General features: G+C 64.2%; 108 protein-coding genes, 1 pseudogene and 1 riboswitch (2 of these 110 running past the window's edge). Of the genes and pseudogenes, 55 read left to right on the top strand and 54 right to left on the bottom strand.

What is annotated here, in order from left to right:
- Both NLM27_RS01615 and NLM27_RS01610 read right to left on the bottom strand, forming a co-directional pair.
- A protein-coding gene (locus tag NLM27_RS01615) for a class I SAM-dependent methyltransferase (protein ID WP_254141672.1) crosses the window boundary here: on the bottom strand, positions 1–360 show its 5' portion. 330 nt of this gene lie to the left of the window's left edge; the window shows 360 of its 690 coding nt (coding positions 1–360); its start codon is at positions 358–360; its stop codon lies off the left edge, out of view.
- 33 nt (positions 361–393) lie between these two features.
- Entirely contained in the window at positions 394–1,446 is a 1,053-nt protein-coding gene (locus NLM27_RS01610) for a glycosyltransferase family 1 protein (protein WP_254141671.1), read from the bottom strand.
- A gap of 274 nt (positions 1,447–1,720) precedes the next feature.
- Here NLM27_RS01610 and NLM27_RS01605 point away from each other — a divergent pair, with 274 nt between their 5' ends.
- Together NLM27_RS01605 and NLM27_RS01600 are read left to right on the top strand one after the other, a co-directional pair.
- Positions 1,721–2,437: a L,D-transpeptidase gene (locus NLM27_RS01605; RefSeq protein ID WP_254141670.1), complete on the top strand. Its 717-nt coding sequence runs from the start codon at positions 1,721–1,723 to the stop codon at positions 2,435–2,437.
- A gap of 111 nt (positions 2,438–2,548) precedes the next feature.
- Positions 2,549–2,965: a cytochrome c family protein gene (locus NLM27_RS01600; RefSeq protein ID WP_254141669.1), complete on the top strand. Its 417-nt coding sequence runs from the start codon at positions 2,549–2,551 to the stop codon at positions 2,963–2,965.
- A 100-nt stretch (positions 2,966–3,065) separates the two neighbouring features.
- On the opposite strand, the gene NLM27_RS01595 is transcribed toward NLM27_RS01600, so the two are convergent.
- Together NLM27_RS01595 and NLM27_RS01590 are read right to left on the bottom strand one after the other, a co-directional pair.
- Positions 3,066–3,326 (bottom strand): hypothetical protein, encoded by a 261-nt coding sequence (locus NLM27_RS01595; protein ID WP_254141668.1) that lies wholly within the window; start codon positions 3,324–3,326, stop codon positions 3,066–3,068.
- Positions 3,323–4,114: a thioredoxin family protein gene (locus NLM27_RS01590; RefSeq protein ID WP_254141667.1), complete on the bottom strand. Its 792-nt coding sequence runs from the start codon at positions 4,112–4,114 to the stop codon at positions 3,323–3,325. The genes NLM27_RS01595 and NLM27_RS01590 overlap by 4 nt, the downstream gene beginning before the upstream one ends.
- 153 nt (positions 4,115–4,267) lie before the next feature.
- Between NLM27_RS01590 and NLM27_RS01585 the strand changes: the two genes are divergently transcribed.
- The 8 genes from NLM27_RS01585 to NLM27_RS01550 all read left to right on the top strand — a co-directional run bounded on the left by NLM27_RS01585 (position 4,268) and on the right by NLM27_RS01550 (position 14,111).
- The gene (locus NLM27_RS01585; protein WP_254141666.1) at positions 4,268–5,488 is read left to right on the top strand and encodes a helix-turn-helix domain-containing protein; all 1,221 of its coding nucleotides are present in this window, start codon (positions 4,268–4,270) and stop codon (positions 5,486–5,488) included.
- Between the two features lie 35 nt (positions 5,489–5,523).
- A complete protein-coding gene (locus tag NLM27_RS01580) occupies positions 5,524–6,162 on the top strand; it encodes a glutaminyl-peptide cyclotransferase (protein WP_254141665.1) in 639 nt (212 codons plus the stop codon).
- A 143-nt stretch (positions 6,163–6,305) separates the two neighbouring features.
- The gene (locus NLM27_RS01575; protein WP_254141664.1) at positions 6,306–7,874 is read left to right on the top strand and encodes a DUF4403 family protein; all 1,569 of its coding nucleotides are present in this window, start codon (positions 6,306–6,308) and stop codon (positions 7,872–7,874) included.
- Between the two features lie 135 nt (positions 7,875–8,009).
- Positions 8,010–9,119 carry an ABC transporter ATP-binding protein gene (locus NLM27_RS01570; protein WP_254141663.1) on the top strand — a complete coding sequence of 370 codons (1,110 nt, stop codon included), beginning with the start codon at positions 8,010–8,012 and terminating at the stop codon, positions 9,117–9,119.
- 81 nt (positions 9,120–9,200) lie between these two features.
- Positions 9,201–10,268: an ABC transporter substrate-binding protein gene (locus NLM27_RS01565; protein WP_254141662.1), complete on the top strand. Its 1,068-nt coding sequence runs from the start codon at positions 9,201–9,203 to the stop codon at positions 10,266–10,268.
- Positions 10,269–10,550: 282 nt separating this feature from the next.
- Positions 10,551–11,813 carry an ABC transporter permease gene (locus tag NLM27_RS01560; protein WP_254141661.1) on the top strand — a complete coding sequence of 421 codons (1,263 nt, stop codon included), beginning with the start codon at positions 10,551–10,553 and terminating at the stop codon, positions 11,811–11,813.
- Entirely contained in the window at positions 11,810–12,640 is an 831-nt protein-coding gene (locus NLM27_RS01555) for an ABC transporter permease (RefSeq protein WP_254141660.1), read from the top strand. Before NLM27_RS01560 ends, NLM27_RS01555 begins: the two co-directional genes overlap by 4 nt.
- 259 nt (positions 12,641–12,899) lie before the next feature.
- Positions 12,900–14,111 carry an ABC transporter substrate-binding protein gene (locus NLM27_RS01550; RefSeq protein ID WP_254141659.1) on the top strand — a complete coding sequence of 404 codons (1,212 nt, stop codon included), beginning with the start codon at positions 12,900–12,902 and terminating at the stop codon, positions 14,109–14,111.
- A gap of 217 nt (positions 14,112–14,328) precedes the next feature.
- On the opposite strand, the gene NLM27_RS01545 is transcribed toward NLM27_RS01550, so the two are convergent.
- Both NLM27_RS01545 and NLM27_RS01540 read right to left on the bottom strand, forming a co-directional pair.
- Positions 14,329–14,856 (bottom strand): PRC-barrel domain-containing protein, encoded by a 528-nt coding sequence (locus NLM27_RS01545; RefSeq protein WP_254141658.1) that lies wholly within the window; start codon positions 14,854–14,856, stop codon positions 14,329–14,331.
- 228 nt (positions 14,857–15,084) lie between these two features.
- Entirely contained in the window at positions 15,085–15,663 is a 579-nt protein-coding gene (locus NLM27_RS01540; RefSeq protein WP_254141657.1) for a hypothetical protein, read from the bottom strand.
- A gap of 180 nt (positions 15,664–15,843) precedes the next feature.
- On the opposite strand from NLM27_RS01540, the gene NLM27_RS01535 reads away from it, so the two are divergent.
- Together NLM27_RS01535 and NLM27_RS01530 are read left to right on the top strand one after the other, a co-directional pair.
- On the top strand, positions 15,844–16,584 hold the full coding sequence (locus NLM27_RS01535; protein ID WP_254141656.1) for a response regulator: 741 nt from the start codon (positions 15,844–15,846) through the stop codon (positions 16,582–16,584).
- A gap of 13 nt (positions 16,585–16,597) precedes the next feature.
- Positions 16,598–17,926, top strand: coding sequence for an ATP-binding protein (locus tag NLM27_RS01530; RefSeq protein ID WP_254141655.1), 1,329 nt, complete (start codon positions 16,598–16,600; stop codon positions 17,924–17,926).
- Between the two features lie 6 nt (positions 17,927–17,932).
- Here the strand turns inward: NLM27_RS01530 and NLM27_RS01525 are convergent, their stop codons facing one another.
- Complete coding sequence (locus tag NLM27_RS01525; protein ID WP_254141654.1) at positions 17,933–18,133, bottom strand: hypothetical protein; 201 nt, start codon at positions 18,131–18,133, stop codon at positions 17,933–17,935.
- Between the two features lie 243 nt (positions 18,134–18,376).
- Here NLM27_RS01525 and NLM27_RS01520 point away from each other — a divergent pair, with 243 nt between their 5' ends.
- The 8 genes from NLM27_RS01520 to NLM27_RS01485 all read left to right on the top strand — a co-directional run bounded on the left by NLM27_RS01520 (position 18,377) and on the right by NLM27_RS01485 (position 26,724).
- Positions 18,377–18,955, top strand: coding sequence for a lytic transglycosylase domain-containing protein (locus tag NLM27_RS01520; protein WP_254141653.1), 579 nt, complete (start codon positions 18,377–18,379; stop codon positions 18,953–18,955).
- A gap of 198 nt (positions 18,956–19,153) precedes the next feature.
- A riboswitch (TPP riboswitch) is annotated at positions 19,154–19,282 on the top strand.
- Positions 19,270–20,292: an FAD-dependent oxidoreductase gene (locus NLM27_RS01515; protein WP_254141652.1), complete on the top strand. Its 1,023-nt coding sequence runs from the start codon at positions 19,270–19,272 to the stop codon at positions 20,290–20,292. It overlaps the preceding riboswitch by 13 nt.
- Complete coding sequence (gene thiS / locus NLM27_RS01510) at positions 20,283–20,480, top strand: sulfur carrier protein ThiS (protein ID WP_254141651.1); 198 nt, start codon at positions 20,283–20,285, stop codon at positions 20,478–20,480. Before NLM27_RS01515 ends, thiS begins: the two co-directional genes overlap by 10 nt.
- A gap of 194 nt (positions 20,481–20,674) precedes the next feature.
- Positions 20,675–21,457, top strand: a complete 783-nt coding sequence (locus NLM27_RS01505) for a thiazole synthase (protein ID WP_254141650.1) — start codon at positions 20,675–20,677, stop codon at positions 21,455–21,457.
- Positions 21,444–22,049: a thiamine phosphate synthase gene (locus NLM27_RS01500; protein ID WP_254141649.1), complete on the top strand. Its 606-nt coding sequence runs from the start codon at positions 21,444–21,446 to the stop codon at positions 22,047–22,049. The genes NLM27_RS01505 and NLM27_RS01500 overlap by 14 nt, the downstream gene beginning before the upstream one ends.
- Before the next feature lie 299 nt (positions 22,050–22,348).
- Entirely contained in the window at positions 22,349–24,247 is a 1,899-nt protein-coding gene (gene thiC / locus NLM27_RS01495) for a phosphomethylpyrimidine synthase ThiC (RefSeq protein WP_254141648.1), read from the top strand.
- A 210-nt stretch (positions 24,248–24,457) separates the two neighbouring features.
- Entirely contained in the window at positions 24,458–26,152 is a 1,695-nt protein-coding gene (locus tag NLM27_RS01490; protein ID WP_254141647.1) for a cold shock domain-containing protein, read from the top strand.
- Between the two features lie 38 nt (positions 26,153–26,190).
- Complete coding sequence (locus NLM27_RS01485) at positions 26,191–26,724, top strand: mismatch-specific DNA-glycosylase (protein ID WP_254141646.1); 534 nt, start codon at positions 26,191–26,193, stop codon at positions 26,722–26,724.
- A 97-nt stretch (positions 26,725–26,821) separates the two neighbouring features.
- On the opposite strand, the gene NLM27_RS01480 is transcribed toward NLM27_RS01485, so the two are convergent.
- Entirely contained in the window at positions 26,822–27,550 is a 729-nt protein-coding gene (locus tag NLM27_RS01480; RefSeq protein ID WP_254141645.1) for an SDR family oxidoreductase, read from the bottom strand.
- A gap of 207 nt (positions 27,551–27,757) precedes the next feature.
- On the opposite strand from NLM27_RS01480, the gene NLM27_RS01475 reads away from it, so the two are divergent.
- The 3 genes from NLM27_RS01475 to NLM27_RS01465 all read left to right on the top strand — a co-directional run bounded on the left by NLM27_RS01475 (position 27,758) and on the right by NLM27_RS01465 (position 30,477).
- Entirely contained in the window at positions 27,758–28,405 is a 648-nt protein-coding gene (locus NLM27_RS01475) for a glutathione S-transferase family protein (protein ID WP_254141644.1), read from the top strand.
- A 235-nt stretch (positions 28,406–28,640) separates the two neighbouring features.
- A complete protein-coding gene (locus NLM27_RS01470) occupies positions 28,641–29,336 on the top strand; it encodes a glutathione S-transferase family protein (RefSeq protein WP_254141643.1) in 696 nt (231 codons plus the stop codon).
- Positions 29,337–29,601: 265 nt separating this feature from the next.
- A complete protein-coding gene (locus NLM27_RS01465; protein WP_254141642.1) occupies positions 29,602–30,477 on the top strand; it encodes a hypothetical protein in 876 nt (291 codons plus the stop codon).
- Positions 30,478–30,515: 38 nt separating this feature from the next.
- Here NLM27_RS01465 and NLM27_RS01460 read toward each other — a convergent pair whose 3' ends face one another.
- Positions 30,516–30,950 (bottom strand): hypothetical protein, encoded by a 435-nt coding sequence (locus NLM27_RS01460; RefSeq protein WP_254141641.1) that lies wholly within the window; start codon positions 30,948–30,950, stop codon positions 30,516–30,518.
- A gap of 461 nt (positions 30,951–31,411) precedes the next feature.
- On the opposite strand from NLM27_RS01460, the gene NLM27_RS01455 reads away from it, so the two are divergent.
- From NLM27_RS01455 to NLM27_RS01445, 3 genes are all read left to right on the top strand, one after another.
- Positions 31,412–31,795 (top strand): RidA family protein, encoded by a 384-nt coding sequence (locus NLM27_RS01455; protein ID WP_254141640.1) that lies wholly within the window; start codon positions 31,412–31,414, stop codon positions 31,793–31,795.
- Between the two features lie 157 nt (positions 31,796–31,952).
- Positions 31,953–32,213, top strand: coding sequence for a hypothetical protein (locus NLM27_RS01450; RefSeq protein ID WP_254141639.1), 261 nt, complete (start codon positions 31,953–31,955; stop codon positions 32,211–32,213).
- 239 nt (positions 32,214–32,452) lie between these two features.
- Entirely contained in the window at positions 32,453–32,704 is a 252-nt protein-coding gene (locus NLM27_RS01445) for a hypothetical protein (RefSeq protein WP_254141638.1), read from the top strand.
- 85 nt (positions 32,705–32,789) lie between these two features.
- Here NLM27_RS01445 and NLM27_RS01440 read toward each other — a convergent pair whose 3' ends face one another.
- On the bottom strand, positions 32,790–33,275 hold the full coding sequence (locus tag NLM27_RS01440) for a J domain-containing protein (RefSeq protein WP_254141637.1): 486 nt from the start codon (positions 33,273–33,275) through the stop codon (positions 32,790–32,792).
- Between the two features lie 111 nt (positions 33,276–33,386).
- Between NLM27_RS01440 and NLM27_RS01435 the strand changes: the two genes are divergently transcribed.
- From NLM27_RS01435 to NLM27_RS01425, 3 genes are all read left to right on the top strand, one after another.
- Entirely contained in the window at positions 33,387–34,154 is a 768-nt protein-coding gene (locus tag NLM27_RS01435; RefSeq protein ID WP_254141636.1) for an SDR family NAD(P)-dependent oxidoreductase, read from the top strand.
- 277 nt (positions 34,155–34,431) lie between these two features.
- Entirely contained in the window at positions 34,432–34,680 is a 249-nt protein-coding gene (locus tag NLM27_RS01430) for a helix-turn-helix domain-containing protein (protein WP_254141635.1), read from the top strand.
- Between the two features lie 113 nt (positions 34,681–34,793).
- Positions 34,794–35,333, top strand: coding sequence for a collagen-like protein (locus NLM27_RS01425; protein ID WP_254141634.1), 540 nt, complete (start codon positions 34,794–34,796; stop codon positions 35,331–35,333).
- A 30-nt stretch (positions 35,334–35,363) separates the two neighbouring features.
- Here the strand turns inward: NLM27_RS01425 and NLM27_RS01420 are convergent, their stop codons facing one another.
- Together NLM27_RS01420 and NLM27_RS01415 are read right to left on the bottom strand one after the other, a co-directional pair.
- A complete protein-coding gene (locus NLM27_RS01420) occupies positions 35,364–35,585 on the bottom strand; it encodes a hypothetical protein (RefSeq protein WP_254141633.1) in 222 nt (73 codons plus the stop codon).
- A 98-nt stretch (positions 35,586–35,683) separates the two neighbouring features.
- A complete protein-coding gene (locus tag NLM27_RS01415; RefSeq protein WP_254141632.1) occupies positions 35,684–35,950 on the bottom strand; it encodes a DUF2277 domain-containing protein in 267 nt (88 codons plus the stop codon).
- A 125-nt stretch (positions 35,951–36,075) separates the two neighbouring features.
- On the opposite strand from NLM27_RS01415, the gene NLM27_RS01410 reads away from it, so the two are divergent.
- A complete protein-coding gene (locus NLM27_RS01410; protein WP_254141631.1) occupies positions 36,076–37,152 on the top strand; it encodes an alpha/beta fold hydrolase in 1,077 nt (358 codons plus the stop codon).
- 132 nt (positions 37,153–37,284) lie between these two features.
- On the top strand, positions 37,285–37,887 hold the full coding sequence (locus NLM27_RS01405) for a pyridoxamine 5'-phosphate oxidase family protein (protein WP_254141630.1): 603 nt from the start codon (positions 37,285–37,287) through the stop codon (positions 37,885–37,887).
- Positions 37,888–38,015: 128 nt separating this feature from the next.
- On the opposite strand, the gene bfr is transcribed toward NLM27_RS01405, so the two are convergent.
- From bfr to NLM27_RS01390, 3 genes are all read right to left on the bottom strand, one after another.
- Complete coding sequence (gene bfr / locus NLM27_RS01400; protein ID WP_024339472.1) at positions 38,016–38,504, bottom strand: bacterioferritin; 489 nt, start codon at positions 38,502–38,504, stop codon at positions 38,016–38,018.
- Positions 38,505–38,635: 131 nt separating this feature from the next.
- Positions 38,636–38,908, bottom strand: coding sequence for a bacterioferritin-associated ferredoxin (locus NLM27_RS01395; protein WP_237871399.1), 273 nt, complete (start codon positions 38,906–38,908; stop codon positions 38,636–38,638).
- Positions 38,909–39,069: 161 nt separating this feature from the next.
- Positions 39,070–39,378 carry a hypothetical protein gene (locus tag NLM27_RS01390; RefSeq protein WP_254148727.1) on the bottom strand — a complete coding sequence of 103 codons (309 nt, stop codon included), beginning with the start codon at positions 39,376–39,378 and terminating at the stop codon, positions 39,070–39,072.
- A 131-nt stretch (positions 39,379–39,509) separates the two neighbouring features.
- Here NLM27_RS01390 and NLM27_RS01385 point away from each other — a divergent pair, with 131 nt between their 5' ends.
- Together NLM27_RS01385 and NLM27_RS01380 are read left to right on the top strand one after the other, a co-directional pair.
- A complete protein-coding gene (locus tag NLM27_RS01385; RefSeq protein ID WP_254141629.1) occupies positions 39,510–39,833 on the top strand; it encodes a hypothetical protein in 324 nt (107 codons plus the stop codon).
- A 240-nt stretch (positions 39,834–40,073) separates the two neighbouring features.
- Positions 40,074–40,355: a hypothetical protein gene (locus NLM27_RS01380; protein WP_254141628.1), complete on the top strand. Its 282-nt coding sequence runs from the start codon at positions 40,074–40,076 to the stop codon at positions 40,353–40,355.
- An 87-nt stretch (positions 40,356–40,442) separates the two neighbouring features.
- Here the strand turns inward: NLM27_RS01380 and NLM27_RS01375 are convergent, their stop codons facing one another.
- Positions 40,443–41,672 carry a lytic murein transglycosylase gene (locus tag NLM27_RS01375; RefSeq protein WP_254141627.1) on the bottom strand — a complete coding sequence of 410 codons (1,230 nt, stop codon included), beginning with the start codon at positions 41,670–41,672 and terminating at the stop codon, positions 40,443–40,445.
- Between the two features lie 7 nt (positions 41,673–41,679).
- Entirely contained in the window at positions 41,680–43,329 is a 1,650-nt protein-coding gene (ettA, locus tag NLM27_RS01370; RefSeq protein ID WP_254141626.1) for an energy-dependent translational throttle protein EttA, read from the bottom strand.
- A gap of 235 nt (positions 43,330–43,564) precedes the next feature.
- On the opposite strand from ettA, the gene NLM27_RS01365 reads away from it, so the two are divergent.
- A complete protein-coding gene (locus NLM27_RS01365; protein ID WP_254141625.1) occupies positions 43,565–43,780 on the top strand; it encodes a hypothetical protein in 216 nt (71 codons plus the stop codon).
- A gap of 133 nt (positions 43,781–43,913) precedes the next feature.
- Complete coding sequence (locus NLM27_RS01360) at positions 43,914–44,876, top strand: D-2-hydroxyacid dehydrogenase family protein (protein WP_254141624.1); 963 nt, start codon at positions 43,914–43,916, stop codon at positions 44,874–44,876.
- Between the two features lie 55 nt (positions 44,877–44,931).
- On the opposite strand, the gene NLM27_RS01355 is transcribed toward NLM27_RS01360, so the two are convergent.
- The gene (locus NLM27_RS01355; protein WP_254141623.1) at positions 44,932–46,134 is read right to left on the bottom strand and encodes a L,D-transpeptidase; all 1,203 of its coding nucleotides are present in this window, start codon (positions 46,132–46,134) and stop codon (positions 44,932–44,934) included.
- 353 nt (positions 46,135–46,487) lie between these two features.
- Here NLM27_RS01355 and NLM27_RS01350 point away from each other — a divergent pair, with 353 nt between their 5' ends.
- Entirely contained in the window at positions 46,488–47,363 is an 876-nt protein-coding gene (locus NLM27_RS01350) for a hypothetical protein (protein WP_254141622.1), read from the top strand.
- Between the two features lie 54 nt (positions 47,364–47,417).
- On the opposite strand, the gene sseA is transcribed toward NLM27_RS01350, so the two are convergent.
- The 3 genes from sseA to NLM27_RS01335 all read right to left on the bottom strand — a co-directional run bounded on the left by sseA (position 47,418) and on the right by NLM27_RS01335 (position 50,157).
- On the bottom strand, positions 47,418–48,272 hold the full coding sequence (gene sseA, locus NLM27_RS01345) for a 3-mercaptopyruvate sulfurtransferase (RefSeq protein WP_254141621.1): 855 nt from the start codon (positions 48,270–48,272) through the stop codon (positions 47,418–47,420).
- A 169-nt stretch (positions 48,273–48,441) separates the two neighbouring features.
- A complete protein-coding gene (locus NLM27_RS01340) occupies positions 48,442–48,855 on the bottom strand; it encodes a rhodanese-like domain-containing protein (RefSeq protein ID WP_254141620.1) in 414 nt (137 codons plus the stop codon).
- Between the two features lie 126 nt (positions 48,856–48,981).
- Positions 48,982–50,157 carry a VWA domain-containing protein gene (locus NLM27_RS01335; protein WP_254141619.1) on the bottom strand — a complete coding sequence of 392 codons (1,176 nt, stop codon included), beginning with the start codon at positions 50,155–50,157 and terminating at the stop codon, positions 48,982–48,984.
- Positions 50,158–50,280: 123 nt separating this feature from the next.
- Between NLM27_RS01335 and NLM27_RS01330 the strand changes: the two genes are divergently transcribed.
- Positions 50,281–50,526 carry a GlsB/YeaQ/YmgE family stress response membrane protein gene (locus NLM27_RS01330; RefSeq protein WP_036028526.1) on the top strand — a complete coding sequence of 82 codons (246 nt, stop codon included), beginning with the start codon at positions 50,281–50,283 and terminating at the stop codon, positions 50,524–50,526.
- Positions 50,527–50,622: 96 nt separating this feature from the next.
- A complete protein-coding gene (locus NLM27_RS01325; RefSeq protein ID WP_060735146.1) occupies positions 50,623–51,465 on the top strand; it encodes a MoxR family ATPase in 843 nt (280 codons plus the stop codon).
- Positions 51,466–51,762: 297 nt separating this feature from the next.
- Here the strand turns inward: NLM27_RS01325 and NLM27_RS01320 are convergent, their stop codons facing one another.
- The 5 genes from NLM27_RS01320 to NLM27_RS01300 all read right to left on the bottom strand — a co-directional run bounded on the left by NLM27_RS01320 (position 51,763) and on the right by NLM27_RS01300 (position 56,542).
- Entirely contained in the window at positions 51,763–52,047 is a 285-nt protein-coding gene (locus tag NLM27_RS01320) for a hypothetical protein (protein WP_254141618.1), read from the bottom strand.
- Positions 52,048–52,183: 136 nt separating this feature from the next.
- Positions 52,184–53,830, bottom strand: a complete 1,647-nt coding sequence (locus tag NLM27_RS01315) for a GMC family oxidoreductase (RefSeq protein WP_254141617.1) — start codon at positions 53,828–53,830, stop codon at positions 52,184–52,186.
- A gap of 16 nt (positions 53,831–53,846) precedes the next feature.
- Entirely contained in the window at positions 53,847–54,440 is a 594-nt protein-coding gene (locus NLM27_RS01310) for a GNAT family N-acetyltransferase (protein WP_254141616.1), read from the bottom strand.
- Between the two features lie 206 nt (positions 54,441–54,646).
- Positions 54,647–55,573 (bottom strand): SMP-30/gluconolactonase/LRE family protein, encoded by a 927-nt coding sequence (locus tag NLM27_RS01305; protein ID WP_254141615.1) that lies wholly within the window; start codon positions 55,571–55,573, stop codon positions 54,647–54,649.
- Positions 55,574–55,708: 135 nt separating this feature from the next.
- Positions 55,709–56,542 carry an AraC family transcriptional regulator gene (locus tag NLM27_RS01300; RefSeq protein ID WP_254141614.1) on the bottom strand — a complete coding sequence of 278 codons (834 nt, stop codon included), beginning with the start codon at positions 56,540–56,542 and terminating at the stop codon, positions 55,709–55,711.
- Between the two features lie 179 nt (positions 56,543–56,721).
- Here NLM27_RS01300 and NLM27_RS01295 point away from each other — a divergent pair, with 179 nt between their 5' ends.
- Positions 56,722–57,825, top strand: coding sequence for a mandelate racemase/muconate lactonizing enzyme family protein (locus tag NLM27_RS01295; protein WP_254141613.1), 1,104 nt, complete (start codon positions 56,722–56,724; stop codon positions 57,823–57,825).
- 9 nt (positions 57,826–57,834) lie between these two features.
- Here the strand turns inward: NLM27_RS01295 and NLM27_RS01290 are convergent, their stop codons facing one another.
- A complete protein-coding gene (locus NLM27_RS01290; protein ID WP_254141612.1) occupies positions 57,835–58,188 on the bottom strand; it encodes a hypothetical protein in 354 nt (117 codons plus the stop codon).
- 185 nt (positions 58,189–58,373) lie between these two features.
- On the opposite strand from NLM27_RS01290, the gene NLM27_RS01285 reads away from it, so the two are divergent.
- Complete coding sequence (locus NLM27_RS01285; protein WP_254141611.1) at positions 58,374–58,598, top strand: hypothetical protein; 225 nt, start codon at positions 58,374–58,376, stop codon at positions 58,596–58,598.
- Positions 58,599–58,890: 292 nt separating this feature from the next.
- Here the strand turns inward: NLM27_RS01285 and NLM27_RS01280 are convergent, their stop codons facing one another.
- A complete protein-coding gene (locus NLM27_RS01280; RefSeq protein ID WP_254141610.1) occupies positions 58,891–59,547 on the bottom strand; it encodes a glutathione S-transferase family protein in 657 nt (218 codons plus the stop codon).
- A gap of 176 nt (positions 59,548–59,723) precedes the next feature.
- Here NLM27_RS01280 and NLM27_RS01275 point away from each other — a divergent pair, with 176 nt between their 5' ends.
- Positions 59,724–60,947 carry a polyhydroxyalkanoate depolymerase gene (locus NLM27_RS01275; RefSeq protein WP_254141609.1) on the top strand — a complete coding sequence of 408 codons (1,224 nt, stop codon included), beginning with the start codon at positions 59,724–59,726 and terminating at the stop codon, positions 60,945–60,947.
- A 3-nt stretch (positions 60,948–60,950) separates the two neighbouring features.
- On the opposite strand, the gene NLM27_RS01270 is transcribed toward NLM27_RS01275, so the two are convergent.
- The 11 genes from NLM27_RS01270 to NLM27_RS01220 form a co-directional block, all read right to left on the bottom strand.
- Complete coding sequence (locus NLM27_RS01270) at positions 60,951–64,325, bottom strand: adenylate/guanylate cyclase domain-containing protein (RefSeq protein ID WP_254141608.1); 3,375 nt, start codon at positions 64,323–64,325, stop codon at positions 60,951–60,953.
- A 315-nt stretch (positions 64,326–64,640) separates the two neighbouring features.
- The gene (locus NLM27_RS01265; protein WP_254141607.1) at positions 64,641–65,156 is read right to left on the bottom strand and encodes a hypothetical protein; all 516 of its coding nucleotides are present in this window, start codon (positions 65,154–65,156) and stop codon (positions 64,641–64,643) included.
- A gap of 474 nt (positions 65,157–65,630) precedes the next feature.
- Positions 65,631–65,825 (bottom strand): hypothetical protein, encoded by a 195-nt coding sequence (locus tag NLM27_RS01260; protein ID WP_254141606.1) that lies wholly within the window; start codon positions 65,823–65,825, stop codon positions 65,631–65,633.
- Positions 65,822–66,964 (bottom strand): PepSY domain-containing protein, encoded by a 1,143-nt coding sequence (locus NLM27_RS01255; RefSeq protein ID WP_254141605.1) that lies wholly within the window; start codon positions 66,962–66,964, stop codon positions 65,822–65,824. The genes NLM27_RS01260 and NLM27_RS01255 overlap by 4 nt, the downstream gene beginning before the upstream one ends.
- A 19-nt stretch (positions 66,965–66,983) precedes the next feature.
- On the bottom strand, positions 66,984–69,128 hold the full coding sequence (locus NLM27_RS01250) for a TonB-dependent siderophore receptor (protein WP_254141604.1): 2,145 nt from the start codon (positions 69,126–69,128) through the stop codon (positions 66,984–66,986).
- A 344-nt stretch (positions 69,129–69,472) separates the two neighbouring features.
- Entirely contained in the window at positions 69,473–71,332 is a 1,860-nt protein-coding gene (locus NLM27_RS01245; RefSeq protein ID WP_254141603.1) for an ABC transporter ATP-binding protein, read from the bottom strand.
- Between the two features lie 195 nt (positions 71,333–71,527).
- Complete coding sequence (locus NLM27_RS01240) at positions 71,528–72,454, bottom strand: glyoxylate/hydroxypyruvate reductase A (protein ID WP_254141602.1); 927 nt, start codon at positions 72,452–72,454, stop codon at positions 71,528–71,530.
- 13 nt (positions 72,455–72,467) lie between these two features.
- Entirely contained in the window at positions 72,468–73,796 is a 1,329-nt protein-coding gene (locus tag NLM27_RS01235; protein WP_254141601.1) for an FAD-binding oxidoreductase, read from the bottom strand.
- A gap of 40 nt (positions 73,797–73,836) precedes the next feature.
- Positions 73,837–74,712: an ABC transporter permease gene (locus NLM27_RS01230; protein ID WP_254141600.1), complete on the bottom strand. Its 876-nt coding sequence runs from the start codon at positions 74,710–74,712 to the stop codon at positions 73,837–73,839.
- A 3-nt stretch (positions 74,713–74,715) separates the two neighbouring features.
- Complete coding sequence (locus tag NLM27_RS01225) at positions 74,716–75,666, bottom strand: ABC transporter permease (protein WP_254141599.1); 951 nt, start codon at positions 75,664–75,666, stop codon at positions 74,716–74,718.
- A 27-nt stretch (positions 75,667–75,693) separates the two neighbouring features.
- Positions 75,694–77,385 carry a peptide ABC transporter substrate-binding protein gene (locus NLM27_RS01220; RefSeq protein WP_254141598.1) on the bottom strand — a complete coding sequence of 564 codons (1,692 nt, stop codon included), beginning with the start codon at positions 77,383–77,385 and terminating at the stop codon, positions 75,694–75,696.
- A gap of 219 nt (positions 77,386–77,604) precedes the next feature.
- On the opposite strand from NLM27_RS01220, the gene NLM27_RS01215 reads away from it, so the two are divergent.
- From NLM27_RS01215 to NLM27_RS01205, 3 genes are all read left to right on the top strand, one after another.
- Entirely contained in the window at positions 77,605–78,237 is a 633-nt protein-coding gene (locus NLM27_RS01215) for a cupin domain-containing protein (RefSeq protein ID WP_254141597.1), read from the top strand.
- 151 nt (positions 78,238–78,388) lie between these two features.
- The gene (locus tag NLM27_RS01210) at positions 78,389–80,251 is read left to right on the top strand and encodes an ATP-binding protein (RefSeq protein ID WP_254141596.1); all 1,863 of its coding nucleotides are present in this window, start codon (positions 78,389–78,391) and stop codon (positions 80,249–80,251) included.
- Between the two features lie 236 nt (positions 80,252–80,487).
- Positions 80,488–81,087, top strand: coding sequence for a hypothetical protein (locus NLM27_RS01205; RefSeq protein WP_254141595.1), 600 nt, complete (start codon positions 80,488–80,490; stop codon positions 81,085–81,087).
- Positions 81,088–81,149: 62 nt separating this feature from the next.
- Here NLM27_RS01205 and NLM27_RS01200 read toward each other — a convergent pair whose 3' ends face one another.
- Positions 81,150–82,175, bottom strand: coding sequence for an AraC family transcriptional regulator (locus tag NLM27_RS01200; RefSeq protein WP_254141594.1), 1,026 nt, complete (start codon positions 82,173–82,175; stop codon positions 81,150–81,152).
- A 187-nt stretch (positions 82,176–82,362) separates the two neighbouring features.
- Between NLM27_RS01200 and NLM27_RS01195 the strand changes: the two genes are divergently transcribed.
- Positions 82,363–82,812 (top strand): cupin domain-containing protein, encoded by a 450-nt coding sequence (locus tag NLM27_RS01195; RefSeq protein WP_254141593.1) that lies wholly within the window; start codon positions 82,363–82,365, stop codon positions 82,810–82,812.
- Positions 82,813–82,918: 106 nt separating this feature from the next.
- A complete protein-coding gene (locus tag NLM27_RS01190; protein WP_254141592.1) occupies positions 82,919–84,409 on the top strand; it encodes an NAD(P)/FAD-dependent oxidoreductase in 1,491 nt (496 codons plus the stop codon).
- On the opposite strand, the gene NLM27_RS01185 is transcribed toward NLM27_RS01190, so the two are convergent.
- A complete protein-coding gene (locus tag NLM27_RS01185; protein WP_375142221.1) occupies positions 84,394–85,137 on the bottom strand; it encodes a GntR family transcriptional regulator in 744 nt (247 codons plus the stop codon). The genes NLM27_RS01190 and NLM27_RS01185 overlap by 16 nt on opposite strands.
- Positions 85,138–85,292: 155 nt before the next feature.
- Here NLM27_RS01185 and NLM27_RS01180 point away from each other — a divergent pair, with 155 nt between their 5' ends.
- The 5 genes from NLM27_RS01180 (at position 85,293) to NLM27_RS01160 (ending at position 91,268) form a co-directional block, all read left to right on the top strand.
- The gene (locus tag NLM27_RS01180; protein ID WP_254141591.1) at positions 85,293–86,195 is read left to right on the top strand and encodes a VOC family protein; all 903 of its coding nucleotides are present in this window, start codon (positions 85,293–85,295) and stop codon (positions 86,193–86,195) included.
- Positions 86,192–87,799, top strand: coding sequence for a bifunctional 3-(3-hydroxy-phenyl)propionate/3-hydroxycinnamic acid hydroxylase (locus tag NLM27_RS01175; RefSeq protein WP_254141590.1), 1,608 nt, complete (start codon positions 86,192–86,194; stop codon positions 87,797–87,799). The genes NLM27_RS01180 and NLM27_RS01175 overlap by 4 nt, the downstream gene beginning before the upstream one ends.
- Positions 87,796–88,644, top strand: a complete 849-nt coding sequence (locus NLM27_RS01170; protein WP_254141589.1) for a fumarylacetoacetate hydrolase family protein — start codon at positions 87,796–87,798, stop codon at positions 88,642–88,644. The genes NLM27_RS01175 and NLM27_RS01170 overlap by 4 nt, the downstream gene beginning before the upstream one ends.
- A gap of 116 nt (positions 88,645–88,760) precedes the next feature.
- Positions 88,761–90,086, top strand: a complete 1,326-nt coding sequence (locus NLM27_RS01165; protein ID WP_254141588.1) for an MFS transporter — start codon at positions 88,761–88,763, stop codon at positions 90,084–90,086.
- A 108-nt stretch (positions 90,087–90,194) separates the two neighbouring features.
- A complete protein-coding gene (locus tag NLM27_RS01160) occupies positions 90,195–91,268 on the top strand; it encodes a hypothetical protein (RefSeq protein ID WP_254141587.1) in 1,074 nt (357 codons plus the stop codon).
- Positions 91,269–91,280: 12 nt separating this feature from the next.
- On the opposite strand, the gene NLM27_RS01155 is transcribed toward NLM27_RS01160, so the two are convergent.
- The 6 genes from NLM27_RS01155 to NLM27_RS01130 all read right to left on the bottom strand — a co-directional run bounded on the left by NLM27_RS01155 (position 91,281) and on the right by NLM27_RS01130 (position 96,610).
- Entirely contained in the window at positions 91,281–91,643 is a 363-nt protein-coding gene (locus NLM27_RS01155) for a hypothetical protein (RefSeq protein ID WP_254141586.1), read from the bottom strand.
- Positions 91,637–92,158, bottom strand: a complete 522-nt coding sequence (locus tag NLM27_RS01150; protein WP_254141585.1) for a hypothetical protein — start codon at positions 92,156–92,158, stop codon at positions 91,637–91,639. The genes NLM27_RS01155 and NLM27_RS01150 overlap by 7 nt, the downstream gene beginning before the upstream one ends.
- 107 nt (positions 92,159–92,265) lie before the next feature.
- Positions 92,266–93,645, bottom strand: a complete 1,380-nt coding sequence (locus tag NLM27_RS01145; RefSeq protein ID WP_254141584.1) for a cytochrome-c peroxidase — start codon at positions 93,643–93,645, stop codon at positions 92,266–92,268.
- 13 nt (positions 93,646–93,658) lie between these two features.
- On the bottom strand, positions 93,659–95,374 hold the full coding sequence (locus tag NLM27_RS01140) for an alkaline phosphatase family protein (RefSeq protein WP_254141583.1): 1,716 nt from the start codon (positions 95,372–95,374) through the stop codon (positions 93,659–93,661).
- A gap of 140 nt (positions 95,375–95,514) precedes the next feature.
- Positions 95,515–95,655 carry a hypothetical protein gene (locus NLM27_RS01135; RefSeq protein WP_254141582.1) on the bottom strand — a complete coding sequence of 47 codons (141 nt, stop codon included), beginning with the start codon at positions 95,653–95,655 and terminating at the stop codon, positions 95,515–95,517.
- A gap of 163 nt (positions 95,656–95,818) precedes the next feature.
- Positions 95,819–96,610 (bottom strand): ABC transporter substrate-binding protein, encoded by a 792-nt coding sequence (locus NLM27_RS01130; RefSeq protein WP_254141581.1) that lies wholly within the window; start codon positions 96,608–96,610, stop codon positions 95,819–95,821.
- 227 nt (positions 96,611–96,837) lie between these two features.
- On the opposite strand from NLM27_RS01130, the gene NLM27_RS01125 reads away from it, so the two are divergent.
- Together NLM27_RS01125 and NLM27_RS01120 are read left to right on the top strand one after the other, a co-directional pair.
- The gene (locus tag NLM27_RS01125) at positions 96,838–98,031 is read left to right on the top strand and encodes an efflux RND transporter periplasmic adaptor subunit (protein ID WP_254141580.1); all 1,194 of its coding nucleotides are present in this window, start codon (positions 96,838–96,840) and stop codon (positions 98,029–98,031) included.
- Positions 98,032–98,044: 13 nt separating this feature from the next.
- Positions 98,045–101,203: an efflux RND transporter permease subunit gene (locus tag NLM27_RS01120; protein WP_254141579.1), complete on the top strand. Its 3,159-nt coding sequence runs from the start codon at positions 98,045–98,047 to the stop codon at positions 101,201–101,203.
- On the opposite strand, the gene NLM27_RS01115 is transcribed toward NLM27_RS01120, so the two are convergent.
- Positions 101,200–103,467, bottom strand: a complete 2,268-nt coding sequence (locus NLM27_RS01115; RefSeq protein WP_254141578.1) for a cation:proton antiporter — start codon at positions 103,465–103,467, stop codon at positions 101,200–101,202. The two genes, NLM27_RS01120 and NLM27_RS01115, sit on opposite strands and share 4 nt — an antisense overlap.
- A 552-nt stretch (positions 103,468–104,019) precedes the next feature.
- The gene (locus NLM27_RS01110; RefSeq protein ID WP_254141577.1) at positions 104,020–105,192 is read right to left on the bottom strand and encodes an MFS transporter; all 1,173 of its coding nucleotides are present in this window, start codon (positions 105,190–105,192) and stop codon (positions 104,020–104,022) included.
- Between the two features lie 52 nt (positions 105,193–105,244).
- Here NLM27_RS01110 and NLM27_RS01105 point away from each other — a divergent pair, with 52 nt between their 5' ends.
- A complete protein-coding gene (locus NLM27_RS01105) occupies positions 105,245–106,069 on the top strand; it encodes a helix-turn-helix transcriptional regulator (RefSeq protein ID WP_375142220.1) in 825 nt (274 codons plus the stop codon).
- 302 nt (positions 106,070–106,371) lie between these two features.
- A complete protein-coding gene (locus tag NLM27_RS01100) occupies positions 106,372–107,724 on the top strand; it encodes a malonyl-CoA decarboxylase (protein WP_254141575.1) in 1,353 nt (450 codons plus the stop codon).
- Between the two features lie 185 nt (positions 107,725–107,909).
- Here the strand turns inward: NLM27_RS01100 and NLM27_RS01095 are convergent.
- From NLM27_RS01095 to NLM27_RS01075, 5 genes and pseudogenes are all read right to left on the bottom strand, one after another.
- A pseudogene (locus NLM27_RS01095) lies at positions 107,910–108,198 on the bottom strand (GIY-YIG nuclease family protein).
- An 875-nt stretch (positions 108,199–109,073) separates the two neighbouring features.
- Positions 109,074–110,243 carry a D(-)-tartrate dehydratase gene (gene tarD, locus NLM27_RS01090; RefSeq protein WP_254141574.1) on the bottom strand — a complete coding sequence of 390 codons (1,170 nt, stop codon included), beginning with the start codon at positions 110,241–110,243 and terminating at the stop codon, positions 109,074–109,076.
- A gap of 137 nt (positions 110,244–110,380) precedes the next feature.
- On the bottom strand, positions 110,381–110,638 hold the full coding sequence (locus tag NLM27_RS01085) for a DUF3297 family protein (protein WP_212485282.1): 258 nt from the start codon (positions 110,636–110,638) through the stop codon (positions 110,381–110,383).
- Complete coding sequence (locus NLM27_RS01080; protein WP_254141573.1) at positions 110,635–111,111, bottom strand: glutathione peroxidase; 477 nt, start codon at positions 111,109–111,111, stop codon at positions 110,635–110,637. The genes NLM27_RS01085 and NLM27_RS01080 overlap by 4 nt, the downstream gene beginning before the upstream one ends.
- Positions 111,112–111,113: 2 nt before the next feature.
- On the bottom strand, positions 111,114–111,290 hold the end of the coding sequence (locus NLM27_RS01075) for an amidase family protein (protein WP_254141572.1). The gene runs 1,224 nt beyond the window's last position; only the last 177 of its 1,401 coding nucleotides appear in the window; the start codon falls outside the window, past its right edge; it ends in the stop codon at positions 111,114–111,116.

Below are 111,290 nucleotides of genomic sequence, written 5' to 3'. Positions count from 1 at the left end.
GAAAGAATTGTCGGGGAATTCAAGCTTCTCGGCGTCCATCACCGCGAGGCCCTCGACGTTCTTCAGATTGCCCTCGCTGACGCGGCGGCGCGCCTTGTCCAGCATCGCTTCCGAGATGTCGGTGCCGAAGATGCGCAGGTTGGGTGCATAGAGCGGCAGCGAGATGCCGGTACCGACGCCGACTTCGAGCACGCGACCACCGATCTTGTTGGTGGCTGCGATCGCGGCTTGCCGGCCCTTGGCGAAAACGCCGCCGAACACGAGATCGTAGACGGGCGCCCAGCGGTCATAGGCCTGCTCGACCGTGCCACGGGTGAGGTCAAGCTGCTGGGTGCCGTCAAGGTTCATGATCTTAGCCATCGATGAGGTTCTCGCTGTGGGTCAAAAGCAGGATCAACCGCGCACCGGCCGCCGCGCCATGATGGGCGAGGCACGCAGGATGCGGCTGGGCTGAAGTGAGGTGAGATTGCCGACGAACTGACGCGCGCTGTTTTCCCAGGAGCGCTCCAGCGCGAAGTTGCGGCAGGTCTCACGCGACATGGTGAGCGCGCGCAGGCATGCGGCGCGCAGATCATGGTCGATCGCACCGATCGGGTGATCGGCGATGACGTCCTTCGGGCCCGTGACCGGAAACGCCGCAACCGGCGTGCCGCAGGCAAGCGCCTCGAGCTGCACCACGCCGAACGTGTCGGTCAGGCTCGGAAACACGAACACGTCGGCCGCTGCGAGATGCGCGGTGAGATCGGCACCCTTCTTCTCGCCGAGGAAGACTGCGCCGGGATATTTCTTTTCGAGCGCCGCCTTCTGCGGACCGTCGCCGACGACCACCTTGGTGCCGGGCAGGTCGAGCGAGAGGAACGCTTCGAGATTTTTCTCCACCGCCACACGTCCCATCGTCATGAAGATGGGACCCGGCAGACCGAGCTTCGCCGGACTGTCAGGATGGAACAGCTCGGTGTTGACGCCGCGCGTCCAGAAGCCGAGCCGCTTGAAGCCGCGCTCGGACAGCTCCTGCCGCAGCGAAGGCGTCGCCACCATGGTCATGGCGGCGGCATCGTGGAAGTGGCGCAGCACGGCATAGCCGACATTCGCGGGGATGCCGGTCCGCACCGAGACATATTCGGGAAAGCGCGTCGTATAGGACGTGGTGAAGGCGAGCCGGTTGCGGCGGCAATAGGCCCGTGCGGCCCAGCCGATCGGGCCTTCCGTTGCGATATGCAGCGCGTCCGGCGCCGCCTTCTCGATCCGCCGCGCGATCTCCTTCTGCGAAGGCAGCGCGATGCGCAGGCCGGGATAGGTCGGCAGCGGCCAGGATGGAAAGCCGTCCGGGGTGAGGAAGTCGATCTCGACGTCGAGCGCCTTGGCTGCATTCGCCAGCGAGGTCAGCGTCCGCACCACGCCGTTGACCTGCGGATGCCAGGCGTCAGTCGCGATTAATACCCGCATGGGAAAATCCCGAGAGTTTGATGATTCTCGGCTTAGGACCATCAACCACGGATATTTCAGGCGTGTGACGTCATCGAAGTGTCGGCGGACTGTTTTGTTCGTTAACGGGCCGGCACGGCCACGAAACTGTCATGAAACAATCCTTGCCGCGACGAAACCGTTTTCGGTTTTCCGCGCAAATGTCCCGAAACGTTTTGCCGTTAGGAGTTTGGGCAACGGAGCACCGAAACGGTGCCACGGTGTTCAAAAACACCGAGCAAACAGGGGCGATCAAATGTTCAATCTGGACACGTTCAAGACGTATTCGCGCGCCGTTGCGGTCAGTGCAGTCGCGATCTCCGCGATCGCATTCGCAGGTGCAGCCAAGGCCGCACCCGTGCAGCTCTTCCCCTTCTTCCAGCCACTGCCGCCGATGGTCGCGCCGCAGCCGCTGCAGCCTTACCAGCCCTACCAGGCGCCAACCTATCAGACCGAACCGTCCGAGGATCAGGACCAGGTCGAGATGCCGGCCCGCTTCCGCCGCCAGACCGTCTCCTACGCAACGCGCGAAGCGCCGGGCACGATCATCATCGATACGCCCAACACCTACCTCTACTACGTGCTCGGCAATGGCCAGGCGCTGCGCTACGGCATCGGCGTCGGCCGCGACGGCTTCACCTGGTCCGGCATCCAGTCGGTGAGCCGGAAGGCCGAGTGGCCGGCCTGGACTCCGCCGCCGGAGATGATCGCCCGCCAGCCCTATCTGCCGCGCCACATGGCCGGCGGTCCCGGCAACCCGCTCGGCGCCCGCGCCATGTATCTCGGCGGCACCATCTACCGCATCCACGGCACCAACGCCCCTGAGACCATCGGCAAGCGCGTCTCGTCCGGCTGCATTCGCTTGACCAATGATGACGTCACCGACCTCTACTCCCGCGTCAACGTCGGCACCAAGGTGATCGTGCTGCCGATGACGGAGCGAAGAGCGGAGCTCGGAGCCGCGACGCGCTAAGCGGCAGGACATTGTGACGCAAACGGCCCCGGAACCCACCGGGGCCGTTGTCGTTTGCCCTCCACATCCCAACGCGCGCGTGCTGCGGCGCGATCCCCGATGGAGGCGCAGATGCAATCACGCCAGCAATCCTCGCCAAGCCCATGGCCGCACGCGATCGCCGGCGCCGGAGCACTGGCGCTGCTCCTGTCCGCGTCCTTGTCGCTTGCACAGCAGCCGGCGGGCGACGCCGCGGCCCAGCAGGCCTTCAACAATTCCTGCCGCACCTGTCACTCCGTGAAGGAGGGCGACAATCGCCTCGGTCCCAATCTCAACAAGATCGTCGGACGCAAGGCCGGCTCGCTGCCGAACTACAACTACTCGTCGTCAATGAAGGAAGCCGGCTTCGACTGGGACCAGGACAAGCTCACCCGCTTCATGGTCAAGCCGGACGAGGTCGTGTCCGGCAACAAGATGCAGCCTTACGGCGGCGTCTCGGCTGACGAAGCGGGTAAGATCGTTGCTTATCTGCAAGCTGCTTCGCAGTAACAACCCGGGGCGGGGCCGGGTCGCTTTCATTTGGCATCGGTGATCGGGCCACGCTCGTCTCGAAGGACAAGGCGGGCACGACGCGGCGTCTACCGCCCCCTCATCGCCGCTCCGCAAGCAGTCTCAACCACGCCGCCGAGTGAAACGCGCTCATCAAGAGATACATTGGCACCATCCCGCCGAGCACGGACCCGTGCCCGGCGGCGCACAGCAAGTCCGCCGGACCGTCGCCGAGCATGGCCGTCAGCACGGCCATGATCGCGAAGGTCGGCGTGGCCGCCAGCCCCAGCCATCTGGCGAGGTGACGCGCGGCCACCACGCCGTCGCGGCTGGCAGCGGCCGCGCTGACGGGAGAGGTCATTTCCGTTCTCCCGCGGCCTCCTCGCGAAAAGCCTTCTCGCCGGCGTCCGATATCTCCACCCACTTCTTGTCCGGCGCGGCGCCTTCCGCGTAGCTGTCGTGCCAGTTCCACCATTTGTAGGTCGGCGTCTGCGGATAGCCCTTCGGCGAGTCCTCCCACACCTCCTGCCGGCCGAGCGGCGTGATGTCGAGATAGTTCCAGGTGCCGCCCATCTGCTCGTCGCCGCGGCTCTTGACGAAGTAGGTGCGGAAGATGCGCGTCCCGTCGCGAAGGAACACGTTCGTCCCGTGCCATTCATCGACGCCGAAATCGGCGTCGAAACTGTCGGTGATGGTGACCCACGGCATGGTCCAACCCATCCGCTGCTTCAACCTGGCGATGTCGGCCTGCGGCGCGCGCGAGGCGAAGACGAGCGTGGTATCGCGGGCGTTCAAATGCGCGACATGGGCGACCTGGTCGGCAACCATGGAGCAGCCGCGGCAGGCGTGATCGGGCCAGCCGAACACCCCCGGCTCGAAGAACGCCCGGTAGACGATCAGCTGCCGCCGGCCTTGAAATAGGTCGACCAGACTGACCTTGCCGCCAGGGCCCTCGAACGCATAGGTTTTGTCCACCGCCATCCACGGCATGCGCCGGCGCTCGGCGGCCAGGGCATCGCGGGCATGGGTATGGGCCTTTTCCTTCACGAGCAGTTGCAGACGGGCCGCCTCCCAGTCCTGCGGCGACACCACCGGCGGCGTTTGCATGGCGGGCTGTCCGCTAGTCCCTGCGTTTTGAACTGATGTCATGATGTCTCTCCAAATCTGTTGCTTCGGCCGTCATTCCGCGCCGCGTCATGACGGACGCGGAACCTCCCGCCCCTCACCGCACATTGTCGGCCGTCAACGATTACTGGCACCTCGCGGTTGCGCGGTGGGAGTAACAAGTGTGGCGGGATTGACATGGAATCGCTGATCACGGCCGCCGCGCGGGCGCTCGAGGCCGGCGATCCGCTCGGCGCGCTGAACCGCGTTGCGCTGCGCAACGACGCGCCCTCGCTGGCGCTGCGCGGCATCGCGATGGCACAGCTCGGCGATCTCGCGAAGGCGAAGTCGCTGCTGCGCAGCGCCGCGCGTGCGTTCGGTCCGAGAGAGGCGGTGGCGCGCGCAAGATGCGTAGTGGCCGAAGCCGAGATCGCGCTCGTCTCGCGCGATCTGAGCTGGCCGGTGAAGACGCTCGCGGCGGCACGCGCGACGCTCGACAGGCACGGCGACCTCGCCAATGCCGCCCATGCGGGTCATATCGAAGCGCGCCGTCTCCTCCTCCTCGGCCGCGTCGACGAAGCCGAGCATGCATTGGCCGAGCTCATCACCTCCCCGCTCCCGCCGGCATCGCAAGTCGTCCGCGAGCTCGTGATCGCCGGCATCGCCATCAGGCGGCTCAGGACGAAAGATGCGCGCGCCGCGCTCGACCGCGCGGCACGTGCGGCGCGCCTCGCCGGCATTCCCGCGCTCGCGGCGGAGGTCGAAAGCGCGAACCTCGTGCTCGACACGCCCGCGGCCCGCCTGATCGCGCGCGGCGAGGAGCATCCGCTGTTGCTTGGACAGGTCGAAGCGCTGGGGGCCTCGAGCGCGCTCGTCGTGGACATGTTCCATCACACCGTTCGCATGGGAGGCATCGTCGTGTCGCTCGGAACGCGGCCGGTGCTGTTCGCGCTTGCCCGCTCCCTGGCGCAGGCGTGGCCGGCGGACGTGTCACGAGAGGCGTTGATGGCCGCGGCGTTTCGGGCGAGGCACGTCGATGAATCACATCGCGCCCGGCTCCGGGTCGAGATCGGCCGGCTCCGCGCCAAGCTCAAGCCTCTCGCCGGTGTCAGCGCAACGAAGCAAGGCTTTTCGCTGACCCCGCGCAAGACGCGAGACGTTGTCGTGCTGGCGCGGCCGGTCGAGGAGAAGCACGCCACCGTCCTCGCCCTCCTCTCCGATGGCGAGCCGTGGTCGAGCTCGGCGCTCGCACTCGCGCTCGCCACGAGCGCGCGGACGGTGCAGCGAGCGCTTGAAGAGCTGGCGCGCTCGAACAAGGTGCAGTCCTTCGGACACGGTCGCGCGCGGCGCTGGATGACCCCGCCCGTTCCGGGTTTCCCGACAGGCTTGTTACTCCCCGGACCATTCCTGAAGACGTAGGATGAGATCAGGTCACATCCACAGGGATCGAGCACATGAAGCGTTCAGCTGCCGAGATCGTCAGGGAATACGGGCCCTTTGCGGGCGTCGAAGCCGTGCATGGCGTCACCTATGACGGCAAGCATGTCTGGTTCGCATCGGGCGACAAGTTGAACGCGATCGATCCGGCCGACGGCAAGATCGCGCGCTCCATCGATATCGCCGCGCATGCGGGGACGGCATTCGACGGCCGGCACCTGTTCCAGATCGCCGAGGATCGCATTCAGAAGATCGATGCCGCCACCGGCAAGGTGCTCGGCACGATCCCTTCACCCGGCGGCGGTGGCGATTCCGGATTGGCCTGGGCCGAAGGGTCGCTCTGGGTCGGTCAATATCGCGAGCGCAAGATCCATCAGGTCGATCCCGAAACGGGAAAGGTCCTTCGCACCATCGAGAGCAAGCGCTTCGTGACCGGCGTGACCTGGGTCGACGGCGAACTCTGGCATGGCACCTGGGAGAACGAAGAGAGCGACGTGCGACGGATCGACCCCGAGACGGGCAAGGTGCTCGAGCAGCTCGACCTGCCCGCCGGGACGATGGTTTCAGGCTTGGAGTCCGACGGCGGCGACCGCTTCTTCTGCGGTGGCGGCGATCGCGGCAATGTGAGAGCCGTCCGCCGTCCGCGACGCAGCTAGCCCTGGGATGACGGCTTGAATGTGCGGCAACATGGGTTCGCGGCCGTTAACCCATTCGCCCCAATTCCACCCCATCCTTGCGCTCTAGCGCCCTTCTCGCCTGCCCTGTAGACTCCCATCCCGGGGCCGGGCTTGGGGGATTGATGCGACTGACGTTGAATCTGAAGACCATCCTGATCGCCGTCGTGGTGCTCGCGGGGTCGTTTTTCATCAGCCTGAAGGCGATGGACTTCCTGTCGCCGCGCGCGACCAATTCGGCGCCGCCGGTCGCGCAACTACCGCCGCTGCCGCCCGTCTCGAAGAGCTCGATCGTGATCGCGCCGGTCGCGATCGCGCTGTCGGCGATCCGGGACCAGGCCGAGAAAGCCTCGCCGCGCAACTTCGCGGGAAAGGCCGACAACCCGATCTCGCAGATCCTGGAGAACGCCGACATCGGCTGGTCCGCAGTCCGCGGTCCGATGTCGGCCGCAGGCGACAAGGACGTGCTGACGCTGTCGACGCCGCTCACCGGCAAGCTCAACGTCACGGGCTCGCTGTCCTCCAAAGCCACCGGCGCGCTCGGCGACGCGCTCGGCAGCGTGCTCGGCGGCGACGCGGCGAAACGGATCGGCGCGGTCAACATCAAGAACCTGAATGCCAGCGCCGAGATCAGGGGCAACGTGGTCGTCACCTCGCGTCCAAAGCTCGCCGCCGCCTGGCATCTCGAACCCAATCTCGGCGCCCAGGTCAATCTCGGCGATACCAACCTCAACGTCGCCGGCGCCAAGGTCAACGTGCCAGCGCAAGTGAAGCCGCTGATCGACAAGAATGTCGGCGAGCAGATCAACATCGTCTCCGAGCGCATCCGCAACGATCCGAGCCTGCGCGAGAATGCGAAAGTGCAATGGGCCAAGGCGTGCCGCTCGATCCCGCTGCAAGGCTCGGGCTCGTCGGCCGCACTGCCACCGCTCTGGCTCGAGATGAAGCCGGTGCGGGCGATCGCGGCGCAGCCGCGCGTCGACGCGCGGGCCGTGACGCTGCTGCTCGGCCTTGAGGCCGAGACGCGCGTGACCTCGGCGCCGACCAAGCCTGAATGCCCGTTCCCCGACAAGATCTCGATCGTGCCGCCGACGGGCACGGGCGTGAACATCGGCGTGCCGATCGACGTGCCCTTCACCGAGATCAACAAGCTGATCGCGGCGCAGATGGTCGGCCACACCTATCCCGAGGACGGCTCCGGCCCGGTCGACGTCACCGTCAAGAGCGTCAACGTGATCCCCTCGGGTGACCGCCTGCTGATCTCGCTGCTGGTGCGCGCCAAGGAGAAGAAGAGCTGGTTCGGCCTCGGTGCCGAGGCGACCGTGCACATCTGGGGCCGGCCGGTGCTCGACCAGGCGCAACAGACGCTGCGGCTCGCCGACATCCAGCTCGCGGTGGAATCCGAGGCCGCATTCGGCCTGCTTGGCGCCGCCGCACGCGCCGTGGTGCCGCAGATGCAGCAGGCGCTGGTGCAGAACGCGACACTTGATTTGAAGCCGATCGCAGCCAACGCCCGCGAGAAGATCGCCGCCGCGATCGCCGACTACCAGAAGAGCGAGGACGGTCTCAAGGTCGAGGCCAAGATCGATAGCCTGACCCTCGCCGACATCGCCTTCGATTCGAAGACGTTGCGTGTCGTTGCGGAAGCCGGCGGCTCGCTGAACGTATCGGTGACGAAGCTGTCGGGGATGTAGGCACGCCTTCACTCACCGGGCCCGCGCGCATCTTCGTCGTTTGGGCCGCTGGCATTCTCGTTGGAGGGTGCTAAGCTGGTCCTCAATCTCAAACGAAGTGCTGACAGCACGGCAGCGGGGCAACGCGAGGACAATATGGAAGCCGGCATGGTCACGCCTGCGCCGGCACTGGTGCGCTTTTCCGGCATTCAGAAGACCTATGATGGCGAGCACCTCGTGGTGAAGAACCTCGATCTCGAAATCAAAAAGGGCGAGTTCGTCACCCTGCTCGGCCCGTCGGGCTCGGGCAAGACGACCACGCTGATGATGCTGGCCGGCTTCGAGGTCCCGACCCATGGCGAGATCTACCTCGCGGAACGGCCGATCAAGAACATGCCGCCGCATAAGCGCGACATCGGCATGGTATTCCAGAACTATGCCTTGTTTCCGCATCTGACGATCGCGGAGAATATCGCCTTCCCGCTATCCGTTCGCAAGATCGGCAAGGCGGAAGCGCAGGAGCGCGTCAGGGCGGCGCTGCGTATGATCAAGATGGAAACCCTGGCGAACCGGCGGCCCGGGCAGCTGTCCGGCGGTCAGCAGCAACGCGTGGCGCTGGCGCGCGCGCTGGTTTTCAACCCGCAGCTCGTGCTGATGGACGAACCCTTGGGCGCCCTGGACAAGCGCTTGCGGGAACAGATGCAACTGGAGATCAAGCAACTGCACGAGACGATGGGCATCACCGTCGTCTACGTCACCCACGATCAGAGTGAAGCGCTCACCATGTCGGACCGCATTGCCGTGTTCAACGACGGCATTGTGCAGCAGATCGACACGCCCGATGCGCTGTACGAGCATCCGGTAAACAGCTTCGTCGCCCACTTCATCGGCGAGAACAATGTGCTGGCCGGCACCGTCGAGACGGTCGAACAAAACTATTGCCGCGTCGCGCTCGCCGGTGGCGGTGCCGTGACCGCGCGGGCGGTCAACGTATCCGGCGCAGGCGCATCGACGTCCCTGTCGGTGCGACCGGAGCGGATCTCCATCATCCCGGACGGCACCTCCGGCGACGGACCGAACCGCCTGCCGGCCAGGGTGCAAAGCACCATCTATCTCGGGGACCACGCGCTGGCCGTACTCGATGTCGCCGGCAACCGGGAATTCATTGTCAAGCTTCAGCCGGACGCACATGACAACCTGGGACATGGCGACAGCGTGTTCATCACCTTCCGCCCCGAGGACTGCCTGGCCCTCGATCCCGTCTGATCCAACGCTGCAGCCATTCTTCAACACGAGCGAACCGACATCGATCCACCTCAACGCAACTCACACGAAGGGACAAAGACCATGCTGAAGCGCAAGATTGGCAAGATTGGCAAGATCGCGTTGGGTTTCGCCGCGGCGCTCACTGCCGGTGCGGCGCTGACGACGGCCGGGCAGGCGCGTGACCTCACCGTCGTGTCGTGGGGCGGCGCGTATCAGGATGCCCAGAAGAAGGTCTATTTCGAGCCGTTCAAGAAGGCAGCCGGCCTTCCGATGAACGACGAGTCCTGGGACGGCGGCATCGGGGTGCTGCGCGCCAAGGTGCAGGGTGGCGCCGCCACCTGGGATCTCGTCCAGGTCGAGAGCGACGAGCTCGCGGTCGGCTGCGAGGAAGGCCTGTTCGAAAAGATGGACTATTCCAGGATCGGCGGCGAGGCCGCCTATATCCCGCCGGCAGTCAATCCCTGCGGCGTCGGCGCCATCCTCTACGACTTCGTTCTCGGCTACGACAAGGACAAGCTGAAGACAGCCCCCAACGGCTGGGCCGACTTCTTCGACACCAAGAAGATTCCGGGCAAGCGCGGCCTGCGTCAGGGTCCGAAGACCACGCTGGAGATCGCCCTCATGGCTGACGGCGTCGCGCCGAAGGATGTCTACAAGGTGCTGGCCACCGACGAAGGCATCGATCGCGCCTTCAAGAAGCTGGACACCATCAAGAGCGACATCGTCTGGTGGAAGGCCGGCGCCCAACCACCGCAATTGCTCGCTTCCGACGAGGTGGCCATGACCTCGGTCTACAACGGCCGCATCGATACCGCGAACAAGAACGAAAAGAAGAATTTCGGCATGGTGTGGGACGGAGCGCTATTCACGCTCGACAGCTGGGTCATCCTGAAGGGGAGCCCGAACAAGGACGCGGCCTACAAGTTCCTGGATTTCGCAGGCAAGCCGGAGAACCAGTCAAAACTGTCGGAGAACATTGCTTATGGCACCTCGAACAAGGACGCAGCCGCCCGGCTGCAGCCCGCCGTTCTGAAGGATCTGCCGACAGCGCCTGACAACATCAAGAACGCGGTCGAGATCAACGTTGGCTTCTGGCTCGAGAACATCGACCGCCTGACCGAGCGCTTCAACAAATGGGCCGCGAAATAGCGCGCGACGGAACCGGCGTGCGGCGCAAGTAGAGGGAAAAACGTGGCGGATCGCTTGCCCGCGGCACATCCTTCGAGACGCCCGCCTACGGCGGGCCCTCAGGATGAGGTTTGAGTCTGTGGCAGCGACTTTACAAGCGCCGTTGTCGATGAGCCTCATCCTGAGGAGACCGCGAAGCGGTCGTCTCGAAGGACGAGGCGCTTGCTCAGGCCGCTCCGAAAGGGCACATGCGATTGCCCTGCCTGAAATGGCGAGGGATGTCCGGTCAAAGAGGCTCAATCCATGACGGCCGCGTCTGTGACCGGCGCCGACGCCCCGACCGAAGTGCCGCTCAAGCGCCGTCTGAAGCGGGCCGAGCGGGCGCGCCAGCTCAAGGCATTGGCACTGGTTCTGCCGCTTCTGCTGTATCTGCTCTTCACCTTCGCAGGCCCCATCGCCGGCATGCTGTGGCGCTCGGTCGACGACCGGGAGGTACGCCAGATCCTGCCCCAGACCGTCGCTGCTCTCGCCGGCTGGGACGGCAAGGACCTGCCGAACGAAAGCGCCTACGCGGCACTGGCCAGCGATATCCTGGCGGCGCGCGCCTCCGGCACCATGGCCATCGCCGCCAAGCGGCTGAACTACGCCCTCAACGGCTTCCGCACGATCCTGACCAGCACTGCACGCAATCTGAAGGCGGTGCCGGAGCCCGGCACGGCCAAGGAGACGCTGGGCAAGATCAATCCGGCCTGGCGCGAACGCGCGACATGGACGACGATCAAGGATGCCAGCGGCCCATTGACCGGTTTCTACCTGCTGGCGGCGCTCGACCTCGTCAGGAACGTGGACGGCGCGATCGTCGCGGCCGCGCCGGATCAGGCCATTTACCGCAGCGTCTTCGCCCGCACCTTCATCATCAGCCTCAGCGTCACGGCACTCTGCCTGATCCTTGGCTTCCCGGTCGCCTACCTCTTGGCGACGCTGCCGCCCGGCCGGTCGAACCTGCTGATGATCTTCGTCCTGCTACCGTTTTGGACTTCGCTTCTGGTCCGCACCTGCGCCTGGATCGTGCTGTTGCAGAGCAAGGGCGTCGTGAACGACAGCCTGCACTGGCTTGGCATCATCGACGAGCCGTTGCGGCTGATCTACAACCGCTTCGGTGTCTGCGTGGCAATGACCCACGTTCTCCTGCCGTTCATGATCCTGCCGCTGTACAGCAGCATGAAGGCGATCTCGCCTGCCTACATGCGTGCCGCCGCCTCGCTCGGTGCGCCGCCGGTCACCGCCTTCCTGCGGATCTACCTGCCGCAAACACTGCCCGGTATCGGCGCGGGAAGTCTGCTCGTCTTCATCCTGGCGCTCGGCTACTACATCACACCGGCGCTCGTCGGCGGCGCCGCCGACCAGATGATCAGCTACTTCATCGCGCTCTACACGACCGAGACGGCCAATTGGGGCCTTGCCTCGGCATTGGGTGCGGTGTTGCTGCTGGCCACTGTTCTGCTCGCTCTCCTTTACGGCAAGCTGGTGCAGGGACAGCAGGTCACGGGGGGCATGAAGAATTGAGCGATTATTCCTCCCTCCGCACGCCCAGCCAGCGCGTCGCGTGGACTGCGACCATCGTCATCTCCACGCTGGTGTTCATCTTCCTGATCGCGCCAATCCTGGCGATCATGCCGCTGTCCTTCAGCTCAGGCTCCTACTTGACCTATCCGCTGCCCGGGCTCTCCTTGCGCTGGTACGACGATTTCATCAATTCGCCGCGCTGGATGAGTTCGCTGAAGAACAGCATGATCATAGGCGTCGCCTCGACGGTGCTGTCCATGGTGCTCGGCACATTGGCCGCGCTGGGGCTGGCGCAGTGGAAGAGCCGGCTCAAACCGCTCGTGCTGGCCTTCGTGCTGTCGCCGGTCGTCGTGCCCGGCGTCATCACCGCGGTCGGTCTCTATTTCTTCTTCGCCCCGATCGGACTGACGGGCAGCTATCTCGGCTTGATACTAGCCCACACCGCGCTGGCGACGCCCTTTGTGGTGATCACGGTCGGCGCGACCCTGCAAAGCTTCGACACCAATCTGGTGCGCGCCGCCGCCTCACTCGGCGCCTCGCCGCTCTACGCGTTCCGCCGCGTGATCCTGCCGCTGATCATGCCTGGCCTCGCGTCGGGCGCGCTGTTCGCCTTCGCGACCAGCTTCGACGAAGTGGTGATCGTGCTGTTCATGGCAGGTCCCGAGCAGCGCACCCTGCCGCGCGAGATGTTCGCCGGCATCCGCGAGAACATCAGCCCGACGATCACGGCCGCAGCGGTGATTCTGACGACGGTATCGGTCATCCTCCTCGCCACCATGGAAGGCTTGCGCCGGCGCAACGAACGGCTCAAGGGCAGCAGCGGCTGACCTGCCCCACTGTCATTCCGGGGCGCGCGAAGCGCGAGCCCGGAATCCATCGGGCCGAGGCGACGGTGGATGAATGGATTCTCAGATGCGCAATTGCGCATCGTAGCTCGCGCCCAAGAGTGCGCGCCCCGGAATGACGCGAGCCCCCCTACTTATTGCTCAACCCTCCTCACGCATCCCTGGCTTTGCTCCCGCGACCGATTGTCGCTAAAACGTCCCTGCAACAACGCCCGAACAAAAACACACAGGGAGAAACAGCATGCAAAAACTCATCGCGGCCGTCGCAGCCGGCCTCGCTCTGGCCGCAACATCCGGCGCCGCGCAGGCGCAGATTTCCGACGATGTCGTCAAGATCGGCGTGCTCACGGACATGTCGAGCCTCTATGCGGATGCGACTGGCAAGGGCTCGCTCGCCGCCGTCGAGATGGCGGTCGCCGATTACGGCGCCAAGGTTGCGGGCAAGCCCGTGCAGGTCGTCGCGGCCGATCACCAGAACAAGCCCGACGTCGGCGTCAACATCGCCCGCAACTGGTACGACAACGACAAGGTCGACGCGATCTTCGACGTGCCGACATCCTCGGTGGCGCTGCCGATCTCGGCGCTGACGCGCGAGAAGAACAAGATCAACATCAATTCCGGCGGCGGCTCGTCCGACATCACCGGCGTCGCCTGCTCGCCCAACACGGTGCACTGGACCTACGACACCTATGCGCTGTCGAACGTCGCCGGCAAGGCGATGGTCAAGCGCGGCGAGGACTCCTGGTTCTTCGTCACCGCCGACTACGCCTTCGGCATGGCGCTCGAACGCGACGCCGCCAACGTGGTCAAGGAGAGCGGCGGCAAGGTGCTCGGCGACGTCCGCCACCCGCTCAACTCGTCGGACTTCTCCTCTTTCCTTCTCCAGGCCCAGGCCTCCAAGGCCAAGGTGGTCGCGCTGGCGAATGCCGGCGGCGACACCACCAACGCGCTGAAGCAGGCTTCCGAGTTCGGCCTGACCCAGGGCGGCCAGAAGATGATCGCGCTGCTCCAAGAGATCACCGACACGCATTCACTCGGCATCAAGGCGACGCAAGGCCTGATCGTCACCGACGCCTTCTACTGGGACATGAACGATGAAACGCGCGCCTTCTCGAAGCGCTTCAACGAGAAGGTTGGGCACATGCCGACCATGATCCAGGCCGGCCTTTATTCGGCGACCATGCACTATCTGAAGGCGATCGAGGCCATCAAGACCGACGAGGCGCCGAAGGTGATGGCGCAGATGCGTGCGACGCCGGTCAACGACTTCTTTGCGAAGAACGGCAAGATTCGCATCGACGGCCGCATGGTCCACGACATGTATCTGTTCGAGGTCAAGAAGCCCGAGGAATCCAAGGGCGAGTGGGACCTCTACAAGCTGATCGCCACCGTGCCCGGCGACGAGGCGTTCCGTCCGCTCGACAAGGGCGGCTGCCCGCTGGTGACGCACTGAGAGTCTTCTCCCTCTCCCCGCTTGCGGGGAGAGGGTTGGGGTGAGAAGGAGTCTCCACAGGGACGGCGCCAGTTGGATTCGTGGAGAGTCCCCCCTCACCCGGATTGCATCTTCGATGCAATCCGACCTCTCCCCGCAAGCGGGGCGAGGTTGGAAAGGACACGACAGCGCGCCCGGCGAAAACCAGGCGCGCTTCGTTCAATCGTTTAGAAGCCCATTACTCCGAGTACTTGAACTGCGGCATGTTCTTCAGCTCGTCCTTGCTGGCGTTGAACACGGCGTGGTCCGGATACCATTTGGACGTTGACGACGTCGTGGTCGCAGCGGGCTTGTTGTCGGTGCCGGTCGCAGCGCCCGTGGTGGTGGTCGCGGCGGGCTTGGCGCCCGGATTCGTGCCGGTGCCGGTGTAGGCGACGGCCTCGTTGACGAACTTCAACTTCTCATAGGGCACGGCGACGAGATGCTCGCCCATGCCGAGGAAGCCGCCGACGCCGATCACGGCAATCTTGATGTCGCCGCTCTTGTCCATCAGCAGGTCATTGATCGTGCCGATGTTCTCGTTGGCCTCGTTGTACACCTTCAGGCCGTCCATCTTGGACGTACGCCACTGGCCGGACGCGGTTGTCGTCGTGGCGGTGGCCGCGGTCGGCGCCTTGTCGGTGGTGACGGTCGGATTTTGCGCAAACGCGGCGGTTGCAAGCAGGGCGGCGCCGGCGAGGCCGGCGGCGATCGATTTCGTCAGCATGTTGTCCTCTCCTCTTCACGAAACCTCATGCGGAGAAAACAGCGCTGATCACGCGCAGTTCCTTGTGCGCGGCAATTTCGTCGCGCGATACGCGAGTGCGAAAATCTCGCAAGGCTAGTTCCTGCGTCACTCAGGAACATTTTGCGGCGCACGGTTCCTCGCCGACGATCGTGCTCCCTGGGTGAAGCAGACCGCGGCGAGGAAACGCGCCGACCTGGGTCACTCAGGTCAGCTCTTGTAGTCGATCAGCAGCGCGGAGAAGCCTGAGCCGCTCGAGGAGCCCGTCGCGCCCCCATTGGCGCCGTAGGACGACGCCGACGATTGCGACTGCTGGAGCGCCTGGAGGAATTGCTGGAGGATCTCGGCCGTCGTCTGGTCACTGGACGAGCTGCTGGTCGAGTCCGTGGAGGACGAATCCGAGCTGCTGTCGTCCGGCGGCGGACCGGGCGGCGGTCCGCCTGCACCACCGGGTCCACCCGCTCCGCCGGGACCGTTCGCGAAGGTGGACTGAAACACGCTCTTCAGCTCCTCAGCCTGGTCCGACGTCAGCGTCCCGTTCGACACCTCGTTCGAGATGAGGTCGTCGATCTTCGACTGCATCTCGTCCTTGGAGGGACGCGTGCCGCTCGACTGGTCGCTGGACCGGCTCTGCTGGAGCGCCGTGTCGATATCGGTCAGCGCCGTCGAGAGCGCGGACTGGTCCGACGACGAGATCGTGCCGGCGGAGACTTGCGATTGCAATTCCTGCTGCAGCCGCTGCAGCGGCGACTGGTAGCTGCCGGCGGAGGCCGCCGAAATCGAGGTCATGATGGCTCCGTGGATATTGCGGGGTTTCGTGGCGAACGGCGGCACGGTATGGTTAACGGCCTTAACGAGATCTTGCCGCTCCACTGCCCGGTCATGTCCCGGCATTGCGGCATGGCCTCTGGAAACACTCTGCAACAAAAATCTTCGCCATTTGGCCCGAATCTTGGACAAACAAAGCGCATGGCCATTCCCAATCCCAACATCCTGGTCGTCGAGGACGACCGCGAAACCCGGACGTTGATTGCGAAATACCTGCGCAACAACGCCTGCAACGTCACCGCCGTGAGCGACGGCCGCGAGATGTCGCGCGCGATGGCCGACCATCGCGTCGACCTGATCATCCTCGACGTCATGCTGCCGGGCGAGGACGGCCTCAGCCTCTGCCGCAAGGTGCGTTCGGAGGCGCAGACGCCGATCATCATGCTGACCGCGCGCGGCGAGGACGTCGACCGCATCGTCGGCCTCGAGATGGGCGCGGACGACTATCTGCCGAAGCCGTTCAACCCGCGCGAGCTGCTCGCCCGCATCAACGCGGTGCTGCGCCGTCAGGCTGCGGCGCAAGCCGCGAGCTCGATCGAAGGCGCCTCCACGCTCGCCTTCGAGGGCTGGCGCATCGACCTACGCCTGCGCGAATTGCGCAATCCCGAAGGCGCGCGCGTCGCGGTGACCAGCGCCGAGTTCGACCTGCTGAGGACGTTCTGCGAACGGCCCGGCCGCGTGCTGTCGCGCGACAGCCTGCTCGACCTCACGCAGGGGCGCAACACCGGCTCGTTCGAGCGCTCCATCGACGTGCTGGTCAGCCGCATCCGCCGCAAGATCGAGCCCAATCCGGCCGATCCCACCATCATCAAGACGGTGCGCTCCGGCGGCTATCTGTTCACGCCGAGAACCGAGGCGGTGACCGCACCCCTGAGCAGCTGAGGGAACGGCCGTCATGACGCCGTTCCGCTTCTTCCACCTCAAGAGCATCGGCGGGCAGATCGCCGCGCTGGTGGTGGCCTCGATCGTCGCGCTGCATCTGATCCTGACCGCGAGCTTCCTGATCAGCAGGCCGGACCGCGCCGAGCCGCCGCCCGACAGCGCGCACCAATTGGCGGATGCGGTCCTGCTGCTCAACGGCGCGGATGCAGCCGAGCGGCCGCGCATTCTCGCCAATATTACGCGTGCATTTCCGAAGGCCGGGATCGAAGTCCTCGCGCCGGGAGCGGCCACCATCGGCACCGAGGGCGAGGCCCAGCATGTGCGCAATGTGCGCCGGCATCTCGGCCACCAGTACAAGGTGGTCGCGCTTGCGCCGCAGGACGGCGTGCCTCGGGTCGCAGTCGAATTGCCCGACGGCACCATGATCGCGGGCCGCGTCGAGCACGGGCCTCATCCGCCCAGGTTCTGGGGCGGCCCGTGGATGATCACGCTGCTGTTCGCGCTGATCAGCGTCACGATGCTGGGCCTGTGGGCGGCCTATGCGCTGGCCGCACCGCTGTCGTCCTTCGCCAAGGCCGCGGAGAATTTCAGCCTGGACGGCACGGCCGAGCCGCTGCCCGAGCGCGGTCCGGAGGAGATGCGCTCAGTGGCGCGCGCGCTCAACCGCATGCATGAGCGGATCGCGCGGCTGATGTCGGATCGCACGCGGATGCTGGCCGCGATCAGCCACGATCTGCGCACGCCGATCACGCGCTTGCGGCTGCGCGCCGAGTTCATCGAGGACGAAGGCAACCGCAAGCGCATGCTGATCGACCTCGACCAGATGCGCTCGATGCTGGAATCCGTGCTGTCGCTGCTGCGCAACGACCGCAAGATCGAGGCGGTGACGCTGGTCGACATCGCCAGCACGCTCCAGCTCATCGCCGATCAGTTCGGCGACATGGGCCACATCGTGCATTACGACGGGCCGGCTTCGGCGACCGCCGCCGCGCGCCCCGACGATCTGCATCGCGCCGTCACCAATCTCGTCGAGAACGCGGTGCGCTTCGGCGCCGAGGTGACAATCCGCCTCGATGTCTCCGGCACCACGCTCGTCATCGACGTCGAAGACGACGGCCCCGGCATCTCGGATGCGCGCAAGCAGGAGATGCTGGAGCCGTTCGTGCGCGGCGACGATGCGCGCACCATGGACGAGTCCACCGGTTTCGGGCTCGGCCTGTCGATCGCGCGCGCAATCGCCCTCGCCCATGGCGGCGAGCTGTCGCTGCACGACCGCGAGCCGCACGGCTTGATCGTGCGGATGCAATTGCCGATATGGCAGGAGCCTAGGCTGGCGGCTTAGCGCACTTCAGGCCGCGAGCGGCGGATGCTCGATCGCGTGCTCATCGAAGATCGCCACCGCCTCGAAGCGGTAGCCGCAGGCGTGGCAGGCCCAGAGATAGGAAACGCGGCCTTCGCCCGGTTCGATCCAGTCCGGGAACGGGATCGGTGTGCCACATTGTGCACAGGGGTTCTGCTTGGGGATGTCGCCGATGTCTGCTCGGGTCATGGACGTCCTCCCAGTTGCTGTTCTCGAAGAGCGATTTTTGGGCGAAGGCGCGAATGGACAAACCTGCTGTCGCGTCAAAGCGCTCCGCCAGCTCAAAACTTGACTCAGGTTTACGTCGTAAAAGCGACGGCTGCAGCGACGGCGCGGCGAAAATCGCCGGCGGCGACTTTTCGCCACATCATCGCCGTGTTCCCACGGCCTAACGCACAAGGGTGCAGGTCCGTTCTGCCGAGGAATATTTCGATGAAGATTTTAAGCATTGCCGCGCTGCTCGCGGCCGCACTGACGTTGCCGCAGGCCGCATTTGCCGGCGAAGCCGAATATGCCGAGATGGTCGCAGCCCATGCACGCGCCAACGGCGTGCCGGAAGCGCTGGTACACCGCGTCATCATGCGCGAGAGCCGCTATCAGCCGGGCCTCGTCGGCCGCGGCGGCACCATCGGGCTGATGCAGATCAAGCTCGCGACCGCCCGCGGGGTCGGCTACACCGGCGATGCCGCCGGCCTGCGCGATCCCAACACCAACCTCACCTATGCCGTCAAATACCTCGCCGGCGCCTACCGCGCCGCCAATGGCGACCACGCGAGAGCTGTGCGTTATTTCGCGGGCGGCTATTACTACGTTGCAAAGCGGCAGCGGCAGGAAGCCGTGCAGGTCGCCAATATGGGCGAGACCAATATGGGCCAGAGCAATTTTGGCCAGCCAAATCTGGGGCAGCCCTGGCTCGAGCCGAACGGCAACCCCCAGCCGATGTTCGGCACAGCGCCGCATCGGAAGCTCGCCCAGCGCGTCCGCAACGCGCGGGCGCAGGCGCCTAAATAGCAACTCTCGTGTCCCGGGCGCACTGCGGCGCGTAGTGCCGCAGTGCTGAACCGGGACCCAGTATCCCACATATGCATGGGCCCCGGCTCTGCGACGCATCACGCCGCCAAAACGCGGAGCGCTGCATCGCGTCCGGGGCACGAGCGGTGGGGTTCCGGGCCAAACGCGTTGACACCGTCCGTCACTGGCATACATTAGAGCCGTTCCGAGGGGTGCTCCGAGGAGGAGCTGAGATACCGCTAAATGGGCAATGACGCCCAGGACCGCGGTGACCCTTTGAACCTGATCCGGGTCATGCCGGCGAAGGGACAGGGATGTTGCAGACGACCAAGCGACCGGATTCACCGGTATCCATCATCGGCGCAGGCATCGCAGGGGCCTGGCAAGCGCTGTTGTTTGCGCAGGCCGGCCATGCCGTGACGCTACACGAGCGCGGTGACGCTGCGATGACCGATGCCACCAGCCACTGGGCCGGCGGCATGCTCGCGCCCTGGTGCGAGGCGGAGGTCGCCGAACCCATCATCTCCAGGCTCGGCCTGCGCTCCCTCGACATCTGGCGGCGCGAGCTGCCCGACACCCCCTTCAACGGCTCGCTCGTCGTCGCCCATCCGCGCGAGCGCAACGATTTCGAGCGTTTTGCGAGGATGACCGCGGGTCACGAGCGGCTCGACGCCGCCGGCCTCGCCGCGCTGGAGCCGTCGCTGGAGGGCCGCTTCCGCGACGCGCTGTTCTTCCCGACCGAGGGTCATGTCGAGCCGCGCCGCGTGCTGCCGAAACTGCACGAGCGCATCCGCGCCGCCGGCGGCACCATCAAGTTCGAAAGCGACGTCAGCGCCCAGGATCTCGCAAAGGATCTCGACGGCCTCGTGATCGACTGCCGCGGCCTTGGCGCGCGCGACGAGCAGCCTGAGCTGCGCGGCGTCAAGGGCGAGATGATCCTGATCGAGACTACCGAGGTGCAGCTTGCGCGTCCGGTGCGGCTGATCCATCCGCGCTGGCCGCTCTACGTGATCCCGCGCGAGGATGGCCTGTTCATGCTGGGCGCCACCTCGATCGAGGCGGAAGACACCGGCGTCAGCGTGCGCTCGGCGCTGGAGCTGCTGGGCGCCGCCTACGCCGTGCACCCCGCTTTCGGCGAGGCGCGCATCGTCGAATTCGGCTCGGGCCTGCGTCCCGCCTTCCCCGACAATCTGCCGCGCATCGGCATTCGCGGCGGCAAGATCAGCGTCAACGGGCTTTACCGCCACGGCTTCCTGCTCGCGCCCGCGCTCGCCGAGCTGACGCTGGCCTACGTCCAGCGCGGCCAGATCGACAACGAGGTGATGCAATGCGCGTGATCGTGAACGGCGAGCAGCGCGAGGTGAACTCGGCCAGCGTCGATGCGCTGCTGGCCGAGCTCGACTACGAGGGCACGCATTTCGCCATCGCGCTGAACTACGACGTCGTGCCGAAAAGCCGCTGGGCCGAGACCGCGCTGAAAGCCGGCGACGAGATCGAGATCATCACACCGCGGCAGGGAGGATGATGGTGAACGAAGCTATCGCTTTCCTTCGCCTCTCCCCGCCTGCGGGGAGAGGCCGGAATTTGCAAGGCAAATTCCGGGTGAGGGGGACTCTCCGCGAGTCCAACTCTCACCGTGCCCGCGGAGACTCCCCCTCACCCCAACCCTCTCCCCGCAAGCGGGGCGAGGGGGCGCACTGAATTCGAGGAACCACCATCATGGTGACCTTCTACGGCAAGACCTTCGCCTCGCGCCTCCTGATCGGCAGCGCGCTCTATCCTTCGCCTGCAATCATGCAGGAAGCGATCCGCGCCTCCGGCTCGAACATCGTCACGGTGTCGTTGCGGCGCGAGGCCGCCGGCGGCAAGACGGGCGATGCCTTCTGGAAGCTGATCCGCGAGCTCGACGTCACTGTGCTGCCGAACACCGCCGGCTGCCGCAGCGTGCGCGAGGCGGTGACGACGGCAAAACTCGCCCGCGAATTGTTCGGCACGAACTGGATCAAGCTGGAGGTGATCGCCGACAACGACACGCTCCAGCCCGATGTCGTGGGCCTGGTCGAGGCCGCCGCCATCCTGATCAAGGACGGCTTTGAGGTCTTCCCCTATTGCACCGAGGACCTCTCGGTCGCGAACCGTCTCGTCGATGCCGGCTGCAAGGTGGTGATGCCGTGGGCCGCGCCGATCGGCAGCGCCAAGGGCATCATCAACCGCGACGCGCTGAAATTGTTGCGCGACCGGCTGCCCGACATCACGCTGGTGGTCGACGCCGGCATCGGTGCGCCCTCGCACGCCGCGCATGCGCTCGAGCTCGGCTATGACGCCGTGCTGCTCAACACCGCCATTGCGAAAGCCGCCGATCCCGTCGCCATGGCCAACGCCTTCCGCCTCGGCATCGAGGCCGGCCGCACCGCCTACGAGGCCGGGCTGATGAACGCCCGCGACTTCGCCTCCCCCTCCACCCCTGTCGTTGGGACCCCGTTCTGGCATGCCGTATCCTGATCGCTTCTATCCCGTCGTCGACAGCCTCAAATGGGTCGAGCGGCTGACAAAACTCGGCGTCGGCACCATCCAGCTGCGCGCGAAGGAGCTCAACGACGCCGACGCGCTCCAGATCGTCACCGACGCGCTGGCGATCACCAAGGACACGCAGGCCAAGCTGGTCGTGAACGACTATTGGCGCGCGGCGGTCGTCGCCGGCGCGAAATATCTGCATCTCGGCCAGGAGGATCTCGCCGACGCCGACCTCGACGCCATCCGCGAGGCCGGTCTGTCGCTCGGCATCTCCACCCATGACGACGCCGAACTTGAGAACGCGCTCGCGGCCAAGCCGGATTACGTCGCGCTCGGCCCGATCTTCTTCACCACCTTGAAGTCGATGCGGTTCGAGCCGCAGGGCATTCCAAAGATCACGGAATGGAAAAAGCGCATCGGCAACATCCCGCTGGTCGCGATCGGCGGCATCAAGTTCGAGCACGCCGCGGAGATCTTTGCGGCGGGCGCGGATTCGATTGCCGTCGTGTCCGACGTCACCCAGAACGCCGACCCCGATGCCCGCGTGCGGCAATGGCTCGGCCTGAAGGAGACCGCGTGATGCGCACGCTCTTTCCACTCGTCATTGCGAGCGAAGCGAAGCAATCCAGAATCCCTCCGCGGAGACAGTCTGGATTGCTTCGTCGCAAGGGCTCCTCGCAATGACGGAGCAAGAACTCACCAGCGTCGCCCAAACTTCATCCCGTCACCCTGAGGTGGCCGCGCAAGCGGCCCTCGAAGGGCGACGGCCCGGCTCTTTCATCCTTCGAGGCTCGCCCAGCGGCGCTTTCGCGCCGCAGGCCTCGCACCTCAGGATGACGAGAACGAACACTGCGTACACGAATTAAACCGGAGGATCCCATGAACATCCGCTCCAACCCCGACAAGACCGTCCCCGCCGTCACCACCGGCCCCCTTCCCTCCTCGCGCAAGATCTTTGCATCGCCCGATGCCGCGCCCGACCTGCGCGTGCCCTTGCGCGAGATCATCCTCTCCGAGGGCGCGGGCGAGCCGAACCTGCCGGTTTACGACACGTCGGGCCCCTACACCGACCCGGGCGTCACCATCGACGTCAACGCCGGCCTTGCCCGCAACCGCAAGCAATGGGTGCTGGAGCGCGGCGGCGTCGAGGAATATGAGGGCCGGCAGATCAAGCCGGAGGACAATGGCAGCGTCTCCACCGACAAGGCCGCGCGCGCCTTTTCGGCCTATCATAAGCCGCTGCGCGGCCTCGACGGCCACAAGATCACCCAGCTCGAATTCGCTCGCGCCGGCATCATCACCAAGGAGATGATCTACGTCGCCGCGCGCGAGAACCTTGGCCGTAAACAGCAGCTCGAGCGTGCCGAAGCCGCCCTCGCCGACGGCGAGAGCTTCGGCGCCGCGGTGCCCGCCTTCATCACGCCGGAGTTCGTCCGCGACGAGATCGCGCGCGGCCGCGCCATCATCCCCTCCAACATCAACCATTCCGAGCTCGAGCCGATGATCATCGGCCGCAACTTCCTGACCAAGATCAACGCCAATATCGGCAACTCGGCGGTGACCTCGTCGGTCGAGGAAGAGGTCGAGAAGATGGTGTGGGCGATCCGCTGGGGCGCCGACACCGTGATGGACCTCTCGACCGGCCGCAACATCCACACCACCCGCGAATGGATCTTGCGCAACTCGCCGGTGCCGATCGGCACCGTGCCGATCTACCAGGCGCTGGAAAAGTGCAACGGCGATCCCGTAAAGCTGACCTGGGAGCTCTACAAGGACACCTTGATCGAGCAGTGCGAGCAGGGCGTCGACTATTTCACCATCCACGCCGGCGTGCGCCTGTCCTACATCCACCTCACCGCCAGCCGCGTCACCGGCATCGTGTCGCGCGGCGGCTCGATCATGGCGAAGTGGTGCCTGGCGCATCACAAGGAGAGCTTCCTCTATACGCATTTCGACGAGATCTGCGACCTCATGCGCAAGTATGACGTCTCGTTCTCGCTCGGCGACGGCCTGCGCCCGGGCTCGATCGCCGACGCGAACGACCGCGCGCAATTTGCCGAACTCGAAACGCTTGGCGAACTGACAAAAATCGCGTGGGACAAGGGCTGCCAGGTCATGATCGAGGGCCCCGGCCACGTGCCGATGCACAAGATCAAGATCAACATGGACAAGCAGCTCAAGGAGTGCGGCGAAGCGCCGTTCTACACGCTTGGACCGCTGACCACCGACATCGCGCCGGGCTATGACCACATCACGTCGGGCATCGGCGCGGCCATGATCGGCTGGTTCGGCTGCGCCATGCTCTGCTACGTCACGCCGAAGGAGCATCTTGGGCTACCCGATCGCAACGACGTCAAGACCGGTGTCATCACCTACAAGATCGCCGCCCACGCCTCCGATCTCGCCAAGGGCCACCCCGCCGCGCAACTGCGCGACGACGCCCTCTCCCGCGCCCGTTTCGACTTCCGCTGGAGCGATCAGTTCAACCTCGGCCTCGACCCCGACACCGCCAAGAACTTCCACGACGAGACCCTGCCGAAGGAAGCCCACAAGGTCGCGCATTTCTGCTCGATGTGCGGACCAAAGTTCTGCTCGATGAAGATCACGCAGGACGTGCGGGACTACGCGGCGACGCTGAACGACCCGAACTCAGTGGGGATGTCGATGAGCGGCACCGCCGAAGACGGCATGGCCAAGATGAGCGCGAAGTTCAAGGAGATGGGCTCGAGCGTGTATCTCGATGCGGAGAAGGTGAAGGAGAGTAATCGGGTGTTGTAGGGGGCGGCTTGACGCTCGGGCCGCTGACCTAGTGGATGCAGCCGGCTAAGACGAACGCCTTAGTCGAGGGAGGCAACTTCCTCGACTAGAGTGGTTTTACATTATCGAAGCCCTATAACTACATGAAGTTATTGCCGAAGGCGGATCTAGGCTGCATTATGCAATCGTAACGTGTAGATCAGACAACCCTCCCAAATCTCGGACGGGATCATGAAATACGTCGGCAAAATTCGCAACATTCCCCATGGAAAGACCTTTGGCTTCATCCATTCCCAGTCGGATGGAAGCGACTACTTTTTTCATTCAAGCCAGTTCAGCGGCATTTGGGACACCCTTCGCACGGGCGACGGAGTTCAATTTGAACTGGTCGAGAAGGGGGGAAGACCGCAAGCAATTTGCGTAGAGCCACTGCCTGGTACGCCGAATCGAGCACCAAGAAAATTCGGACCTTATTTAGGGCCGAACCTCGGCCTCAGCGACGAAGTACGCGAAAAATGCCTCGGCGACATTGCCCGCTGGAAACTTGAGGCTAAGTTAGATGATGTCAAACGCTATTTCTTTGCGATCCCCGAACTCAACGACATCGCTACCGGTGACGCATCATATGTGATTGGCCGCAAAGGAACGGGAAAGACCGCGCTCGTTCAATACCTAGCCGAGACCTCCGATAGCAACCGGCTCGTCTCAAAGCTTACCTTCAAAAACTTCCCGTTCAACGAGCTTTACGCTCAGGAGAACGAAAGTTATCGGCGCCCAAACCAATACATCACCATTTGGAAGCTCATCATATACTCATCTGTATGCAAGCTGATTGCGCAGAGCACCAAGTGCGATCCGCTGGTTCGAGACACAATTTTGAAGGCCTTCCCAAATCCAGATAGCGATAATCTTGGAACGATCGTCGGAAAATGGATCGCCGGAGATTTCGGAATCAGCGTCTTAGGGACCGGCATCAACATCTCGAAGTGGTTCAAGGAAAAAAAGAAAATAACAATTCAAGAGAAGGTAGAAAATCTGGAGCAATTCGTAGTCAAACACATGCCCAATCAGACCTTCTTGGTTTTGTTTGACGAACTGGACGAGGATTACAAGAACATCTTTGAGACCTACAACAAGAGTGAGTATCTAGATCTCCTAACCAGCCTCTTCAAAGCGGTTCAAGACGTACGATCGATTGTAACGACCAAGGGACATAAATTGTACCCGGTAGTTTTCTTGCGCGACGACATTTACGATCTGTTACAGGACCCAGACAAGAACAAGTGGCGTGATTTCGAGGTTGACCTAGAGTGGACGCCGGAGAGCATCAAGGGGCTTCTATCTCATCGACTTGCCAAGGTGGTCGGACAAAACGACGAAGACTTTGACATTCTTTGGTACTCTCTCTTCAGTCGTGAAGCTGTAACCTTTTCGGGTGGAAAGAAGACAACAAGCTCGTTTGAGTACATTACGATGAGTACGCAAGGTCGACCGCGCGACTATATCAATTATCTCCAAGAATGCGCGGCACTCGAATTGAAACGGTCACGCCGAGAAATTTCCATCGAGACGATCAGGGATGCTGACAAGTTGTATTCCAACTACTTGAGAAAAGAGTTGATTGACGAAATTCACGGAATCATTCCTGACATCGGCAAGGTCTTGGCGATCTTCTCCGAGACGCGAAAGTGGATTCTGAGCATAAGCGAATTCCGAAAGGCTTACGAAGAGCGCGCCCAAGTAGGCGCAGTTCAGATCAAAGACGTCGATATGATCTTAAAAACCCTCTTTTACTTCTCGATTATTGGAAATGTTGCAAAGGTGGGCGTGCACATTTTTCGACACGTGAGACCAGAAGCTGAGTTCAATTTCAAAGAAAAGATCGTTGTACACCGCGGCCTCATGAAATCGCTTCAAATAATTTGAGGCATAAGGTCGAGCGAGCCTATTCAGGATGATCGCGCATGCGACTCGGGCAGAGGCGCGATCAAGACATCAACGTTGACCGCCTCCCCGACCAGCTCCGTCCCAACCTCCGTCTCGTCTTCGTCGGCACCGCCGCCTCGACGCTCTCGGCCGAGCTCGGGCACTATTACGCCCATCCCGGCAACCGCTTCTGGCGCGCGATCCATGAGGCCGGGATCACGCCGCGGCGCTATCAGCCGGGCGAGTTTGCGGAGTTGATCGCGCTTGGGATCGGCTTCACCGATGTCTGCAAGACGGGAGCGGGGATGGATCACCAGATCGCGGCGGAGGCGATCGACGTATCCGGCTTCAGGGCCAAGATCGAAAAGTACCGGCCGCGGACGGTTGCGTTCACGAGCAAGAAGGCAGCGAGCCTGTTTTATGCGAGGCCGTCGAGCGGGATTGCGCTGGGGCGGCAGCAGCGTGATGGAAGCTTGCCGGAGATATTCGTGCTGCCCTCGCCGTCCGGTGCGGCGTCGGGGCATTGGACGCTGGAGCCGTGGCGGGAGTTGGCGAAATGGATCACTTCGTAGGGTGGGTTAGCGCAGCGTAACCCACCAAGGTGCGTCCCCGCGGAACCAGAAGTGGTGGGTTACGCTGCGCTACCCCACCCTACGAACTACATGCGCCCTAAAGATCGAAATTGGTCGGCAGCATCACGACGTCGCGAATTGTCATGCCGCTCGGCCGCGTCAACATGAACATCACGACCTCAGCCACGTCGCGGGCTTCCAGCAGGCTTCCCGAATCCCTCGCTTCCTTCAGCTTCTCGGGCGGCCAGTCCGCGAGCAGCGCGGTGACGACCGGGCCGGGCGAGATCGAGCCCACGCGAATGCCATGCTTGAAGACCTGACGCCGCACCGTCTGGACAAAGCAGTTGATCGCCCATTTGGACGACGCATAAACCGGTTCCCACGGCGTCGGAAAATGCGCAGCCAGCGAACTCGTGACGATGATGTCGCCGGTCCGGCGTTCGATCATGTGCGGCAGCACGTCGTGCACGTTTTTCATCACGACGTTGACATTCAGGTTCAGCATCCGGTCGATCGCCACGGTGTCGGCATCGACCAGGTCGCCGCCGACATACGTGCCTGCGTTTGCATGCAGGATGTCGAGTTGGCCGGCCTTCTCCAAAACGCGCGGCAGCAGCGTTGCGCAGTCTTTTGCATCGAGCAGGTCGACGACCAGCGGGATCACGGTGTCGCCGTGCTTGTTGCAGAGCGCCTTCAGCGCAGCGGCGTCGCGGTCGACCATCACCACGCGCGCGCCCGCGGCCAACATAGCCTCGGTACTCGCCAATCCGATGCCGGACGCGGCCCCGGTGACTGCAGCAACCTTGCCTTCCAATTCTCGCGCCATGGGGTCACCATCCTGCTGAGATTGGCAGTATAGCGATCCAAGGCGACCTGGCGAAGTGGATCACGTCGCAAAACGGTCAACGCGCGTCGGCAATGGATTTCGCTTTGCTCTCCCCATCCTGCGCGCCAGAAAACGCGATAGGTTGTCGGAATCCACCCCCGCTGTTCGTCCTCGGGAGACGAAGCGCCACCACCCCGGAGACTTCCCATGCCCACCATCACCGCCTTCGAAAACTCCCCCGACCGCGGGCGCGGGCAGGCGCGCGACATGCGGGTGCGCTGGGCGTTCGAGGAGGTCGGCCAGCCCTATGACGTTCGCCTGGTCTCGTTCGAGGACATGAAGGCGCCCGCGCATCGTGCGCTGCATCCGTTCGGGCAGATCCCGACGTATGAGGACGGCGATCTCGCTTTGTTCGAGTCCGGCGCGATCGTGCTTCATATTGCCGAACGTCATAACGGGCTGCTGCCAACCGAAGCAAACGCGAGGAGCCGCGCCATCGCGTGGATGTTCGCCGCGCTGAGCACGCTTGAGCCGCCGATCGTCGAGCTCGGGATGGCAATGTTGTTCGAGCGCGACAAGAGCTGGTACGCGGAGCGGCTGCCGATGCTGCAGGATCGTGTCCGTACCAGGCTCGGCGAACTGTCCCGCCATCTCGGTGAGGCCGCCTGGCTCGACGGCGCGTTCAGCGCCGGCGATCTCATGATGGTGACGGTGCTGCGCCGTCTGAACACGTCTGGCCTGCTCGACGAATACCCTGATATCGCCGCCTATGTCGCGCGCGGCGAAGCGCGGCCGGCATTCCGGCGGGCGTTCGATGCGCAGTTGGCGGTGTTCAACGCGGCATCGCGTCCGTAGGAGTTGCGCCACAACCTCGGCCGTCGTCCTGGCGGAAGCCAGGACCCATTACCCCAGCGCAAAGTTTGGCGAAGATTCGTGGTCCGGGACCGCGACCGTCCGCAATCGATAGATTCCGCGGTATGGGTCCTGGCTTTCGCCAGGACGACAGCGTGGATTTCGGTAGATTCTGCCTGCCCATTGCGCCCGCCGCGCCGCCCCTGCATGCTGGCTCCACCAACAGAGGAGCCCGCCCATGCTGACCCTCTACTCCTATCCCGAGCTTTTCGGCGTCGCCGACAACAACGGCTACGGCCTCAAGGTCTACGCCTTCCTCAAGCTCGCCGGCGTAGAGTTCGTGCATGAGCACGTCTTCGATGCCTCCGCCGCGCCGCGCGGGCAGCTGCCTTATGTCGTCGACGACGGTGAGACCATCGGCGACAGCGAGACCATCATCGCGCATGCAATCGCGAAATATCGCCTCGGCATTGACGCGGCACTCTCAGCGGAGCAGCGCCGGACCAATCTCCTCATCACGCGCATGCTGGACGATCTCTACTGGGTGATGTCGTATTCACGCTGGAAGGACGAGCGCTTCTATCCGGCGTTCCGCGATGGATTCATCGCGCAGCACCCGCAGATCAATGCGGAAGGGTTCGAGAAGGCGAAAGCCTACAACGCGCAGCGCTATCATTTCCAGGGCATCGGCCGCTACACGCCCGAGCAGGCTTACGCGCGGGGACTCGCCGATCTGCAGGTGCTGGCCGAGATCGTTCCCGCGAAGGGTTTCGTTCATGGCACCGCGCCAACCAGCTGTGATGCCGGCATCTACGGCTTCATCGCCAACATCTATTACTTTCCGATCCCGACGCCGCTGAAGACATTCGTCGATGCGCACGCCAATCTCGTCGCGCATTGCGAGAGAATTCATGCGGCGGTCGGCGGAAAATAGGGTGGGTTAGCGCGGGGTAAACCCACTTGGTTTCCGCGGGGCACCCGAGGTGGCGGGTTGCGCCTTGCGTCGTCGCGTGTGGCGCGCCCGCGCTTGTGACCGGCTCAGATCCCGCTTTCGTCTGTGACTGACAGGTTATCACCCAAAATCAGCCCCAGAGATTCCATGCCTTAGTCTTGCTTTGGTCAAAGCTGCACTAGGGAGTGCGTAATGCGGAAGTCGGACGACCCACCTCATTCAGCGTCAACCCGGGCAGGAGGCGCAGATGCAGTCCACTCTGGAAATTCAGTCCATCCCCCACATCGAGCCGGCCGATGCACCCGCCGTCGATCCGGGACCCTCCACGCCGAGATCGGGACTGTCCAAGCCGGACAAGGAGCTGGTTGCACGCGCCGATGAAAGGCTCGCGCATGCCTATGAACAGATCGCGCTCGCCGATGAGCAGCTCGCGCGTATGAACCAGCAGATGTCCAGATTGGAGCCCAAGGCGGGCCACAAGCTCGATCGCCGGTCCTCCCGGCATAGGTCAACGCGGCGCGGCTTGATCGGCCTCTTGTTGGCAGCGTGCATCTTCAGCGCCGCCTTTGCCTCACAGTTCGCCAGCGAAGCGACGCAGCAGATGATTTCCCGCTGGGCGCCGCAAGCGGTTTCGGCGTCCGTGCTGCCGAACGATAAAACGCAGGCCTCCATCGAGCCGGACGCGCCTTCCGTTCGGTTGGCTGCGGCTGACGCGACCCTTTCGCAAGCCCCACCTGCGGCTCGGACGACACAGCAAGAGGCGGCTCGGGCGACACAGCAAGAGATGGTGCCAACCGCTGCCGCGATACCCGCCGAGCTGACACAATTGCTCGAGACGATGTCGCGCGATCTCGCCAACGTGCTGCAAAAGATCGACGAGCTCAAAGCCAGCCAGGACCAGCTGGCCCGCGACCAGGCGAATACCGCCGAGCAGGTCAAAGCCAATCAGGAACAGGTGGCGCGTCTCGTTGCCACCGCCGCCGAACAGCATCAGCGGGCGGCGACGGTGACGCCCTTGCCGCGGCCCGTGACCGCCCCCGCACGCACGCCGACGCCGCCACCGGCGACGCAGGCCAGAGCGCAGCGGGAGCCGCCAGTGCAATTGCGGCCGCAGGTGCGCTAGCAAGGTTCGAGCGACGTGCCGGCAGGTTTCGCCGCACGCTACCTCATCGTGATCGCAAGACCGCTGAGATCCGCATTCGCCATCAGGCCGACCTGGTGGCCGGTCAGCTCCAGCACCGCGCCCTTCTGGTTGGTCAGCACGATGGCGCGGGCGCCGCGGCCCACCGCGAGGCCGGCACCGGCCGCGCCGTAGACGCCGGCGACATCGGAGGGGCGGTTGATGTTGGAGACGCGGCCGCGCAGCACGGTCTTCGAGCCGCCGAAGACGAGGCCGTAGTCGAGCCCGCCGGTCGAGAGCGCATAGGAGCGGCCGCGGAAGTTCAGCACGCCCGAGCCGCCGGAACCGCCGATGATCCAGCCCGCCTTGTAGATCGTCAGCGTCACGAAGCCGCCGTCGGCCATCGCCGAGGTCGAGAAGCCGGCAACAGCGGCGATGGCGACCAGCGCGGCGCGAAAGGTGGATGCGATCTTCATGGGCGTCTCCGGGGGCTATTTTTCAAGGGAGGAATCGAATCAGACGCAGCGAATCTATCCGATGGATCGCGGCGGCAAAATGATGGGGGAATTCTCCCTCGCCCCGCTCTTGCGGGGAGAGTGGAGGGGCTCTACCCGCGCAAACGGACGCAGCGGGACTCGCGGAAACTCCCCCTCACCCGGAATTTGCTCACGCAAATTCCGGCCTCTCCCCGCATGCGGGGAGAGGCGAAGAGCGGCCGCGATTGCGCCCCGTCGGTGCGAGCCGCGACCACCGCCATCACGCCATTCTGCCCCTGTTTTGCCCGACGGGGCAAGCTTTATTTCTGATTTTCAGAACGTATTGACGGGCCTTGGTTTTTCTACTGTGCATGGGGTTGTTTTCGCATTTTTTGCTTTGAGCGGACCCGGCCGGACCGCTACGTTCCCAAAACGAGAGAACACCGTTCCGAGGTGATCCCATGCCGATCCAGCATTTCGCGCCCCCACCGCACATCAAGGCACCGCCGCTGTCTTTTGCCACCCGCGTCGGCGATCTCCTGTTCGTCTCCGGCATTCCCGGCTTCGACGCCCATGGCGCGCTGCCCGAAGGCTTCGAGACGCAGTTCGCCAATGTCGTCGTCAATATCAGGCGCGTGCTGGACGAGGCGGGCGCGACGTTCCGCGACCTCGTCAAGGTCAACGTGCTCCTGACCCGCGCCTCTGATGTCGCCGCCATGAACGCGCTCTATGCCGGCGCCTTCGGCCCGCCGCCCTACCCCGCGCGCACGACTTGCGTGGTACGGGCGCTGCCTGATCCCCGGATGCTGATCGAGATCGAGGCGGTGGCCTCGCTTTCGAAGTGAGCCACGCCGAGCGCGTGTGACTTGTCGGGCACGCGGCCAAACCAAGTGCACGGCGGCATCTGACATGTCCGTGAACGGCCGCGCCCCCCGGCTTGCAAAGGACCTGCTTTTACCGCACGGGTTTTCAGGTCCCACTTCCCCCACAAGGAGATACTTCATGCGTCGCGTTCTCGCCCTTTGTGCCGTTGCCGGCATCGCTTCGTCCGTGTTCGCCGTGCCGGCGTCCGCGAAGGTCGGCTATTACGTGATCCGCTGGGAGAACACCGGCATCTGCCAGGTCTGGAACGAGGACCTGCAGTACAAGCCGTTCCAAATTGGGGTGTCGACTTACAAGGTCGTCAGCAAGCCGCTCCCGACCTTCCAGCAGGCTTCCGACCTGCAGATCAAGCTGCGCTCGGAGCGCCGCTGCACGCTCTGAGCTCGTGCAAAGGATTCAAATTTGAGGGGCGGGTCGCGCGAGCGATCCGCTCTTTTCTTTTCAACCATGTCCCGCATTTTCCGGCCGAAATCACGCATGTTCCGCGCGCCTCTTTGAACCTGGGCGGCCGGCGGAACTACTCACATCTTGTCCGGGGCGCATCCCCAAAAGCGGCCCGCACCACCCCTCCCCATCATTGTCGGGAGGCGCATCACATCTTTCATTTTGAGGAGCTGATCATGCGTCGTATTTCCATGCTGTGCGCTGCCGCGGGTCTTGCCGTCACCGCCTTCGTCGCCGCGAGCCCGGCCGAAGCCGGCTATCACCTGATCCGCTGGCAGGACACCGGCTTCTGCCAGATCTGGGACGAGAGCGTCCCGACCACGCCGTGGCCGGCCGGCTACCACCGCGCCAGCGCGACCGTGCCGACCTTCGTCGACGCGCTCATGCTGAAGGATACGTCGCTGAAGAACGGCCACTGCAGCTGGTAAGATTTCGATCGGCGAACGAAGAGCCGGGCAAGGACCTTGCGTCCTTGCCCGCTTGTTTTTGCGTGATACGAACGCTGGCGCGCTCTCACGCGTCCTTGTGCGCGCCGGGATGGATGAGGATGTCGCGCGCGGCGGCGAGGTCGATGAAGGCTTCCGCGCTGCCGCCGTGGTCGGGATGCATGCCCTTGGCCGCGCGGCGATAGGCCTGGTTGATATCCTCGCAGGTGAGCTGCACCGCGAGCGGCAGGCCGAGCACCTTGCGCGCGCGATCCTCGCTGGACAGCTTCTTCGGCATCGCATTGCGGCGGCCGAAGCGCGGCGCGGAGAGATCATGGACGACCTCGAGGACAACGCCGAGGCGGCGCTGGGCTGCCAGCGTGATGCTGTGGTCGTCATGGTCCACGGCCTGGCGCAGCACCGGAAGCGCCTGCTCCGCCGCCTGGCGCAACGTGACGTCCGTGCTCATCCGCACGATCTCGGCCACGAGCCGGCCTGCCTCGGCCCAGTCGGCTGATTGCGCCAACCGCAGGCGTTCGAGAGCGAGTTTCCAGGTTTCGAGCCGTTCCATCATGCGCGCAACGTTTAGCGATGAAGATCAGTATGCCAAGGCCGCCGTTTCCGACCCCTTAATTTCGAGTTAGCCTTTCATGAAACTTAAAAACGAAATCGGGAGGAAATTGTCATGGCATTGCTCGCAAACCACATCGCCGTGGTCACCGGCGCCGGTTCCGGCATCGGCCGGGCCATCGCGGCCGGTTACGCGCGGGAAGGCGCGCAAGTGGTGCTGCTCGACGTCAATGCCGACACGGTCGCGGAAGCGGCTCAGGAGATCCGCAAAGCCGGCGGCAAGGCCGAGAGCTTTGCGCTCGACGTGACCCGGCGCGAGGACTGCTTTGCACTAGCGAAGCAAGTCGCCGACAAGGTCGGGCAGGTCTCGATCCTCGTCAACAATGCGGGCATCACCCGCCGCAACGCCTTCACCGCCGAGACCGAGACGGTGGCGAAGGACTGGAACGACATCATCTCGCTCAACCTCAACGGCGTCTTCAACATGACGCAGGCCTTCCTTAGCCCGCTGCGCGCGAGCAAAGGCCGCATCGTCAATATCGGCTCGATCCAGTCCTTCGTGCATCTGCGCACGCCAAGCTCGGCGGCCTATACGACTTCCAAGCATGGCGTGCTCGGCTTCACCAAGGCGCTGGCGGTCGAGCTCGGCAAGGAAGGCGTGCGCGTCAACGCGATCGGGCCCGGCTTCATCGAGACCAACATCAACGCCAATGTGCGCGCGACCAATCCGGCTCTGGTGCAGGCCTTCGTCGATCACACCCCGCTGGCGCGCACCGGCAAGCCCGAAGACATCGTCGGCCCCGCGATCTTCCTCGCATCAGATCTGTCCGCCTATGTCACGGGAACGATCGTGATGGTGGACGGCGGATACCGGACGGTGTGACGCGCGACTCATCTCATCACACACCGCAGTCATCGCCCGCCCCTCGTGCGCAATTGCGCACTTGGGCGGGGCATGACAGCGCGAGATAGGGCCGCATCACTTCGCATCCCACACCAATCACGGCGGCATCACGGCAATCCTGAGGTCAATTGGTGCGATCGCCCGCTGTTAACCTTTCGTTAACCAAACCCGCCCACCGTGGTTCTACGGCTTGGGGGTCGTTTGTTCTCGATCCGCTTCCAACGATGGAAGCGGGCGTTGGTCGGGGAGTATATTGATGACCACTGTTCATGTCGCTGCGCCCGAGCACGGCGCCCAATTCCTTGCACCCAACCAGATCGTTCCGTTGCTGATCGGCGCAACCGTCGACGAGGTCGAGCGCGAGCTCGTGCTGCAGACGCTGGCACGCTGCGACGGCAACCGCACGCGCGCCTCGCGCGTGCTCGGCCTGTCGGTGCGGACGCTGCGCAACAAGATCCGGCTCTATGCCGCGTCCGGAATCGACGTGCCCGCCTATCAGGATTAGCGCGCGGCCCGCGTGCCGATTGATGTTGACCGATCCCGCGCGAAACGCGGGCGGAATTGCTGCTGTCGTCAAACACCGCTAAGTAGCTTGCTTCCGCGAGAGGGAGCAGTGGCGTGGCAGACGATCAGGGACGACGGCAGGGAGCTCAGGGACCGCGCGGGCGGCCGGGCGAGCCGGGACGGCCGGGACCGCAGGGTCATCCGGGCCGGCGCGGGCCCGACGGCGCGCGCGGCAAGCCGGGCCCGCAAGGCAAGCCAGGGCCGCTCGGCAAGGCCGGACAGCCAGGCAAGGCCGGTCCACAAGGCAAGCAAGGCGAAGCCGGCCCGCGCGGGCCAGTCGGTGCGCAGGGGCCTGTCGGACCGCAGGGGCCGGCGGGGCCGCAAGGCTCGCGTGGCGAGCCGGGGCCTGCCGGTCAATTGCCGTCGATCGAACAGGTGCTGCCGTGGCTCGAGCAGCTCTTCGACGCCTGGGACGAACGCCGCCGCCAGCGCGAACGTGAAGTCGCCGAGCGCGAGCGTGAAGCCGCGGAGCGCGAGGCGCTTGAGGCCGCCGTGCAGGAGGTTGACGCGCCGATCGCCGATGACGAGAGCGACGACGGCGAAGGCGACGATCACAGGAAAAAGAAGAAAAAGAAGAAGCACGGCAAGGAGTAGCGGCACTCTCGTGCCCCGGACGCACGGCAATCACCGCGTCGGCGAGGAATCATCCTTGCGCGGCAGCATGCCCATGCGCTCGAACTGCCAGCGCATGGCGCGATACCAGAGATAGCCGACCAACGTGCCAAGCAGCGCCAGGATGACGAGGTTGACGCTGCTGTAGGACCCGCTCCACCACATCATCCAGGCAGTCCACAGCACCGTGAAGGTGATGGCACCTGCTTTCAAAGGAAGAAGGGGGCGGCTCATGATCGTGCTCCGGGCTGTCAAAACCCCGGCGCACATCATCGCGCAGCAAGAGGCGTTCTTCCGTGAGCCAGATCACGCAATGGGATCTCTGGGCATCGCTAACCGAACCGCAGACGCGAGCGCTCCCTGGCCTTTTCCGCCTCGACACCACGGTCGCGCGCGGGTGAATGGGTGTGCAGCGAGGCCAGCAGCCGCCGTGCAGCCTCCGACACCTCGGCCACTGCGCGCTCGAACACCTCCTCATTAGCCTGCGACGGCTTGTTGAAGCCGGACAGCTTGCGCACGAACTGGAGCGCGCTGGCGTGAATCTCGTCCTCCGTCGCCGGCGGCTCGAAGTTGAACAGCGTCTTGATGTTGCGGCACATGCAATCTCTCCGGATGTTTTCCTCAAGGACGAGCGACCACGGCGAAATCCTACATCCTTCCCCGCACTTCTGTTAAGTTCCGCAGCGGCGCGGCCGCCACATAAGAGTCGCGCGGGGGGATCAACATGAAAGCGTCTTGCGTGGCCTTATCGGCCGTTCTGCTATCGATCTCGACATCAGGATGGGCCGCCGACTATCCGGCGCCGAAGCAAGGCGACTGGATCGCCAGGGATTTCAAGTTCCACACCGGCGAGACCATGCCGGAACTGCGCCTGCATTACACCACTGTCGGCGAGCCCTCAGGCCAGCCGGTGCTGGTGTTGCACGGAACAGGCGGTTCGGGCGCGAGCATGCTGACGCCAGCCTTTGCCGGCGAGTTGTTCGGCGCCGGACAACCGCTCGACGCCTCCAAATATTACATCATCATTCCCGACAATATCGGCCACGGCAAATCGTCAAAGCCGTCCGACGGCATGAAGACGGGCTTCCCGAAATACGACTATGACGACATGGTCGAGGCACAGTATCGCCTGGTGACGGAAGGACTCGGTGTCAAGCATCTGCGGCTCGTCATCGGCAATTCGATGGGCGGCATGCAAACCTGGCTATGGGGCGAGAAATATCCGAAGGCGATGGACGCGCTGGTCCCGATGGCCTCGCAACCGACCGAGATGGCATCGCGCAACTGGATGATGCGGCGGATCATGCTCGACACCATCCGCAACGATCCCGACTACAATGGCGGCAATTACACCAGCCAGCCGCGCATGATGAGATACGCCATCACCGCCTATGGCATCGCCAGCATCGGCGGCACGCTGGCCTATCAATCGCAGGCGCCGACGGCGGCGAAGGCGGACAAGATCGTCGACGATCGGCTGGCGACGCCGATCACGGCCGATGCCAACGACTTCGTCTATCAGTGGGAGTCCTCGCACGACTACAATGCCGGCGAGAAGCTGGAGGCAATCGAAGCGCCGCTGCTGCTGATCAATTCCGCCGACGACGAGCGCAACCCACCCGAGACCGGCGTCACAGGGGCCGCGATGAAGCGGGTCAAGAACGGGCGCCTTCTCCTGATCCCCGCGAGCACCGAGACGCGCGGCCACGGCACCACCGGCAATGCGAAATTCTACAGCGAGCAGATCCGGCAGTTTCTGCAGACGGCGCCGCAGCAAGGCATTGAAGCGACGCGCCGCTGATTTTTGCATCGATGGCCATATTGGCCGCATCAGCTGCTTCGAGCCGGCGGATACGGTCGAACGCGATCGATCTTGTTGGCTGGAGGCGGCTGATCGGTTAGCTTTGGGCCGAGCTGAAGCGGAGGCACGCCGTTGACCGATCTTTGCGCCGAAGACCTCGCCACCATCTATGCCAAGCCGAGCCCCCGCGTGATCGCGAAGGCGCGCCCCGCGATCGATGCCCATGCGAAGAAGTTCATCGAGATGTCGCCATTCTGCGTGCTCGCGACATCAGGCGCCGACGGCAGCGTCGATGCCTCGCCGCGCGGCGGCGGCATCGGCTTCGTCCACGTCGCCGGCCCCAACCAGCTGTTGATGCCCGACCGCTCCGGCAACAACCGGATCGACAGCTTTCGCAACGTCGTCGAAGGCTCGGGCTTCGTGCATCTGTTGTTCTTCGTGCCGGGGATCGACGAGACGCTGCGCGTCGGCGGACGCGGCACGCTGTCGGCCGATCCTGATCTGCTGGCGTCGATGGTCGAGTTCGGCAAGCCGCCGCGCGCGGTGCTGAACGTCGCGGTCAGCGAAGTCTATTTCCACTGCGGCAAGGCGCTGATGCGCTCAAAACTGTGGTCGCCGGAGAAGGTGCAGCGTTCGGTGATGCCGAGCATCACCGAAATCATCCACGAGCAGACCAGTCTCGGCGAGCCGGACAGTCAGGAGGTCGTGGAGGAGCGCTACAAGGAGCAGCTGTAGCTGGCGCATTTGCTTGTTTAAGCAGACTGTCATGCCCGGGCTTGACCCGGGCATCCACGCCTCCACGGTGCGCCAGCATGTGGATGGCCGGGTCAAGCCCGGCCATGACGAATGGAGAGAGTGGAGCCTTAGTGCCCCTCGCCCTCGAGACCGCCGACGTGCTTCTGGGTGTAGAGCTCGAGGCCGATACGGCCGATCAAATCGAGCTGGGTTTCGAGGAAGTCGATGTGGTGCTCCTCGTCGCTCATCAGCTTCTCGAACAGGTCACGCGTGACGTAGTCCTTGGCGCCATGGCAGTAGGTCGCCGCTTCCTGGTAGAGCGCCCGCGCGCTCATCTCGGCGGCGAGGTCGCATTCGATGATCTCCTTGACGTTCTGGCCGATGCGCAGGGGATCGAGCACCTGCATGTTCGGGAAGCCGTCCAGGAACAGGATGCGCGCGGTGAGCTTGTCGGCGTGCTCCATCTCCTCGATGGACTCCTTGCGCCAGACCTTGGCCATGTCCAACAGGCCCCAATTGTCGAGGAAACGGTAGTGCAGCCAGTACTGGTTGATCGCAGTTAGCTCATGACGCAGCGCCTTGTTGAGATAGTCGATGACTTTTGCGTCGCCCTGCATGGTTCACTCCAGCTCTTGCAGTCCAAATCGGTCCTTAACCGAATTTAGAATGCTTCTAAATGAGTTTGCGGACGAGGGCAACCAGCTACTGCGACGCAGCCGGGGAAAAGAAGGGAGGCCGTATGGTAGGTTCAGCAGGCCGCGAGCGCGAACTGAGCGGGTTCGGCGATCTCGTCGTTGGCGGCCACCGTGTGGCTGTGCGGACAGCCGGCACAGCACGACTGGGCGCAGGGGCCAAGCGCTTCGTCGATGATGGTCTTGATGGTCCGGGCACACCGGCCGCATTCGGCGCTACAACCGAGGCATCCATAAACCTGCTTGGCATGGCGCACAGCGTCGTCGGACTCGGCGACAGCGGCGCGGATGTCGTCATCGCTCAGCACGTTACAAGAACAAACGATCATGGAAGCGGCAGGCCCTTCGGTGATGCACCATCATCGATATTTAAGGGGCCGGCCGGATGCAAAAGGAAAAACCGGTATTTCAAGCTATTCCAAACTAGCCCGAATACAGCCTAGAACGGCTATAAACTAGGCTTTGAGCTGGCTCAAAGATTGCGGTGGATCTAGTCGCCACCGCCCCCTCCGCCACCGTCGCCGCCCCCTCCGCAATCCCCACCATTGCTGCCGCCATCGCTGCTGGAACAGCTGCCACCGTCAGTCGAACTCTCCGAACTGCCGCTGGAAAACCAGCTTCCCAGCGAAAAGCCGTCGCTCGTCCCGGAATAGCTGTCGCCGCCGCTACTCCCTCCATCGCTGCCGGCCGCCGCGCGGGAGCGCCGGCCGCGGTTCTGCAGGTGTGTGATCCAGCCGTAGCCGATCGCGCCAACGATTCCAGCAGCGATCAATGCATTGACCATCGCGTTGCCCATCATCGTCGCCCGCTGGAGCTGCGATCCATGCCAATTGGTCGCCTCCGGCAAAGGTGCCGTTCATTGATCATTCAAACGAAATATGGAACCTTACCCCAAAGAGTTCCCGCGTGTTTGTGCGAAAGGTCAAGCCAATGAAGAAGTCGCTCCTGGCAGTCGCTGCCATCGTCACCCTGGCTCTGACGGCGGGAACGCCGGCCCATGCGCAGCGCGGCGTTGCGGCCGGCGTGGCCGCCGGGATCATCGTCGGGGGCGCACTGGCCTCTCCGTATTATTACGGACCGGGTCCCGCCTACGGCTACGGTCCGGGCTACGGCCCCGGCTATTACCCGCCCCGCTACTACGCTCCCGGTCCTGGCTATGTCGCCGACGACTACTACGGCGGTTGCGCCTGGCAGAGGCAGCGTTTCTGGGACGGCTATGCCTGGCGCGTCCGCCGCGTCCGAGTCTGCGGCTGAGGCGCGCCAAACCGGATCGCTTCGAGAAGTCGCTTGGGCCGCTTCACTACGGATGCGCCGTTCATCTCAGGGCCCGAAAAAGACCGCTTTTTCTCGTCACAGCTCCGTGTGCGTTTACCGTGGGTTGACCATTTGCGCGCTTCCTAGCTGCAAGGCCAATTTCATCAGAGTGTGCGTGAACCTTTGAAAACCCGGCCACCCCTCACAAGGGGAGCCTATTCTCCCAGGAGAGCCAAGAGCATGAAGAAGACTTTAGTTGCCGCCCTCACGGTTGCGACGGTTGCCGGTTCGCTGGTGACCGCTACTCCGTCCGCGAAGGCTCATGACGGCCTCGGCGCCGGCCTCGCGGCCGGCCTGATCGGCGGCGCGATCGTGGGCGGCGCCATCGCGTCGAGTCGCCCCGCCTATGGTGGTCCGGTGTACGTGGCCGAGCCCCCGCCGCCCGCGCCCTGCTACTGGCAGCGCCAGCGTTATTGGGACGGCTACGGCTGGGTCGTTCGCCCGGTTCGCGTCTGTTACTGATCTGATCGCAAGGCGCATCCGCGCCACGATCGAAGCCCGGTCGAAACCATCGGCCGGGCTTTTTCTTTTGGCCGAAGTCGAGAACCGTTATCGCGCCGCCTGGATCGAACGCAGCACCTCTTCGCTCGGCCAGCAATCCACCTTGAGGCCGGCCGACTTCTGGTAAGCGCCGAGCGCGGCGCGGGTCTGCATGCCCGCCTTGCCGTCGATCTTGTCCTTATAGAGCCCGACGCGCGTCAGCCCGCGCTGCATGGTCTCGACGTCCGTCGTGCGCAACTGCTTCGAAGCCGACCAGGGCGTTGCGAATGGCAGCGGGCTGGTCATGCGGTCGCTGAGATGGCCGACGAACAGCACGTAGAGGTCGGAGAAATTGTATTCCTTGATGACGAAGTAATTCTTCGTGGTCAGGAATGACGGACCGTAGATGCCCTCCGGCTGCAGCAGCGAGGCCGGCTGCGACTGCTCGGCGGCGCTCAGCTTCTGCCCGCGCACCGGCACAAAACCTTCGCGCAGCCACTGCCCGATCGGCTTCGTCACCTCGGGCACGCCATTGGTGCAATCGACCTTGGCCGGCGCCTGCACCTCGTAGGCCCAGCGCACGCCGCTCTGCCAACCCTTGTTGACGAGCTGCTGCGCGGCGGACGCCAGCGCATCCGGCACCGAATGCCAGATGTCGATGCGTCCGTCGCCGTCGAAATCGACGCCGTGCTTGTAATACTCCGATGGCAGGAACTGCGTGAGGCCGGTCGCACCGGCCCAGGACGAGCGCATGTCCTTGCGCGTCACCACGCCCTCGCCGAGGATCTTGAGCGCGAGAATGAACTCGTTGCGATACTGATCCTTGCGGCGGCCGACATAGGCCTGCGTCGCCAGCACGCGGACGAGGTCGTAAGGCAGAGTGTAGCGGCCGTAATCGGTCTCGCGGCCCCAGATCGCGAGCATCACGGTCGCCGGCACCCCGGATTTCTTCTCGATCTCGGTCAGCGCCGGCCGATATTTCTGCAGCAACCGCTGCCCCTCGCCTGCAAGCCGCGCGATCGAGCCTTCCCTGACGTAGTCCGCTGGCACCTGCACGAACTCGGCCTGCGACGGCGCGCCGGTCGCCGGCCGGCCCGGCAGAAGCAGATCGGGCAGCTTGTAGTCAGGCTCGAGCCCACGCGTCTGTTGCTCGAATGTCGCGCGTGACACGCCCGCCGCCTGTGCCTCCTGCCAGAGTGATGCGATGAACTGCGTGAAGGCGGCATCGGCGGCGCGGGCGGACGACCAGCAGCCACAGGTGACCACGATCACCGCAGCGATGAGCGCCCGCCGCATCATGCCGAGATCACCGCGTCAGCTTCTTGTACTTCACGCGGTGCGGAATGATGCTGTCCTGACCGAGTCGGCGCATCTTGTCCTTTTCGTAGTCCTGGAAGTTGCCCTCGAACCATTCGACGTGGCTGTCGCCTTCGAACGCCAGGATGTGGGTCGCGATGCGGTCGAGGAACCAGCGATCATGGCTGATGATGACGGCGCAGCCGGCGAAATCCTCCAGCGCCTCTTCGAGCGCGCGCAACGTGTCAACGTCGAGATCGTTGGTCGGTTCGTCGAGCAGCAGCACGTTGGCGCCGGACTTCAGCATTTTTGCCAGATGCACGCGGTTGCGTTCACCGCCGGATAGCGCGCCGACCTTCTTCTGCTGGTCGGCGCCCTTGAAGTTGAACGACGAGCAATAGCCGCGTGAGTTCACTTCCTTCTTGCCGAGCAGGATCAGCTCGTTGCCGCCGGAGATCTCCTCCCAGACGGTCTTCTTGCCGTCGAGCGCATCGCGCGACTGGTCGACATAGCCGAGATGCACGGTTTCGCCGACCGTGATGGTGCCCTTGTCCGGCGTTTCCTGCGTGGTGATCATCTTGAACAGCGTGGTCTTACCGGCGCCGTTGGCACCGATCACGCCGACGATGCCACCGGGCGGCAACTTGAAGGTGAGATCGTCGATCAAGAGGCGATCGCCATAGCCTTTGCTGAGTCCCTCGAAATCGACCACGTTGGCGCCGAGCCGCTCGGCGACCGGGATGATGATCTGTGCGGTCTGGGTCTGCTTCTCGCTGGCCTGCTTGAGCAGCTCCTCATAGCGCTGGTAACGCGCCTTCGACTTGGCCTGGCGCGCCTTCGGCGAGGACGCCACCCATTCCTGCTCGCGGGCCAGCGTCTTCTGGTGCGCCGCGTCCTCGCGGCCCTCCTGCTCCAGGCGCTTCTGCTTCTGCACCAGCCACGACGAGTAGTTGCCCTCGTAGGGAATGCCGCGACCGCGGTCGAGCTCGAGGATCCAGCTCGTGACGTTGTCGAGGAAGTAGCGATCGTGGGTGACGATCAGGATCGCGCCGGGATAGTTGCGCAAATGGCCTTCGAGCCATGACACGGACTCGGCGTCGAGATGGTTGGTCGGCTCGTCCAGCAGCAGAAGCTCGGGCTGGTCGAGCAGGAGGCGGCACAGCGCGACGCGGCGCCGCTCACCGCCCGAGAGCTTTGTCACATCGGCATCGTCGGGCGGGCAGCGCAGCGCGTCCATCGCCTGGTCGACCTTGCTGTCGAGATCCCACAGGCCCTGGGCCTCGATCTCGTCCTGCAGCTTGGTCATCTCGTCGGCGGTCTCGTCCGAATAGTTGACAGCGAGCTCGTTGTAGCGGTCGAGGATCGCCTTCTGCTTGGCGACGCCCTGCATGACATTCTCGCGCACCGATAGCGCCGGATCGAGGTGCGGTTCCTGCTCGAGATAGCCGACGCGGGCGCCCTCGGCGACCCAAGCCTCGCCGTTATACTCCTTGTCGAGGCCGGCCATGATCTTGAGCAGCGTCGACTTACCCGAGCCGTTGACGCCGAGCACGCCGATCTTGGCGTCCGGGTAGAAGCTCAGATGGATGTTATCGAGCACCTTCCGGGTCGGGTAGCTCTTGGTCAGGCCCTGCATGAAATAGATGAACTGGCGCGCCATCGGTCCCGTGAAACCTTCGATTTGAGGAAATTTTGCTTGCCGCCGATGTAGCGATCCCGCCCCCAAAGGGCAATGTTTTCCGTCCGTTCACCACGGATGAATACGGTTCGGACACCATCTCGCCGCCGATCCGGACAATTGAAACCATCTTTTAATAAATCAGGCCAAAGCTCGGTTTCGCGCGGAAACAGCGCCACCCGCTCAGAATGACCGGGTAGCACGGCGAGACAGCGTCATGGCCATGATCGAGACCAACTCTCTTCCTGTGCCGGCAGAAGCCGGACACGTCTCCGGATTCGTCTCGGAAATCCAGAGCTTCTGGAAGCGCTTCTTCGCCACCGCCTTCAACCCGTATCGCCCCGAGCTGCATTACATGCGCGGCCCTGGCCCGGCCTGGCGCGCCAAGCACGGCATGGATGCGCCGTTCCGCCTGAAGCCCCGCGACCTCTAAGCGCCTCCTCCCTATCGGACTTTTGAAGACGCAAGCTGTTGCGCGCAGGCGTGATTGCGCGCAACCATGGCCTGGATTTCGACGATGGCGGCCCCCCGCTGGCGCCATCACCTCTCGCCATGGATGAACGCTGATGACGCGGCTGCGCTGTGCAATTCTCGACGACTATTTCAACCTCGCGCTCGACGTCGCCGATTGGCCGAAACTGTCCGACCGCGTCGATGTCACCGTGTTCAGCCGTCCCTTCGCCTCGGAGCAGGCCGCGGCCAGCGCGCTGGCCGATTTCGACATCGTCTGCGCGATGCGCGAGCGCACCGCATTCCCGAAGAGTCTGTTCGACAAACTGCCGAAGCTGAAGCTGCTGCTGACCTCAGGCATGCGCAACGCCGCGATCGACATGGAAGCCGCGAAGGGGCGCGGCGTCGCCATCGCCGGCACGCAATATTCGCGCGATCCCACGGCACCGCTGACCATGGGCCTGATCCTGGAACTGACCCGCGGCATCGGCCGCGAGAATGCGCGCATGCATGCCGGCGAGCCCTGGCAAACCTTTGCCGGCGTCGAGATCGAGGGGCTGACGCTCGGCATCGTCGGGCTCGGCAAGCTCGGCAGCAAGATGGCCGGCATTGCGAAAGCGTTCGGCATGAACGTGATCGCCTGGAGCCCGAACCTCACGCCCGAGAAGTGCGCGGCGGCCGGCGTCGGCTACGCCACCAAGGACGAGCTGTTCGCCAAGGCCGACATCGTCACCATCCACGTGGTGCTGAGCGAGCGCTCGCGCGGACTGGTCGGAGCTGCCGATCTCACGCGGATGAAGCCGACCGCCTTTCTCGTCAACACCGCGCGCGGGCCGATCGTCGACGAGCATGCGCTGCTCGAGGCCTTGCAGCAGAGGAAGATCGCGGGCGCCGGCATCGACGTGTTCTCGGTCGAGCCGCTGCCGGTCGACCACCCCTTCCGCAAGCTCGACAACCTCGTGCTGACACCGCATCTCGGCTACGCGACCGCGGACGGGCTGCGCATCCATTACGGCCAGATGGTCGAGGCGATCGACGCCTTCACCAAGGGCGGCGAGCTGCCGCGCAAGCTGGCCTGAAACGAAAAGGGCGTGCCGACGGCACGCCCTTCGCAATCTGAATTGTCAGGAAGCCTTAGCGCACGGTGACAGGCGCAGGCAGCGGCGGCACCACGGTCGGCTGCGTGCCCGGGACGGGGCCAGCCTGCGCGGCCATCGGAGCCGGGCCGGCAGCCGCACCGGTCGTCGGCGCGGCGGAGGCGGTCGCCGTTCCCGGCGGCGGACCACCCGGCATCACCACCACGCGAGTGCCGACCTTGACGCGGTCGAACAGGTCGGAGACGTCCTCGTTCAGCATGCCGATGCAGCCGGACGAGACGAACTTGCCGATCGTCGAGGGCTGGTTGGTGCCGTGGATGCGGTAGACGGTCGAGCCGAGATACATCGCGCGGGCGCCGAGCGGATTGCCGGGGCCACCGGCCATGAAGCGCGGCAGATAGGGCTGGCGCTCGATCATCTCGGTCGGCGGATGCCAATCCGGCCATTCGGCCTTGCGGGTGATCTTCTGCACGCCGGTCCAGGTGAAGCCGTCGCGGCCGACGCGGACGCCGTAGCGGATCGCACGGCCGCCTCCGAGCACGTAATAGAGGTAGGTGTTCGGCGTATCGACCACGAGGGTACCGGCGGGCTCCTTGGTCTGGAACGCGACTTCCTGGCGGCGCAGGTTCGGCGGCAACTGCGCCGGCGCAGCATCGGGCTGCTCTTCGGGCGGCAGCGAAGCGACCGTCATCGGCCGGCCATCTGCGCCGAGAGGCGGCTGATCGGCCTGGACCGTTCCGGTCGCAGCGGGACCACCCACAGCCTCCGGCGGACGCAAGCCGTCATTGGCAGGTGTCTGGCCCTGCCCCGGACGGTTGGCATAGATCACCGGCGGCGGACCGGCGGGCCGGCCGTAGCGGGGATCGTCGGGCGACATCACGGGGCCCTGCGGGGCCGCCGAATAGACCGGCGGAGCGCCAGCCGGACGGCCATAACGCGGATCATCCGGCGACATCACCGGACCCTGCGGCGGGGCCGCGGAATAGACCGGAGGCGCGCCGACCGGACGGCCGTAGCGCGGGTCGTCGGCCGGGCCGGGCGGCGGCAGCGATGTCTGCGGCATCGCATCGTCGTCTTCGTCCAGCGCGTCGAAATTCGGCGTGCGATCGCCAGGCCGATATTCGACCGGAGCGCCGTAGCTAGGCGCCTGCTGGACCGGATAGCTCTGAGCCTGCGCGAGCGAGGTTCCCGCCACAGCGACCGTTGCGGCAGCGCATATCGTCAGAAAATGTTTGATCATCATCGCTCTTGTATAGTCCCCAAGCCCGATCGGACCGTTAACGGCCAGATGACCGAAGATCGCGGCACATTCAAGACATATCAGGCGTATTTGCCGAATTGTGATCCGCAAGACTACCGTTGCCCCGTTGCATCACGGGGCGGAAATCGCATCGCGCCGTCAATTGCGGACTCTTCGGCGCCGAATTTTAGGGAACGGAGGAGAGCCGTTGCGATATGGTCGAATCAGCCTGATTCGCCGCCGCTTTGAACTCCGATCCGTGGCGAACGCGGCCCTCAGTACCGTCACCGCGTTCAGATGGCTCATGGGCCCTGGCCACCTCGCCGCCGGGGCGGAAATTCGCAACCCGCCCGATGCTTCCCGGCTTTCGCTTCCTGTTTGCCGCGATCCTGCTGTCAACCTCCATCCTGGTGTTCGGCCTAGGGGCCGCCGCGCTGCTGCGGGCGTCCCATGAGCAGTATGTCAACAACCCCTCCTGGCGGAACGGCCCGCAGGAGAAGGTGTTTGCGCAGAGTCCCGAGCCGGCCCCGCCGGTGCTCGCGGTCCTCCGCGCCGAACCGGTCGAGCCCGTGACCGTCGAGCCTGTCACCGCCGAGCCGGAGCCGTCGATACGCGACCAGGTACCGACCATTGCGCTGCCCGCGAGCGAGCCAGAGCAGGTCGCCGCGCCGGCTAACGAGGCCGAAGCTCAGCCCCAACTCGCTGCACCGCCGGCTGAGGTCCCGGCCGTCGAACCGGCCAAGCCCGAAGCGATCGCGGAGGCCGCGGCACCAGCGTCCACCGACACGCTCACCGCTGCCGACACCACGGCATCCATCCCCGAGGCTAAGCCGGTCGGCGAGCCGGCACCGGCCGATCCCAGCGCTGCCCTCGCCTCCTCGGCGCTCGATGTCGGCTCGGCGAAGCTGGCCGCGCTGAACGATCCGGCGGGGACGATCTCCAAGGATGCGCCGGCGGAGGCCAAGACTGACACTGCCGGGACAGACACCACCAAGGCCGACGCTGCCAAGACCGAGACTGCCAAGGCCGACACTTCCAGGACCGATACTGCCAAGACCGACACCGCCAAGCCCGATACCGCCGCGCCCGACAGCAAGGCGACCAAGCGCAAGGCGAAGGCCAAGAAGCGGAATCACGTGGTGCGGCGTCCACCGCCTCAGCAGTTGCGGCAGCAGCTCGATCCGTTCGGTCGGCCGATCTTCGCGACGACGACAACGCGCACGCGCTGACCCTTCACCTCTCCCGCAAGCGGGGCGAGGGGGCGCACTCTTATCGCGGCGGCGTCACGCCGGCCCGGTCGCGACCGGCGGGCCCTTTTCCTGGCCCCATTCCGACCACGAGCCATCATACAGCGCAGTGTCGGTGATCCCCAAGCGATAGAGCGCGAGCGTGAGCACGCCGGCCGAGACGCCCGAGCCGCAGCTCGTCACGATCGGCGCCTCTAACTTGACGCCGGCGTTGGTGAAGGCGGCGCGGAGCTCGTCGAGCGGCTTCATCGTGCCGGTCGCGGCATCGAACAGCAGATTATAGGGCACGTTGCGCGCGCCGGGGATGTGTCCGGAGCGGATCCCCGGACGCGGCTCCGGTGCGCGGCCCTCGAAGCGGTCGGCGGCGCGCGCGTCGATCACCTGCTCGGCACGGCTTTCGACATTGGCGATCAGCTGCTGCATGCTGCGCACGCGCTTTGCGTCGTAGCTCGCCCTAAACGTCGTCGGCTTCGGCTTTACGTCCCCGCTCCCGACGGAACGTCCTTCGGCGCGCCACTTCTTCAGGCCGCCATTGAGGATGCGCACATTGCTGTGGCCGTAGGACAAAAACATCCACCAGGCGCGGGGAGCTGCGACCCAGCCGCCGGCATCGTAGATCACGACGGTGTCGCTATTTCCGATGCCGAGATTGCCGATGTCGCGGCCGAACTGTTCGGCGCTCGGAAACATGTGCGGCAGCGGGTTGGAATGGTCCGACACCGCATCGACGTCGAAGAAGACGGCGCCGGGCAGATGCGCGGCGAGATAGTCGTCCTTCGGCAGCGGCAGCACGCCCGGCAGCTTGAAGCTGGCGTCGATCACCTTCACGTTGGCGTCGTTGATGTGGGCGGCGAGCCATTCGGTGGAGACGAGAGGGTCGGTGGCGGTCATTGGCATGCTCCGGCAATTGTCTCAGTCGTCATGGCCGGGCTTGTCCCGGCCATCCACGCTCTTTCTTGTTCTTGCAGCGAAGACGTGGATGCCCGGGTCATCTAGCGCAAGACGCGCTTCGCGCTTTTGCCCGGGCATGACGGAGTGTGCGGTGAGGGAGGTGTTCACCTCACCCCTTCTTCTTCGGCTCCCACTGCTCCGTCGGCCCGCCTGCATCGCGCCAGGCGGCGTAGCCGCCGGCGATGTGGGCGACGGGCTTGAGGCCCATGTCCTGCGCAGTCTTGGCGGCGAGTGCGGAGCGAAGGCCCCCGGCGCAGTGGAAGACGAACTTCTTGTCTTCCTGGAAGATCGGCTTCGCATAGGGGCTCTGCGGATCGATCCAGAATTCGAGCATGCCGCGCGTGCAAGCGAACGCGCCGGGAATGCGGCCGTCGCGCTCGATCTCGCGGGGATCGCGGATGTCGACGATGACGACGTCGCCGTTCTTGGAGATCTCGATGGCGTCCCTGGCGTTGAGCGTCTCGATCTCGCCATTGGCCTCGTCGATCAGCGCCTTGATGCCGCGGGTGATGGTCTGGGGCATATGGTTCTCCCTTCTCATTGTCATTCCGGGGCGCGCGCAGCACGAGCCCGGAATCCATTTCTCCACCAACATTGCCGCCCGATGGATTCCGGGTTCTCGCTGCGCGAGCCCCGGAATGACAGAGGGCTAGTGCGTCAATTCCTTCATCGCCCCTTCGAGACCTTCGATCGTGATCGGGTACATCCGGTTGGCAAAGATGCGTTTGATGATGGTGGTCGATTCCGAATAGTCCCAGTGCTTCTGCTGCACCGGGTTGAGCCACACCGCATGCGGATAGGTGCGGATGATGCGATCGAGCCAGACCGAGCCGGGTTCCTCGTTGACGTGCTCGACCGAGCCGCCCGGCACCATGATCTCGTAAGGCGACATCGAGGCGTCGCCGACGAACACGACCTTGTAGTCATGCGGGTATTTGTGCAGCACGTCCCAGGTCGGCGTGCGGTCGGTGAAGCGGCGCTTGTTCTGCTTCCACACGCCCTCATAGAGGCAGTTGTGGAAGTAGAAATACTCCATGTGCTTGAACTCGCTCTTCGCCGCCGAGAACAGCTCCTCGACCTGCTCGATATGCGCGTCCATCGAGCCGCCGATGTCGAAGAACACCAGCAGCTTCACCGCATTGCGCCGCTCGGGCCGCATGTGAACGTCGAGATAGCCGTGATTGGCGGTCTCGCGGATGGTGGTGTCGAGATCGAGCTCGTCAGGCGCGCCGGTGCGCGCGAACTTGCGCAGGCGACGCAGCGCCACCTTGATGTTGCGGATGCCGAGCTCGACATTGCCGTCGAGATCCCTGAACTCGCGCTTGTCCCACACCTTCACGGCGCGGTTGTTGCGGTTCTTCTCCTGGCCGATGCGGACACCCTCGGGATTGTAGCCGTGCGCGCCGAACGGCGAGGTGCCGGCGGTGCCGATCCACTTCGAGCCGCCCTGGTGCCGCCCCTTCTGCTCCTCGAGGCGCTTCTTCAAGGTCTCCATGAGCTTGTCCCAGCCCATGGCCTCGATCTGCTTCTTCTCTTCCTCGGTCAGATACTTCTCGGCGAGCTTCTTCAGCCACTCCTCGGGGATCTCCGCCTTGTCCATGGCCTCGAGCAGGCTTTCCAGCCCCTTGAAGACCGTGCCGAAGACGCGGTCGAACTTGTCGAGGTTGCGCTCGTCCTTCACGAGGGAGGCGCGCGACAGATAGTAGAAATTCTCGACCGTGTAGTCCGCGAGGTCGGCGTCGAGCGCCTCCATCAGCGTGAGGTATTCGCGCAGCGTCACGGGGACCTGCGCGTCGCGCAGAGAGGTGAAGAATTGCAGGAACATGGGTGACAGATTGCCCGTCGGGTGGCGAACGTCAAGGGGCGGAGCCCGCCGGGGGACGCTGGACCGGGAGGCTTTTTGCTCTAGAATTGGACGCCTCACGGGGTTGTTTGGGGGACGTTTGCAATGGGAATTCTCGCAGCACTCATCATCGGTGCGATCGCAGGCTGGCTCGCGGGCAAGATTGTCCACGGGGCGGGATTTGGGCTGATCGGCAACATCGTCGTCGGCATCATCGGCGCGCTGGTTGCGAGCTGGGTGCTGCCCCAGCTGCACATCCAGCTGGCAACGGGCACGATCGGCGCCATCGTCGATGCCACGATCGGCGCGGTGATTGTGCTCGTGATCCTTTCGCTGATAAAACGGGTCTGAAAGCCTGACCGAACCAGGAACGGCCGCCATGAGCGGCCGTTCCCTTGTCGCGACCGGGGCTTGCGCCTCACGCCGACGATGACCTAAGGACACGCAATGAAATTTACCGGCACCAAGGACTATGTTGCGACCGACGATCTCAAGGTCGCCGTCAACGCCTCGATCGTGCTGGAGCGCCCGCTGCTCATCAAGGGCGAGCCCGGCACCGGCAAGACGGTGCTGGCCGAGGAAGTGGCGAAGGCGCTGAATGCGCCGCTCCTGACCTGGCACATCAAGTCCACCACCAAGGCGCAGCAGGGCCTCTACGAATACGACGCGGTGTCGCGTCTGCGCGACAGCCAGCTCGGCGACGCGCGCGTATCCGACATCAGGAACTACATCAAGCGCGGCAAGCTGTGGGAGGCCTTCACGGCCGAGCAGCGCCCGGTGCTCTTGATCGACGAGATCGACAAGGCCGACATCGAATTCCCGAACGACCTCCTGCTCGAGCTCGACCGCATGGAATTCCATGTCTACGAGACCGGCGAGACGATCAAGGCCAAGCAGCGCCCGATCATGATGATCACCTCCAACAACGAGAAGGAGCTGCCGGACGCCTTCCTGCGTCGCTGCTTCTTCCACTACATCAAGTTTCCCGATGCCGACACCATGCATCGCATCGTCGACGTCCACTTTCCCGGCATCAAGAAGCGCCTGGTCGAGGAAGCGCTGCGCATCTTCTTCGAGGTGCGCGAGGTGCCCGGCCTGAAGAAGAAGCCGTCCACGTCGGAGCTTCTGGACTGGCTCAAGCTGCTGCTCAACGAGGACATGAGCGCCGAGCAGCTGCGCGAACGCGACCCGCGCAAGCTGATCCCGCCGCTGCACGGCGCGCTGCTCAAGAACGAGCAGGACGTGCACCTGTTCGAGCGGCTGGCGTTCTTGAGCAGACGGGAAGTGTGAGGCTCGCTGTGTCCCGGACGCGCTGCAGCGCGTCGCACGGTGCCGTAGGGTGGGCAAAGGCGCAAAGCGCCGTGCCCACCATTCGGTAGAGGCGTGCAAGATGGTGGGCACGCTTCGCTTTGCCCACCCTACGACATCGAGTGTGTGGCACGCTCTCTCGACGTCATTGCGAGAAGCGTAGCGACGAAGCAATCCAGAATCCCTCCGCAGGAAGACTCTGGATTGCTTCGCTGCGCTCGCAATGACGGAGTATGAGGCAACGTCGTCGTTCTCCGACTCGCACCAATGGAGCCGAAATCAATGCTTCAAGCTCGCCGCCCACTCCAGAGCTGAAAGCACCGTGCCGACGAGCAAGCCATATGAAAATGCCTTTTGAACTGGTGTGCCCCGAGAAAACCATCCGTTTCCGCCCATGAAGTACATGACTGACCAAAGGCCGGCAAACAGGGTCCAATCCCGCCAGCCCACGCGCAACAGCAGACCGACCGGAATAGCAGTGCAGAGAAAGACGAGCCCGCAGACGGCAATCTGGCCAACAGATTGCCGTTCATCACTGGTTTGGCGCATTTGCTGCGTTTCCATGAGCGGAGCTCGTAGGGTGGGTTAGCGTTAGCGTAACCCACCTCTTCTGTTTCCGCATCGAGAGAAGTGGTGGGTTACGCCGTGCGGCTGCGCTTCGCGCAGCCGCGGGGCTAACCCACCCTACGAAGTTAGCCCTTCACGCCACCGCAACGTCCGGAACGCGCGCGGCTTCCATCGGCTGCTTGCCGCGGATCAGGTCCGAGGCGCGGTCGGCGATCATCATGGTGGAGGCGTTGAGGTTCGCCGAGATCATGCGCGGCATCACGGAGGCGTCGATGACGCGGAGGCCTTCGAGGCCGTGGACGCGGAGCTGGTCGTCGACCACCGCCCAGGTCGAATCCGCAGGGCCCATGCGGCAGGTGCAGCCGGGGTGGAAGGTTGTGGTGCCGCGCTCGGTGGCGGCGTGCAGGAATTCATCGTCGGTGTTGACGTTGGGGCCGGGGAAATCCTCGTAGGCGTAATAGGGCGACAGCGGCGCGCTCTTCAAAAGGTTGCGTGCGAGCTTCATGCCGCCGACGATGACGCGGCGGTCGAGCTCGGCGTCGAGATAGTTGGTCTGGATGATCGGCGGCGCGAACGGATCATTGGAGCGGATGTGAACATAGCCGCGACTCTCGGGGCGCTGCTGCCAGGAGGCCACCGTCATGCCGGGCTCGTCCTCGAGCTGGCCCTGCACGCCTTCCTTGTAGGACGCCGGCGTGAAGGTGAGCTGGAGGTCGGAACTCTCGGCGCTCTCGCCGGAGTGCCAGAAGCAATAGACCATGGTCGGCGACAACGAGAGCAGGCCGCGGCGCGCGGTCGCCCATTTCAGCGCCTCGATCCACAACGAGAAGCCGCGGCGAAGCTCGTTGATGGTCTTGATGTTCTTGACCCGCGCCACCGTGCGCGGCGCGTAATGATCCTGGAGGCCTTCGCCGACCGGCAGCGCGTGGCGCACCTGGATGCCATGGGCCTGCAATAGATCCGGCGAGCCGACACCGGAGAGCTGGAGCAGTTGCGGCGAATTATAGGTGCCGCCGGAGAGGATCACTTCCTTGTTGGCGCGCACCTCGACAGGATGACCGCCACGGCCGCCCTTCATGTAGCGCACGCCGACGGCGCGCTTGCCCTCGAAAATGATCTCGGTCGCGTGCGCATGCGTGTGGACATGCACGTTCGGTCGCTTCATCGCGGGCTTGAGGAACGCAGTCGAGCCGGAAACGCGCAAACCCTTGTCGATGGTGCGCTGGCAGTAGGAGACGCCTTCCTGGGTCTTGCCGTTGTAATCGGGGTTGCGGGGAATGCCGAGCGAGACCGCGCCTTCCATGAAGGCTTCGCAGAGCGGATCTCGCCAGTCCATGGTGGTGACGGTGAGGCTGCCCTCGCGGCCGCGATAGGTGTCCTCGCCCTCGCCCACGCGTTTCTCAAGCCGCCGGAAATAGGGCAGCACGTCGGCATAGCCCCAGCCGCGATTGCCCATCTGCGCCCAGGTGTCGAAGTCCATGCGCTGGCCGCGGTTGTAGATGTGGCCGTTGATCGAGGACGAGCCGCCGAGCGTCTTGCCGCGCGGCGCGTAGATGCTGCGCCCGCCGGTGTAGGGCCCGACCTCCTGCTGGTAGGCCCAGTTGATGCTCTTCATGTGGAAGGTCTTGATGAAGCCGGCCGGCAGATGGATGTAGGGATGCCAGTCGCTGGGGCCTGCTTCCAGCACGCAGACGCTGGTGTTGGGGTCTTCGCTGAGCCGGCTGGTGAGCACGCAGCCGGCGGAGCCCGCGCCGACGATCACATAATCAAATCTATCCATGGTGCCTCGGCGCCTCTCAGCGCGGCTTGTCGTTGAGTTGAAATTCGAGATGCGCCTGCACCGTCGGCCACTCGGCGGCCGTGATGCTGTAGACCACGGTATCGCGCAGCGTGCCGTTCGGCGCGACCTGGTGGCTGCGCAAAATGCCGTCCTGTTTGGCGCCGAGGCGCTCGATGGCGCGGCGGCTCTGGTGGTTGAAGAAATGCGTGCGGAACTCGACCGCGATACAGTTCAGGGTTTCGAAGGCGTGCCGCAGCAGCAAGAGCTTGCATTGCGTGTTGAGCGGGCCGCGCTGTGCGCTCTTGCCATACCAGGTCGAGCCGATCTCGACGCGGCGGTTGGCGGCATCGATGTTCATGTAGGTCGTCATGCCGACGATGTTGCCGGCTGCATCGAACACGGTGAACGGCAGCATCGAGCCCGCGGCCTGAAGGCCGAGGCGGCGGTCGATCTCCTTACCCATGTTCTCCGGCAGCGGGATGGCGGTGTACCAGAGCTTCGACAGCTCGCCATCCTTCACCGCCTCCACCAGCCCCTCGTGATGCTGATGCGACAGCGGCTCGAGACGGGCGTGCTGTCCGCGCAGGGTGATGGGGTCGGGCCAGGGCATTTGAGACTCTCTCTTTTGTCATTGCGAGGAGCGAAGCGACGAAGCAATCCAGACTGCCAACTCCTCATCCTGAGGGACGCGGAACGCGCGTCTCGAAGGATAAAGGCCCGGCCGGTGGCCTCGCCCTTCGAGACACGCGCCAGGTGCGCGCTCCTCAGGGTGAGGGTCTGAGAGTTGCCTCGCCTCCCGTACAATGACGGCTTGGCTCACTTGTTCAGAAAATTCAACGGCAAACCGCCGCGCGGCCAGTCCATGGCGATCAGCTCGCCCTTGCCCGACAGCGTGATGTAGGCGGTCTTCAGCTCGGGGCCGCCAAAGGCGATGTTGGTGGTGACGCGGTCGCCGGTCGGCACCTGCTCCACCAGCGTGCCGTCGGCCGCGATCACCGAGATGCAGCCGGAGACGAGCGTGGCGACGCAGACATTGCCACCAGCTTCGACCGCGAGCGAGTCGAACATCTGGTAGCCGCCGAGGCCACAGATCGGCTTGCCGCGCTCGCCGCGATAGATCACCTCGCGCGGTTTCAGGGCGCCGGGCGCAGAGAGCTCATAGGCCCAGAGCCGCCCGGTCGGTGTCTCCGCGATGTAGACCGTGTTTTCATCCGGCGAGAGCCCGATGCCGTTCGCTGGCAGCACGCCGTGCACGATCTCGACGATCTCTTCCATGCCGGGCTTGAGATAGTACATGCCGCCGACATCCATTTCGCGCGCGCGACGCTTGCCGAGCTCGGAGAACCACAGGCCGCCGTGTTTGTCGAAGACGAGATCGTTCGGCCCGCGCAGATCATGCGCGCCGCATTTGCTCACGACGGTCTCGACTTTGCCGGATTGCAGATCGACGCGCTGGATCGAGCCGCCGCGATAATCGTCCGGTTGCGGGCCCGGCATGATCATCTTGCCGGCCGGAAGCCAGGAGAAGCCGCCATTGTTGCAGATGTACATCTTGCCGTCCGGCCCGAGGGCTGCGCCATTGGGGCCCCCCGGTACCTTCGCGACGATCTCCTTGCGGCCGTCCGGATAAACACGCGTCAGGCGCTGGCCGCGGATTTCCACCAGCACGACGGAGCCGTCCGGCATCACGACCGGCCCTTCGGGAAATTCGAGGTCGGTGGCGAGAATGCGGACGTTGGACATGTGGGACCCTCCCGGCTGCTTGTTATGGCTTGCACGGGATGTCCGGCACGGGCCCCACACGCAAGATTTGCCTGCGGTTATGACAAAGTCACCGGGGCTTGCCAAGCAAGCGGGACGGTATGCCAGCGTTGCGCGCTACTCTCGCACCGGCACCCAGATTTCAAAGCCGCCATTGCCGGTCGCGGGATCGAACTTTTCGTCGTAGCGCTCGAAGCTCGGCGCGTCCGCAGCTTTGAGGCCCGAGGCCGGCAGCCATTGATTCCAGATCGTGTTGACGGTGCGCCGGATAGAGGCGACGTGATCGGTGTGGGTGAACACCGCATAGCGCTGCTCGGGGATGCGGATGCGGCCGAAGCGGCGCGGCAGGTCGGAGAAGTCGGCGACCTCGACACCGGCGATGTAGTCGAAATTGCCGGCATCATCGCCGTTGCAGCAGACGCCATACGCGACGTTGCCGATGCGCGCGGGAATGTCGGCGACCTCCTGGTGGAAGCGATGCCACAGACCGGGGATCATGGCACCGTTGTCGCAAGAGATGCGCTCGGCAGGACCGGCGACGAGGAAGGCCTTTGCGGTCTCGAAGCGCGGGGCTTTGAGATGGTCGAGCATGGTGGAGTCCATGAGGATCGGCTCCTGAAGCTTGAGGTGGCTGACGCATGATGCGCCCCGGACCGTTTCGGGCGTCGTGCCGAACTGGTCGCGGAACGCGCGGGTGAATGCTTCGTGCGAGCCGTAATCCGCCTCCAGCGCCAGCGACAGAATATCCGGCGCGCCCTTCGCAAGACTGCGCGCGGCCTCGCTCAGCCGCCGCGCGCGCACGTAACGCATGACCGGAAGCCCGGTGGCTGCGGCAAACGCGCGCACGATGTGGAACCGCGACACGCCGGCGACCGCAGCAATCTCATCGAGCGCCATCGGCTCGGCCAGATGGCTCTCGATATACCAGAGCGCGCGCTGGGCTGGGTTCATGATGGTCGGACCCTCGTTCGAAGCAGGGCCATGATGCACGAAAGGCCGCCGGCTTCGCTTGATCGGCGTTGCGGTCCTGCAGGAGGATAACGCCGAAACAGCCGCTGGCAACGTCCGGGCGTTCGTGTCTACATTCGCACTCTCATAACCGCTCACAAGAAAGCAGGAGGAACCGCGTCATGGAAATCACCGATGTGCGGGCGCACCATTTCCGCATCCCCTATGACGCCGGTGTCGCCAGCTTTCGCCAGGGCGCATCCGCAATCTCCGCGCTCGACATGGTGCTGGTCGAGGTCACCACCGATGCCGGCCTGACCGGCTGGGGCGATGCCTTCGCCTATGTCTGTCCCCGCACCGCGCGCAGCGCCGTCGAGGAGATGATCGCGCCTCAGGCGCGTGGGCTGAAGGTGCCTGATGCGGCCGGCATTCCCGCCGTCATGGAGCAGATCCAGCGCAATCTGCATCTGTTCGGGCGCTACGGCGTCACCATGTTCGCGATATCAGGACTCGACATCGCGCTGTGGGACCTTGCCGCGAAGATCGAGGGCGTGCCGCTCCACCGCCTGCTCGGCGAGACCAGGCGCACGGCTATCCCGGCCTATGCGAGCCTGCTGCGGATCGGCTCGCCCGACAATATCGCGAGCGAATGCAGGAAGGCGCTCGCGCTCGGCTATGGCGCCATCAAGCTGCACGAGACCACGACACCCGCCGTGTTTGCCGCGCGCGAGGCGATCGGGCCAAGCATTCCGCTGATGGTCGACATGAACTGCCCGCTCACGGGCGAGCAGGCGATCGCGTTCGCAAGAGCATGCGGCGATGCGCAACCGATGTTCCTGGAGGAGCCGGTATGGCCGCCGGAGGATTTTGCTGCGCTCGCCGAGGTCCGCAGCAAGGGCGGGCTCGGCGTCGCCGCCGGCGAGAACGCCTGCACCGAATATCAATTCCGCCAGATGATGAACGCGGGCGCGGTGAGCCACGCCCAGCCGTCGGTGATCAAGGTCGGCGGCATCACGGAATTTTTGAAGGTTGCGGCGCTCGCGGATAGGCTCGGCGTCAAGATCGTCCCGCATTCCCCGTATTTCGGCCCCGGCCTGCTGGCGACGCTGCACCTCCTGGCGACGCGCGAGGACGGGCTCGTCGAAATGTTTTATCTGAAGCGCGAGGCCTGCCTCTGGGGCAGCCGCGCCGATGTCGATGCGACCGGCCATGTCGCGGTGCCCTCAGGCCCTGGACTTGGCTACGAGCCCGATCGCGGCGTGATGGAGCGATATCGCGTGACGTGACCTGCGCGCTTATTTCGCGGCGTCCTTTGCCGGCGCGTCCTGCTTCTTCTTCACATCGTCGGCCATCTTCACTTGGGCGGTCTGGAGATCGGCGAGCGTCTTCTGCAAGCCGGCGAGGCTCGTCTTCAACGCGTCGATCTGGCGATTGGCCGCATCCAGCTTCTGCTGATGATCGAGCGTGAGCTTGGTGATGGTCTTCTGGAGGAAATCGACATTGCTCTGGAGGCAGCTCGTGCGCCGCTCCATAGTCTTCTCGACGGTGCAGATCTCGATGCCGGGCACGTCCTGCGCGCGGAGCGGCAGCGGCGCCAGCGCTGCGAGCAGCAACATCGTGAAACAAACGCCGGCGCTTCGATACAGCATGCAGGTTCCTCGTCAAATGGATCACGGCAATGTGCGCTGTTTGAGCGCGGTCGCGAGAGGCTACCACACTCGTACCGCATTCTCGCGTTGAGCTTGCGCCTGTTCCCTCGGACGGGGAACGATGATCGGCACGCGGAAAGAAGTGGGCACGCTTTCCGCGGCTTTGTTTAGGGGAGATTTTTGGAATGGCAACGCGCGATAGACGTCTGGCGGAATTCGACGGCGCCGGAGAACCACCACCGGGCCTTGCGGTCGAAGTGCTGTGCGAGGATCACAGCGGAACATATCAGCTGCCGTTCGCATGCCGTTATGTCGAGGGACGTTGGCGGAACCACGAGGCCGGGATCGCCGTCGAAGCGACCGTCATCGGCTGGCGCCTGCCGCGCGTGAAGCATTCGGGCGTGGCCTGACGCATCGTTCCTGTTTCAAAATGCGACGGGGCCGCGCTTTGCCTTAACCTTCGGAACGCGGCCCGAACGAACCGCGTCCGAATCGGCCGTAAGGCCTCGTACGCATCTGTTCACGCCTAAATCTGGCCAGCCACCCGCCCACGTGCACAATATCTGCGCAGCGCAGGATTCGATTTGAGCCCGCACCTTGGCAACAAAAGTTAACGGCATCAATGACATGGCCGAAGGCGCGCGACGTGCCGGCCGAACGGCGGCTCCAGCCGCCGGAACGGCAATACGGCGCGAGGCCTGCCTAATATTCGACCTCGAGCTCCTCGATCTCGGCCGGCTCTTCCCGCGCCGCCGCAATCCATTCCTGCATCTCGGGCATCGCCATGATGGTATCGGCATAGGCCTTCAGCGGCGGCGCAAGCTTGACGTCATAGGTGACGAAGCGCGTCACCACCGGGGCGTACATCGCATCCGCCATGGTGCGCTTGTCGCCGAACAGGAAGGGGCCGCCCGATCTCTCCAGGCAATCGCGCCAGATCAACCAGACCCGGTCGATGTCGGCCTGCGCGCGCGACCAGACCTTGAAGCCGGGGAAATGACCCTTGAGGTTGACCGGCAGCGAGGCGCGCAGCGTGGTGAAGCCGGAATGGATTTCGCCTGAGATCGAGCGGCAATGCGCGCGCTGGATGCGGTCGGCCGGCAACAGCCCGGCATCCGGCATCGCCTCATTGAGATATTCGGCGATCGCCAGCGTGTCCCAGATCACGGCGCCCTCGTGCCGCAGGCACGGCACCAGGATCGACGACGACAACAGCAGGATTTCGGCGCGCGCGGACGCGTCGTCGGGCGCGGTGACAATCTCCTCGAAATCGAGGCCGGAAAACTTCGTCAGCAGCCATCCACGCAGCGACCAGGATGAGTAGTTCTTGCTGCTGATGGTCAGTGTCGCCTTCGCCATATCGCCCCTTCCCTCGCGCCTGAATTTCTGACGCCACCGTGCCGGTATGCACGGTACCCAAAGTTCGTGCCTCCCCGTATTCCACAGCAAGCGACATGCCAGTTCTCAGGGCGAATTGACTCGAATCTGGCGTCGATATTGCATGACGGCCTGGGGTCAGGGTGGGCGTTTCAGTAATGATGTCGATGTACTATCAGGCCTTTCAGAACCACATGGATCTGACGGAGCCATGGCGGGCGGGGGCTTCGTCTGCCCTCGGATACCTCAATCTGGTGCCCCAGGGCATGTCGGGCCAGGTCGTCAACCGGCTCTCGGCGGCGCTGGAGCTGATCTCGCGCTCCACCCTCACCTATCATCGTCCGGCCTATGGCATCGACAGCGTCATGGTGGGCAACCGCGAAATCGCCGTCACCGAGGAGATCGCCTACGCGACGCCGTTCGGCTCGCTGCTGCACTTCAAGAAGGATGGCGTGGCAGAGCAGCCGCGCTTGCTGCTGGTAGCGCCGATGTCCGGCCACTTCGCCACGCTCTTGCGCGGCACCGTGAAGACGCTGCTCCAGGACCACGACGTCTACATCACCGACTGGCACAATCCGCGCGACATCCCCCGCAGCAAGGGCCGCTTCGGTCTCGACGACTACACCGAGCATCTCATCGACTTCCTAGGACAGCTCGGCCCGCGCCCGCACGTGGTCGCGATCTGCCAGCCGTCGGTGTCCGCGCTCGCCGCCGCTGCAATCATGTGCGAGGACAACCATCCTTCGCGGCCGGCGACGCTGACGCTGATGGCCGGGCCGATCGACACGCGGATCCAGCCGACCAGGGTCAACGAATTCGCCAAGAGCAAGCCGATCGAATGGTTCGAGCGTAACCTGATTAACTACGTGCCGGTGCAGTGTCGCGGCGCCTTGCGCAAAGTCTATCCGGGCTTCGTGCAGCTCACCGCCTTCGTTTCGATGAATCTCGAGCGCCACATCAAGCAGCATCTCGACCTCGCCAATCACATCGCCAAGGGCGAGAAGGACAAGGCCGCGAGCATCAAGACCTTCTACGACGAATATTTTGCGGTGATGGACCTGCCGGCGGAGTTCTACATCGAGACCGTGCGCGACGTGTTCCAGGAGCACCTGCTGCCGCAGGGCAAGCTGATGCATCGCGGCCGCCCGGTGAATACCAAGGCCGTCAGCCGCATGGGGCTGATGACGGTCGAGGGCGAGAAGGACGACATCTGCTCGATCGGTCAGACCCTCGCCGCGCAAGACCTCTGCACCGGCGTGCGGGCCTATCGCCGGGTCCACCACATGCAGGCCGGCGTAGGCCATTACGGCGTGTTCTCGGGCAAGCGCTGGAACAACGAGATCTATCCGCTCTTGCGGGATTTCGTGCACGTCAATTCGTGACCGTCATTCGCCGCCCCCAGACGGCCAGCTGGGGGAAACGGCAAGCGCCCCATGCTCCTGCCTGAGCAGGACTTTCGCTTCCGCGACTTCAGGAAGATCCCGTTCCGCATCGAAGTCGGCGAGCACGGGAACGAGCACTTCGGATGCCGCGCCCGCTCGACCATTCGTTTTGTGCAAGCGCGCAAGTCCAAGGGCGCTACGCAGCTCGAACGTCTTCGTCTGCTGGCGTCGCGCGATCTCCAGCGCGCGCGTGAGAGCATTCTCGGCACCGGAATCGTCTGGAGGGTCATGGCGCAATAAGAGCTCGCCGTGGACGCGGTGCAGTTCGGCATCAAGCCAACGCTGACCGGATTGTCCCGTCCACGCAATCAATTCGCTCACGATTTCCAGTCCGGTGTCGACTTGGCCCACCTCTGCATCCGCCAGGGCGACATGCATCCCCCAAAACGGCTCACAGAGGTAGCAGTCATTCTCGTGCAGCAAGGTCCAGCCGCGACGCATCTCTGCCAGTCCGGCCATGCGGTCGCCGGCGCGCCACTTGGCCAGTCCATTCAGGTAGATGCCGGCGGCCACATAGAGCGGCATCGTGTGGTCGCGCGCGAGACCGAGCGCCAGGATCGTCTCTGTCTGCTGCAACATGCCCCCGCAAAGTCCGTCGAACACGGCTCGATGGACAAGTGCATTGGCTTGGGAAAGCGCCCGTTTTTCTCCGGGCGCACTCACCGCTTCGGCGGCGAGCTGGCGTGCGCGACCGATCCTGCCAAGCGGCCAGAGCACCAAGGCAAGAAACCTCATGATCACGAACGGAAGATCCAGCGCCGAAGTCTTGAACATCGCCGGATCCGGCTCGGCACCATGGATATCCAGTGCTCGCTCGAGATGCTCCCTTGCCTTCACGTAGTCACCGCCGAACCAGCAGGTCACCCCGCCCGTCCAATGGGCAACGATGGCGGCCACCGGCGAGTCCGGCCGTCGGTCAGCTGCGCTCATGATGGCATCCGCCAGCTCCCGCATCGGAGCGACCTCGCCGTGCGTCAGACAGGCGTTGAAGAGTCCCGAATGGACCGGCGCAAGTTCGACCGGATCATTGATGTCGACTGCGAACTGTCGGGCGCGCGTCCATGCAGCCACCGTTTCGGGCGCACTGTGCCCGAGGCTACCCCGCAATGCACGGCCATATGCGATTTGCAGATGCAGCCTACTCATCATCCGGCGGGGATCATCAGGCAGTTGATCGACGGTCGCAACCGCCTTGCCGAGATGCGCGATTGCCTCGGAATAGGCCGAACGCTTTAGCGCCTGCTGGCCCGCCTTGCGCCACCATTCCAGCGCGACCTCGCTCAGCCCCGCCTCGGTGAAGTGATGGGCCAGAACTTCCGGCTCGGTCTCGGCCACGACTGGAAACTTCTCGCGCAGGACATCACCGATGCGCTTGTGAAGCACCTGCCGTTTGCTCCTGAGCAGGCCCTCATAGGCTGCCTCCTGAACGAGAGCGTGCCTGAAGCTGTAGTTTGCTTCGGGCGGAGCCCCGCGACGGACCAGCAGCTCCGCCTCCTCGAGCTGCGCCAGCGCGGCGCTCAGCGTCAGATCATCGCGTCCCGCCACATATCTCAGCAGCGCGTATGAAAAGTCGCGGCCGATGGCGGCGCCGATCTGCGCCACCTCCTTGACTGGAGCCAGCCGGTCGAGCCGCGCCATCAGCGAATCCTGCAGCGTCGCGGGAATGGCCAATGGCGGCAGCGGGCTATCGAGCCGATAACGTCCGGCGTCTTCGACGAGCAATCCGGATTCCAGCACCATCTTGGTGAGTTCCTCGACAAACAGCGGGACGCCATCCGTCTTGTCGATGATCTGCTTCATCATCTCCCGTGGCAGCTGGCGACCAACGGTCACCTGCTCGACCAGCGCACGCGTGTCCTGCGGGTCTAGTCGGTCGAGCCGCAGCAGACTGACATTGGCAAGGCCCGACCACGAGGGCTCGAACTCCGGCCGGGACGTCATGAGCACGAGGATCGGCAGCCCCCTGATCCGATCGACCGCGAGATCGAATAATTCAAGTGTCGTGGCATCGGCCCAATGCATATCCTCGCAGATGATCAGCAGCGGCTGCTCTCGCGCCAACCCCTCGAGCTGATCGAGAAGGGAGGCAAATGTCTGCCGCCGCAGTTGCGCCGGGCTCAAACCAAGCGGCGGACAATGGTCGCCGGTTGGAATCGAAAGCAGAGCCGCAATGAGCGGTGTCGCTCGGGCGACCTGGTGTGTGCCAAGCGCCAGCATGGCCTCGAGCTTGTCGAGCTTTTGCCTGGGCGTGTCGTGCGGGCGGATGCCGGCTGCGCGCTCGAGCTGTGCGACAAAGGGATGAAGCGCGCTGTTGGTGTGGTAGGGCGAGCATTGATATCGCACGCGGCGGTGCGCCCCCAACGCGGGGCTTTCGGACAGCGTTGCGACGATGCGCGACTTGCCGATGCCCGCTTCGCCAGAAATCAACACCATCTGGCCCTGCCCCTGCCATGCCAGCCGCTGACGTGAGAGCGCGAATTCGATCTCCTCCTTGCGGCCGACAAAGCCGATCGAGCGCGCCGCGCGGACCGCCTCGAAGCGACTCTCCGATGCGGTCGCCCCCTCGACCGCCCAGACCGCGATGGGTTCGGCTATCCCCTTGACTTCGCGGCGGCCGAGATTGCGCAGCGTGAAGAGGTCGCCAAGCAGCCGGCGCGTCGACGAGGCAACGACGACCACTCCCGGCTCCGCCAGGCTCTGGAGCCGGGCAGCGAGGTTCGGTGTATCGCCGACCGTCGCGTGCTCCTCTGACGCATCTCCGCTGATGAGGTCGCCGACCACCACAAGCCCGGTCGCGATTGCGATCCGCAGTTCAACCCGTTCGTCCGCGCCTGTTTTCAGTTGTCCGATCGCAGCGACGATGTCGAGGCCCGCGCGCACTGCCCGCTCTGCATCATCCTCGTGGGCGCGAGGATAGCCGAAATAGACGAGTATTCCGTCACCGACGAACCTGGCTATCCTGCCGTCATAAGCAGCGATGACGCTCGCGCAGGCGGCGCGGTAGGCGCGGATCACTTCCCACATGTCCTCGGGATCGAGCCGGGCCGAGAGCGCGGTCGAGCCGACCAGATCGCAAAACATAACGGTGAGGTGACGCCGCTCGGCGTCGTGAGGAAGAGCGGGCGATGCGATCAACGCGGCCGGATCGAGGTCGGCAATGGCGCGCTGCATTTTGCGGCGATGGCCGAGCAGGACTCCGAGCTTGTCGAAATCCTCATCCATCAGTTCGGGAAGGACGCCCATGTCGATCCCATTTTGGGCAAAGCGCTCTGCGTATTGCCCAAGCCCCAGCTTCTCGAGCCACTCCGCAATCTGCATTGGCTCCACCGATCGTGTGGTTGGCGGTTAGCAGAATTTTGGACCACGGCGCGTGGGAACAATATCGCAACGCCACCATGATGGCACGTCTTATTTGTTGCACGACAACTTAGGTTGCTCAGTACCGGCACGCGTCCAAGCAGAAACGTCGTTCGACACGAACGTCTGCGCCACTAAAAATCGTCTGCACGCAGCGTTGAAGGACAGAGGTTGCTATCAGTCGTCAACGGCTCGTTCGGATCTGAAGTCGAATCCGGCACCGGACCTGTGCCCACGCACGACGCTGGCAGGCGTCTTTCCGCGAGCACATCGTCTTCACTCCTTGTCCACCGGCACTTCATAGCCGCGCGCCATCGTCCCCGCCGCGACTTGAAGCGAAGACCCAACCATCCAGCAGCCGGCAACAAAGATGATCAGACCATTGGGAAGGCTTTGATCAAGGACAAGGATGCTGACGGACAGAGCGGCTGCAATCGCCGCGCTGAACGTTCCGGCTGCGCTCATGATTTCAACCGCCTCGGACCCGGTGTATTCCTCCGAGGTGTTCAAAATCGACTTCCGAGCGACTGCACGAGACAGATCAATTCCAACATAGAAGCTAACAGCTCCGTAGAGCATCGTTAGCAGCACGATCCAGCCACTTTCAAAGAGGCCGCCTTTCTGACGCAACAGGGTCGCGCCCACGTAGAGCCCGCAAGTGGCCCCAACGGCAGCAAGCCCAATTCTTTCAAGAAGATGGGCCGACCTGAGGAGACTGGAACGGGCGATCCGAAAATTGCCGACCTGTCTTGTCCGGGAAAATGCGCTTGAAATTTCGTTGCTGATCTTCATTGGGGGCCTCTTGGTAAGTAGCAGCCTACCGGCCGACTCCGAATAGGAGCTGCGTAAACGCGCTTCGTGATGCCCTTGATTCCAGTTTCTGAAAGATCTGTGCTGAGTGATGGGACCAGCTTGCTCGTGAGCAAGACAAGGGCCAATCCAAATCTGCGAGCACACGGCTTCGCAGGCATTGCATCTCGCCCGTGCCTGTCAGTTGCTCCGGGTGCGGCAATTTCTTGCTGGGGTAATAGCTCGAAAGGATCGTGACCAAATATGAGACGGTTCACATCCCGCAGTTCCCTATCGCTCCCTCCAGTCACGATTTCAGGAGGACTAAGTTTGCATCGTTGCATACTCGCAAGCGCAGGAGCTGGCCGCGAAGACACCGTGAGTTCGCAAGCTGTCCCGCGTTTCGCCGGCGTCAGGTCCATTCGCTCTTGGCCGGCTTCGTGCACGTGAATGCGTGAGATGCTGCGCTTCAGCGCCTCAGGCCTGTCGGCGAGCCGTGCGCCTTCTCACATAGAAGGCCAGGATCACGAGTGGAAAGGCCAGCGCGATCCAGGATGCCTGATCCCAGATTCCGTCGCCGAGGAGCGCGGAAATCAATCCGAAGGCGACGACGCCGGCGATTACCACCGGGGCCAGGAAAATCCTGCCAAGGGAATGCCTTTTGCCGATCATCGGGAGGGCCCCGCAGCCAGCTGCTGCGCGGCCGGCGCGATCGATCCCGCCGGCGCCTTGCGCAAGCGTGCCGCCCAGAGATAGAGCCCGCTGCCGAGCACGACGAGAGTAACGAGATCGAGCAAGGCCCAGATGATCTTCAGCGGCATGCCGCCATAGTCGCCGAAGTGCAGCGGCTTCGACACGAACAGCGCCTTGACGTAAAGCGGCATGTCCCTTGTCTCGCCGAAGGAGCCATCATCGGCGTTGATCAGAACCGGCTTGAGCAGGCGCGACGTGAGCGGCTGGTCACCACGCAAATAAACGCCGTAGTGACGACCGCCGGCAAATGGCGATCCAGGCATTGCGACCGACTGCACCTTCATGCCCGGAGCGTGCGCGAGGGCCGTATCGATCGCCAATTGCGCGGACGCAAGCTTCGGCGGCACCGGCGCGTTGCGCCAGGGTCCGAGCATCGCGACCAGCTCGGTACGCTGCCAATGCTGCGCGATCTGCTGGGACAGCGTGTTGATGACGCCCGTGATTCCGACGACGAGCGTCCAGGCCAGGATGACGATGCCGAACAGATTGTGCACGTCGAGCCAATACAGCCGGCGCCGCGACCGCATCGTGCCGAAATCCAATCGACGCATGAAGGGAGCGTAAACAACCACGCCGGAGACGATCGCCACCAGAAAGACCAGTCCGATCGCCCCCAGAAACAACATGCCCGGCTGTTCCAGAAACAGATCGGTATGAAGATCGAGCAGAAACTTGGTGACGGCTCCGCGGACGGTCGCTCCGACATGGAGAACCCGTCCCGTGTGGCCATCGACGCTGACGATGACGTCCGTCTTCGGCGACGTGATGGTCGACGCCATGTACACGTGCCAGATCGGATCTTCATCATCCGCACCGACGATCGTGATCACCTCTTTCGGCTGCGCCGCCCGGGCGATCTCGAGCACGCGGTCGAAGCTCAGCATCGGCGTCCCTGCGGCCACGGCATCGGGCTCGACCGTGACGCCCAACGCCGCGTCGATCTCGTCATGGAAGATCAGCGGAAGCCCGGTCAGACACAGCATGAACAGGAACAGCGTGCAGACGAGGCTCGTCCACTTGTGCGTTTGCTTCCAGAGGCGGATCGAACGGGGCGTCATGTGGCGCGGCCCTCCCTCGTCACCAGGTGTAGCGGACGCTGCCGATCACGGTACGCCCGGCTCCGAGGAAGCAGGAGCTCAGCGTCGTGCAGGAGGCGACGTAGTATTTGTCGAACAGATTGGTGGCATTCACCGCAAGCTGCACGCCGCGGAGCCTGCGATCGAGATTCGACAGATCGTAATGGATCACGGCATCGAACAGCGTATAGCTCGGGATCGAGATCGTATTGGCGAGATCACCATAGGAATCGCCGATGTAACGCACGCCGCCGCCGAAGCCGAAGCCGCTGAGCTGACCGTGCTGGAACGTGTAGTCCGCCCAGAGCGCCGCCTGGTTCATGGGCTGGATGGTGAGGTGCTTGTTGAGCTGGGTGGGCGTGTTGGTCCTGGTCGTCAGGGTGTCGGTGTAGGCATAAGACGCCTTCAGATTCAGCCCCTCGGTCAGGCTCACCGTCGCCTCGAATTCACCACCGCGCGATCGCGCCTCGCCGGTCTGCACGCTCTTGCCCAAAACGCTCAGATCCGGCGTGACGACGTTTTCCTGCGTTATATCGAACAGCGCCGCCGTCAACAGCAGGTTGGTGCCGACCGGCTGATACTTGACGCCGATCTCGGCCTGCTTTGCCGTGGTCGGGACCAACGCCGCGCCGCTGGCGGTCGTCCCCAGAGTAGGCTGGAACGAGGTGGCGTAGGCAATGTACGGCGCCACACCGGAGTCGAACACATAGTTCAGTCCGGCGCGCCCTGTGAATGCCTGGTCGTCCTGGTTCTGCTTCGTCTTTGCAATAAAATTCAACGTGTCGGTGGAGACCCAGTCACTGCGGCCGCTCAGAGTCAGCCGCCATCCGCCGAGCGCAATCTGGTCCTGCACATACAGACCGGTCTGGTCCTGGCGCTGGCCCGTGTTGGTGCCGGTCGCCGGCATCGCGATTGGCGCACCATAGACGGTGTTATTGAGATTGATCGACGGTGCCGCGCCGATGCCCATGTTCAGCTCGCTGGTGATGTGACGATAGTCGAGCCCCGTCAGCATGGTATGGGCAAGCGCGCCGGTCGAAAAGCGGGCCTCGGCCTGATTGTCCACGGTGAACGCGTCGGCGTTCTCAGGGAACTTGAAAGCAGCGCGCGCGAGGGTAGCGAAATCACCCGCGGCGGAATTGGGATAGGGATTCAAGCCCGCCGCGCCGCCGCCTGCGACCGCATAGGTGTTGGTCTGGAGGTTGAAGTAGCGGACGTTCTGCCGCACCGTCCAGATCTCGTTGAACGAGTGCTCGAACTGGTAGCCGACCCAGGCCTGCTGGCGGTCGAAATGATCGAAGCCGGGCTCGCCGAGGAACTTCGTCATCGGAATGCGTCCGTTCGGGCTGGGCAGCAGCGTGCCGATCGCCGGATAGAACTGCAACGCCAGGCCGGTGATGTCGCGCTGGTAGCCACTCAGAAACGTGAAGGTGGTGTCGAGATCCGGCCTCCAGGTGAAGGACGGCGCGATCGCACCACGAAAATCGTTGACGAAATCGACCTGCGTGCCGCCGCCATGCAGCGTGCCGGCGATGCGCCAGTACAGATCGCCCTTCTGACTGACACCGCCGACGTCGAAATTGGTCTGGGCCCTTCCCCAGCTATCGCCGAGAACCTCGACCGAGTTGACCGGCGTCGCCGTCGGCAGACGGCTGACGAGGTTGACCATGCCGCCGGGCGCGACCTGCCCGTAGAGTGACGACGAAGGTCCTTTCAGCACTTCAACGCGCTCGAGCAAGGCAAGATCGAGCTTCGGCTGGCCGAACTGGCTGGCGCCGTAGGGAAGCTGCATGCCGTCGAGGTAGAGAACCGGCTGGAAGCCGCGGATGCGGAGCGATTCAAAGCGCGTATCGTTCGGGCTGTTGGTGACAATGCCCGGCGTGTAGCCAACGGCCTGCACCACGGACCGCGCGCCCTGGTCGCGGATCTGATCGCGGCCGATCACGGAGACCGACTGCGGCACTTCGAGGATGGGCGTGTTGGTCTTGGTGCCGGCCAATGTCCGATGCGCGACGTACCCTTCGATCGGGCCATTGCCCTGGCGGAATGTGCCCCGGCTTGCCGCCGTCTCGGGGCGGGGGGCTTCGGTGCCGCGTCTCGCGGCGGTTCGCGGCTGGTTGCTACGCGCGCCGCGCGATGTTCGCATTGGCTGATTGCGTCCCGCCGGGCGTGGCTTTGGCGCCTCGACTGTCACGGGAGGCAGCGTCGCCCCCGATCCCGCTGCCGGCGTCTGCGCGACGCTCTCCGTCGCATGGGTCGTCAACGCCAGTCCCAGCAACACGACGAAAGGAGCCTTCGCTCCACCCCCCGGAATTCCCACCACGATCGCACCCCATTCCACTTCCGCGACGAGCGGTAGCTGTCAGACGTCGCGGTGGGAAGAACGCGGATGCGATGGTTTCGTAGAATCTATCTTAGAATTGTTCCAACATTCTCAGGCAGAAGCATTTCTTCCTGCGCAATCGACCGGGAACTCCCCGTTGAGATGCCCTAGATCAACCACTCATCGCCCCAGATCTGGACGACGTGGCCGGGGGACACGTCGCGATACTGCCGGCGAGGCGGCTGGTAATCCGGCGCGCGCACCGGACTTCTGATCTCGTCGTTGGAGGCGTCCCGCCGCATGCCGCGGCGCGACGGATCGGGCGCCGGGACCGCGGCCATCAACTTCTTCGTGTAGGGATGCTGCGGATTGCCGAACACGGATGCGCGCGGGCCGATCTCGACGATCTCGCCGAGATACATCACCGCGATGCGATGGCTCATGCGCTCGACCACAGCGATGTCGTGGGAGATGAAGAGATAGGCGAGGCCCATGCTGGCCTGGAGATCGAGCATCAGATTGACGACCTGCGCCTTGACCGAGACGTCGAGCGCCGAGACTGCCTCATCGGCGACGATCAGCTTCGGCCCGAGCGCGAGCGCGCGGGCGATGCAGATGCGCTGGCGCTGGCCGCCGGAGAACTCATGCGGGAAGCGCGCGGCCATGTCGGCGGTCAGTCCGACGCGGTCGAGAAGGTCGGCGACCTTGTCGCGCGCCTGCGCAGCAGTGGCGAGCCCGTTGGCGAGCAGTGGCGCTGCGATCGCCGTTCCCACCGACATGCGCGGATTGAGGCTTGCGAACGGATCCTGAAACACGATCTGCATCTGCTTGCGGAAATCGCGTAAAGCTCGGCCATTCATGGCGAGCACGTCCTGGCCGTCGATCAGGACAGTGCCGCTATCCGGCTCGGTCAGCTTGAGAATGGAGCGGCCCGTGGTCGACTTGCCGCAACCGGATTCGCCGACAAGCGCCAGCGTCTCGCCGGCGCGCAAGGTGAAGGAGACGTTCTCGACCGCGTGGACGCGGCCCGAGACCTTTCCGAACAAGCCTGAGCGGATCGGAAAGCGCGTGGTGAGGCCCGCGACCTCGAGCAGGGGGCGCTCGGCGGCCGAGACCGTGTCGGGTGTCTCCGCCGGCTCATCCGAGGTGCCCGTCAGCTTGTCGACGATCGGAAAGCGCATCGGCCGCGCGCGCCCGTCCATCGAGCCGAGGCGCGGCACAGCGGCAAGCAGCGCACGGGTGTAGGGATGCGAGGGCGCTGCGAAGATGTGCGACGTCGCATCGGTTTCGACCGCCTGCCCGCCATACATCACCACGGTACGATCGGCGATCTCGGCCACCACGCCCATGTCGTGGGTGATGAAGAGGATCGACATCCCCTCCTCCCGCTGGAGCTCCCTCAGCAACTCCAGGATCTGGGCCTGGATGGTGACGTCGAGCGCGGTGGTCGGCTCGTCCGCGATCAGGAGTCTTGGCTTGCAGGCCAGCGCCATCGCGATCATCACGCGTTGACGCATGCCGCCGGAAAAGCGATGCGGATGCTCGTGGAAGCGTGATGTCGCCGCGGGAATGCGGACGCGATCGAGCAGGCGGACGGTCTCCGCTTCGGCCGCCGGGCGCGACAGGCCGCGATGCTGGATCAGCGCCTCGGCAATCTGGAAGCCGATGGTGAGTACCGGATTGAGGCTCGTCATCGGCTCCTGGAAGATCATGGCGACATCGTTGCCGCGAATGTCCGTCATTCTCGCTTCGGGCAGCGTCAGCAGATCGCGGCCGGCGAGCATGACGCGACCGTCGATGCGGCCGCTCTCCTGCGGAATGAGCCGCATGATCGAGAGCGCGGTAACGCTCTTGCCCGAACCGGACTCGCCGACGATCGCGACGGTTTCCTGGGGAGCGATCTCGAACGACACGTTGCGGACGACGGGGATCCATTGCCGCTCGCGCAGGAAGGACGTGGTGAGGCCAGAGACGGACAGCACAGGAGACTGTGCTGCGGCGATCGCTCCGTTCGCTCCCATGCTCATGCGAAGACCCCTGCCGCAGAGACAGTGCGCCCCCTCCCCCGCTTGCGGGGGAGGGTTGGGGAGAGGGTATCTCCGCTAGCAAGAACCCCCAAGAGGAGAGAACCCTCACCCGGCGCTGCACGCCGACCTCTCCCGCATGTGGGAGAGGTAAGAGGCGCGCTTGATTGCACCAACGTCCTCACCATCATCTCGCCCTCAGTAACCACGCGTGCGATCGACCCGCCCCGGCAGCTCGTCGCCGCGGCGATGTCGATCGATCACGTCGAGCACGAAATCGACGGCCGTATCCGGTGTGGTCATGCTGGCATTGTGCGGCGTCAGCAGGATGCGCGGATGGCTCCAGAACGGGTGGCCTGCGGGCGGCGGCTCGGGATCGGTGACATCGAGGACGGCGCCCGACAACACGCCGCTGTCGAGCGCAACGAGAATATCCGCTTCGACGAGATGCGGGCCACGCCCGACATTGACGAGCCCAGCACCGCGCGGCAGCCGCGCGAACAGGTCCGCGTTGAGGATGCCGCGAGTCTCGTCGGTCAGCGGCAGCAGGCAGACCAGAATGTCGGTCTGCGACAGGAAATCCGGCAGCGAGCCCGCGCCCGCATAGCAGGTCACGCCTTCGATCTCGCGCGGCGAGCGGTTCCAGCCGAGAAGCGGAAAGCCGAACGCCCGGAGCCGATCGAGCGCGGCCTGGCCGAGCTGGCCGAGCCCCATCACGCCGACACGCCGCCGCTTCGCCGGCGTGATCCGGATTTCGTGCCAAACCTGCTTCTTCTGCTGGCTGATGAAGTCTAGGAGATCGCGATGCAGGGCGAGCACGGCCATGGTGACGTATTCGACCATGGTCTCGGCGATGCCGGGCTCCAGCATGCGGACGAGCGGAAGGTGCGCCGGAAGCTTCGTGACGTCGAACTGGTCGACGCCGGCACCGACGGAGAAGACCAGTTCGAGATTCGGGAACGTCGCGGCGATATCATCCGGCGGGACCCACGCCACCAGATAGCGCACCTCGGCGGGATCGCCGACATCAGGCCAGAGCCGGAACGGCACGTCGGGCGCGCGCTCCGCGAAGAAGCGCGCCCACTCGGCGCCGCGAACCATGTTGGCCTTGTAGAGAACCGTCATGCGACCTGAGCTCTCAGAACGGGCTGACCGGCGCGAGGCGCCGGCCGTCGATCATTCGCTTGTGGCTATAGGCGACCGGGTCGACCAGCGGCGTCGATCCCGTGACGATGTCGGCGGCGAGCTTGCCGGCCGCAGGGCCAATGCCGAAGCCGTGACCGGAGAAGCCGGTGGCGAGGAAGAAGCCGGGCAGCGCATCGACCGGCGAGATCACGGGGATCGTATCAGGCGTGCAGTCGATCGTGCCGCCCCAGGCTTCCGCGATCTCGATGTCCTTCAGTTCCGGGTTCGACTGGATCAGCGACGCCAGCGCCGCATTGACCAGCGACATGTCGGGCGCCGGATCGCGCACGCGCTCGGCCTCGAACGGCGACGGCTTGTCGAGGCTCCAGCTGGTGCCGCGCATGATCTGGTCGAAGAATGACTTGCCGAACGAGAGCTTCAGCCCGTTCTTGCGATGCTGATAGGTCGGCCAGAAGGTGCGGGCGTAGCGGAACAGGTCGGGCGACAGCTCGACCGTGCCGCGGTTGCGCAGCGCCAGCGTGAAGCCTCCATCGAGACGGCGGCGGATGCAGTAGAAGTCGGTGCCGAGCGCGCCCGAGGTGATCTCCGGTCCTGGCGTAGTCCGGCAGGCCGTCGCGTTGACGAGGCCGATCGGCAGCTCGATGCCGTGACGGCGGCAGAACAGCGACGACCATGCGCCGCCCGACAGCAGCACCGCCTGAGTGCGGATGGTGCCCTTTTCGGTGACGACGGCGCTGACCTTGCCGCCTTGCGTCTCCAGTCCACGCGCGGCGCAGCCCTGATGGATGATGACGCCGTGCTTTCTCGCAGCGGTGGCGAGCGCCGGCACGGCCATCGACGGCTCGGCGCGCCCATCGCTCGGCGTGTGCAAGCCGCCGACCCATTTGTCGGTATTAGCCGGCATGCGTTCGGCGATCTCGGCTGGCGTCAGGATCGTGGAGTGGACCTGCTGCTCGCGCGCGATCGCCGCCCAGCGCTCCCAGCCGGCGAGTTCGTCCTTGCTCTTGGTCAGGAACAGCACGCCGGTGCGGCGGAAGCCGGCATCGACGCCGGCGTCGTTCTGCATGTCCTCCCACAGCCGCAGCGCCTCGCGGGCAAGCGGGATCTCCTCGCGCGCGCGGCCCTGCTGGCGGCACCAGCCCCAATTGCGGCTCGATTGCTCGCCGCCGACATGGCCCTTCTCGACCAAGACAACCGAGAGACCCTTCTTCGCCAGATGATAAGCGGCGGAGACGCCGATGACGCCGCCGCCGATGACGACGACGTCCGCCTGGGCCGGCAGACGTTCATCGCTGTTTATACGGTTGAGCGGCGGGGACATGGGGCACTCCTGGTATTCAGTTCAAACGGGCCTTGGCTCGTCATGGGATATTCATTCGCGGATCGAGCGCATCGCGCAGGCCGTCGCCGAGGAAGTTGAAGCTCGTCACCGCCAGCGTGATGGCGACGCCCGGCACGATCGCGAGCCACGGTGCGCTGGTGAGATAGATCTGTGCGTTATTGAGCATGTTGCCCCAGCTCGCGGCCGGCGGCTGGATGCCGTAACCGAGATAGCTGACATAGGATTCCAGCAGGATCGCCTTGGCGACATTCAGCGTCGCCGCCACCACGATCGGCGCGATGGCGTTGGGCACGAGCTCGCGGAACATGATCCGCAGGTTCGACGAGCCGAAGGCGAGCGCGGCGACCGCGAACTCGCGCTCCCGCAGCGAGCGGACCTGGGCCTCGACGACGCGGGCGACGCTCATCCACGCCGTCGCTGCGATCAGCACGGTGGTGGTGACGAGGCCGGGCTCGGTGAGCGCCGCCAGCGCCAGCAGCAGGAAGATCGTCGGAAAGCACAGCACGGCGTCGACGAGACGCATCAGAACCGCGCCGACCAGGCCGCCATAGAAACCGGCGAAGGCGCCGACGACGATTCCGACCGCCATCGCGATCACCATCGCGACGATGCCGATCGAGAGTGACACGCGGCCGCCCATCATCAGGCGCGCCAGCACGTCGCGGCCAAGCTCGTCGGTGCCGAGGATGTGTGCGCCCGACAGCGGCGGAGCGAACCGCTTCATGATGTCGATATAGGTGTCGTCGAACGGCAGCAGATAAGGACCAAACGCCGAGCCGAGAACGAGCACCAGAATGATCACGGCGCCGGCAAGCGCGAGCCGATGACGGCGGAAGCGCCGCCACGCCGCCTGGCCGGGCGCGAGCTGAGCGGTGGAGAGGGCTGCAGCCGTCATCGCCTAGCCCACCCGGATGCGCGGATCGACGACGGCATAGAGGATGTCGGCGAGCAGCGAGCCGATCAGCACCATCGTCGCCGAGAACATCAGGATGCCCATCACCACGGGATAGTCGCGATAACCGATGGAATCGAGGAACAGGCGTCCCATACCGGGCCAGGTGAACACGGTCTCGGCCACCAGCGCGCCGCCGAGCAGCGTCGGAAACTGCAGGCCCGCCACCGTGATCATCGGCAGCAGCGCGTTGCGAAGCGCATGCACGGAGAGAATGCGCCATTCCGGCATGCCCTTGGCGCGCGCCGTGCGGATGTAATCCTGGTTGATGACTTCGAGCATGGAGGAACGCATGAAGCGGCCCCACATCGCGGTCTCGACCAGCGCCAGCACCAGCGCCGGCGCGATCAGGTGATGCAGCAGGTCGAGGAAGGAGCCATCGCCGACGGTCTGACGATTGCCCGCGGGGAGCCAGCCGAGCTTCACCGAAAAGACGTAGATGGTGACGAGGCCGAACCAGAAGGTCGGGATCGACAACGCGATCATGGCGCCGACGGTTGCCAACGTGTCGAACAGAGAATAGCGGCGTAGCGCTCCCAACACGCCGATCCAGCAGCCGAGCAGCACCGCGATGATGGTCGCCGTCGCCATCAGCTCCAGGGTGGCGCCGAGATGCGAGGAGATCACGGAAAGCACGGCCTCGCCGTCGCGATAGGAGCGCCCCCAATCGCCGCGCACCATGCGGCCGAACCAGTCGAGATATTGGACCGGCAGCGGACGATCGAGCCCGAGCTGCCTGGTGACGCGATCGAGATCCTCCTGCGTCATCTGCGCGGAGGCCGCGAATTGCGAGAGCGGACCGCCGGGTGCCAAATGCAGGATGGCAAAGCCGATCGCCGAGACGATCACCAGCAGCATGATCGCCTGCACCAGGCGGTTGACGACGTAACGGGCCATCTCAGGCTGCCCTGCGCACCTGATCCATCAGGCCCAGTACCATTCGCGGATATTCCAGCAATTGATGGAGGTGTTGATGTTGGGACGGAAGCCCTGCAGCCCCTCCTTCACACCCTCGGCGATGAAGCCCTGGAACAGCGGCAGGATCGCAAGATCATTGCGGATCAGCTTTTGCAGGTCGCCATAGGTCGTCTTGCGCTGTGCGATCTCGAACTGCTTGGCGCCGTCGGCGAGAAGACGATCGGCCTCCGCGCTTTGGTATTGATAGGTGTTGTAGCCGCGGCCGCCCTTGGCGGGAATAGCGCCGGAGCCGAAGCGCGGCGTCACGTCGGGATCGCTGCCCAGCATGAAGTTCACACCAACGATCACCGAATTGAATTTCGACTGCTGCCAGAAGTCGCCCCAGATCACGGCGGCCGGCATGTTGTTGACGCGCATCGCAGCACCGATCGCGCGCCAGTCCTGGATCAGGAGCTGCTGGGTCTGCTCGCGCACCGCACTGCCCGATGTCGTCGAGTTGGCGAATTCGAGCTTGACGCCGCCCTTCTCGCGCACGCCGCTGGTGCCGCGAACCCATCCTGCGGCATCGAGCAGCGCGTTGGCCTTCGCGGGATCGTATTTGTGTTGCGGCAGCCCCTGCTGGAATGACCAGGCCTGCTGCGGCACGAAGCTCTCGGTCTGCGTCGGCAGGCCGTAATAGAGCGCATCGATGATCGCCTGCTTGTTGATGGCGAGATAGAGCGCCTCGCGCACCGCGCGGTCGGCGAAGGGACCGAACTCCAGATTGGGCGCGATATGCTCCACCGAGGACGTCGAGGAGACGACCACCTTGCGGCCCTTCAGCGTCTTCGCCTCCTGCACGAAGTTCGGCAAAATGCCTTGCAGGCCGGTGTAGTCGACCTGACCGGTGCGGAACTGGGTGTAGAGAACGGTGAGATCGGGAATGTATTTGAAGACCACGCGTTCGACGTAAGGCCCCTTGCCGTGGTAGCCGGCATGAGCGTTGAGCAGGATGTGGTCGCCGGGCACGCGCTCGCCCCAGCGGAACGGCCCGGTGCCAACAGGCGCATTGTGGAACGGCGAGGCGTTCGGATCGGACACTTTCCCCAGGATGTGCTTGGGCACGATGAAGGTCAGCGATCCCAGGATCGACATGTAGGGCGAATAAGGCGCTTCCATGCGCCAGTGGATCTCGTCGGGCGCTACGACCTTGATGTCCTTGACGAGGCTGTGGCCGACGCGACTGCGCGCGCGGAAATCGGGATTGTTGATCAGCTCGAGCGAGAATTTTACGTCCTCAGCCGTGAACGGCGTGCCGTCATGCCACTTCACGTCGCTGCGCAGCTTGATCTTCCAGGTCAGGCCGTCGGCCGACAGGCCGCCATTCTCGATGGTCGGGACTTCGCGCGCCAGATCAGGCACGAAATTGCCGGCCGGATCGATGAACCAGAGCAGCGAGAACACCTGCCACCAGACACCCTGATCGACCTCGATGCCGGGCATCAGCGGATGAAAGACGGTCGGCTCCTGCGACAGCGCCGCGACCACCTGCCCGCGCGGCTTGTCCGGCGGATTGGTCGGGCGCTCGCTCTGGGCGAAGGCGTTGCCTGCAAGACTCCAGCCTGCCGCGGCTCCGGCCCCGAGCTGGAAGAACTGACGGCGACTCGGAATGCCGAGATGCACTGCTCCAACGCCGAACCTGCCGGTGTCGTCTGCCATGGCCACTCTCCCGTTGTCGCACGCGGCACCGTCTCCCGCGCCCCCGAGACCCCGGCGAAGGGACAGGAGTGGGCTTTAGTGCTTCTAAATTTTTCAGCCAAAATTTCATCACGACTAAATACACCTGTCAATCACATTGCTAGAATGCGTGACCTTTTCACTCCGACTGAAGCCCGGACCGCTGTGGTCCGAGGCTGAGATGATGCATGGGAGAGCGACATGGATGGTCGCGGCGATACGAACAGTCCCAAGGAGGCCCCGACGATCGAGGCCGACGATGCGGTCGACCAGCGCCTCGGCGAGACGGTACGGCTGCTGCGTCAGCGCGCCGGCCTCTCGATCCAGGACGTCGCCAACAAGACCGGCCTGTCCACCGGCATGATCAGCCAGCTCGAACGTGCGCGCGCCATGCCGTCGATCCGCACGCTGCGCCTGCTCAGCATCGCGCTCGACGTTCCCATCTCCTATTTCTTCGAGAGCAGCGATCCCGCCGACGTGCAGCGCTACATCGTACGCAAGAACAACCGTCGACTGCTGCGGCTCACCGCCAGCGGCGTGGTCAAGGAAGCGCTCACGCCTGATGGCACGGGCCAGCTCGAACTCTACGAGCTCACGCTCAATCCCGGCGCCTCGTCCGGCACCGACTTCCTCCAGCACACCGGCGAGAAGGCGGGCTACGTCCTTTCGGGCAGCCTGCGGTTATGGCTCGACAACCAGGCCCACGTGCTGGAAGCCGGCGACAGTTTTCGCTTTCCGAGCATCGTGCCGCACATGTTCGACAATCCGACCCAGCAGGCGGCGCGTGTGATCTGGGTGACGACGCTGCGTCAAACCGATCCGCCGGCGGGATGACATGGAGCGTCCTGTCCTGAGAGAGCCCGCCGCCCGCCACCACCGTAAATTGCCCCTCGACGGAGACGCGCGGAATCTGTAGCTCACTTGAAGCCGGACGTATCCGACAGAGCGGCCGGGGTGGTCCGCGGTGGGCGTCTTTGGTGAGATCATGAAACTCAGGGGGCTTCTGACACTCGCGATGGCCGCCCAGGTCGCCGTGGCCCTTCTCGCCTCCTATACCGTGACCGGCAGCGCGAGGATCGGTACGGCGCAGCTAATCGCACTGCTCGCGAGTGCAGCCATTGCGGTGCTGCTCGCGCACCTCTGGACACGCACGATCGAGACGTCTCAGGACAAGCGCGCGGTCGCGCAATCCGCCGAGCAGGCGCAGGCACGCAGCGACGGCGCACAGATGACACAAGCCGTCATCAAGGCCGCGCTCGATGCCTTCATCCAGATCGACGACCGCGGGGCGGTGCTGGAGTGGAGCTTCCAGGCCGAGGCCCTCACCGGCTGGACGCGCGAGGAGGCTCTCGGCGCCGACGTAGTCCGCCTCATCGTCGCCGAGCCAATGCGCGCCGCCGTCAGGCAGCGCATGGCGCGGCTCGTTCCGGAACTGTCGGTTGCGCCGGCCGGCATACGCTTCGAACTCACCTTGATCCACAGGAACGGCGACCGCATTCTGGCCGAGGCGTCCAGCACGGTATTGCGGGTGGGCGAGCGCTCCATCGTCAACACCTTCGTCAGGGACGTCACGCAGAGGCGCGCTGCCGAGGAACAGCTGATCCAGTCGCAGAAGATGGAGGCGGTCGGGCAACTCACCGGCGGCATCGCGCATGAATTCAACAACATGCTCACCGTGATCACGGGCACGATCGAGATCCTCGCCGACGCCGTCAAGGACAATCCGCCGCTTGCGACCATCACCAAGCTGATCAGCGAAGCCGCGGACCGCGGCGCCGCGCTGACATCGAGCCTGCTCTCCTTTGCGCGCAAGCAGGCGCTGCAGCCGGCCGAGATCGACGTGAACGAGCTCATCGAGGAGCTGACAAAGCTGCTGCTGGCGACCTTCGACAAGAAGATCGCGATCGTGACCAGGCTTGGCGGCAACGTCTGGCTCGCCTACGCCGACCGCGGCCAACTGAGCTCGGCGCTGCTCAATCTCGCGATCAACGCCCGCGATGCGATGCTGGACGGCGGCAAGCTGACGCTGACGACGCGCAACGTCGTGTTCGGCGTGCGTGAGGCCGTCGCGGTCGGCGCCGGCTATGCCGGCGACTATGTCGAGATCGAGATCGCCGACACCGGCAGCGGCATCCCGCAGGCCATCCTCGAGCGCATCTTCGATCCGTTCTTCTCGACCAAGGAGGTCGGCAAGGGCACGGGGCTGGGGCTCAGCATGGTGTTCGGCTTCGTCAAGCAGTCCGGCGGCGGCATCAAGGTCGTGTCCGAAGAAGGACGCGGAACGGTTTTCACAATCTACCTGCCGAAAGCGGAAGTGAGCACGCTTCGTCCGACCGGCTACGACGATCGCAAGATCGTGGGGGGTAAGGAAACCATCCTTTGTGTCGAGGACGACCGCGATGTCCGCCACTACGTCACGGTCCAGCTCGAGAGTCTCGGCTACAAGGTCATTCCCGCCGCCAACGCAACAGAGGCGCTGGCCATCGCGGCCGAAGGCCCGGCGTTCGACCTGCTCTTCACCGACATCGTCATGGCCGGTGACATGAACGGGCGGGAGCTTGCCGAGCAGATGGTCGCCGCGCGGCCGTCCCTGCGGGTGCTGTTCACCTCCGGATACGCCTACGACTCGCTGCATACACAGGGACGCGCCACGATGGGCGCGCCGCTGCTGAGAAAGCCCTACCGCAAGGCCGAGCTGGCGCGCATGCTGCGCCGCTGCCTCGACACCGCGGTCGATTCAGTTGGCGATGCGATCCCGACGCCCTACTCGGTGCAGGCCGACGTCGAGGGTTTTCTGCGCAGGCGGGCCGCCGAAGACAGCGGCACGACGCGGCCGCGGAAGACGTAGATGCTTTCCGCCCGCGGGCCGAGCTGGGTCGTGGCTTATGCACATTTTTCTTGCAACCTGTGCGCGTATCCTGAATATTGTCCGGACGCAGGCAGCCCGCTGTTTCGGGCACTAACGTTTTGAAGACCTAAGCTTTATTCAACCTCATTCGAGTATCGGCCCATGACGAGCGCCGCTGACCAAAATCTCCAGACAAATACGCAAGAATTCAAACAGCAAACGCCAAACACCTACAGATGGCCCTGGGAGCAAGCGGCGTGGTCGCGGTAGCGACGACAGCAGCACTGTCCGTGGTGCCTGAAGTCGCGGGTTACGCTTTGGCGAGCTTGATGTTCTTCATTTTGTTGATGTTCATTGTCGTCAACTTGGAGATCGGAACGGCTGCGGTAGCCGAGACCAATCCTCTTGCTCGAAATGCACAACTGCAAGTGAAGGTTCTGTCCTGGTTTGCGACCATTGCTCTCATCTTAGGGGCAACATCGATCATGTCGTCGATCCTGCTAGGATGGCCGCTAGCAATATCAATTTCTCAAGACACGACATCGAAGAAATTCCTCGACTCCATCAAGCGCTACGACCTCCCGAAAAGCAGCATCGAGCGAATGGCAGGCGGCATCTGGCAGGAAAAACTTCTGAGGGATAACTCCATTCTTTATACATACACAGAGACGAGTTTCACGCCGCAATTCCTGACATTGTGGGACGACAAACGGAACGTAACGGTGCGAGTCCCGACGCGGGGTGGCATGCTCGAATGGTCAATCAACGAGAAGTTCAAGGACTGCGACGGCCAGTATTGCTGGGGTGATGTCAACCAAGCGACGATGTTTAGATGATGATACATCGTCCTCGTCGCTCGCTTTCCGACAAATATTGATTGGGAGAGCCGGCGCTCTCGCTAGCTCATCCTTCGCCGCAGCGTCGCCGAGGGCGTCTCGCCGAATTTTTCGCGATAGGCACCGGCCATGCGCCCGAGATGGCTGAAGCCGAGATCGAAGGCGATCTCGGTGATGGAGGCATCGGGCGCAGCCCGCGCGAGGCGGGCGTTCAGACCGGCGAGGCGCATGTCGAGCAGCATCTGTGAGATCGACAGGCCAAAGTGACGGCGGAAGCCGAGCTGGAGTGCGCGGATGCCGATGCCGGAGGCGCAGGCGAGCTGCGCGAGGTCGAGCGGCTCATCGGCATTCTCCGCCAGATAATCCCGCGCGGCGCGAAGCGCACGCGGCAGACGCTCAGCGGAGCCAGAGAAGGTTCTGATCGCGTCCGACAGGCCATGCCGCTGGCCATTGAGGAGATGATCGAGCAAGGCCTCGCGCCAATCGGCCGTCGCCACCGGCGACAGCCGGCCGGAGGGTCCGATGCGTTCGGCGAGCGTCATCAACCCGGCAAGGCTGGTTCGTAGGGCCCGCCCGGAGGGCGCGTCCAGGTCGATCACCGGATCGAACTCGACCACCCCAGCCGCCCTACCCGACAGCGCCGCGGCGCGCTGCTCGACCATGCGTCGATCGAGCAGCAGGATCGCCTGCGCACAATCGCTCCACATCATCCGGGTCGGAATCGTCGGCGACAGCAGCGACGCCGTCCGCTCCGGCACGGCATCAAGCTCGCAGGCGCCGGCGCGAATGCGGGCGGCGCCGGAGAGCGGGACCTGCACCAGGAAGAAGCGATCGAGGCAGCCGGGGTCGATGCTGACCGATCCGCCATAGGCGACGTAGTTGATGGAAAAGCCTGCGAATGCCGCGCAATTGTGCCGGGCGGAGAAGCCGGCCGCCCGCGCCTGCGCCGGCTTGAGATCATGCGGGCAGAAGATGCGCCCGATCTGCTCGGCCGCTTCGTCGACGTCATCCGTGGTGACCCGGGCATAGTCCGCAAGCCGTTCGGCTGCGGACGCTCTTGCGCTCATTTCCAGCACGGCTGCGGACATCGTCGACCACGCTTCGCGTCACGGAATTGCTTGAAGCCTATAATAATCTCCCGGACGCGAAAAGGGCCGGGTCGCAAAATCGTCGTGCTGCATGGCAACAGTCACGTCCGGATTCGTTTAGCGGATAGACAGGCCGCCCATAGCTGGCCGAAGCTCCATCTCCGCCGGGATTCATGAGGAGCGAGCCATGACTGCACTCGAAAAGGGCATTACCACAAACGGCACGGGCTATGGCGGCAAGAGCTGGAACATCCTGGGCCAGGTCTATTTCCCCAAGGCCGTCACCGATTCCACCTTCGCGTTCGAGACCAACAGCGATCCCGGCCAGTTCGTGCCGGTGCACATCCATCCGACCCAGGACGAGTTTATCCTGGTGCAGGAGGGCACGCTCGATCTCAAGCTCGACGGCAAATGGGTCAAGGCCCATGCCGGCGATCTCGTGCGCATGCCGCGCGGCATCCCGCATGGCTATTTCAACAAGTCCGACAAGCCGTGCCGGGCGCTGTTCTGGGTCTCGCCGATGCAGAAGCTGGAGGCGTTGTTCAACCAGCTCCACAATCTGACCGACCCCGCCGAAGTCGTGCGCATCTCGGCACTGCACGAGGTCGACTTCCTGCCGCCCGAGGCCAACGACTAGGCGCAGCTTCCTCGTCCACTTTCATCTGCTTGCAGCTCCGCCGGCCGCGCCTTGCGGCCGAACGTGGCCGCCTGCGCGCGAAACACACTGATTGCGAGCAAATCCCATGGTCAGCCCCAAGCATGTCTGCGTGATCGGCGCCGGCGTCTCCGGCCTTGCCGCCGCAAAGGCGTTCTCCACCCGCGGCCACCGCGTCACTGTCGTTGAGCGCAGCGCCGATCTCGGCGGCGTCTGGGAGCCGGCGCGCTCCTATCCGGAGGTGCAGACGCAGAGCCCGAAGGAGCTCTATCGCTACACCGACCGCGCCATGCCGGACGCCTATCCGGAATGGCCGACCGGGCCGCAGGTCCATGCCTATCTCGCCGACTACGCCAAGAGTTTTGCCCTCGACCGCATGCTGCGCCTCAACACGGAGGTTGCCGGCATGGCGCGGCGCGCCGACGGCAAGCCCGGCTGGACGCTCGCGCTCAGCGGAAAAGACGGCGGGACAACGAACGAGGATTTCGACTTCGTCGCGGTCTGCACCGGCCAGTTCAACGAGCCGCGCGAGCTGCATTGCCCCGGCGAGGACGGCTTTCTGGCACAGGGCAGCCAGATCCTGCATTCGTCGAAATACAATGATGCCGCCCTGGCAAAGGGGCGCCGCGTCGTCGTGCTCGGCGGCTCGAAATCCGCGACCGACATCGCCGTGAACGCGGTCAAGGCGGGCGCGCGCGAGGTCACCATCGTGATGCGCGAGCCGGTCTGGCGCATTCCCTATTTCATCGGCGGTCTCGTGAACTTCAAGCGCATCCTCTACATCCGTGCGCAAGAGGAGATGTTTCCCGGCTGGGGCATCAGCACGATGGCGCGGCTAGCGCATCGCCTCGCCGCGCCGCTGGTCTGGGCGAACTGGCGCGGGCTGGAGAGCCTGTTGAAGGCGCAGCTCAAGCTTGGCCGGTGCAAGATGGTGCCGAAGGAGCGGATCGAGGACGGCGTCAACTGCTCGGTACCGATCGCAACGCCGGGCTTCTATCCGATGGTCGCCGACGGCCGCATCAAGGCCGTGTTCGGCACGTTCGACCGCTATGAGGGCGACAGCATCGTGACGAGCGGCGGCGAGCGCATCGGTGCCGATGTCGCTGTGCTCGCGATCGGCTACAAGCTCGGGGTGCCGTTCCTGCCTGCGGCTTACACGCAGAAGCTGGTCGATGCCGACGGGCAGTACCGGCTCTATCGACTGATCGCCAATCCGGATCTGCCCGAGCTCGGCTTCGTCGGCTTCAACTCATCGTTCTGCACCGTGCTCTGCGCCGATCTCGCCGCGAACTGGCTGATGCGCTATGCCGATGGCCAGCTCGCCAACCAGCCGACGGCGCGGCAGATGCACGACAACATCGAGATGATGCTGCACTTCAAGCGCGTCGAACGGCCGGCCGCGGGCGTCTATGGCGGCCTGTGCGTCGCGCCGTATCACTACCGCCATTTCGACGAGCTGATGGCCGACATCGGGGCGAAGAACCAGAAGCGCGGCGGGCTTCCCGGGCGCTTCTCGCCGCCGGATGCGGATGCTTATGCGAAATTCCTGGCCACGGCGCCGGACTACCGGGCGGCGTGAGACGTGTCGGACTTCGGTAGGACCGTCTCTAGATCGGAATAGATCACATCCGCCGTGCGTTGATAGTGCTGCTGGAGCAGCGCCACGGCTTCATCCGTTTTGCGGTCGAGCACGGCCTTCAGGATCTGTGCGTGCTCGGTCCCGATCTTGCGGACCGGATAGGCCTTTGCGATCGACATCATACGGTAGCGATAGAGCCGGTCGGCCAGCTGCTCGCAGAAACCGAGCAGCGGGCGCGAGCCGCACAGGCCGATCAACGTTGCATGGAAGGCGCGGTGCGCCTTCTCCCACTCGGGATTGTCCGCGAACTTGTCCGGATCGAGCGAACGCGGCGTGCGGTCGAGGCGGTGATGCGTCACCAGAAGCTGCTCTTCCCAGCCCTGCGTCGCGTTCTGCATGGATTCGCGCAAGGCAAGACCCTCGACCCAGCAGCGCGTCTTGGTCAGCTCCTGAAGCTCGTCCCCGCTGATCGGCTTCACGTAGAAGCCACGCTGCTCCATGCCGACCACGAACTCCTCCGTCGTGAGACGGTTGAGCGCCTCACGCAGCGGGGTCTGTCCGACATTGTAGTGCTCCATCAGGAAACGCGACTGCAGCTTGCGTCCGGGCGTAAGCCGGGTGGTCAGGATGTCGGCCTTGAGGCGGGCGTAGATGCTCGTCGCCAGCGTCGCCGGCGCCTCGGTCTTCGGGTTCGACAGGTCAGAGTTCATGGCGTCCCACTGATTCATCGATGTTTTTTGTACATCAGGCCACGATCCGACGATAATTTATAAATTTTATCTTTACTGACAGATTTGTATAGATTAGCCATTCGTCAAGAACAACGGCTGGTGGCAATCCCAGGAATTCGGGCGCGCCCTCTGCCTTTTGACGAGGAAACCCGATGCCCGATTTTCCGGTGGTCGCGTTGCGCAGCGTCGAGGTCACGACGCCGCGTCTCGGCGCCTCGGCTGAATTCTACGCAAAGGTCTGGGGCCTCGACATCGCTGCCGAAGCCGAGGGCACGGTCTTTCTCGCCGCGACGGGAGCGGATTTCCACGTTGTCGAGCTCACGCAAGGCGAACGGTCGGCGCTGGGCAAGGTCACTTTTCGTGTCCGCTCGCGCGACGATCTCGACCGCCTGTTCGCCTGCGCAAGCGATTCTGGCTGCGAGATCATCACGCCGCCCGGTCCGTCGCCCGCGCCGTCGGGCGGCGCGCACTTCGTGATCCGCGAGCCGCAGGGCTGCTGCATGGAGTTCGTCCATGGCGATCGCACCAAGACGGCGCGCATCGTGGCCGACCGTCCCGAGCGGCTCGCCCACGTCAACATCAACAGCGCCGACATCGAAAAGCTCTCCGCGTTCTACCAGCAGGCGCTCGGCTTTCGCCTGACCGACCGCTCGAAGCTGATGGCATTCCTGTGCTGCAACAGCGATCACCACGCCGTTGTGCTCGCGGAAGCCCCGGTCAACGGTCTCAACCACATCGCCTTCCTGATGCCGAACCTGGAATCGGTGATGCGCGGCTCCGGCCGCATGGTCGATCACGGCTTTCCGATCGGCTGGGGCGTTGGCCGGCACGGGCCCGGCGACAACGTATTCGCCTATTTCGTCGATCCGGCCGGGATCGTCATCGAGTACACCGCCGAAGTCCTGGAGGTTGACGACAGCTATCGTCCGAAGGGGCCGGCGGAATGGGTCTGGCCGCCCGGGCGCACCGACCAATGGGGAATCGCGCCGCCCAAGAGCGAGGCCTGCAAGACGGCGCAACTCGCCGTGCCGTTCGACGCGGATCGTCGCGCGTGACGACGCCTTCAGCAACCACGGATTACGACGTGCTCGTCGTCGGCTTCGGACCGACCGGGGCCGTGGCAACCGGCCTGCTCGGCCGTAGCAGGCATCGCACGCTCGTCGTCGACCGTCTCACCGGCGTGTACGACAAGCCGCGCGCGATCGCGCTCGACCACGAGATCTTCCGTCACTTCGACAACATGGGATTGGCCGAGGCGATCGCCCCCCATGTCGAGCCCTTCACCGCCTCCGAGCATTTTGGCGTCGACGGCCAATTGATCCGGCGCATCCACATGGTCGCAAAACCCTACCCGCTCGGCTACACGCCAAGCATGGTGTTCAGCCAGCCGCCCGTCGAGGCGGAGCTGCGGCGTCACGCTCTGAGTTTCTCCTGTGTCCAGGCCGAGCTGGGCGTCGAGCTCGTCGGACTAGCGCAACGGCCGGACCTCGTCGAAGCGACGCTGAAAGACGCTGGAGGACAATTGCGGACGGTGACGGCGCGTTACGTCCTCGGCTGCGACGGCGCCTCGAGCACGGTACGGCAGATCGCCGGCATCGCGCTCGAAGACCTGATCTTCGACGAGCCCTGGCTCGTGGTCGACGCGCGGGTCGATCAGGCCGCGCTTGCAGAACTGCCGCAGAACTCCGCGCAGTTCTGCAATCCGGCGCGCCCCGTCAGCTTCCTCATCGGCCCCAAGAACCATCGCCGCTGGGAGATCATGCTGCTGCCGGACGAAGATCCCAGGCAGATGGAGCGGCCGGAGAATGTGTGGAAGCTGCTTGCGCCATGGCTCACGCCGGAGGATGGCGAATTGTGGCGCGCAGCATCGTATCGTTTCCACGCGCTGGTAGCTGCCGATTGGCGCAACGGTCGAATCATCATCGCCGGCGATGCCGCGCATCAACAGCCGCCGTTCATCGGCCAGGGCATGTGCCAGGGCCTGCGCGATGCGACCAATCTCGTCTGGAAGCTCGATTCCGTGCTGAGGGGTACCTCGCCCGACGCGCTGCTTGACAGCTACACGACCGAGCGCAAGGCGCACGTGATCGAGCTGACCGGCAAGATCAAGGCGATCGGCCAGTCGATCTGCGAACGTGATCCGGCGGCCGCGCGACGCCGCGATGCGCAGATCCTCGTTGAGGGTGGCGGCAAGCCGCTCGAAATCACGCGGCAGGAAATCATCCCGCCGCTGCGCACGGGCTTCCTGACGGAACAGGATGGAGCGGCGCGCGGCAGCCTGTTTCCGCAGCCACGAGTCCTGCGCGACGGCGAGTCTTGCCTGCTCGACAAGATCACCGGACTAGGCCTGCGCTTATTCATCGACGGCCGCCGCAGCGATGCAGCCTCGCTCCTCGCGCTCTGCGCCGCGTATCCAGAGCTGGCTGCAACGGCAATCGCGCCCGACGGCTCCGGCGCATCCGGCGCGCTCGAAGAGAGCGACGGCGTTCTGGCCGGCTGGTTCGATCGTCAAGGCGTCGCCGCCGCGATCGTGCGGCCCGATCATTACGTGTTCGGGACCGCGCACGACGCGGCCGAGCTCGACGGTCTCTTGCGCGAGGTTAGCTCGCGTCTGCACGGCCATCACGATCCGGATTTGAAAATGGAGAAGACAGCATGAAACTCGCGACCATTGCGATCGACGGCCGGACGACCTGGGGCATCGTCGAAGGCGACAATTTCCTCGATGTCGGCGCCGTGCTCGCCTCGCGCTATGCCGACCTCAGGGCCGCCATCGCCGGCGCGCTCGCAGGCGTCGCCGATGCCAAGTCCAAGGCGACCGCCACGCCGCTTGCGGGGCTTGCCTGGCTGCCGGTCGTTCCGAATCCGGACAAGATCCTGTGCATCGGCCTGAATTACGAGACACACCGAAAAGAAACCGGCCGCGCCGAGGTCGAGCACCCCACCATCTTCTCGCGCTATTCCAACAGCCAGACCGGGCATCTGAAGCCCATCATCCGCCCGCGCGTCTCGACCGACCTCGATTTCGAGGGCGAGCTCGCGGTCATCATCGGCAAGGGCGGCCGCTACATCTCACGCAGCGAGGCGATGAGCTTTGTCGCCGGCTACTCCTGCTACAACGATGGCAGCATCCGCGATTTCCAGCGTCACACCCACCAGTTCACGCCTGGCAAGAATTTTCCGGATACCGGCGCATTCGGCCCATGGATGATGACACCGGACGAGCTCGGCGAACTGGGCGAGCTCAAGCTCACCACCCGCCTCAACGGGCAGGTCGTGCAGCAAGCGCAGATCAAGCACATGATCTTCGATATCGCGCGCCAGATCGAATATTGCTCGACCTTCACCCGGCTCGAGCCCGGTGACGTCATCGTCAGCGGCACGCCCGGCGGCGTCGGCGCCAAACGCACCCCGCCGCTCTGGATGAAGCCCGGCGACATCGTCGAGGTCGAGGTCGAGAAACTCGCCATCCTGCGCAATCCGGTCGCCGACGAGGCGCAGTGAGCGATCCATTCGACACATCCTTGCACCCCGGCGGCGGCGAGGCCGGCCTCGTGTCGCCGCCGGTCGGGCGCGCCTGATGTGAGACGACACAAGCAAAAGCCAAAGAGGGGAAACATATGAGCAACACCGCAGAGGTCGTCACCGGGGCGACAGGCCGCACCGAAGCGGCGCCGATCACGCCCGCGTTCCGCAAGCTCGTGGTCGCGTCCTCGCTCGGATCGGTGATCGAACACTATGATTTCTTCATCTACGCCTTCACCGCACCCATCGTGTTCGATCGCTTCTTCTTCCCGAAGATGGATTCGACCGCGAGCATGCTGGCGGTCTACGCGACGTTTGCAGTCGGCTTCGTCGCCCGCCCGCTCGGCGGCATGGTGTTCGGCCATTACGGCGATCAACTCGGCCGCAAGGCGATGCTGACGATCACCTTCGTGCTGATGGGCGTCGCAAGTTTCCTGATCGGGTGCCTGCCGAGCTATGATTCGATCGGGCTGCTGGCGCCGATCGCGCTGGTCGCCTTGCGCTTCGTGCAAGGCTTTGCCTTCGGCGGCGAATACATGAACGCGGTGTCGCTGACGCTGGAGAATGCACCCTCGGCAAGACGCGGCTTCTTCGCATCCTTCGTCAACGCCTCCGGTCCGATCGGCGTGATCCTGGCCTCCGGCTTCATCGCGCTGCTCGGCTTCATCTCGACCCCACAGGATTTTGCACAATGGGTCTGGCGCGTGCCCTTCGTGCTCAGCCTCGTCCTGGTGGTGCTCGGCAGCTACATCCGCCTTCAGGTCGACGAGTCGACCCTGTTCAGGGCGGTGCAGGCCGCGGCGGCGCGGCCGAAGGCACCGCTGCTCGATGTCGCTAGGTCGTGGAAGAAATCCGTGCTGTTCGGTTGCCTCGCCAACATGGCGCACAGCACGTTCCAGTACATGAGCACGGTCTTCGTACTCGGCTATGCCGTCAGGACGCTGGGCATGGCGCAGTCCAGCGTCACCTTCGGCACCATGGTCGCCAACGTGCTGGAGATGTGCATGGTGCCGCTGATCGCGAGCTATTCAGACAGGTTCGGCCGCCGCCCGTTCATCGCACTCGGCATCCTGCTCGCGGCGGCCTGGTATCCGATCTACTTCCAGCTCGTCGCGACCAAGGATCCGATGCTGCTCATCATGGGCCTCGTCGTCTCCATCGGGATCATCCACGCGCTGATGTTCGCGCCGGAAGCGGCCTTCACGGCAGAGCTGTTTCCGACCGAGGTCCGCGTCAGTGGCTCCTCCCTCGGCAAGCAGCTCGGCATCATCCTGGGCGGCGGCATCGCGCCCCTGGTCGGCACCGCCCTGATGGCGTCGAGCGGCAGCTTCACCCCCGTGATCCTCTATTTCGAGGTGATCGCGGCCTGCGCCTTCATCGGCATCCTGCTCGCCCCGGAAAGCGCGAAACGCGCGCTGTAGACGGAGAACGGCAGCCAGAGGCTCGGGAAAGATTGCATCTCGCCAGCCTCCGCGTCTGATGTTTACGATCTCCCTGGCCACGATTCGACAAGCGCCGGGGAACCCGCCATGGGACCGAGATATCTTGTTGCCGCAACCTTGACCGCTCTTGCCCTGCTCGTGACGGCGCCCGCCGTCGGTCAGCAGGGCACGCTCACGGCGAGGCAAGCTGAGGCACTCGCCGGCTATGACCGCGCGCTCGCCGATTTCAAATCCATCCTGGCCGAGCGACGGCGCCAGATCGACGCGAAAGTGCCGCTGCCGAACCTGCCGGGCCAGGCGCTCTATCTCGCGCGCGTTGCTGTCATCAGTGCTTACAAGGATCTCACCGATACCATGCCGTCGAGGATCGGCAGGCCCAACAAGTTCGAGATTCCCCCGGCCTATTTCGATGCCGCCATCGAGCCGCTGATCGACGAATACGGAAAGCTGTTCGACATCATGGAGGCGCCGCCTGCGGGGGCGCAGAACTCGGCGACGCCGTTCAAGGACGTCGTCGATCTCGCCACGGCGATCGCGCGCGCCAAGGGACTTGCGCCAGCTCATGCCGAAACTGCCGGCCGCATCAGCCTCGGGCTGTTCTATGCGGAGACCAACGGCAAGCAGAATGTTCGCAACGGACGTTCGAACACCTATATGGGCAGCTTCCAGACCGGCCCCTCCGAAGACCGCAACGGCCGCAGGAAATGGGAGGCCATCAAGGGCGAGATCGCGGCAATCGATCCCGAACTGAACGCGCGCGACGACAAGGAGGAGGCGCGGGCCCGCGGCACCGACCACCGCTTCAATCACTGGACCAACGTGCGCGACGGCCTGATGAACGCGCATGCGGATGTGTTCCGCGAGATCCCGGGAATCGTGAAGACGCTGCCCGACCCGATCGACCAGATGAAGCTGTTCGAGCTGATCCAGATCGTTCCGACCCCGACCAGGTCCGCGCTCAAATCCGGCGATCTCCTGAACTACAGAGTGTCCAGCCCCACGATCATGAAGCACCTGCGCAACAACAGCATTTTCGCCTTCGGCCAGGCTGACCGATCGCGCAGCTCGGCCAACTTCCGCGAGATTCTCGCTGCGATGTGGCTGTTCAACCGGAAGTTCGAGCGCGCGATGGCGAAGTACGCGGAGATCAGGGCGCGCTGAGGGATCGACGCATCATGGCCCGCGCTTGCTGTTTGCCACGATGAATTCAGCTATCCTGTCGACCGCCTGCGTCTCGATGCCGTAATAGCCATGTGCTGCATAAGCCTCGCACGGGTCGGATCTCGGTGGGTCGCCGCTGCTGAGGAGGACGATCGCCACCTTCGCCGACCGTGTCAGGCGCTTTGCGAGCGTCGGCGCGTCAGCGGCGGGCGTGAACTCGCAGGCATCCTCGCTGTGCGATACAATAAGCGTCGGCACCCTGATCTCGGGCAACGCCATGCTGACGACGCCGTCCGGATAGTCTCTGGCGACTTCGGGGAATAGTTTTGCCAGGGACGAGCCTTGGGCAATGCGCGTGACCGTCGACGTCAACACGAGGCCATCGAGCTGGCCGCGATGCCGTCGCGGCCGGCAGCGATGGCGCCGCGCGCCGCCGACCAACTGCCCGCGCTGGTGCCGACGAGCCACACCGGCACGTCGACCTGGCGCTTCAAGTAGTCGGCGATGGCGCCGATGTCGATCGCGTGGTCCTTGCTGAGGCGGAACGATGCGCTCATGCCCCGCGGTCGATCAGACGGCGCATCGATCACGGCCACGATGAAATCATGCGCGACGAACTTCACGCGGCTGCGCACGAGGAAATTTCCCGCCACGAAAGCGTATGGCCCCACCTGGGGAGGCGGCACCCTGTTCAATTGCAGATTTCCACTGCCGCCGGCGAACAGGATGACGGATGCGATTGCGTGGTCCGGCTTGATCAGGATGAAGGATTGCTGGCTCCCTCGCGGTGTCGCGATGGAGACGATCGAAGCCTCTTCGCCAAAGGCGCGATTCCCGTTTCCAAACGAGAGAATTCCGAGCAGGACAATGAGATGAAGCGCGCGTTTCATGGCTGGGCCCCAGCAATCCCTCGTCCCGTCCGGTCGGGGGGAAGACCACATAGCGTAACATAGCCGTCCGCTCTGTGTCTTGATCAACGGATTGCGCCTGCGCTGGCCTAATTGTCCGGCTTGTAGCCGTCCGTCAGCGTCTTCAGGAATGCGATGATGTCAGCCTCGTCCTGCTCGGTCATCGCCGGCTTTTCGCCGGGATGGCGATCGAAGGGGGGATCGCTGACATCGACATTGGCATGATACTTTTGCGGCAGGTCGTCGTATTTCCGCACCCTGCCGTCGGCTGCGCGCGGAAACACCTTTTCCGGATTTGTGTCGCGGAAATTGTAGAAATCGAGCACCTGCTCGAGGGTATTGAAGACGCCGTTGTGGAAGAAGGCGTGGCGCGTCGCCGTGTTGCGCAGCGTCGGCGTCAGGAACATGCCGCAATATTGCGTCTGCTCGGGAATGTCAGTGCGATGCGGGCCGCAGACGCCGAGATCGAAATAGTCAAGGTTGCTGTTTTGACCGAGCGTGGCGTTGCGCGGCGCGCCGAGGGCCTCGTATTGGTGATCGGTGAACAGCGGCGCCAGGCCGTCGCGGGTCGGCGCCGAGATATGGCATCCCGCGCAATTGGCCTTATCGGGGTCGTTGAACACCTGCAGGCCGCGCAATTCGGTCTCGGACAGCCGTGCCTTGCCCTCGAGCCAGTAATCGTACTTGCTGGTGTAGGGATGGAAGCTCGGCTCCTCCACCTGATAACGCGCCACCGCGAACATCGCCTCCGCGATCAGCAGCCGCTGATTCTTCAGCACGCCGGCGCCGAACAGCTCGACGAAGCGCTGCATGTAGGGCGCGCGGCGAAGCTTGTCTGCGACGATCTCGGCGCTGCCGCCATCCATCTCGTTGGGATCGAGCAGCGGAAACAGCGCCTGGTCCTGCAACGTGTCGGCGCGACCGTCCCAGAACAAGCCGCCTTGCGGCACGATGTTCGCCGACGCGCCGGTGCCGCCCGCGGTCTTCGTCGTGCGCGCCGCCTGCTGGCCGATGGCCGCCATTTGCGCGAGGTCGATGATATTGTCGTCGTCGCCCTTGTCGGGGCCGATGCTGAAAACCGGGAGGCGGTCGAGATAGGTTAGCGACGGCACGGCGCGCGCGCCTTGCCGCGACAGCGTGGTGCCGCCGAGCATGACGGGTCCGTCGTTGGGCGGACCGTAGGCGTGGTCCGGGCTGTGACAGGAGGCGCAGGACCGCGCGCCGGACGACGACAGCGAAGCGTCGTAGAAGATTTCCTTGCCGAGCAGCGCCATTGACGACAGCGGAGCCGTGGGCGGACGCCTGAGCTGAACCGGGTTCGGGTTTGCGCCCGCCGGATTCGCTTCGGCAAGTCTGTGGGGAAGTCCTTGGGCAAATCCTTGGGCAAGTCCTTGCGTCTCGGCCGCAAAGACGGCGCCGGCCAGACAAAGCAGGCCGGCGCCGAGGAGCCACAGAGTGCGGCTGTTCATGTCACCAATGGTCCTAGTGGTGGTGGTGCTCGTCCGACGGGCTCGTCATCACGGTGCCGGAGGTCGGATCGAGGAACAGCGCATCCGCCCGGAGGTCATGGCTGTGATCATGCGCGAAGTCGAACAGGTCCATGATCGAGCCGGAGGTGGCGTCGAACGAGCCGCCGCCGAGGCGCTGGCCGTGCAGCCAGTTGTCTTCGATGAAGCGAACCACCGAAGCCTGGGTCGTGTAGGTGTGGCTGACATAGTTGGTCTTGGCGTAGGGCGAGACGACGATCAAGGGAACGCGGGTGCCCGGACCGCAGCGGCCGTTCACCGGCTTGCCGGCGAGGCCCTTCGGAGCGGGCTGCTTGTTGGCACCGAGGCCGCACAGGCCGGGGCCGTTGACCTGATCGGCGGTCGCATCGTACGAGGCGTTCTTCGGCGCAACGTACTGGTGATCGTACCAGCCATCGGAGTCGTCATAAGTGATGATGACGGCTGTCTCGCGCCATTCGGGCTGCTTTTGGAGGAAGTTGATCAGCTCGACATTGCCGGCCTGCTCGTCGAGCGGATCGGAGTTGCCGGCGTGACCGTCCTGGAAGGCCGGCATCTTGACGTAGGAGACGGCCGGGAAGTTGCCGGCCTTGATCGCAGCATAGAGGTCTTCGAGGTCGTAATTGTGGTTGGCCGGATCGACCTTGCCGTTGAGGTCATTGGTATGGCCGATCGCATGGACGGAGCTCGGCCGCGCATGGGTCGGGTTCGCCGTCGACGCGTGATACTGGAAGAAGGCGTGGTGGGGGGTGTAGTCGACGATAGTGCCGTTGACGTTGCTGGAGAACGTGCTGCGCGTACAACCGGTGGTGCCGTTGGCATTCTTGAGCGTCAGGTCGAAGCCGCCCATGAAGCTGCCCCAGCTGATGCGTTCGGCATTGAGCAAATCACCGATGTTCTTGCCTTGCATCAGCATCGTGCTGGTCGTGCTCGAGCAGACATCGTGGCCCGGATCGGTGTCGCCGGTCAGCGTCAGGCCGCCCTGGCCGTCGGCGATCGACGACGTCGTGCCGATAACCGGCTGCACGCCGTTGGTCTGTCCGGCGACCACCTCGAGCATGCCGGGCGTCGACGGGCCGAACGTGTCGGTCCAGTTGTTGTCGCTCATGGCGAAGTGCTGGGCGTAGTTCCATAACGCGGTGACGGTGTTGCCGTCGAAATAGCCCATGACCTGACCGTTGGTGCCGAACGCACCGACGCCGCCTGTGGTGCCGCGGCCGGTGAATTTGGGAAACAGATCATCCTTGCCGTTGTCCACGGCCTGCTGCTCGGGCGTGTAGGAGTGGTTCTGCGACTTCGTATTGGCTTGGGTGCGATCGAGGCGGAACGGGTCGGTCGCGCCGGTGCCGTTGGCCGAATTGTTGTTCGGATTGTGCACCAGCAGATTGGCGTTGGCGAGGTTGTTGACCTTCGGTGTATGTGGCTTTGGCACGAACCGGATCGAGCCGGACGGATTGGCCGCGTTCGGATAAGTCGCGAAGTAATGGTCGAACGAGCGATTCTCGTTGAAGATGACCACGAGATGCTTGATCGGCGTTTCCGTGTGGATGTCATGCGGATGACGATGATGATCGCCTTGATCATGCCCGTGATCGCGGTCCCGGCCGAAATCGTCCGCAAGGACCGGCATGGCGCACGCGAACGCCGTCGCGGCCGCGGAAATCGCGACCGTCGTCAGAAATCTGGTCTTCATTGTTGTGTTGCCCCGAAGGATTGACGCCGACTTTCGGGACCTTAATGACGCCTGATGACAGAGCCGTGTCAGTTTGACGCACGAGACAATTTGCGCAGTTGTTCAGACCAAATTCTTCACGGCCACGCCGCGGCGGAGATTCACCTACGGAGCCGCAAGAGGCGGTCGTTGTCGGCATAGAGCCAGAGCTGCTTGACCTTGCCGGCCGCACCGCGGCCGGCATTTGCATAATATGGCGTGGTCACCGGCCCGTAGGGGTACCAGCCGCCGCAAAAATTCACGACGCCCGCGACGTCGCCGGCAACGGCACGATGGCCTCCGGATCGACCGTCAACGATTGGGCCTGCGCATTCTGCATCAAAACCAGGAGCGATATCGAGACCGCAACCAAACCTCTGAACATCTGCTCGCGGCCCAATCGATGTGTCGACGCAACAAGGCGCCCTACTCGGTACGGATCGGCGTGTCCTTCAGGCCATTGCTGTCATAGGCCTTGCGCAAGGTGCCGTTCGTCACCGCCTCGTTCATGAATTTTGTGACGAAGGCAAGCGACTGCTGATGGCCGAGCGGGACGGCGACGGCGGTCACCGTCTTCTTGAACGTCTCGTCCAGCACCCTTGTGCCCGGAATCTTCTGCGCCATCTTGTTGAGCTGGTCGCGCGACAGCGCGAAGGCGTCGATCTCGCCGCTCTTGAGAAGGCCGAAGATCTCGTCATAGGTCTGATAGCCCGCGACCTTCGCATGCTTCAGATGCGAGACCGCGCCGCGCATGGTGGTGGTGGCATTGACGGCTGCGACCTTGACGCCGGGTTGGTCCAGCGCGGCGAAGTTCGTGATGTTGGAGCCAGGCTTGACGATATAGGTGGCGTCCGCGACCTCGTAGATCGGACCGAACAGCATCTTGGTCTCGCGCTCGGGATCCTTGGGGAGCCAGGTGACGTCCCAGGTGCCTTTCGACGCGGCATCGGTGATCTGCCCGGAATTCTGGTGCACGACATACTCGACGGGAACGCCGAGCTGCGCCGCCATCTCCTTGCCGAGGTCGACGGGAACGCCGGCATAGCCGGCGTCGGTCTTGGTCGACCAGAACGCGCCGCCTGCCGGGCTGATCGCGATCGCGACCCGTAGCTTGCCGGTCGGCGCGATCTCGTCCTTCAGGCCATCAGCTAGCGCGGGCATGGCGACCGCCGCTGCGAGAACGAGGCCGGCGAGAACCGACCGAAACGGCGTTGGCATGTCATTTTCTCCTCACCTTTTCTTCTTGCGACGCCTCACTTCAGTCGCGCGGCCTTTGACACAATTCTGGTCGATCGTGCGCTCAGTGAAAAGCCGTTTGTCATGACAAATCTGTCAACGCCGCCGTTTGCAGTGCAAGGCCCGCGACTGCCATGGCTATGGTGTTCCACGGCGGGGAATTTGTTGGTAGCCTGCTGCCCCGACGGACAGCAACCGGGGGCCACCGAATGACGCGCGCGAATCCCGCATCTCCCGCACGATGCCATGGAGTGTGGAGGCCGGTCGGGCGGGCCCTGGCAGCGGCAACCGCCGTGATCGCGCTCACCGGCTGCGAGGACAAGAACACGTTCGTGGCTCCGCCGCCGCCCAAGGTGGACGTGGCAACACCGATCCAGCGCGCAGTGACGCGCTATGTCGAAGCGACCGGCAACACCGCGCCGGTCAAGAGCGTCGATCTCGTCGCGCGCGTGCAGGGTTTTCTGCAATCGATCGACTATCAGGACGGCAGCTTCGTCAAGCAGGGCACCCAGCTGTTCTTGATCGAGCCTGAGACCTACAAGCTCAAGCTCGAGCAGGCGCAGGCCGCCGAGGTCGGTGCGCAGGCCACGCTCAAGCAGGCCGAAGCCGATTTCAAGCGGCAGGTCGATCTGGTGCAGCGCCAGGCGGTCTCGCAGGCCACTCTCGACACCTCGACATCGACCCGCGACAACGCCCAGGCAAGTCTCCAGCAGGCCCAGGTCAATACGAGGCTCGCCGAGGTCAATTACGGGTACACCAAGGTCAGCGCGCCGTTCGACGGCATCGTCAGCGCGCACCTGGTTTCGGTCGGCGAGCTCGTCGGCGTGTCCTCCCCGACCCAGCTCGCAACCATCGTCGCGTTGGATCCGATCTGGGTGAACTTCACGGTCAATGAGCAGGACGTCCTGCGCATCCGCGCCGAAGCGGCCCGCCGCGGGCTGACCGTCGCCGACCTCAAACAGCTGCCGGTCCAGGTGGGCCTGCAGACCGAGACCGGCTATCCGCATGAAGGCCACCTCGATTACGTCTCGCCGACCCTCAACACATCGACGGGCACGCTCGCGGTGCGCGGCGTCTTGCCCAACGACAAGCGGGCGCTGCTGCCCGGCTATTTCGTCCGGGTCCGGGTGCCCTTCGACCAGGACAAGAGCGCCCTCCTCGTTCCCGATACCGCGCTCGGCAGCGACCAGGGCGGCCGCTACCTCCTCGTCGTGAACGCCGACAATACGGTCGAGCAGCGCAAGGTGCAGATCGGCCCCGTCGACAACGGCCTGCGCGTGATCGAAAGCGGCCTGAAGCCTGATGACCGCGTGGTGATCGCAGGTCTGCTGCGGGTGATCCCGGGCCAAAAGATCGACCCGCAGGCAACCAAGATCGAGCAGCCGCAGGCGTCGGCCAAGTGAGGGGCTGCCAGCCATGATCTCAAAATTCTTCATCGAGCGGCCGGTCCTCTCGAACGTCATCGCGCTCTTGATGATCCTGATCGGCGGCGTCGCACTGTTCAATCTGGCGGTCGCGCAATACCCCGATGTGGTACCGCCGACCGTGCAGGTCACCACGCGCTATCCCGGCGCCAGCGCCAAGACCGTGATCGACACCGTGGCGCTGCCGATCGAGCAGCAGGTCAACGGCGTCGAGGACATGCTCTACATGCAGTCCTACAGCGCCTCGGACGGCACCTACACGCTGACCGTGACCTTCAAGATCGGCACCGACCTCAACTTCGCGCAGGTGCTGGTGCAGAACCGCGTCTCCAGCGCGCTGTCGCAACTGCCGGCCTCGGTGCAGAACCAGGGCGTCACCGTCCAGAAGAAGTCGACCTCGATCCTGCTGTTCGTGACGCTGACCTCGCCGGACGCGAAATATGACAGCCTGTTTTTGAGCAACTACGCCACCATCAACATCCGCGACGAGCTCTCGCGCCTGCCCGGCGTCGGCAACGTCACCGTGTTCGGCGCCGGCCAGTATTCGATGCGGGTCTGGCTCGATCCAAACAAGCTGCAAGCCCGGGGCCTGATGCCGCAGGACGTCATCAACGCGATCCAGCAGCAGAGCCAGCAGGTCTCGGCCGGCCAGGTCGGCGCCCCCCCGACGCCGCCGGGACAGGCGTTCCAATACACGCTCAACGTCAACGGAAGGCTCGACGACACCACCCAGTTCGAGAACATCATCGTCAAGACCGGAACCAGCGGGGACGTCACGCGCGTGCGCGACGTCGGCTGGGTCGAATTGGGTGCGCAGACCTACAGCCAGATCTTCTCGCTGAACAAGCAGCCCGCCACCGGCATCGGCGTATTCCAGTCGCCCGGCGCCAACGCGCTCCAGGTCGAGCAGGCCGTCGAAAAGAAGATGGTGGAGCTCGCCAAGCGCTTCCCGGAAGGCATCAAGTACGACACGCCGTTCGACACCACCAAGTTCGTGGAGGCCTCGGTGCACGAGGTCTACATGACGCTGATCGAGGCCGGCCTTCTGGTGCTGGTCGTGATCCTGGTGTTCCTCCAGGATTGGCGCGCGATGCTGGTGCCGGCCACGACAGTGCCCGTGACCATCATCGGCGCCTTCGCGGCGATGGCGGCGCTCGGCTTCACCATCAACATGTCGACGCTGTTTGCGATCGTGCTCGCGATCGGCATCGTCGTCGACGACGCCATCGTCGTGGTGGAAGGCGCCGCCCACAACATCGAGCAGGGCATGAACGGCCACGACGCCGCGATCAGGGCGATGGACCAGTTGTTCGCGCCGATCGTCGGCATCACGCTGGTGCTGATCTCGGTGTTCTTGCCGGCCTCCTTCCTTGCGGGGCTCACGGGGCGCATCTATTCGCAATTCGCGCTGGTGATCGCCGCGACCGCGCTGCTGTCCGCCATCAACGCCGCGACGCTGAAGCCGACGCAATGCGCGCTCTGGCTGCGGCCGACGGTGCCGCCGGAGCAGCGCAATTTCTTCTACCGCGGCTTCAACGCGGTCTATAACCGGATCGAGCGCGGTTACACGCGGCTGATCACCTTCCTCGTGAGACACGCGACGGCCTCGGTCGCGTTCGCGCTGGTGCTGATCGGGATCGGCAGCTACGGCCTGTCGCGGGTGCCGACCGGCTTCCTGCCGATCGAGGACCAGGGCTATCTGATCGGGGCCATTCAGCTGCCCGACGGCGCCTCGCTGGAGCGGACCCAGACGGTGCTCGACAGGGCGAGCGAGATCATCAAGGAGACGCCCGGCGTCCAGCAGGTCATCACCATTGCCGGCATCTCCGCACTCGACAGCAGCGCCAGCCTCGCCAATGCCGGCGTCGCCTACATCATCCTGAAGGACTGGGACGCGCGCAAAGGGCCCGGCGAGGATTTGCGCTCGCTGGTCTTTGGGCTGAACGACAAGCTCGCGACCATCATGGAAGCCCGCACCATCGTGCTACCGCCGCCGCCGATCCAGGGCATCGGCAACGCCGCCGGCTTCTCGATGCAGGTCGAGCTCCGAGACGGCAACAGCGATTTCGCCAAGCTGCAAGCGATCACCGGAGCGATGGTCTCCAACGCCCAGAGCCAGAGCGCGCTCCAGCGCGTGCAGTCCTCGTTCCGCTCGTCGGTGCCGCAATTCAACGTCGAGATCGACCGCATCAAGACCCAAACCCTGCACGTCACCACCGACCAGGTGTTCGCGGCGCTGTCGACCTATCTCGGCTCGTCCTACGTCAACCAGTTCAACAAGTTCGGTCGCGTATTCCAGGTCTACACCCAGGCCGATCCCGCCTTCCGCGTCACCGAGCGCGACATCGCCAACATGCAGGTGCGCAACTCGAACGGCGACATGATCCCGATTGGCACCGTCGCCAAGATCACGCCGGCCACCGGTCCGTCGCTGATCAGCCTCTACAACCTCTATCCGTCCTCGACCATTATCGGCCTGCCGGCGCAGGGCTATTCATCGGGCCAGTCGCTGAAGCTGATGGAAGAGATCGCCGACAAGACGCTGCCGCCCGGCACCGGCTATGAATGGACCGCGATGTCCTATCAGGAGAAGGCGGTCTCCAACCAGATCTACTGGGTGTTCGGCCTTGCCATGCTCTTGGTCTATCTCGTGCTCGCCGGCCAGTATGAGAGCTGGTACGCGCCGATCTCGGTGATCCTCGCGGTGCCGCTGTCGCTGCTCGGGCCAATGCTGATCCTCTCCGGCCTCAAGATCGACAACAACCTCTATTGCCAGATCGGCCTGATCCTTCTGATCGCGCTGTCGGCCAAGAACGCCATCCTGATCGTCGAGGTCGGCCTCGAGCTGCACGTCCGTGACGGCAAGCCGATCCTGCAATCCGCCATTGAGGCAGCGCGCGCCCGCTTCCGTCCGATTCTGATGACGTCGTTCGCCTTCATCCTCGGCGTGGTGCCCCTGGTGCTCGCCACCGGCGCCGGCGCCAGCGCACGCAAGTCGATCGGCATCACGGTGTTCTCGGGCATGCTGGCCTCGACCTGCCTCGCGGTGCTGTTCGTGCCGGCCTTCTTCGTGGTGGTGCAGCGTTTCGAGAACTGGCGCGCGTCGAAGAAGACGCAGAAGGCCAAGGCGGTGGCAGAGGTGAAGCCTTAGGTGTTCTCCGTGGGCGCCTGGCGGGCCTCGCCGCTCGAGACCAGGAGCACCGAGACCTTCGACTGCCTCAGCACGGCGGCGGCGACGCCGCCGAAGGAGAGATGATTGGCCTCGATCCGGTCGACGCCCATGACCACGAGGTCGATGTCGGTGGTGTCGATCTCGCGCAGGATCGCCGCCTCCGGCGCACGGTTCACGCGCAAGGTCGTGGTGATGTCGACATCGTAGCGGGCGGCGAGATCGCTGGTGTCTTTGAGGATGCCCGTCTCCTGGCCCAGTCCGCGAGAGGTGCCGCGCTGCGCACCCTTGTCGCGCGTCGTCGCCACATAGATCACCCGGAGCGAGCCTGATCCGGCCTGCGCCAGCGCCACCGCGACCTCGGCGCCGCGCTTGGAAACAGCGCTGCCGGATACGGGAACGAGGATGTTGAGCGCGTCCGGCATCGGCTGCTTCAGGTGCTTGCCCTTGGCGGCCACGATCGCGAGCGGCCCTTCGAACTTCGCGGCGATGTCCTCGATCCTGCGATCGAAACGGTCCTTGGCGGCAGCGACCTTGTCGATGCCGACGACGAGGAGATCGAAGCCCTTGCGCGCCTCGTCGGCAATGGTCTCGCCGAGCTCCGCGCGCCTGGTCCGGGTGACGACATCGACGCTGCCGGCATCCCCGTCCCCGGTGGCGGAGACGGTTTCGGCCGCCTTCTTCACCACCGCTTCATGGCTCCCCTCCTCGTCGCGGTCCTTGTCCTGCTCCCGGGCGCGCTCGCCGATGTGCAGCACCGTGATCGGCAGGCCGCGCATGCCGGCGATCAGGCCGGCGACGTGCGCGGCGAAGGTGGCGTTGACGCTTTCGTCCACCGCCAGCAACGGACGTTCGAGATTGGCGACAAAGCCGCGCTTCTCGAATTCCTCACGCTCCAGGCGCTCCTTCTCCTCCTCGTTCATCGGCAGCTTTGCCAGCGCCGCGCGCAGCATCGGCGGCATCGCCATCGTGGTCACGATCGCCATCGTCACGATCATCGTGAACAGGTTCTGGCTGAGCACGCCGATCGACAGGCCGATGGTCGCGATGATGACCTCGGTCGAGCCGCGCGCGTTCATGCCGCTGGCGAGCGCCAGCGACTCCCTCGCATTCAGCCCACCCACGGTGCCGCCGACGAACGCGCCGCCGAACTTGCCGACGCTGGCGATCACGACGAGCAGACCGGTGAGCATCAGGAGATTGGGATCGCGAAGCACCGAGAGATCGGCGGTGAGTCCTGCGAGACCGAAGAATACCGGCATGAAGAAGCTCGAGATCAACCCGCGCAGGCGCTCGTCGATCTGCCGCGTCAGGATCGGAGATTCGCCGACGAGGATGCCGGCGACGAAGGCCCCGAGCACGGTGTGAACGCCGATCAGATGCGTGATCATGGCCATCACGCTCATCAACAGCAGGATCACCGTGATGACGGCCGCCGCGCTGACCAGATTGTCGTTGGCCCAACGGATCAGCTGGAACACCAGGCGGCGGCCGATGGTGAAGCTGACCGCGAGGAAAGCCAACGTCCCCAGCACGGCCTTCGCCACGGAGCCGATATCCAGCGTACCCTGCGAAGCCAGGCTGAAGATGACGGCAATGATGATCCAGCCAATGGTGTCGTCGATGACGGCGGTCGCGACGATGATCTGCCCGACATTGCGACGCATGAAATTCATCTCGCGCACGACGACCGCGACGATCTTCACCGAGGAGATCGACAACGCAGTGCCCATGAACAGCGAGGCCGTGAGGCGCGCTTTCGGGTCGGGCAGCAGCGCATCCGGCAGGAACTCGCCGAGCGCAAAGCCGCAGGCGAAAGGCACGAGGATGCCCGCGATCGAGATCGCGATCGCGGCCCTGCCGACCTTCCGGACCAGCTTGAGGTCGGTCTCCATGCCGGTCAGCAGCAACAAGAGCAGAATGCCGAATTGGGCGATGCCGTCGATCATCGCCTTCTGTTCAGGCGTCTTGGGGAAGATCGCGTGCTGCGCCTCAGGCCAGATCCAGCCGAACAGCGACGGCCCCAGGATGATGCCGGCGAGCAGTTCGCCGATCACCGACGGCTGGCCGATGCGCATCATGATCTCGCCGAGGCCGCGGCCGACCGCGATCAGCAAGACGATCTGCGCCACCAGGAGGAATTCGGACGGGCCGGCCGATTTGCCCGCGTCGGCACTGGCCGCAATGGTGGTGAGGACAAGCGCCGCGGGGACAAGGCCGACCGGTCGGAGCAGGCTCCATTGCATGCAGGTGTCTTTTCCCCTTCATCTGCCCCGGCGAGGTGCCGGGGACGACAGGGGTAGAACCCGCGGGAGGCGGAGGGAGTTCCCGGCTCGCGCGGTGGGTTGAAAAGCGAAAAATGCAAAAACAACCCCATGCACAGTAGCGATGGCGTTGAAAAGGCTCGAGAAATTTCGGCCTTACCGAAACGCCTTGCTCCGTCGGGCAAAACACTGGCAGAATGGCATCATCGGTGGCATGCGTAACGTGCCGCGACTTCCTCAGTCATTGCGAGCGCAGCGACTTGTCCGGCCGAAGCCTTGGCGATGGCGGAAGCAACCTAGACTCCCTCCGCGGGCAGATTCTGGATTGATTCGTCGCAAGGGCTCCTCGCAATGACGAAGGAGAAAGTTGCGCGCCTCGCTCCCCTCTCCTGCCCCGGACGCAGCGCAGCGTCTCTTTGACGGTGCGATGCTGAGCCGGGGCCCGTGTCTCGACGGAATTCGTGGCCTCTAGGTCCCGGCTCTGCGCCGCAACGCTCGCGCGTTGCAGCTTGTCCGGGACACGAGAGCACGCCCTCACGCCGCCTGCGGCGTCCGGATCTCGCGCGGCAGGATGATCGCGGCGGCGATCGCGAGCAGGCAGAGCGCGGCGAAGGCGTGCAGCATGGTGACGAAGCCGCCCTGCTCGTAGAGCCAGGCCACCAGGCCGACCGAAGCGCCCGCGGCGGTGAAGCCGATGAAATAGCGCACCGCATAGGCGCGCGAGCGCCATTCCTCGCTGGTATATTTGCCGACCATGGCGTCGTTGACCGTGACCTGCCCGAACGCGCCCATGACGATGCCGATCGACACGACGATCAACGGCAGATTGTTCAGGCTCGCGGCGAGATAGAGAAACGGCGCCAGCATGAAGGAGAGCGGCAGCGCCACCGTCTTCAGCGAATAGCGGTCGAGCAGCCGTCCGATCGTGTACTGCGTCATCGCGCCGAACACGTAGACGCAGGCGGCGATGACCCCTAACAGCGCGGGGCTCTTGGTCAGGTCCGCGAGCCGCTCCGCGAACAGCTTTGGCAGCGCGACGGTGACCGCGTTGAAGGTCGTCGAGATCGCGATCACCACGATCAGGAGCGACAGCACCACGCGCCACATGTCCTGCTTGGCGACGCGGGCCTGGGCCGCCGCCTGCTTCGAGCCCTTGCGGTCCTCATGGACGACCATCATCGCAAAGGCGATGCCGATCAGGATGGTGACGATGCCGGGAATGATGAAGGCGAAGCGCCAGCCGAGATACTGACCGATCACGCCGGTGACGAGCGCGGACGAAGCGACGCCGAGATTACCCCAGACGCCGTTGATGCCCATCTCGCGGCCGAGCCTGTCGGCATAGGACACGATCATCGCGGTGCCGACGGGGTGGTAGATGGAAGCGAAAATGCCGATCGCGAGCAACGCCGCGCCGAGCTGCGCCGGGGTCTGCACGAAGCCGACCGAGATCATGGAGGCGCCGATGCCGACGAAGAAGATCAGCATCATGTGGCGGCGGCTCCAGCGGTCCCCCAGCCAGCCGGTGAGCAGCGAGCCCGCGCCGAAGGCGACGAAGCCCGGCGTCGCATAGGGCAGGAGTTCCGAATAGGCCATGCCGAGCGCCGGCCCCATGATGATGACGGCGGCGGCAAAGATCAGCATCGCATAATGGTCGATGAAATGGCCGGCATTGACGAAACTGATGACCCGGCTGGGGCTGTTCATACGGGAATCCTCTCCTGCTCCGAAATGAGTTATATGTCGTGGGCATGACGGGATGCTGCCAATGACTGTCTTGGAAACGCCAAATTTGGAAACGCCAATCCTCCGGGAGGTCCAGGGCAACCACCGCTCGACCGCGGGCGTGCACCTGGTCGCGCGCGACTACCCCAAGGGCATGCGGATCGATCCACACCTGCACCGCGAGTCGCAGCTGATCTATGCGGCCAAGGGCACGATGCAGGTGACGACGCCCGGGGGGCGCTGGCTGGTGCCACCGGACCGCGCGGTCTGGGTGCCCGCTGGGCTCGAGCATGCCATCGACCTCCTCGCCGACATCGAGATGCGGACGCTGTATTTCGACCTGCCCTGGCTGAAGCGCGAAAAGCGCTATGAGGGATTGACCAGGGAATTCGTGGTGCGGGTATCGCCGCTGCTCAATCAGGCGATCCTCGCGCTGTTCGACACGCGCAATACGGAGGAGCGGACCGAGCTGCTAGTGCGTCTCGTGATGCTGGAATTGCACCAGGCCGAGGATTCCGCGACCTTCGTGCCGCTGCCGCGCGAGGTGCGCTGCCGCCGCGCCGCGATGATCGTGCTGGACGATCCCACTGGCCTCCACGACATCGACACGCTGGCGCGCGCGGTCGGAACCTCCGCGCGCACACTGTCGCGGCTGTTCTCCACGGAGACGCAGCTGAGCTTCAAGAGCTGGTGCCAGCGCGCCCGCATCGCATCCGCAATCCAGCGGCTATCGACGGATGCCGGCGTTTCGGTGAAGCAGCTGGCGACACAGCTGGGTTATGCCAGCGTGCCGGCGTTCTCGGCTGCGTTCCGGCAGGTGACGGGGCGGACGCCGACGGAGTTTGCGGGGAAGGGGTAGCCTCAACCTGTCATTGCGAGCGCTTCTCTCTCTACGTCATTGCGAGGAGCCCTTGCGACGAAGCAATCCAGACTGCCACCGCGGAGGGACTCTGGATTGCTTCGCTGCGCTCGCAATGACGGAGTATGAGGCGCCGTCTGCTCTCCAAATGCCACTGGATGCCCTGCCCCGTCCCACGTGACAGCCGTCCCGAAACGCACGGTCCAACTAAAGATGCCGCATTCCCCTGCTTGATTGTGATCGGCTTCCGCCTAAATCCCGTGTAAGCTTCCGCACCGCACAAACCTGATACGAAAGCCCAGATGGCCAACGCCTTCTTCTCCGACCTGCTCGCCACCATCTCCGAGCGCGGCCGCACCCTGCTTCGCCGCAGCGACGGCCTGGACACCAAGCAAGACGCCGAGGGGCTGATCGCGCTCTGCGGCGCGCTGCTGTCGGGCCGGGGTGAAGCCTCAGGCACCGCGATGGCGCGCGAGGTGCTCGATCTCTACAGGGATCTGGATGCGGCAGGGCGCCGTGCTTTCTTCGAGGCATTGGTGCGCGATTTCGGCCCCGATCGGGAGCGTCTGGCCGAGGCGATCGAGAAATGGCGCGCCAGGCCCACCGACGAGGACGCGAGCTCGCTGCATTTCGCGTCCGAGCCGCGGCGGCAGGAGCTGATCCGCCGCCTCAACCGTGCGCCGGGCGGCACCGGCGATCTCGTCAGCATGCGCGCCGATCTGCTCGGCCTGATGAACGGACACACCGATCTCGCCGCGCTCGATCGCGACGTCTCGCATCTGCTCTCTTCGTGGTTCAACAGGGGGTTTCTCGTGCTGCGCAGGATCGACTGGTCGACCCCGGCCAACATCCTCGAAAAGATCATCCGTTACGAAGCCGTGCACGAGATCTCTGACTGGGACGATCTGCGCCGCCGCATCGATCCGGTCGACCGCCGCTGCTACGCCTTCTTCCACCCTGCGATGGTCGACGAGCCCCTGATCTTCGTCGAGGTGGCGCTGACCGAGACAATCCCCGGCGCAATTGCGCCGCTGCTTGCCGTCGATCGCCAGCATCTGCCGATCGAGCGCGCGCGCACCGCCGTGTTCTATTCGATCTCCAACACCCAGCGCGGCCTGGGAGGCATCTCCTTCGGCAGCTTCCTGATCAAGCAGGTCGTGGAAGAGCTGCGCCGCGAGACGCCGAAGCTCGATACCTTCGTGACGCTGTCGCCGGTGCCCGGCTTCATGCAGTGGGTGAAGCAGGACAAGGAGCTGCCGCTCTCGGACGAGGATCGCGAGACGCTGAAGCGCCTCGACGATCCCAAATGGTTCGAGAACCCTGAGACGACCACGCTGCTGCGCGGCGTGATCGAGCCGCTCGCGGCGCACTATTTCCTGAGGGCCCGCACGCCGAAGGGCAAGCTGATCGATTCGGTCGCTCGCTTCCATCTCGGCAACGGCGCGCGGCTGGAACGCATCAACTGGCTGGGCGATCTCTCGTCCAAGGGCGTGCGCGAGTCGGCCGGCGTGATGGTCAACTACCTCTACCGCCTCGACGACATCGAGAAGAACCACGAGGCCTACGCCAATGACGGCGAGGTCGTGGCGTCGAGCGCCGTGAAGAAGCTGCTGAAGGGCGAAGGCCGGCGGCTGCTGGATATGCGGTTGTCGTAGGGGAACAGACCCACCACATCGTCATTGCGAGGAGCTCGCGACAAAATTGCGTAGCAATTTTGCGCTGATGCGACGAAGCAATCCAGACCGTCTCCGCGGAAAGACTCTGGATTGCATCGCTGCGCTCGCAATGACGGAGAACAGGCATTAGCCGTCTCGATCCAAACAGACAGCTTTCCCGCCGCTCAGATCAATGTCTCGTACAAATCCGTCCAATCCGGATTGACGCTCTCGATCAGCGCAAGCTTTCTTCGCGCGGCTGCCGCCCTTGAGCTGTTTCTCGCGCGCGATCGCGTCGGTCATCGTCGCATGCAGTTCGTACCAGACGAGAAGCTTACAGCCGTACTTCGACGAAAAGCCCTTGACCATGCCCTCACGATGCTCGAACGCACGGCGTGGCGGATTCGATGTGACGCCGACGTAAATCGTCCCATTGCGACGATTTGCGAACATGTACACGCAGGGCTGCTTCATGATCGTACTCGGTGAGAGTACCTTCACGATACCACAACCGAAAGACGATCACGAGCAGCATCTTCAATAGGCGAGATGAGGGCGCTGCCCTCTCCACCGTCATTGCGAGAAGCACTTGCGACGAAGCAATCCAGACTGCCTCTGTGGAAAGACTCTGGATTGCTTCGCTGCGTTCGCAATGACGGAGTGTGTGGCGACACCTCACGCGATTCCAGCAATCCGTCTCCAGCAGGCAAGGCGCCCAACGAAGGCACTGCCCTCTCCGCCGTCAATGCGAGGAGCACTTGCGACGAAGCAATCCAGACTGCCTCTGTGGAAAGACTGGATTGCTTCGCTACGCTCGCAATGACGGAGTGTGTGGCGACACCTCACGCGATTCCAGCAATCCGTCTCCAGCAGGCAAGGCGCCCAACGAAGGCGCTGCCCTCTCCACCGTCATTGCGAGGAGCACTTGCGACGAAGCAATCCAGACTGCCTCTGTGGAAAGACTGGATTGCTTCGCTGCGGTCGCAATGACGGAGTGTGTGGCGGCAGCCCGCGCAATTCCAGCAATCCGTCTCCAGCAGGCAAGGCGCCCAACGAAGGCACTGCCCTCTCCGCCGTCATTGCGAGGAGCACTTGCGACGAAGCAATCCAGACTGCCTCTGTGGAAAGACTGGATTGCTTCGCTACGCTCGCAATGACGGAGTGTGTGGCGGCAGCCCGCGCAATTCCAGCAATCCGTCTCCAGCAGGCAAGGCGCCCAACGAAGTTACTGCCCTCTCCGCCGTCATTGCGAGGAGCACTTGCGACGAAGCAATCCAGACTGCCTCTGTGGAAAGACTGGATTGCTTCGCTACGCTCGCAATGACGGAGTGTGTAGCGCCGCTGCCCCCCTACTCCGCCAGCGCCTTCATCTCCTTGTAGAGGTCCGACTTTCCTTCGAAGCCGATGCCTGCAAGCTCCGGCATGGTGATGTGGCCGTTCTCGACGCGGACGCCGTCGGGGAAGCCGCCATAGGGCTGGAACAGGTCTGGATAGCTCTCGTTGCCGCCGAGGCCCAGGCCTGCGGCGATGTTGAGCGACATCTGGTGGCCGCCATGGGGGATGCAGCGGCTGGGGGACCAGCCGTAGGTTTTCAGCACCTCCAGCGTGCGCTGGTATTCGCACAGGCCGTAAGACAGCGCGCAGTCGAATTGCAGCCAGTCGCGATCGGGGCGCATGCCGCCGTAGCGGATCAGGTTGCGGGCGTCCTGGTGGCTGAACAGGTTTTCACCTGTCGCCATCGGGCCCGGATAGAACTCGGCCAGCGCGGCTTGCAGCGCATAGTCGAGGGGATCGCCGACCTCCTCGTACCAGAACAAGGGATAGTCCCGCAGCATTTTTGCGTAGGCGATTCCGGTCTCGAGATTGAAGCGGCCGTTGGCGTCGACGGCGAGCTGCGCGTCCTTGCCGATCTCCTTCAGCACCGCCTCGATGCGGGCACGGTCTTCCTCGATTCCCGCGCCGCCGATCTTCATCTTCACGACGTTGTAGCCGCGGTCGAGATAGCCGCGCATCTCGCCGCGCAGCATCGAGAGATCCTTGCCGGGATAATAATAGCCGCCGGCGGCGTAGACGAAGACGCGCGGATTGGCAGTGAGGCCGTGACGTTCGGCGAGCAGACGAAACAATGGCTTGCCGGCGATCTTCGCCACCGCGTCCCATACCGCCATGTCGATGGTGCCGACCGCGACCGAGCGCTCGCCATGGCCGCCCGGCTTCTCATTGGTCATCATCGCGCCCCAGACTTTGTCGGGGTCGAGATTGTCGCCGGAAGCGTTCAGCAGCGACTTCGGATCGGCTTCCGTGATGCGCGCGGCAAAGCGCTCGCGGATCAGGCCGCCCTGCCCGTAACGACCGTTGGAGTTGAAGCCGTAGCCGACGACGCGCTTGCCGTCGCGCACGACGTCGGTGACGACGGCAACGAGGCTCGTCGTCATCTTGGTGAAGTCGATATAGGCGTTACGGATCGGCGATGAGATCGGCTTTGTAATTTCGCGGACGTCGACGATGCGGACGGACATGGAATTTGGCCTTTCACTTTCGTCATTGCGAGGAGCGAAGCGACGAAGCAATCCAGACTGCCTCGGCGGAAAGATTCTGGATTGCTTCGCTTCGCTCGCAATGACGCGGAGAGAGCGCGGCGCGCGCGCTCGGAAAACTATTTCTTGTCCCTGAAATACGGCTCGACCGGCCCGTGCACCTTAATGGTCAGCGGGTTGCCGTAGCGGTCCTTGGCGTTGCCGGCGGCGACGCGGACCCAGCCTTCGCTGATGCAGTACTCCTCGACATTGGTCTTCTCGACACCCTTGAAGCGGATGCCGACGTCGCGCGCCAGGATGTCCGCGTTGTAATACGGGCTGTTCGGATCGACCGACAGGCGGTCGGGAAATTCGTCGCTCATGATTGTCTCGCTCATAACAGGGTCTCGATTTGCTGCCGCAATCCTTCGGGCCGTGCGGTCGGCGCGTAGCGCGCGATCACCTTGCCGGCACGGTCCACCAGGAATTTGGTGAAATTCCATTTGATGGAGGCGCCCAGGAGTCCGGATTGCTGACGTTTCAGGTACTCATACAATGGATGCGCATGGGCGCCGTTGACGTCGATCTTGGCGAATAGCGGGAAGGTGACGTCGTAATTGGTCGAGCAGAACGCCTGGATCTCATCCGCCTGCCCCGGCTCCTGCGCGCCGAACTGGTTGCAGGGAAAGCCGAGCACGGAGAAGCCGCGCGGCGAGAGATCGCGATAAAGATCCTCGAGACCGCGGTATTGCGGCGTGAAGCCGCATTTGCTCGCGGTGTTGACGATCAGCAGCACCTGCCCCTCGAAACGGCGCAGGGCGACTTCCTCGCCGAGAAGCGAATTGGCCTTGAAGTCGTAGATCGCGGACATCGCTAACCCACCGGGTCGATCGGCGACGGCGGCACACCGCCCGCCTCGATCGCCTCGCCTGCGAGAAGACAAAGGTCCTCGCGATAACGGCCGGAGACGATGTGCACGCCGACCGGCGCCTTGCCGACGAGGCCGGTGGAGACCACGAGTCCCGGCAATCCCATGAAGGGAATCGCGAT

The organism is Bradyrhizobium sp. CCGB12, assembly GCF_024199845.1.
Taxonomy (GTDB): domain Bacteria; phylum Pseudomonadota; class Alphaproteobacteria; order Rhizobiales; family Xanthobacteraceae; genus Bradyrhizobium.
Note: the sequence above shows the minus strand (reverse complement) of the source record. Positions and strands in the feature narration are given on the sequence as shown.

Bases quoted from the DNA above. Each gene is read 5' to 3' on its own strand.
- NLM27_RS01570 (WP_254141663.1), top strand. From the start codon at position 8,010: ATGGAAGCCGGCATGGTCACGCCTGCGCCGGCACTGGTGCGCTTTTCC.
- NLM27_RS01505 (WP_254141650.1), top strand. From the start codon at position 20,675: ATGGTGACCTTCTACGGCAAGACCTTCGCCTCGCGCCTCCTGATCGGC.
- NLM27_RS01550 (WP_254141659.1), top strand. From the start codon at position 12,900: ATGCAAAAACTCATCGCGGCCGTCGCAGCCGGCCTCGCTCTGGCCGCA.
- NLM27_RS01380 (WP_254141628.1), top strand. From the start codon at position 40,074: ATGAAGAAGACTTTAGTTGCCGCCCTCACGGTTGCGACGGTTGCCGGT.
- NLM27_RS01080 (WP_254141573.1), bottom strand. From the start codon at position 111,111: ATGTCCGCGATCTACGACTTCAAGGCCAATTCGCTTCTCGGCGAGGAA.
- NLM27_RS01125 (WP_254141580.1), top strand. From the start codon at position 96,838: ATGACGCGCGCGAATCCCGCATCTCCCGCACGATGCCATGGAGTGTGG.
- NLM27_RS01440 (WP_254141637.1), bottom strand. From the start codon at position 33,275: ATGATGGAACGGCTCGAAACCTGGAAACTCGCTCTCGAACGCCTGCGG.
- NLM27_RS01230 (WP_254141600.1), bottom strand. From the start codon at position 74,712: ATGACGGCTGCAGCCCTCTCCACCGCTCAGCTCGCGCCCGGCCAGGCG.
- NLM27_RS01130 (WP_254141581.1), bottom strand. From the start codon at position 96,610: ATGCCAACGCCGTTTCGGTCGGTTCTCGCCGGCCTCGTTCTCGCAGCG.
- NLM27_RS01220 (WP_254141598.1), bottom strand. From the start codon at position 77,385: ATGGCAGACGACACCGGCAGGTTCGGCGTTGGAGCAGTGCATCTCGGC.
- NLM27_RS01530 (WP_254141655.1), top strand. From the start codon at position 16,598: ATGACGCCGTTCCGCTTCTTCCACCTCAAGAGCATCGGCGGGCAGATC.
- NLM27_RS01325 (WP_060735146.1), top strand. From the start codon at position 50,623: ATGAAATTTACCGGCACCAAGGACTATGTTGCGACCGACGATCTCAAG.
- NLM27_RS01190 (WP_254141592.1), top strand. From the start codon at position 82,919: ATGGTCAGCCCCAAGCATGTCTGCGTGATCGGCGCCGGCGTCTCCGGC.
- NLM27_RS01330 (WP_036028526.1), top strand. From the start codon at position 50,281: ATGGGAATTCTCGCAGCACTCATCATCGGTGCGATCGCAGGCTGGCTC.
- NLM27_RS01260 (WP_254141606.1), bottom strand. From the start codon at position 65,825: ATGATCGGCAAAAGGCATTCCCTTGGCAGGATTTTCCTGGCCCCGGTG.
- NLM27_RS01365 (WP_254141625.1), top strand. From the start codon at position 43,565: ATGGCCATGATCGAGACCAACTCTCTTCCTGTGCCGGCAGAAGCCGGA.
- NLM27_RS01585 (WP_254141666.1), top strand. From the start codon at position 4,268: ATGGAATCGCTGATCACGGCCGCCGCGCGGGCGCTCGAGGCCGGCGAT.
- NLM27_RS01225 (WP_254141599.1), bottom strand. From the start codon at position 75,666: ATGGCCCGTTACGTCGTCAACCGCCTGGTGCAGGCGATCATGCTGCTG.
- NLM27_RS01205 (WP_254141595.1), top strand. From the start codon at position 80,488: ATGGCCCTGGGAGCAAGCGGCGTGGTCGCGGTAGCGACGACAGCAGCA.
- NLM27_RS01470 (WP_254141643.1), top strand. From the start codon at position 28,641: ATGCTGACCCTCTACTCCTATCCCGAGCTTTTCGGCGTCGCCGACAAC.
- NLM27_RS01575 (WP_254141664.1), top strand. From the start codon at position 6,306: ATGCGACTGACGTTGAATCTGAAGACCATCCTGATCGCCGTCGTGGTG.
- NLM27_RS01480 (WP_254141645.1), bottom strand. From the start codon at position 27,550: ATGGCGCGAGAATTGGAAGGCAAGGTTGCTGCAGTCACCGGGGCCGCG.
- NLM27_RS01610 (WP_254141671.1), bottom strand. From the start codon at position 1,446: ATGCGGGTATTAATCGCGACTGACGCCTGGCATCCGCAGGTCAACGGC.
- NLM27_RS01150 (WP_254141585.1), bottom strand. From the start codon at position 92,158: ATGAAACGCGCGCTTCATCTCATTGTCCTGCTCGGAATTCTCTCGTTT.
- bfr (WP_024339472.1), bottom strand. From the start codon at position 38,504: ATGCAGGGCGACGCAAAAGTCATCGACTATCTCAACAAGGCGCTGCGT.
- NLM27_RS01525 (WP_254141654.1), bottom strand. From the start codon at position 18,133: ATGACCCGAGCAGACATCGGCGACATCCCCAAGCAGAACCCCTGTGCA.
- thiC (WP_254141648.1), top strand. From the start codon at position 22,349: ATGAACATCCGCTCCAACCCCGACAAGACCGTCCCCGCCGTCACCACC.
- NLM27_RS01280 (WP_254141610.1), bottom strand. From the start codon at position 59,547: ATGGCGAAGGCGACACTGACCATCAGCAGCAAGAACTACTCATCCTGG.
- NLM27_RS01600 (WP_254141669.1), top strand. From the start codon at position 2,549: ATGCAATCACGCCAGCAATCCTCGCCAAGCCCATGGCCGCACGCGATC.
- NLM27_RS01290 (WP_254141612.1), bottom strand. From the start codon at position 58,188: ATGCTGTATCGAAGCGCCGGCGTTTGTTTCACGATGTTGCTGCTCGCA.
- NLM27_RS01460 (WP_254141641.1), bottom strand. From the start codon at position 30,950: ATGAAGATCGCATCCACCTTTCGCGCCGCGCTGGTCGCCATCGCCGCT.
- NLM27_RS01605 (WP_254141670.1), top strand. From the start codon at position 1,721: ATGTTCAATCTGGACACGTTCAAGACGTATTCGCGCGCCGTTGCGGTC.
- NLM27_RS01250 (WP_254141604.1), bottom strand. From the start codon at position 69,128: ATGCGAACATCGCGCGGCGCGCGTAGCAACCAGCCGCGAACCGCCGCG.
- NLM27_RS01085 (WP_212485282.1), bottom strand. From the start codon at position 110,638: ATGAGCGAGACAATCATGAGCGACGAATTTCCCGACCGCCTGTCGGTC.
- NLM27_RS01355 (WP_254141623.1), bottom strand. From the start codon at position 46,134: ATGATCAAACATTTTCTGACGATATGCGCTGCCGCAACGGTCGCTGTG.
- NLM27_RS01275 (WP_254141609.1), top strand. From the start codon at position 59,724: ATGATGTCGATGTACTATCAGGCCTTTCAGAACCACATGGATCTGACG.
- NLM27_RS01490 (WP_254141647.1), top strand. From the start codon at position 24,458: ATGAAATACGTCGGCAAAATTCGCAACATTCCCCATGGAAAGACCTTT.
- NLM27_RS01395 (WP_237871399.1), bottom strand. From the start codon at position 38,908: ATGATCGTTTGTTCTTGTAACGTGCTGAGCGATGACGACATCCGCGCC.
- NLM27_RS01415 (WP_254141632.1), bottom strand. From the start codon at position 35,950: ATGTGCCGCAACATCAAGACGCTGTTCAACTTCGAGCCGCCGGCGACG.
- tarD (WP_254141574.1), bottom strand. From the start codon at position 110,243: ATGTCCGTCCGCATCGTCGACGTCCGCGAAATTACAAAGCCGATCTCA.
- NLM27_RS01565 (WP_254141662.1), top strand. From the start codon at position 9,201: ATGCTGAAGCGCAAGATTGGCAAGATTGGCAAGATCGCGTTGGGTTTC.
- NLM27_RS01255 (WP_254141605.1), bottom strand. From the start codon at position 66,964: ATGACGCCCCGTTCGATCCGCCTCTGGAAGCAAACGCACAAGTGGACG.
- NLM27_RS01300 (WP_254141614.1), bottom strand. From the start codon at position 56,542: ATGAACCCAGCCCAGCGCGCGCTCTGGTATATCGAGAGCCATCTGGCC.
- NLM27_RS01450 (WP_254141639.1), top strand. From the start codon at position 31,953: ATGCGTCGCGTTCTCGCCCTTTGTGCCGTTGCCGGCATCGCTTCGTCC.
- NLM27_RS01310 (WP_254141616.1), bottom strand. From the start codon at position 54,440: ATGCCCTGGCCCGACCCCATCACCCTGCGCGGACAGCACGCCCGTCTC.
- NLM27_RS01375 (WP_254141627.1), bottom strand. From the start codon at position 41,672: ATGATGCGGCGGGCGCTCATCGCTGCGGTGATCGTGGTCACCTGTGGC.
- NLM27_RS01180 (WP_254141591.1), top strand. From the start codon at position 85,293: ATGCCCGATTTTCCGGTGGTCGCGTTGCGCAGCGTCGAGGTCACGACG.
- NLM27_RS01420 (WP_254141633.1), bottom strand. From the start codon at position 35,585: ATGAGCCGCCCCCTTCTTCCTTTGAAAGCAGGTGCCATCACCTTCACG.
- NLM27_RS01115 (WP_254141578.1), bottom strand. From the start codon at position 103,467: ATGCAATGGAGCCTGCTCCGACCGGTCGGCCTTGTCCCCGCGGCGCTT.
- NLM27_RS01445 (WP_254141638.1), top strand. From the start codon at position 32,453: ATGCGTCGTATTTCCATGCTGTGCGCTGCCGCGGGTCTTGCCGTCACC.
- NLM27_RS01145 (WP_254141584.1), bottom strand. From the start codon at position 93,645: ATGAACAGCCGCACTCTGTGGCTCCTCGGCGCCGGCCTGCTTTGTCTG.
- NLM27_RS01385 (WP_254141629.1), top strand. From the start codon at position 39,510: ATGAAGAAGTCGCTCCTGGCAGTCGCTGCCATCGTCACCCTGGCTCTG.
- NLM27_RS01315 (WP_254141617.1), bottom strand. From the start codon at position 53,830: ATGGATAGATTTGATTATGTGATCGTCGGCGCGGGCTCCGCCGGCTGC.
- NLM27_RS01160 (WP_254141587.1), top strand. From the start codon at position 90,195: ATGGGACCGAGATATCTTGTTGCCGCAACCTTGACCGCTCTTGCCCTG.
- NLM27_RS01295 (WP_254141613.1), top strand. From the start codon at position 56,722: ATGGAAATCACCGATGTGCGGGCGCACCATTTCCGCATCCCCTATGAC.
- ettA (WP_254141626.1), bottom strand. From the start codon at position 43,329: ATGGCGCGCCAGTTCATCTATTTCATGCAGGGCCTGACCAAGAGCTAC.
- NLM27_RS01245 (WP_254141603.1), bottom strand. From the start codon at position 71,332: ATGAGCATGGGAGCGAACGGAGCGATCGCCGCAGCACAGTCTCCTGTG.
- NLM27_RS01580 (WP_254141665.1), top strand. From the start codon at position 5,524: ATGAAGCGTTCAGCTGCCGAGATCGTCAGGGAATACGGGCCCTTTGCG.
- NLM27_RS01560 (WP_254141661.1), top strand. From the start codon at position 10,551: ATGACGGCCGCGTCTGTGACCGGCGCCGACGCCCCGACCGAAGTGCCG.
- NLM27_RS01350 (WP_254141622.1), top strand. From the start codon at position 46,488: ATGCTTCCCGGCTTTCGCTTCCTGTTTGCCGCGATCCTGCTGTCAACC.
- NLM27_RS01455 (WP_254141640.1), top strand. From the start codon at position 31,412: ATGCCGATCCAGCATTTCGCGCCCCCACCGCACATCAAGGCACCGCCG.
- NLM27_RS01320 (WP_254141618.1), bottom strand. From the start codon at position 52,047: ATGGAAACGCAGCAAATGCGCCAAACCAGTGATGAACGGCAATCTGTT.
- NLM27_RS01410 (WP_254141631.1), top strand. From the start codon at position 36,076: ATGAAAGCGTCTTGCGTGGCCTTATCGGCCGTTCTGCTATCGATCTCG.
- thiS (WP_254141651.1), top strand. From the start codon at position 20,283: ATGCGCGTGATCGTGAACGGCGAGCAGCGCGAGGTGAACTCGGCCAGC.
- NLM27_RS01165 (WP_254141588.1), top strand. From the start codon at position 88,761: ATGAGCAACACCGCAGAGGTCGTCACCGGGGCGACAGGCCGCACCGAA.
- NLM27_RS01200 (WP_254141594.1), bottom strand. From the start codon at position 82,175: ATGTCCGCAGCCGTGCTGGAAATGAGCGCAAGAGCGTCCGCAGCCGAA.
- NLM27_RS01590 (WP_254141667.1), bottom strand. From the start codon at position 4,114: ATGACATCAGTTCAAAACGCAGGGACTAGCGGACAGCCCGCCATGCAA.
- NLM27_RS01265 (WP_254141607.1), bottom strand. From the start codon at position 65,156: ATGAAGATCAGCAACGAAATTTCAAGCGCATTTTCCCGGACAAGACAG.
- sseA (WP_254141621.1), bottom strand. From the start codon at position 48,272: ATGACCGCCACCGACCCTCTCGTCTCCACCGAATGGCTCGCCGCCCAC.
- NLM27_RS01185 (WP_375142221.1), bottom strand. From the start codon at position 85,137: ATGAATCAGTGGGACGCCATGAACTCTGACCTGTCGAACCCGAAGACC.
- NLM27_RS01235 (WP_254141601.1), bottom strand. From the start codon at position 73,796: ATGTCCCCGCCGCTCAACCGTATAAACAGCGATGAACGTCTGCCGGCC.
- NLM27_RS01105 (WP_375142220.1), top strand. From the start codon at position 105,245: ATGCTGCCAATGACTGTCTTGGAAACGCCAAATTTGGAAACGCCAATC.
- NLM27_RS01140 (WP_254141583.1), bottom strand. From the start codon at position 95,374: ATGAAGACCAGATTTCTGACGACGGTCGCGATTTCCGCGGCCGCGACG.
- NLM27_RS01520 (WP_254141653.1), top strand. From the start codon at position 18,377: ATGAAGATTTTAAGCATTGCCGCGCTGCTCGCGGCCGCACTGACGTTG.
- NLM27_RS01535 (WP_254141656.1), top strand. From the start codon at position 15,844: ATGGCCATTCCCAATCCCAACATCCTGGTCGTCGAGGACGACCGCGAA.
- NLM27_RS01120 (WP_254141579.1), top strand. From the start codon at position 98,045: ATGATCTCAAAATTCTTCATCGAGCGGCCGGTCCTCTCGAACGTCATC.
- NLM27_RS01595 (WP_254141668.1), bottom strand. From the start codon at position 3,326: ATGACCTCTCCCGTCAGCGCGGCCGCTGCCAGCCGCGACGGCGTGGTG.
- NLM27_RS01305 (WP_254141615.1), bottom strand. From the start codon at position 55,573: ATGTCCAACGTCCGCATTCTCGCCACCGACCTCGAATTTCCCGAAGGG.
- NLM27_RS01285 (WP_254141611.1), top strand. From the start codon at position 58,374: ATGGCAACGCGCGATAGACGTCTGGCGGAATTCGACGGCGCCGGAGAA.
- NLM27_RS01170 (WP_254141589.1), top strand. From the start codon at position 87,796: ATGAAACTCGCGACCATTGCGATCGACGGCCGGACGACCTGGGGCATC.
- NLM27_RS01215 (WP_254141597.1), top strand. From the start codon at position 77,605: ATGGATGGTCGCGGCGATACGAACAGTCCCAAGGAGGCCCCGACGATC.
- NLM27_RS01540 (WP_254141657.1), bottom strand. From the start codon at position 15,663: ATGACCTCGATTTCGGCGGCCTCCGCCGGCAGCTACCAGTCGCCGCTG.
- NLM27_RS01240 (WP_254141602.1), bottom strand. From the start codon at position 72,454: ATGACGGTTCTCTACAAGGCCAACATGGTTCGCGGCGCCGAGTGGGCG.
- NLM27_RS01475 (WP_254141644.1), top strand. From the start codon at position 27,758: ATGCCCACCATCACCGCCTTCGAAAACTCCCCCGACCGCGGGCGCGGG.
- NLM27_RS01195 (WP_254141593.1), top strand. From the start codon at position 82,363: ATGACTGCACTCGAAAAGGGCATTACCACAAACGGCACGGGCTATGGC.
- NLM27_RS01340 (WP_254141620.1), bottom strand. From the start codon at position 48,855: ATGCCCCAGACCATCACCCGCGGCATCAAGGCGCTGATCGACGAGGCC.
- NLM27_RS01110 (WP_254141577.1), bottom strand. From the start codon at position 105,192: ATGAACAGCCCCAGCCGGGTCATCAGTTTCGTCAATGCCGGCCATTTC.
- NLM27_RS01515 (WP_254141652.1), top strand. From the start codon at position 19,270: ATGTTGCAGACGACCAAGCGACCGGATTCACCGGTATCCATCATCGGC.
- NLM27_RS01100 (WP_254141575.1), top strand. From the start codon at position 106,372: ATGGCCAACGCCTTCTTCTCCGACCTGCTCGCCACCATCTCCGAGCGC.
- NLM27_RS01360 (WP_254141624.1), top strand. From the start codon at position 43,914: ATGACGCGGCTGCGCTGTGCAATTCTCGACGACTATTTCAACCTCGCG.
- NLM27_RS01465 (WP_254141642.1), top strand. From the start codon at position 29,602: ATGCAGTCCACTCTGGAAATTCAGTCCATCCCCCACATCGAGCCGGCC.
- NLM27_RS01485 (WP_254141646.1), top strand. From the start codon at position 26,191: ATGCGACTCGGGCAGAGGCGCGATCAAGACATCAACGTTGACCGCCTC.
- NLM27_RS01430 (WP_254141635.1), top strand. From the start codon at position 34,432: ATGACCACTGTTCATGTCGCTGCGCCCGAGCACGGCGCCCAATTCCTT.
- NLM27_RS01545 (WP_254141658.1), bottom strand. From the start codon at position 14,856: ATGCTGACGAAATCGATCGCCGCCGGCCTCGCCGGCGCCGCCCTGCTT.
- NLM27_RS01210 (WP_254141596.1), top strand. From the start codon at position 78,389: ATGAAACTCAGGGGGCTTCTGACACTCGCGATGGCCGCCCAGGTCGCC.
- NLM27_RS01390 (WP_254148727.1), bottom strand. From the start codon at position 39,378: ATGATGGGCAACGCGATGGTCAATGCATTGATCGCTGCTGGAATCGTT.
- NLM27_RS01335 (WP_254141619.1), bottom strand. From the start codon at position 50,157: ATGTTCCTGCAATTCTTCACCTCTCTGCGCGACGCGCAGGTCCCCGTG.
- NLM27_RS01270 (WP_254141608.1), bottom strand. From the start codon at position 64,325: ATGCAGATTGCGGAGTGGCTCGAGAAGCTGGGGCTTGGGCAATACGCA.
- NLM27_RS01435 (WP_254141636.1), top strand. From the start codon at position 33,387: ATGGCATTGCTCGCAAACCACATCGCCGTGGTCACCGGCGCCGGTTCC.
- NLM27_RS01500 (WP_254141649.1), top strand. From the start codon at position 21,444: ATGCCGTATCCTGATCGCTTCTATCCCGTCGTCGACAGCCTCAAATGG.